This window comes from Enterobacter sp. C3_dUdeg (assembly GCF_057536195.1).
Genome location: NZ_BAAKFX010000003.1, coordinates 115,343 through 230,685, shown reverse-complemented (window position 1 = coordinate 230,685; position 115,343 = coordinate 115,343). Strand labels below are relative to the sequence as shown.

The following is a 115,343-nucleotide window of genomic DNA, read 5'->3' as shown; positions in this document are numbered from 1 at the left end:
CCCGGGCCACGAAGACTTCTCCGAAGATACCTACCGTACCCTGACGGCGGTGGACTGCTGTCTGATGGTGATCGACGCCGCGAAAGGTGTAGAAGACAGGACCCGCAAGCTGATGGAAGTCACCCGTCTGCGCGATACGCCGATCCTCACCTTTATGAACAAACTCGACCGCGACATCCGTGACCCGATGGAAGTGATGGACGAAGTGGAAAGCGAGCTGAAAATCGCCTGTGCGCCAATCACCTGGCCAATTGGCTGCGGTAAGCTGTTCAAAGGGGTGTATCACCTCTATAAAGACGAAACCTACCTGTATCAGACCGGTAAAGGCCACACCATTCAGGACGTTCGCGTGGTGAAAGGTCTGGATAACCCTGAGCTGGACGCGGCAGTCGGCGAAGAGCTGGCCGCGCAGCTGCGCGACGAGCTGGAGCTGGTCAAAGGCGCGTCTCACGAATTCGACAAAGAGCTGTTCCTGAGCGGCGAAATTACCCCGGTCTTCTTCGGTACCGCACTGGGTAACTTCGGCGTTGACCACATGCTGGACGGTCTGGTGGAGTGGGCGCCGCGCCCGATGCCGCGTAAAACCGACACCCGTGAAGTGGAAGCGAAGGAAGAGAAATTCACCGGCTTCGTGTTCAAAATTCAGGCCAACATGGACCCGAAACACCGCGACCGCGTGGCCTTTATGCGCGTGGTGTCCGGTAAGTATGAAAAGGGCATGAAGCTGCGCCAGGTGCGTACCGGGAAAGACGTGGTGATCTCCGATGCGCTGACCTTTATGGCGGGCGACCGTTCGCACGTTGAAGAGGCGTATCCGGGCGACATCATCGGTCTGCACAACCACGGCACGATTCAGATCGGCGATACCTTCACCCAGGGTGAAATGATGAAGTTCACCGGTATTCCGAACTTCGCGCCGGAGCTGTTCCGTCGCATTCGTCTGCGCGATCCGCTGAAGCAGAAACAGCTGCTGAAAGGACTGGTTCAGCTCTCCGAAGAGGGCGCCGTGCAGGTGTTCCGCCCAATCGCGAACAACGATCTGATCGTGGGTGCGGTCGGCGTGCTGCAGTTCGACGTGGTTGTCGCGCGTCTGAAGAGCGAGTACAACGTGGAAGCGATTTACGAGTCTGTGAACGTCGCGACCGCGCGCTGGGTTGAGTGTTCTGACGTGAAGAAATTCGAAGAATTTAAGCGTAAGAACGAAATTCAGCTGGCTCTGGATGGCGGCGATAACCTGACCTATATCGCGCCAACCATGGTGAACCTGAACCTGACGCAGGAACGTTACCCTGACGTTCAGTTCCGTAAAACCCGCGAGCACTAATCCCCTCTCAGAGCACGGCTGCCGCCGTGCTCTTCTTTAATTCCTGTCTTATTAATCCCTTGCGGAATGTTCTTAATTCAACGCAATTTCACGCTATTCGCGCGTTTTTTACCCAATTCTGAAAGCGGCTCTGTGAGAGTGATCTATATTTAACTCAGTGTTTAACACCGGGCGTGGATAAATTAACTGTTCAATGCATGACTTTAGGTTATCCATTTTACCCGTGTGTTTATTCGCAATATATAAAACTACTAAGGAAGTATGTAGCCCGAATAACGGGTAAACACAGGAATAGATCGATGAATATGACAAGACTGAAGATTTCGAAAACTCTGCTGGCTGTAACACTGGGTAGCGTTCTGGTGAGCGGTTCCGCCCTGGCGGAAAGCAGCACAATGGATAAAGCCCAGTCCACGGCCGATACCGCAGGGCAAAAAATCGATAGCTCTATGAATAAAGTCGGCAACTTCATGGACGACAGCTCAATCACAGCAAAAGTGAAAGCCGCACTGGTGGATGATGAAGCCATCAAAAGTACCGATATTTCCGTTAAGACCGACAAGAAAGTGGTCACGCTGAGCGGCTTCGTGGAAAGCCAGGCTCAGGCCGAACAGGCGGTGAAAGTCGCGAAAGGCGTTGAAGGCGTTGCGTCCGTCAGCGATAAGCTGCACGTACGTGACGGTAAAAACGCGTCGGTGAAAGGTTATGCCGGTGATGCAGCCACCACCAGCGAAATCAAAGCTAAACTTTTAGCAGATGACATCGTGCCGTCCCGCAAGGTGAAAGTGGAAACCACCGATGGTGTGGTTCAGCTCTCCGGTACGGTAGATTCGCAGGCGCAAAGTGAACGCGCCGAGTCCATCGCGAAAGCGATTGACGGTGTGAAAAGCGTTAAAAACGATCTGAAAACGAAGTAAATCTGGACCATTCGCCCGTCTGGTTAAAACCTGCGGGCGAAATAAGAACGACTCTGGAAAAACGCCGGTGAGTGACCTGAGCGCTCACGTTTAGCGGCCGACATTAACTATGGTAAAGGAGAAGCTTATGTTTCGTTGGGGCATTATATTTCTGGTTATCGCGTTAATTGCCGCCGCATTGGGCTTTGGTGGACTGGCAGGTACAGCGGCATGGGCAGCTAAAATTGTCTTCGTTGTGGGTATTATTCTGTTCCTGGTCAGCCTGTTTACGGGTCGTAGACGTCCGTAGCAAACGCAATATTCCTTCAACAAAATAAAGCCAGTCACTGTGACTGGCTTTTTCTTATTTGCGTAACAGGTCGGGTGCGTTACTGTGGTGTTATAAAATAATCAAAACAGGAAAGCAGAGGTGGGGCAACGAATTCCCGTTACGCTCGGCAATATTGCGCCGCTGACGTTAAAGCCGTTTCGCTCAGGACAACTCGCACTGGTTTGCGAGGGGGGAGGGCAGCGCGGCATCTTCACCGCCGGCGTGCTGGATGAATTTATGCGCGCGCAGTTCAACCCGTTTGACCTTTACTTCGGCACCTCTGCCGGGGCGCAGAACCTCTCTGCCTATGTATGTAACCAGCCCGGCTACGCGCGAAAGGTCATCATGCGCTACACCACGGCGAAAGAATTTTTTAATCCGGTGCGCTTTGTGCGCGGCGGTAACCTGATCGATCTTGACTGGCTGCTGGAGTCGACCTCCAGCCAGATGCCTCTGGCCATGGATACCGCTGCCCGTCTGTTTGATAGCGGCAAAGAGTTCTGGATGTGCGCCAGCCGGGGCGATGACTATTCGCCGGGCTATTTTTCTCCTCAGAAGGAGAACTGGCTGGACATCATCCGCGCCTCCAGCGCGATCCCCGGCTTTTATCGTACCGGTGCCCTGCTGGACGGCATTAGCTATCTGGACGGGGGGATCAGTGACGCGGTGCCGGTGCAGGAAGCCGCCCGGCGCGGGGCGAAAACCATTGTGGTGATCCGTACCGTACCGTCGCAAATGTATTACACGCCCCAGTGGTTCAAACGGATGGAGCGCTGGTTGGGCGACAGCAGCCTGCAGCCGCTGGTGAACATCGCGAAGCAGCATGAAACCACCTACGGCGCGATGCAGCGCTTCATTGAAAAACCGCCGGGCAAGCTGCGTATTTTTGAAATCTATCCGCCTAAGCCGCTGCTGAGCATGGCCCTGGGCAGCCGCGTCCCTGCGCTGCGCATGGATTACAAAACGGGGCGGCTGTGCGGGCGTTACTTCCTGGCGACGGTGGGGAAAATGCTGGCGGAGCAACCGCCGCTTCATCGCCATAAACGCATTATTTTGCCGCCTGCGATTGTCGCCAACGACGCCCTGACGATGCCGCTGGTGGATATTCCGCAGGCGAATGACGCTTTACTGGATAACGAGGATCTGGCGTGACGCTCCGCTTTGTCGATACCCACTGCCACTTTGATTTTCCGCCGTTTACGGGGGATGAAGCGCAAAGCATAGCGAAAGCGGCTGAGGCAGGGGTTCAGGCCATCATTGTGCCGGCAGTGGAAGCGGCCTATTTTTCCCGGGTGTTGGATCTTTCCATGCGGCACCCAGCGCTCTATGCCGCGCTCGGCCTGCATCCGATTGTTATTGAACGGCATCTTGATGAGCACATTGAGAGGCTTGATGAGGTCGTGCAGACCGCAGGAGACAAACTTGTCGCCATCGGTGAGATCGGCCTCGATCTTTATCGCGAGGATCCGCAGTTTGAGCGCCAGCAGACGATCCTCGACGCGCAGCTCAGGCTGGCGAAGCGCCACGATCTGCCGGTGATCCTCCATTCGAGACGCACGCACGATAAGCTGGCGATGCACCTGAAACGCATCGATCTGCCGCGCAGGGGCGTCGTACACGGTTTCTCCGGCAGCCTGCAGCAGGCGCAGCGTTTTATTGAGCTGGGCTATAAAATCGGCGTCGGTGGCACCATTACCTATCCGCGCGCCAGTAAAACCCGTGACGTGATGGCCCAGCTGCCGCTGTCGGCGCTTCTGCTGGAAACCGACGCGCCGGATATGCCGCTGAATGGTTTTCAGGGCCAGCCGAATCGCCCGGAACAGGCGGCGCGCGTGTTTACCACCCTGTGTGAACTGCGAAAAGAGCCTGAAGAGGTGATTGCCGATGCGCTGCTGGAAAATACCCGTTCGGTATTTGGCATCACGCTATAGGTAAAGTGCCGGACGAATCACCGTTATCTTCTGTTTTTCCAGCGCCCGCGCCAGCGGTTCAACGTCCTCGGGCGTGGCGCTGCGCCACGACGCAGCCTCACCGTAAACGCCATGCGCATGAAATGCGTTGATGCGTACCGGAACATTTCCAAGCCCGTGGATAAAGGTCGTTAGCGGTTTGAGATGTTCCAGATAATCACACAGCTCCGGAATCACCAGCAGGCGGAGTTCCGTCAAACGGTGACGATCTGCCAGCCAGCGGATGCTCTGCTTGATCTGCGGGTTTTCGCGTCCGGTCAGGAAACGGTGATGCTCGTTCCCCCACGCCTTCAGATCCAGCATTGCGCCATCCAGTACCGGCAGCAGCTTTTGCCAGCCGGTTTCGCTTAACAGACCGTTGCTGTCTACCAGGCAGGTGAGGTGACGCAGGGCGGGATCGGCTTTGATCGCGGTGAACAGGGCGATCAAAAACGGCAATTGCGTTGTGGCTTCGCCGCCGCTGACGGTGATCCCTTCGATAAACGGTGCGGATTTGCGGACCTGAGTGAGGATCTCTTCCACGCTGAAGCGGTGCGCCATAGGCGTTGCCTGCTGCTGGCACAAATGCAGGCAGGTGTCGCACTGCTGGCAGTCATTCTCCTGCCACCAGACGCGTCCGGCCTGAATCGTCAGCGCGTCGTGCGGGCAGTGGGGCACGCAGTCCCCGCAGTCGTTGCAGCGGCCGATCGTCCACGGGTTGTGGCAGGTTTTACAGCGCAGGTTGCAGCCCTGCAGGAACAGCGCCAGGCGGCTGCCCGGCCCGTCCACGCAGGAAAAAGGAATGACCTGACTAACTAAAGCGCATCTGCTGTTCATGGCTAACCACGCGCGGCTGACGTTCCAGAATACGGGTATTGCGTGCGGCCTCTTCCCCCAGCCACGTGGTATTGGTGCGCGATCCGGCTTCCCGGTATTTCTCCAGGTCCGACAAGCGAACCATGTAGCCGGTCACGCGGACCAGATCGTTACCCGCTACGTTGGCGGTAAATTCACGCATACCGGCCCTGAACGCGCCCAGGCAAAGCTGAACCACCGCCTGCGGGTTGCGTTTGACCGTCTCCTCCAGGGTGAGAATATCGCTGATTCCGGAGTGATAGTGTTTGTGATGCGGCGCAACGGCCAGCAGATGGCTGATGGGATCCGGCTCGTCGCCGTAAGGCAGGCGCGCGCCCGGCGTGGTGCCCGAATCGGAACTGATCCCCGACTGCGCGTGAAGCATCGCGCGATGCTTCCAGCCGTGCTTCACCGGCGTGCTTTCAACGAACGCCGCGAGCTGCTCGCTGATGCGATAGCCCAGCGCGTTGGCCTGTTCATCCTTTCCGTAGCGTCCCGCTATTCCTGCTTTCTCACAGAGCGCGTTGACCGCTTCCGCCAGGCCGTACATGCCAAACATGGGTACAAACCGTTCCGCATCAATCAGCCCCTCTTTTACCAGGAAGCTATTCTCAAAGAAGCCAGATTGCTCGTAAAGGAAACCGCAGCGTGCATCGATGATGGCAATTTGCTGCTGGCAGTAGTGCGGGAGCGTGCGGGTGAAGAAGTCGTCAATGGATGCGCTGCGTTCAGCAATGGCTTTGAGGTTAAGGCGCACCAGGGTGCTGCCGCCGCCTGCAAGCGGCAGGGAGTTGTAACAGCTCACCACACCATAACGGCCTTTTGTGAAAATTTTATCATTCATCGGGCCATTAGAAATATGCGGTTTGCTGCATTCACAAATGTTTTTCGCCACCTCAAGCAGCAAATCATGTGGGGTGATATCGGGATCGTAGATAAAGGTCAGGTTCGGCGCGACCTGCTTCAGCTCTGCATCGGCACGCAGAATGGCGCGCGTGACGGGCGTATCTTCAGGCCCGATGTTTGCGTGCATAAACGCATCCGGCAGCGTACGGTCGAGATAGCGCCAGAAACGTTTTATTCGGCTATCGATCTCTTCTTGTGTTAGAATTCTAACATGTGGGGTCAATATCGCATCAAGCTGACCGAGATAGACCGGCATCGATGTGACGGACGGAACATGATGGTAGAGGATGGTTAACAGCGAGAGGGCGTCGTCGAGATCTTTCGCGCCTTCCAGCTCCAGCCACTCTGAACCGTTAGCCAGAAATTTTGCGTAATCCGGCAGAACGTAACGGGGTTTGTAAGGCGCATGGCCTTCGAACATGTCGCAGATAACCCCCTCGTCCAGCGCGGCTCGTGCGGCCTCAGGAAGTGCCGGGTAAGGCAGGTTGTTCTCCGCTTCCAGCGCCAGAAAATGACGTTTTTGTTCCGGGGTTAACACCGGGCTTGTCACAATGTGCTGGCAACGTTGTTGCAGGGCGTCGGGGCTGGAGTGGGGCATAGTCGCTTCCTTGAGTGTTCTGCGGATGATGAACGGATTGTAGAAAGCCAGCCTGTCGGGGCTTTTGATCCGACAGGGGGTATCGCTGCTTTAGTCAGCAATTTACGCGCTAAAGTTTGAAGAAGATCTCATTACAGTAATGCAAATTTGTATGCAGTTTTCATTAACTGTGATGAATGTCGAAGTGTGGATGCGGGTGAATGTTAGAATACTCACAGACCCGCAAGGTAAAATTTATACGGCACTGCCGTTGGAGAATGTTATGACCGATTTAACTGCAAGCAGCCTGCGCGCGTTGAAACTGATGGACCTGACCACCCTGAACGATGACGACACCAATGAAAAAGTCATCGCCCTGTGCCATCAGGCGAAAACGCCGGTGGGTAACACCGCAGCCATCTGTATCTACCCGCGCTTTATCCCGATTGCCCGTAAGACTCTGAAAGCGCAGGGTACGCCGGACGTGCGTATTGCAACCGTAACTAACTTCCCGCATGGCAACGACGATATCGAGATTGCGCTGGCAGAAACCCGCGCGGCGATTGCCTACGGCGCAGACGAAGTTGACGTTGTGTTCCCGTACCGTGCGCTGATCGCCGGCAACGAGCAGGTCGGTTTTGACCTGGTGAAAGCCTGTAAAGACGCGTGCGCGGCGGCAAATGTGCTGCTGAAAGTGATCATCGAAACCGGCGAGCTGAAAGAAGAGGCGCTGATTCGTAAGGCGTCTGAAATCTCCATCAAAGCCGGTGCGGATTTCATTAAAACCTCTACCGGTAAAGTGCCGGTGAATGCGACCCCGGAAAGCGCGCGCATCATGATGGAAGTGATCCGCGACATGGGCGTATCCAAAACCGTTGGTTTCAAACCTGCGGGCGGCGTGCGTACTGCTGAAGACGCGCAGCAGTTCCTGGCGATTGCCGACGAACTGTTTGGCGCCGACTGGGCCGATTCCCGTCACTACCGCTTCGGTGCGTCCAGCCTGCTGGCCAGCCTGCTGAAAGCGCTGGGTCACGGCGACGGTAAGAGCGCAAGCAGCTACTGATTGCCAGACAATGCCGGATGACGCTTCGCTCATCCGGTCGACAGGATCGTAGGGCGGGTAAGCGTAGCGCCACCCGCCACAACTCCCCCGATTCCGCATGGAGGTTACCGTGTTTCTCGCACAAGAAATTATTCGTAAAAAACGTGATGGTCATGCATTAAGCGATGAAGAGATCCGCTTCTTCATCAACGGCATTCGTGATAACACCGTCTCAGAAGGGCAGATTGCGGCTCTGGCGATGACCATTTTCTTCCACGATATGTCGATGCCTGAGCGCGTGTCGCTGACCATGGCGATGCGAGATTCAGGAACCGTTCTGGACTGGAAAAGCCTCAACCTTAACGGTCCGATTGTGGATAAGCACTCCACCGGCGGCGTGGGTGACGTGACGTCTCTGATGCTCGGCCCAATGGTTGCAGCCTGCGGCGGTTACATCCCGATGATCTCCGGGCGCGGCCTGGGCCACACCGGCGGTACGCTCGACAAACTGGAAGCCATTCCGGGCTTCGATATCTTCCCGGACGACAACCGCTTCCGCGACATTATTAAAGATGTTGGTGTGGCGATTATCGGCCAGACCAGCTCTCTTGCTCCGGCAGACAAGCGTTTCTACGCGACCCGCGACATCACCGCGACCGTTGACTCCATCCCGCTGATCACCGCCTCTATCCTGGCGAAGAAACTGGCAGAAGGGCTGGACGCGCTGGTGATGGACGTGAAGGTCGGCAGCGGCGCCTTTATGCCGACCTATGAACTTTCTGCTGCGCTTGCCGAAGCGATCGTTGGCGTCTCCAACGGCGCGGGCGTGCGCACCACCGCGCTGCTCACCGACATGAACCAGGTGCTGGCGTCCAGCGCCGGTAACGCCGTCGAAGTGCGTGAAGCGGTACAGTTCCTCACCGGTGAATACCGCAACCCGCGTCTGTTCGACGTCACCATGGCGCTGTGCGTTGAGATGTTAATCTCCGGCAAGCTGGCCAAAGATGATGCGGAAGCGCGCGCGAAACTGCAGGCGGTGCTGGATAACGGCAAAGCGGCGGATATTTTCGGCCGCATGGTTGCAGCCCAGAAAGGCCCGACCGATTTCGTCGAAAACTACGCGAAATACCTGCCAACCGCGACGCTTAGCAAAGCGGTGTATGCCGATAGCGAAGGGTATGTCTCTGCAATGGACACCCGTGCGCTGGGTATGGCGGTGGTCTCGATGGGCGGCGGCCGTCGTCAGGCGTCAGACACCATTGATTACAGCGTCGGCTTTACCGATATGGCCCGTCTGGGCGACAGCGTTGACGGTCAACGTCCGCTTGCGGTGATCCACGCGAAAGACGAAGCCAGCTGGCAGGAAGCGGCTAAAGCGGTGAAAGCGGCAATTACGCTTGACGATAAAGCGCCGGAAACCACACCGACTGTCTATCGCCGTATCACCGAATAGCGGTATACTGATCTGATCGATAATTTTTGAAGCACTACGTACGGAGAACAATTATGAAACGTGCATTTATTATGGTGCTGGACTCATTCGGCATCGGCGCAACCGAAGATGCAGAACGTTTTGGTGACGTGGGTTCCGATACCATGGGCCATATCGCGGAAGCCTGTGCAAAAGGCGAAGCGGACAACGGTCGTAAAGGCCCTCTGACTCTACCTAACCTGACCCGCCTTGGTCTGGTGAAAGCGCATGAAGGTTCTACCGGTAAAATCGCAGCCGGTATGGACGGCAACGCGGAAGTCGTGGGCGCCTACGCCTGGGCTCACGAGCTCTCCTCCGGTAAAGACACCCCGTCTGGCCACTGGGAAATCGCCGGTGTGCCGGTGCTGTTCGACTGGGGTTATTTCTCCGATCACGAAAACAGCTTCCCGCAGGAGCTGCTCGATAAGCTGGTGAAGCGTGCCAACCTGCCGGGCTACCTCGGTAACTGCCACTCTTCCGGTACCGTGATTCTGGATCAGCTCGGCGAAGAGCACATGAAAACCGGCAAGCCGATTTTCTACACCTCTGCTGACTCCGTGTTCCAGATTGCGTGCCATGAAGAGACCTACGGTCTGGATAAACTCTACGAGCTGTGCGAAATCGCCCGTGAAGAGCTGACCGAAGGCGGCTACAACATTGGCCGTGTGATCGCGCGTCCGTTTGTGGGCGACAAAGCGGGTAACTTCCAGCGTACCGGTAACCGTCATGACCTGGCCGTTGAGCCACCGGCACCGACCGTACTGCAGAAGCTGGTTGAAGAGAAAGACGGCCACGTGGTGTCCGTGGGTAAAATCGCAGATATCTACGCCAACTGCGGCATCACCAAAAAAGTGAAAGCCACCGGTCTGGATGCGCTGTTCGATGCCACCATCAAAGAGATGAAAGAAGCGGGCGACAAGACTATCGTCTTCACCAACTTCGTGGACTTCGACTCCTCCTGGGGCCACCGTCGCGACGTTGCGGGCTATGCAGCGGGTCTTGAGCTGTTCGACCGCCGTCTGCCGGAGCTGATGGAGCTGGTGGGTGAAGATGACATTCTGATTCTGACCGCGGACCACGGCTGTGACCCAACCTGGACCGGTACCGACCACACCCGTGAGCACATTCCGGTGCTGGTGTACGGCCCGAAAGTGAAGCCGGGCTCGCTCGGTCACCGTGAAACCTTCGCGGACATCGGCCAGACCCTGGCGAAATACTTTGGTACGTCTGACATGGAATATGGCAAGGCCATGTTCTAAACGGATTGGGTGCGGCCTGATGCCCTCACCCCGACCCTCTCCCACAAGGAGAGGGAGAACAGAATGTAGGCCGGGTCAGGCGTAGCCGCCACCCGGCAAAAACAACAATGTAAAAGGAACTGAAGATGGCAACTCCTCACATTAACGCAGAAATGGGTGATTTCGCTGACGTCGTATTGATGCCGGGCGACCCGCTGCGCGCGAAGCACATTGCAGAAACCTTCCTGGAAGACGTGCGTGAAGTGAACAACGTTCGCGGCATGCTGGGCTTCACCGGTACCTATAAAGGCCGCAAAATTTCCGTTATGGGCCACGGCATGGGTATCCCATCCTGCTCTATCTACACCAAAGAGCTGATCACCGACTTCGGCGTGAAGAAAATCATCCGCGTTGGCTCCTGCGGCGCGGTCCGTATGGACGTTAAGCTGCGCGACATCGTTATCGGTATGGGTGCCTGCACCGATTCCAAAGTTAACCGCATGCGTTTCAAAGACCATGACTTCGCGGCGATTGCTGACTTCGGCATGGTGCGTGACGCGGTTGACGCGGCAAAAGCGCTGGGCGTTGAAGCGCGCGTGGGTAACATCTTCTCTGCTGACCTGTTCTATGCCCCGGACGGCGGCGAGATGTTCGACGTGATGGAAAAATACGGCATCCTGGGCGTGGAAATGGAAGCGGCGGGTATCTACGGCGTCGCGGCTGAGTTTGGTGCGAAAGCGCTGACCATCTGCACCGTGTCTGACCACATCCGTACCCACGAGCAGACCACTGCTGCCGAGCGCCAGACCACCTTCAACGACATGATCAAAATCGCGCTGGAATCCGTTCTGCTGGGCGATAAAGAGTAATTCTGTCTCTTCCCTCCCTCTCCCTGCGGGAGAGGGCCGGGGTGAGGGCACCAGACAGTACCTAGCGCACGGCCTGTGCAATCCACGCCGACAGCTCCCGCAGCTCTTTTTCCTGCTCCGGAAAATCCCCGATCAACGCGTCGCATTCCTGCTGCAGCATATCCGCCCTGTACAAACAGCCCTGCAAACGTGCCGCCAGCGCCTCTAACGGTGCCGGGTTCAGGCTATCGGTAAACACCTGCGTGCGGGTGATATGGCCTTTCTCCACGTCAAAATGCAGCTCCACGCCGCCCCAGGTGAAACGCTCGTCCAGCAGATGGGAAAAGGCAGGAGCCTGACCGAAGTTCCATTCCCAGCTGCTCTGGCGGGCGAAGGTTTCGGCGAAGTTGGGCAGGTCCGGGGTTTTGTCAGGGGAGATGACTTCTGCTTCCACGCGCTCGCCGTAATGTTCAAAGAACGCGTCACGGATCGCATCGCAAATCTGCTCGTGCGTAATTCCCGGCAGCAGTTCCACCAGATTTGCCACGCGGCCGCGCACGGAGGTAATTCCTTTGGCCTGGAGCTTTTTCTTATCCGGATTCAGGTAGTTCGCCAGACGGCTCAGATCGGCGTTCAGCAACAGGGTGCCGTGGTGGAAGCCGCGATCCATCGTTTCGCGGTAGGCGGAGCCGGAGACCTTCCGGTCGCCCTCGGGGGTTTTCACCACCAGATCGTTACGCCCGGACGCTTCCGCCGTTACGCCGAGTGAATTGAGCGCGTTGAGGACGATGGACGTTGAGATGGTTTTGTCGTATTCCGGTTTGCCCGCCATAAAGGTAAAGCAGGTATTGCCCAGATCGTGAAACACCGCGCCGCCGCCGCTGCTGCGGCGCGCGAGACGGACGTTGTCCTCTTCCATACGCCGCGTATTGCACTCTTTCCACGGGTTTTGCGCGCGGCCGATGACCACCGTATCGGCGTTCCGCCAGAGAAACAGTACGCGCTGGGTGGCGGGCATCTGGCGGAAGATGCACTCTTCTACCGCGAGATTAAACCAGGGATCGTAAGAGTCAGAGATAAGCAGGCGTAACGTCGTCATGGCAAAGTTCCTTTTCCGAATCGTTCGCCTACTTTATCACTAATCTTTCTTCTCGCTCTCTTCGTCTTCGGGGACGGATTTGCTGGCGGTCAGCAGGAACGGGGATTGCTGCCAGCGCGAGCGCTTGCCGCGAAGCAGGGTGCGCGCCAGCACAACGCCGATGGCGAGCGAAAGCAGCAGCATCAGGCGCAGAATATTGGTGGTATTATCGACCTGTTTGGCTTCAGTAGGCAGGGTGTGGGTATCGAGGGTCAGGCGCAGATAGCCCAGCGGGCCATTCTTCCCCTGAATAGGTTCGACAATCTGCTGGTTAAAGTAGCCCCCGGCTTTTTTCCCGTCCAGCGCCAGCCTGTCGCGCACGTCGACGTGCTCGCCCGCGCGGGCAATCAGGTTGCCTTGCTCATCATAGACGCCGGCATCAAGAATGCGGCTATTCTCCGTGAGCAGGCGTAAAACCTGGCCTATCCGCTTCTCGTCCGGCGTTTCGGTACGCATGGACGGCGCGACGTTGAGCGTCACCTGGCGCGCCAGCGTGCGGGCCAGCTCTTCAAACTGCGGGTTGCGTTGCCGTTGATGGTTCTGGCTAAACCACGATGCCCCTTGCATCAGCACCACTAATAGTGCGAGACAGGAAAGGACAATCACGGCGCGATGGAGCCGGAATTTCAGTTTTGCGCGAGCCATATTCCACCTGCTGAAAATTTACGGCTTAATGTTGCCAGAAGTGATGGTTACAGGGTAGCCTCATGCGTTATTTTCCCTCTGCAACCTTCCGGCGCGAACGAAATTACAGGAGCTTTAATGCCGAACATTACCTGGTGTGACCTGCCAACGGATGTCTCTTTATGGCCAGGATTGCCGCTCTCTTTAAGTGGCGATGAGGTGATGCCTCTGGATTACCACGCCGGTCGTAGCGGCTGGCTCCTCTACGGACGCGGTCTGGATAAGCAACGCCTGACCCAGTATCAAAGCAAGCTGGGTGCGGCAATGGTCATCGTCGCCGCCTGGTGCGTGGAAGACTACCAGGTTATTCGCCTGGCGGGTTCCCTTACGCAGCGCGCAACGCGTCTGGCGCATGACGCCGGGCTGGACGTCGCGCCGCTGGGTAAAATTCCGCATCTGAAAACCCCGGGCCTGCTGGTCATGGACATGGACTCAACCGCCATTCAGATCGAGTGTATTGACGAGATTGCGAAGCTGGCGGGCAGCGGCGAGCTGGTGGCGGAAGTCACCGAACGTGCGATGCGCGGCGAGCTGGACTTCACCGCCAGCCTGCGCCAGCGCGTGGCGACCCTGAAAGGGGCCGATGCCAACATTCTGCGTCAGGTGCGCGACGTGCTGCCGCTGATGCCAGGGCTGACGCAGCTGGTGCTGAAGCTGCAGTCCCTCGGCTGGAAGGTGGCGATCGCCTCCGGTGGCTTCACCTTCTTCGCGGATTACCTGCGGGAAAAACTGCATCTGACCACCGTGGTGGCCAATGAGCTGGAGATCATGGACGGCAAGCTGACTGGCCAGGTGATCGGCGATATCGTTGATGCCCAGTACAAAGCCAATACGCTGACGCGTCTGGCGGAAAAATATGAAATTCCGGTCGTGCAGACCGTCGCCATCGGCGATGGCGCGAACGACCTGCCGATGATCAAAGCCGCCGGTCTGGGCATTGCCTACCATGCCAAGCCAAAAGTGAATGAAAAGACGGAAGTCACTATCCGTCACGCTGACCTGATGGGGGTGTTCTGCATTCTCTCCGGCAGCATTAATCAGAAATAACGGCCTGCTTTGTAGGCCGGGTAAGCGTAAGCGCCACCCGGCACGCAGGCCGCACAGAAATAACGAGGTAAACCGTGGCGAAAGCTCCAAAACGCGCATTTGTCTGTAATGAATGTGGTGCGGATTATCCGCGCTGGCAGGGGCAATGCAGCGCCTGTCATGCCTGGAACACCATCACCGAAGTGCGTGGTGTGGCGGCTTCGCCGAGCGTGGCGCGCAATGAGCGCCTGAGCGGCTATGCCGGTAACGCGGGCGTGGCGAAGGTGCAAAAACTTTCGGACATCAGCCTCGAAGAGCTGCCGCGCTTCTCCACCGGGTTCAAAGAGTTTGACCGCGTGCTCGGCGGCGGCGTGGTGCCGGGTAGCGCGATCCTGATCGGCGGTAACCCGGGCGCGGGTAAATCGACCCTGCTGCTGCAAACGCTCTGCAAGCTTGCCGAACAGATGAAAACCCTGTACGTCACGGGCGAAGAGTCTCTGCAGCAGGTGGCGATGCGCGCGCACCGTCTGGGCCTGCCGACCGGCAACCTGAACATGCTCTCCGAAACCAGCATCGAGCAGATCTGTATGATTGCCGAAGAAGAGCAGCCGAAGCTGATGGTGATCGACTCCATCCAGGTGATGCACATGGCGGACATTCAGTCCTCGCCGGGCAGCGTCGCGCAGGTGCGTGAAACCGCGGCTTACCTGACGCGCTTTGCCAAAACGCGCGGCGTGGCGATTGTGATGGTCGGCCACGTGACCAAAGACGGCTCGCTGGCCGGACCGAAGGTGCTTGAACACTGTATCGACTGCTCCGTGATGCTCGACGGCGACGCGGATTCCCGTTTCCGTACCCTGCGCAGCCACAAGAACCGCTTTGGGGCGGTGAATGAACTGGGCGTGTTTGCCATGACCGAACAAGGGCTGCGCGAAGTCAGCAACCCGTCGGCCATCTTCCTGAGCCGTGGCGATGAGATCACCTCCGGTAGCTCGGTGATGGTGCTGTGGGAAGGGACGCGCCCGCTGCTTGTCGAAATTCAGGCGCTGGTGGACGTGTCGATGATGGGCAACCCGCGGCGCGTGGCGGTCGGTCTGGAACAGAACCGTCTGGCGATCCTGCTGGCGGTGCTGCACCGCCACGGCGGGCTGCAGATGGCGGATCAGGACGTCTTCGTTAACGTGGTCGGTGGCGTCAAAGTCACGGAGACCAGCGCAGACCTGGCGCTGCTGCTGGCGATGGTCTCCAGCCTGCGAGACAGACCGCTTCCGCAGGATCTGGTGGTCTTCGGCGAAGTGGGCCTCGCCGGGGAAATCCGTCCGGTACCCAGCGGCCAGGAGCGTATCTCCGAGGCGGCAAAACACGGTTTCCGCCGGGCGATAGTTCCAGCCGCCAACGTGCCGAAAAAGATCCCGGAAGGGATGCAGGTATTTGGCGTGAAAAAACTCGCAGATGCGTTAAATGTCTTTGACGACTTATAATTACGTAAATTTGATTTTGCAGGAGGCACCGTAATTTATGTCATCATTTGACTACATCAAGACCGCAATCCGCCAGAAGGGCTGCACGCTGCAGCAGGTGGCGGACGCCAGCGGTATGACCAAAGGCTACCTGAGCCAGCTGCTGAACGCCAAAATCAAAAGCCCCAGCGCGCAGAAGCTCGAAGCGCTGCACCGCTTTCTGGGGCTGGAGTTCCCGCGTATGCAAAAGAACATCGGCGTGGTGTTCGGCAAGTTTTACCCTCTGCATACCGGACATATCTATCTGATCCAGCGCGCCTGTAGCCAGGTTGACGAGCTGCACATCATCATGGGCTACGACGAAACCCGTGACCGTCAGCTGTTTGAAGACAGCGCCATGTCGCAGCAGCCGACCGTGCCGGACCGCCTGCGCTGGCTGCTCCAGACATTTAAGTACCAGAAAAATATTCGTATTCATGCCTTTAACGAAGAGGGCATGGAGCCGTATCCGCACGGCTGGGACGTGTGGAGCAACGGCATCAAAGCGTTTATGGAAGAGAAGGGCATTGCGCCTAACTGGATCTACACCTCTGAAGAGTCCGACGCGCCGCAGTTCCGCGAGCATCTGGGCATCGAGACGGTGCTGATCGACCCGAAACGCACCTTTATGAACATCAGCGGGGCGCAGATCCGCGAAAACCCGTTCCGCTACTGGGATTACATCCCGACTGAGGTGAAGCCGTTCTTCGTGCGTACCGTCGCGATCCTGGGCGGCGAGTCGAGCGGTAAATCAACGCTGGTCAACAAGCTGGCGAACATCTTCAACACCACCAGCGCGTGGGAGTACGGCCGCGATTATGTCTTCTCGCACCTTGGCGGCGACGAGATGGCGCTGCAGTATTCCGACTATGACAAAATCGCGCTCGGACATGCCCAGTACATTGATTTTGCGGTCAAATACGCCAACAAAGTGGCGTTTATCGATACCGATTTCGTGACCACACAGGCGTTCTGTAAAAAATACGAAGGGCGCGAGCACCCGTTCGTGCAGGCGCTGATTGACGAATACCGCTTTGACCTGGTGATCCTGCTGGAAAACAACACCCCGTGGGTGGCCGACGGCATGCGCAGCCTCGGCAGCTCCGTGGACAGGCGAGAGTTTCAGACCATGCTGGTGGAGATGCTCAATGAGAACAACGTTGAGTTTGTCCATGTGGAAGAGTCTGACTACGACTCCCGTTTCCTGCGCTGCGTCGAGCTGGTGAAGGAGATGATGGGGGAGCAGGGGTAAAAACTTACCCCTCACCCTAACCCTCTCCCAAAGGGAGAGGTGACTTTAACCTCCCTCTCCCTGTGGGAGAGGGCCGGGGTGAGGGCATCAAGCCACTCAGAACTCAACCACCACTTTCCCACGCATATGTCCCTCCAGCACTTTACGGTGCGCCTCGGTAATGCTTTCCACGCTCAGCCCGTGCAGCGTTTCGCTGAGCGAACTTTCAACCACGCCGTTATCCACCAGTTTTGCCACCTCATTGAGGATCTCACCCTGACGCGCCATATCCGCGGTCTGGTACATGCTGCGGGTGTACATAAACTCCCAGTGCAGGGCGGCGGATTTGGACTTCAGCTTGTCCTGGTTCAGCGGACGTTCATTTTCAACGATGGAACAGATATGCCCCTGCGGCGCAATCAGTTCGCTGACCGCATCCCAGTGCCCGTCGGTGTCGTTGAGGATGAAAATGTAATCCACAAAGGTGAGCCCCTGTTTCGCCAGCTCGCCTTTCAGATCGCGGTAGTTGACGACAATATCAGCCCCGCGATCGCGGCACCACCGGGCGGAATCTTCTCGTGAAGCCGTTGCGACGATCTTCACCTTGCTGTTGTGCTTCGCAAAGGGGATCGCCAGCGATCCCACGCCGCCCGCGCCGCCGATGATCAGCAGCGTTTTGTCCGCCCCGGCATCCTGAATGTTCAGGCGTTCAAACAGACCTTCCCACGCGGTGAGAGCGGTCAACGGCAGTGCAGCGGCAGCCGCCCAGCCGAGGCTGGCAGGCTTGTGGCCGACTATGCGTGCATCAATCAGCTGGTGCGTGGTGTTGCTGCCCGGGCGGGTGATGTCGCCCGCGTACCAGACCTCGTCACCCGGCTTAAATCCGGTCACGCCAGCCCCCACCGCTTTGACGATCCCGCTGGCATCCCAGCCGAGGATGCGCGGCTCGTTCAGCCCGTTTTTAGCGATGCCCGCGTGGACTTTGGTATCGACCGGGTTAACGGAGACGGCCTTCACCTCTACCAGCAGATCGTGCTCGCCGGGCCGCGGCATTGGCGGGGTGATTTCAATGAAGATGGACGGATTTTCTGGGTTAACGGCAATGGCTTTAACAGACATGGTGTGCTCCTCAATGGAATGCGTTTTGTTGAGGCTAGTCTATAAAGTGGCCAGCTGCGTGATAAGATGGACAATCAAGAACTCAGCGTTCGTACAGGGTGAACAATCATGTTTAAACAGCTGCAGGATATGGCGCTGTTCGCGCTGGTGGCGGAGATGGGCAGCTTTACCGCGGCGGCGCAGAAGGCCGAACTGCCGAAATCCAGCGTTAGCCAGCGAATTAGCCAGCTGGAGCAGCAGGTGGGTATCCGCCTTCTGAACCGCACCACGCGCAGGATCAGCCTCACGTTTGCGGGCGAGCACTATCTGGTGCACTGTCGTGAGATGCTGGCGGCCAGCGAGCGGGCAGAGTACGCCATTCAGCGGCTGCGCGAAAACCCGAGCGGGCGGCTGCGGATCACCTGTCCGGCGGGAATAGGGGCGACGCTGCTGGCGCACATGAATGCCGAGTTTCAGCTTCGCTATCCTGACGTTTCGCTGGATGTGTCGATCTCTGATGACGTGGTGGATCTGGTCGAGGCCGGTTTTGACGTGGCGCTGCGCACCGGCAAGCCGCAGGACTCCTCCCTGATTGGCCGGATGATCGGGCACTGCCCGCGCTACATGCTGGCCTCACCGGACTATCTGGCGCGTCGGGATCCGCTGACGCATCCCCGTCAGCTGGTGGAGCACTGCTGTATCACGCACCGGGCGTGGTCGGAGTGGCTTCTGCGAAGCGAGAGCGAGGATTACCGCTACCTGCCGGATAACGCGCACATGACCGATAATCTGGTCTACGCCCGCGAGTGTGCGATTGCCGGGGCGGGGATCACGATGCTTCCCGCCTTCCTGGTAGAAGATAAAATTGAAAAAGGGGCGCTGGTTCAGGTGCTGCCGGAGTGGAATGTTGAAGGTAACGATCTGTGGCTGGCCTACCCAAGCCGCAAGCTGAATTCGCCTGCGCTGATGAGCTATATCGACTTTGCGATGCAGTTTGACGAGGTGAAGCGGTATTACGTGGGTGGGTGATTTTGTGCGGCATGATGCCCTCACCCTGGCCCTCTCCCACGGGGAGAGGGTACAAACATAAAAACGGCAACCGAAGTTGCCGTTTTGCTTTTATTTCGCAATACGCTTGTACTTAATACGCTTCGGCTCCAGCGCGTCGGCGCCCAGCGTGCGTTTCTTGTACTCTTCGTATTCGGTGAAGTTACCTTCGAAGAACTCCACTTTACCTTCGTCCTGATAGTCCAGGATGTGGGTCGCGATACGGTCCAGGAACCAGCGGTCGTGCGAGATAACCATCGCACAGCCCGGGAACTCCAGCAGGGCGTTTTCCAGCGCGCGCAGGGTTTCGATATCCAGGTCGTTTGTTGGTTCATCGAGCAGCAGAACGTTACCGCCCACCTGCAGCAGCTTCGCCAGGTGCAGACGACCGCGCTCGCCGCCGGACAGTTCGCCCACGCGTTTGCCCTGGTCGGTGCCTTTGAAGTTAAAGCGGCCAACATAGGCGCGGCTTGGCATCTCGGTGTTGCCGATACGCATGATATCCAGACCGCCGGACACTTCTTCCCACACGGTTTTGCTGTTATCCATTGCGTCACGGAACTGGTCAACGGAGGCCAGCTTCACGGTTTCACCCAGGGTGATAGAGCCGCTGTCAGGCTGTTCCTGACCGGACATCATGCGGAACAGGGTCGATTTACCCGCGCCGTTCGGACCGATGATGCCAACGATAGCGCCTTTCGGTACGGAGAAGGTCAGGTCGTCGATCAGCAGACGGTCGCCGTAGGACTTACGCAGGTTGGTCACTTCAACCACTTTATCCCCCAGACGTGCTCCAGGCGGAATAAACAGTTCGTTGGTTTCGTTACGTTTCTGGTATTCGGTGTTGTTCAGCTCTTCGAAGCGTGCCAGACGGGCTTTGCCCTTAGACTGACGGCCTTTCGCGCCCTGACGAACCCACTCCAGCTCTTTCTCGATAGACTTACGACGCGCCGCTTCCTGAGAAGCTTCCTGCGCCAGACGCTGATCTTTCTGCTCCAGCCAGGAAGAGTAGTTGCCTTCCCACGGAATACCTTCACCGCGGTCCAGCTCCAGGATCCAGCCGGCGACGTTGTCGAGGAAGTAACGGTCGTGGGTAATCGCCACAACGGTGCCTTCGAAGTCGTGCAGGAAGCGCTCCAGCCACGCCACGGATTCTGCATCCAGGTGGTTAGTCGGTTCGTCGAGCAGCAGCATGTCTGGTTTTTCCAGCAGCAGGCGGCACAGCGCCACGCGGCGGCGTTCACCCCCGGAGAGGTTCGCGATTTTCGCATCCCAGTCCGGCAGACGCAGGGCATCAGCCGCGCGCTCCAGCTGCACGTTCAGGTTGTGACCGTCGTGCGCCTGGATGATCTCTTCATACTTGCCCTGCTGCGCGGCCAGCTTGTCGAAGTCCGCATCCGGCTCAGCGTATTTGGCATACACTTCATCCAGACCTTTCAGCGCGTTAACCACTTCGGATACCGCTTCTTCAACGGATTCGCGAACGGTGTGTTCCGGGTTCAGCTGAGGTTCCTGCGGCAGGTAACCAATCTTGATGCCAGGCTGCGGACGGGCTTCACCTTCGATGTCTGTATCAATGCCGGCCATGATGCGCAGCAGGGTGGACTTACCGGCACCGTTGAGACCCAGAACACCGATTTTTGCGCCCGGGAAGAAGCTCAGCGAGATATTTTTAAGAATATGACGTTTCGGCGGGACAACTTTGCCGACACGATGCATGGTATAAACGAATTGAGCCACGTTGGACTTCGCCTCTTTTATCGTAATGAGAAGGAATTTCAGCCTCGAAGTGTAGCCTTTTTCACGTCCTAATCCCAGCCAGGAACGTCGGGAGTGTTAAAACGCGCAAGAAAGGTAAAAAAGTGTCCATGACGTGGCGCGTTGAAGAATGCCTGGTTAGCATAAGTTAATTAGACTTTGACGTGGCAAGACGCTGCAATTGACGAAAAAACAATGAGGAAGAGCTTGTGGAAAAAGCCAAACGGGTGGTCTGGCGTCTGCTGGCTGCCAGCGTATGCGTAATGGCGGTAAGCCAGGCGGTGCATGCCGATTCACTGGATGAACAACGTAACCGCTACGCCCAGATTAAACAGGCGTGGGACAACAAGCAGATGGATACCGTGCAGGCGCTGATGCCGACGCTAAAGGATTATCCGCTGTATCCGTATCTGGAGTATCGCCAGATAACCGACGATCTGATGAACCAGCCTACCGTCACCGTGAATAACTTCATTCAGGCGAACCCAACCCTGCCGCCAGCCCGAAATCTCCAGTCTCGTTTTGTGAATGAGCTGGCGCGTCGCGAAGACTGGCGCGGACTGCTGGCGTTTAGCCCGGAAAAGCCGAACGCCACCGAAGCCCAGTGTAACTATTACTACGCAAAATGGGCGACCGGCCAGCAGGAAGAGGCCTGGGCCGGAGCGAAAGAGCTCTGGCTGACCGGAAAAAACCAGCCGAACGCCTGTGATTCTCTGTTTAGCGCGTGGCGTGCTTCCGGCAAGCAGGATCCGCTCTCCTACCTTGAACGCATCCGTCTGGCGATGAAAGCCGGTAACACGCGTCTGGTGACCACGCTGGCGGGGCAGATGCCGTCCGATTACCAGACGATCTCCACGGCGGTTATCTCGCTGGCTAACGATCCAAACAGCGTCCTGACCTTTGCCCGCAGTACGGGCGCGACCGATTTTACCCGCCAGATGGCGGCGGTGGCCTTTGCCAGCGTGGCGCGTGACGATGTGGAAAACGCGCGGCTGATGATCCCGCAGCTGGTGCAGGCGCAGCAGCTCAATGAGGAGCAAACCCAGGAGCTGCGCGACATCGTGGCGTGGCGACTGATGGGCACCGATGTGACCGATGAACAGGCGCGCTGGCGTGACGATGCCATTATGCGTTCGAACTCCACGTCGCTGGTGGAACGCCGCGTGCGCATGGCGCTGGGCACGGGCGATCGCCGTGGGCTGAATACCTGGCTCGCGCGGTTGCCTATGGAGGCCAAAGAGAAAGACGAATGGCGCTACTGGCAGGCCGATCTGCTGATGGAGCGCGGTCGTGATGATGAGGCCAAAGAGATCCTCCATTCGCTGATGCAGCAGCGCGGGTTTTACCCAATGGCTGCCGCGCAGCGTCTGGGCGAAGAATACACTTTCCGTATAGATAAAGCGCCCGCTAACGCGAACCCGGCACTGACGCAGGGGCCAGAAATGGCGCGCGTTCGCGAGCTGATGTACTGGAATATGGATAACACCGCGCGCAGCGAGTGGGCGAATCTGGTGACCAGCCGCACCACCGATGAGAAAGCCCAGCTTGCCCGCTATGCGTTTGATAATCACTGGTGGGATCTCAGCGTGCAGGCGACGATCGCCGGCAAGCTTTGGGATCATCTGGAAGAGCGTTTCCCGCTGGCGTACAAAGATCTGTTCGATCGCTACACCAGCGGCAAAGATATCCCGCAAAGCTACGCGATGGCGATTGCCCGTCAGGAGAGCGCGTGGAACCCGAAAGTCCGTTCCCCGGTGGGCGCCAGCGGCCTGATGCAGATCATGCCGGGCACGGCGACGCACACGGTGAAGATGTTTAATATTCCGGGGTACAGCAGTCCGTCGCAGCTTCTGGATCCGGATACCAACATCAACATCGGTACCAGCTATCTCCAGTACGTGTATCAGCAGTTCGGCAATAACCGCATCTTCTCTTCTGCGGCGTATAACGCGGGTCCTGGGCGCGTGCGCACCTGGCTCGGCAACAGCGCCGGACGCATCGACGCGTTAGCGTTTGTGGAGAGCATCCCGTTCTCGGAAACGCGCGGCTACGTGAAGAACGTGCTGGCCTATGACGCTTACTATCGCTACTTCATGGGGCAGAAAGATACCCTGATGAGCGATGCCGAGTGGCAGAGACGTTACTGATCGGCGTGGGTTGTGTTATGCTGTACTCGCTAAAGAGTACAAGAGGCAGCATAACATGACCCAGCATTCCCCGTATTCCTCGGCAATGGCCGAACAACGTCATCTGGAGTGGCTTCGTTTTGTGGAGCTGCTGCGTCAGTCTTACGAACAGGATCTGCATTTACCCCTTATGCAGCTGATGCTCACGCCGGACGAGCGTGAGGCGCTGGGCACACGCGTGCGGATCATTGAAGAGCTGCTGCGCGGAGAGATGAGCCAGCGCGAGCTGAAAAATGAGCTCGGCGCGGGTATTGCAACGATCACCCGCGGCTCGAACAGCCTGAAGTCGGCCCCGGTTGAGCTGCGCCAGTGGCTGGAAGCGGTATTGCTGAAAAACGCCGGATGACGGCTTTGCCTTATCCGGCCAAAAAACTTACCGATAAATCGCGTTATGGAACGGGCTTAAGGCCAGAATCACGGCCTGATGATAAACGCCTGAACGCGTCAGCGCGCCTGCGGTAAAGACGCCAATCGCCCCTTCTTTACGGCCAATCTCATCGATGCCGGTGTACTGCGATATCACCGGCCCGAGCGCTTCACCCGCACGGACTTTTTCCAGAATGATCTCCGGCAGCGGCAGGGTGGCCGAACGTGCTTCACCGCGCTGCTCGCGGCTTTCGATGACCACCCAGCTAAAGGTTGCGCCTTCGTCGATACCTGCTTCAATCGCTACCCAAAAGTCAGCATTCGGTGCCGCGGCCTTAGCGTTTGCCACGCGATTTCGTGCGCCAGCGCGCGTTTCCTCGCTGCCAAACGGCTGTTCAGGTACGCCGCTCTCGACGCCGATGGCCTCAATATGGCAGGATCCTGCGCCGAAGATCTCGTCAAATGCCCTTAGAATTGCCTGAATTTTGGCAGGATTAGTGGTAGCAGAGACAACATGGTGCATAATTAAGCTCGATTCAAAAAAAACTCATCGCAGTATAACGGAAAAAAAGCATGTTACAGGTATACCTTGTTCGCCACGGTGAAACGCAGTGGAACGCCGAGCGACGTATTCAAGGCCAGTCAGACAGTCCTCTCACTGAGAAGGGTGTGCAGCAAGCGTGGCAGGTGGCGGAACGCGCCAGAACGCTGGGCATTACCCACGTGATCACCAGCGATTTAGGTCGCACACAGCAGACGGCGCGCATCATCGCAGATGCCTGCGGCTGTGACGTCATGCTGGAGCCGCGCCTGCGCGAGCTGGATATGGGCGTGCTGGAGAAACGCCATATCGATACGCTGACGGAAGCGGAGGAGGGCTGGCGCCGCACGCTGGTGAACGGTACCGAAGATGGCCGCATTCCCGAAGGCGAATCCATGCAGGAGCTTAGCGTACGCATGCATGCCGCCCTGGCGGAGTGCCTGAAGCTGCCGGCGGGAAGCCGTCCGCTGCTGGTGAGTCACGGGATTGCGTTGGGTTGCCTGGTGAGCACCATTCTGGGGTTACCGGCTTACGCTGAGCGCCGTTTGCGCCTGCGCAACTGCTCCATTTCCCGGATTGATTATCAGGAAAGCGCGTGGCTGGCGTCGGGCTGGGTAGTAGAGATGGCAGGGGACATTTCGCATCTTGATGCCCCTGCGCTTGACGAACTGCAGCGTTAACGACGTATCGGAATCAAGAATTCCATACGCAGATTGATTGGGCCTTCTTCCGGTTTGGCATCCTGCGCCGGGTAGTAGCGCTCAATGTCCTGACCTTTACGGCGATTCAGATTCAGCATCGGCATGCAGGTTCCGTAAACGGTCAGGATAAACTCCTGAACCCCCGTTCCCAGCCCTTCATATGCGAACATCACGTATTCGCCGCCTTCCAGCACGACTGGCTTCGAACCCTGAATATACCCATTGGCCATCTCTGGCGTCAGCGCGGTGGTGTAGAACACCTCCTGCTCGTCGTCTTTTTCCTGGCTTGGGTGCGTTTCGTTGAGGCCATACAGGATTGGCGGGATCGTCGGTGCGTGGCTCAGGAAGTCGCGCCAGAACTGGACGCGCATCTGATGACGGAACTCTGAAATCTGCTCCAGTGAACAGGAGTAGCTCTGTGTCGTGCCGATCAGATGGGTTTCAGGCAACGTGACAATTTCGTATTTCGGCATTGCGAATTCGCCCAGACGCAGCGGCGGACGCATGCCAAACGAGCTCCAGTCAGGCGAGCGACGATAAAGCGCTGGCGTCAACGAGAACTGTTTTTTGAAGGCGCGGGTGAAGGTCTGCTGTGAATCGAAACGATATTGCAGGGCAATATCCAGAATAGGCCGCGCGGTCAGGCGCAATGCCACAGCAGATTTTGATAAACGACGTGCGCGAATATAGGCCCCGATAGCATGACCGGTGACATCCTTGAACATCCTTTGCAGATGCCACTTGGAATAGCCTGCTTTAGCCGCCACATTATCCAGTGACAAAGGCTGGTCGAGATGACCTTCCAGCCAGGTGAGCAGGTCGCGAATAATTCCAGCCTGATCCATATACTATCCTCATCCTTAAAACAGCAGGTGCCTGATAACAGGTTAGCGGATAATAGCATTTTTTGATGTTTTAGCATTCAGTGTTTTTTTTGCGCATTCATGCTTTTTAGAGCACATTACAGGCAGATATATTCTAATCCTGTGATCTTGCTACATTTTTGTCTAAAGTATTGAATAATCGCTCAGTGTAATTTTAAAGAATGGTAACAATATGAAATACAAGACTTTGATCTTCACCGCGTTGATGCTGATGGTCGGGCGCGTGTCGCAGGCAGAACAGATTGGCTCCGTCGATACCGTGTTCAAAATGTTCGGCCCGGACCACAAAATCGTGGTGGAGGCGTTTGACGATCCGGACGTGAAAAACGTCACCTGCTACGTCAGCCGCGCGAAAACGGGTGGTATCAAAGGCGGGCTGGGACTGGCGGAAGATACCTCCGATGCGGCGATTTCCTGTCAGCAGGTGGGGCCGGTTGAGTTGAGCGATAAAATTAAAAACGGCAAAGCGCAGGGCGACGTGGTGTTCCAGAAACGGACCTCGCTGGTGTTCAAAAAGCTGCAGGTGGTGCGTTTCTATGATGCCAAACGCAACACCCTGGCTTACCTCGCCTACTCTGACAAAGTGGTGGAAGGCTCGCCGAAAAACGCGATCAGCGCGGTGCCGATTATGCCGTGGCATTAATTCAGGGATGAATCATGCAACAACCTGTGGTCTGGCTGGTTGAAGACGAAACCAGTATCGCCGATACGCTGATCTACATGCTTCAGCAGGAAGGATTCGCGGTAAAGGCGTTTGAACGCGGTTTACCCGTGCTGGAGGCGGCGCGGCGGCAGGTTCCGGCGCTCGCCATTCTGGACGTCGGGCTGCCGGACATCAGTGGATTTGAGCTTTGCCGCCAGCTGCTGGCGCAGCATCCCTCACTGCCCGTGCTGTTTCTGACGGCGCGCAGTGATGAGGTAGACAAGCTGCTTGGCCTGGAAATGGGGGCTGACGACTATGTTGCGAAACCTTTCTCACCCCGTGAAGTCTGCGCCCGGGTGCGGACGATTTTACGGCGCATGCAGAAATCCGCCGCACCATCAGCAACGTTGCGTATCGGGCAGTTTGAACTGAACGAGCCTGCCGCGCGAATCAGCTGGTGCGGGGAAGCACTGCCCCTGACCCGCTACGAATTCTTGCTGCTCAAAACCTTGTTGCAGCCCCCCGGGCGGGTCTTTTCTCGTCAGCAGCTCATGGACAAGGTGTGGGGTGAAGACGGCGACAGCTTCGATCGTACCGTGGACACCCACATCAAAACCCTGCGCGCCAAGCTGCGGGCTGTGAACGAGGAACTCTCACCCATCAGCACCCATCGCGGTATGGGCTACAGTCTGGGCCTTTACTGATGCGCATTGGGATGCGGCTATTGCTGGGGTACTTCCTGATCGTGGCCATCGCCGCGTGGTTTGTGCTGTCGATCTTTGTTCAGGAAGTAAAGCCCGGCGTGCGCAGGGCAACCGAGGGCACGTTAATCGATACCGCGACCCTGCTGGCTGAAATTGGGCGTGATGATTTGCTTTCGGGCCATGCGCAGCAGGGTAAACTGGCGCAGGCCTTTTCTCAGCTTCATCAGCGCCCTTTCCGCGCCAATATCGGCGGGATTCATAAAGTGCGTAACGAGTACCACGTCTACATGACCGATGCGCAGGGCCGCGTCGTGTTTGATTCCGCCGGTCTGGCCGTGGGGCAAGATTACTCGCGCTGGAACGATGTCTGGCTGACGCTTCGCGGCGAATACGGCGCGCGCAGTACGCAAAGCCATCCCGACGATCCGGAGAGCACGGTGATGTATGTTGCCGCGCCGGTTGTGGAGCAGGGCAAGATTATCGGCGTACTGTCGGTCGGGAAACCTAACAGCGCGATGGCACCGGTTATCCATCGCAGCGAGCGGCGGATCCTGTGGGCAGGCGGGGCGCTGCTCGGCATTGCCCTGCTGATTGGCCTCGTTGTGGTGTGGTGGATCAATCGATCTATCGCGACGTTATCGCGCTATGCCGACTCGGTGACCACGGACACGCCTCTCCCGCTGCCTAATCCTGGCAGTAGCGAACTGCACAAGCTGGCATTGGCGCTGGAGAATATGCGCATTCGCCTGGAAGGGAAAAACTACATTGAACACTATGTCCATGCGCTGACCCACGAGCTGAAAAGCCCCATCGCCGCCATACGCGGCGCGGCGGAAATTCTCGCCGAGCAGCCGCCGCCGCAGGTGGCCGCGCGGTTTATCGATAATATTCTGGCGCAAAACGCGCGCATGCAGTCGTTGGTTGAAAAACTGCTCACCCAGGCGCGGCTTGAAAATCGCGTCGAGATTACGCCTCAGACCGTCCGTGTCGACCTGCTGTTTACGCGTCTTGCCGACGCGCGCTCGGCGCTGCTGGCGGCAAAAGAGATTAGGCTGACCCTCCAGCCCGCTTCGCTTCATGTTGAAGGCGATCCCGACCTGCTCGAACAGGCGCTCGGTAATTTGCTGGATAACGCTATCGATTTTACGCCGCAGGGCGGCGCCATTGAACTGGCGGCCCGGGAAGAGCAGGGGCAGATACAGCTGATCGTCACCGACAGCGGAAGCGGGATCCCGGATTACGCGCTGGATCGTATTTTTGAACGCTTTTATTCTCTGCCGCGGGATAACGGGTTGAAGAGCAGCGGGCTCGGGCTGGCGTTTGTTCAGGAGGTGGCGCGTCTGCATCAGGGAGAGATTATATTGCGTAATCGTGATGAAGGTGGCGTGATGGCCACGCTGATACTTCACCGTCCCTTCACATAACTTCAAACTGACCCCACACAGCCTGGTTACGCTCTCCTCATCATAAAGGAGACGTAATGATGAAATCCCCACTGTTCTGGAAAATTAGCACCCTGCTGGGGTGCATCCTGCTGCTGTTAGTCCCGCTTTTTATGGTCAGTAACCTGATATCAGAGCGGGAGAACTACCGCAATGATGTCGAAAATACGCTTCGCCAGAGTACCAGCGGACCGCAAAAACTGGTCGGCCCGATGATTGCGATTCCGATGACGGAGATCTTTTACAAGATAGAGGATGAGAAGAAGGTCGAATACAAGAAAAGCTACATGCATTTCATTCTGCCGGAATCTCTGGTTGTTGAAGGGAACCAGCGCGTTGAGTCGAGAAATATTGGTATCTATGACGGGCAGATCTGGAACACGGACCTGAAGATAAAAGCGCAGTTTAATACCGAAGAGCTGAAGCAGTTGAAAGGGGAAACGATCGCGACAGGGCAGCCGTTTATCGTGACGGGCGTTGGCGACGCGCGGGGTATTGGCACGGTTAGTATCTCTAAAATCAATGGTGAGACCCTAAGCGTGGAACCCGGTTCAGGCGTCTACGGTGCGCTTGCTGGGATCCACATCCCGCTGACCGACAAAGCGCTGGAAGCCAAAACGTTTGCGCTTGAGATGTCCCTCAGCCTGGCGGGAACCGGCAGTTTTGCGGTGGTGCCGGTAGGGCGTAATAGCGAGATGACGCTCAACAGCAACTGGCCGCATCCGGGCTTTATGGGCGATTATCTCCCCGTTAAGCATCAAATAGGCGAGTCTGGTTTCCAGGCGAACTGGCAGAGCAGCTGGTTTGCAAATAACCTTGAGAGCTGGTTCTACGGCAAGGAATCGCCGGAGTGGGAGGCGCTCCCGGCCTTTAGCGTGACGGTAGCGACGCCGGCTGACCAATATCAATTGACCGACCGGGCAATTAAATACGCTATTTTGCTTATTGCGCTGACGTTTATGGCTTTCTTTGTCTTCGAAACCTTAACCGGATTACGCCTTCATCCGATGCAGTATCTGCTGGTGGGGCTGTCGCTGGTCCTGTTCTATCTGGTGTTGCTGGCGCTGTCTGAACACATCGGGTTTACGCCAGCCTGGGTTGTTGCAAGCCTGGTTGGCGCAGCGATGAACGGAATGTACCTGCAGGCCGTGCTGAAAAGCTGGAAACGCAGCGGGCTGTTTGTGCTGGCACTACTCGGACTGGATGTCGTGATGTGGTTCCTGCTGCGCTCAGAGGACAGCGCATTGCTACTGGGCTCTGCTGTTCTTGCCCTGGCGCTGTTCGCGGTGATGTACCTGACCCGGCATTTCGACTGGTACTCGCTCTCTCAGCCGAAGCGACCAGAGCCACCCGCAGCATCTGATAACGATACGATGCGGATCTGGAAATAAAAAAACGGCGCAAATGCGCCGTTTTTTAATGCGTTAACTGCGGGATTACTCTTGCAGATCGCCGCAGAAACGATACCCTTCGCCGTGGATCGTGGCGATGATTTCCGGCGTATCTGGCGTAGATTCGAAATGCTTACGAATACGACGAATGGTCACGTCTACGGTACGGTCGTGCGGTTTCAGCTCACGGCCGGTCATTTTCTTCAGCAGCTCTGCACGGGACTGAATTTTGCCCGGGTTTTCGCAGAAGTGCAGCATCGCACGGAATTCACTGCGCGGCAGTTTATACTGCTCACCGTTCGGGCTAATCAGCGAACGGCTATTGATATCAAGTTCCCAGCCGTTGAATTTGTAGCTGTCTACGCTACGACGCTCTTCGCTGACCGTACCCAGGTTCATGGTGCGGGACAGCAGGTTGCGTGCACGAATGGTTAACTCGCGAGGATTGAACGGCTTGGTGATGTAGTCATCCGCACCGATTTCCAGGCCAAGAATTTTATCAACTTCGTTATCACGGCCCGTCAGGAACATTAACGCGACGTTCGCCTGCTCGCGCAGTTCGCGCGCCAGAAGAAGACCGTTTTTGCCCGGCAGGTTAATATCCATGATCACCAGGTTGATATCATTTTCAGAAAGGATCTGATGCATCTCTGCGCCATCGGTCGCTTCAAAGACATCGTAGCCTTCTGCTTCGAAAATGCTCTTTAACGTGTTGCGTGTTACCAACTCGTCTTCAACGATAAGAATGTGCGGGGTCTGCATGTTTGCTACCTAAATTGCCAACTAAATCGAAACAGGAAGTACAAAAGTCCCTGACCTGCCTGATGCATGTCGCAAATTAACATGATCGGCTTAACGTGACTAAAGTACGTAATTGCGTTCTTGATGCACTTTCCATCAACGTCAACAACATCATTAGCTTGGTCTTGGGTACTTTCCCTTTGGACCCGACAGTGTCAAAAACGGCTGTCATCCTAACCATTTTAACAGCAACATAACAGGCTAAGTGACACCAGACACCCAATAAAACTACGCTTCGTTGACATATATCAAGTTCAATTGTAGCACGTTAACAGTTTGATGAAATCATCGTAGCCGAATGCTAGCCTTTGTCACAATTTTTCAATAAACCAACTAGTTGCGGACATTGATTTATAAACGAAGCGAATCCAATCAGAATAGGGTATTCATGTCGCTATTATCATTATAAAACATGGGGATAATAGTGTTCTGTTAACATTCTAACTGATTGTTCAGACAAGGAATAGTTTAGCGTTTTTAATTTGTTATGAAACGCTATTTCGGTGATTTGTGTTGCATTTTTGTAAATTCGCGCCGCGTAATATGTTGAAGTGCATCACATTTTTGCCCGCTAACTGATTAAAAAGAGAGCATAAATGCATCTGTCGATTGTACTGGTTGCCCCAGCCAGAGCCGAAAATATAGGCGCTGCCGCGCGCGCCATGAAGACCATGGGATTCACCGATTTACGTATCGTGGACAGCGCTGCCCACCTGGAGCCTGCGGCTCGTTGGGTCGCGCACGGATCGGGCGATATCCTCGATAATATAACCACTTACGCGACGCTTGCTGATGCGCTGCACGACATTTCGTTTACCGTTGCGACCACCGCGCGCAGCCGTGCGAAGTTCCATTACTATGCCACGCCAGCGGAGCTGGTGCCGATGTTGAGCGAGAAAAGCCAGTGGCTGGATAAAGCCGCGCTGGTGTTTGGTCGTGAAGATTCCGGATTAACCAACGAAGAGCTGGAGCTGGCGGACGTTCTTACCGGTGCGCCGATGGTCGCCGATTATCCCTCCCTGAATTTAGGCCAGGCGGTCATGGTTTATTGCTATCAATTAGCCTCCCTAATACAAATCCCCCAGCCTCCGGCAGAAGGGGCAAATGAAAATCAGCTGGCTGCGCTGCGCGCTCGCGTTGAGCAACTGTTGTCTCAGCTGGGTGTGGCGGACGATCAAAAAATGGCTGACTGGCTGCAGCAGCGTTTGGGGCGTCTTGAGCAGCGGGACACCGCAATGCTGCACCGTTTGCTGCACGATATTGAAAAAAAATTGGCGGAGTAAAATCCTGTCATAAGTTTTTACTATGGTGAATAAGTCTGTACTGATGGGTTGCACTTGGGCGAATCGGATGAAAATAAATCTGCAAACAGCGGGACGTGAGAGTCTCCCGAATTGTGATCAAATTAAAAATTCGTTGACTTAAGGTGCCCGATCCTTTAACCCTAAAAGAATACAGGACAGACAGATAATAATGACAGAGTACACAACATCCATGAAACGCATCAGCATCACCACCATTACTACAACCATCATCATTACCACAGGTAACGATGCGGGCTGACGCGTACAGGAAAAACAAAAAAAGCCCGCACCTGAACAGTGCGGGCTTTTTTTTCGGCTAAAGGAAACGAGGTAGAACCATGCGAGTGTTGAAGTTCGGCGGTACATCAGTGGCAAATGCAGAACGTTTTCTGCGTGTTGCCGATATCCTGGAAAGCAATGCCAGGCAGGGGCAGGTTGCTACCGTGCTCTCTGCCCCGGCAAAAATCACGAACCATCTGGTGGCGATGATTGAAAAAAACATCGGTGGCCAGGATGCACTCCCGAACATCAGCGACGCAGAGCGTATCTTCGCTGACTTGCTGCAAGGGCTGGCAGAGGCGCTGCCTGGCTTCCCGCACGCTCAGCTGAAGTCCTTCGTTGAGCAGGAATTCGCACAAATCAAACACGTCCTGCACGGCATCAGCCTTCTCGGCCAGTGCCCGGACAGCGTCAACGCGGCGCTGATCTGCCGGGGCGAAAAACTCTCTATCGCCATCATGGCCGGCGTGCTGGAAGCGCGCGGACATAGCGTGACCGTGATCGACCCGGTTGAAAAACTGCTGGCGGTGGGCCACTACCTCGAATCCACCGTTGATATTGCCGAATCAACCCGCCGTATCGCCGCAAGCAAAATTCCTTCTGACCATATGATCCTGATGGCAGGCTTCACCGCCGGTAACGAGAAGGGCGAGCTGGTGGTGCTGGGCCGTAACGGCTCCGACTACTCCGCCGCCGTGCTGGCCGCCTGTTTACGCGCGGACTGTTGTGAGATCTGGACTGACGTCGACGGCGTTTATACCTGTGACCCGCGCCAGGTTCCGGACGCCAGGCTGCTGAAGTCGATGTCGTACCAGGAAGCGATGGAGCTTTCCTACTTCGGCGCCAAAGTGCTTCACCCTCGTACCATCTCCCCGATTGCCCAGTTCCAGATCCCTTGCCTGATTAAAAACACCGGTAACCCGCAGGCGCCGGGTACGCTGATTGGCGCGAGTACCGATGAAGACGGTTTGCCGGTCAAAGGCATCTCCAACCTGAACAACATGGCGATGTTCAGCGTCTCCGGCCCGGGGATGAAGGGGATGGTCGGCATGGCGGCGCGCGTCTTTGCAGCTATGTCCCGCAACGGTATCTCGGTGGTGCTGATTACCCAGTCTTCTTCCGAATACAGCATCAGCTTCTGCGTGCCGCAGGCTGACTGCCTGCGCGCCCGTCGCGCGCTGGAGGAGGAGTTCTATCTGGAACTCAAAGAAGAGCTGCTGGAACCGCTCGCCATTCAGGAACGCCTGGCGATTATCTCCGTGGTCGGCGACGGCATGCGTACGTTGCGCGGTATCTCCGCGAAGTTCTTTGCCGCGCTGGCGCGCGCCAATATCAATATCGTGGCGATTGCCCAGGGCTCGTCAGAGCGTTCAATTTCTGTTGTTGTGGACAACGATGACGCCACCACCGGCGTACGCGTGGTTCACCAGATGCTGTTCAACACCGATCAGGTCATCGAGCTGTTCCTGATTGGCGTGGGCGGCGTGGGCGGCGCGCTGCTGGAGCAGGTGAAGCGTCAGCAGGAGTGGCTGAAGAAGAAACATATCGATCTGCGCGTCTGCGGGATTGCCAACTCCAGAGCGTTGCTCACTAATGTTCACGGTCTGAACCTGGAGAACTGGCAGGCCGAGATGAACGAGGCGAAAGAGCCGTTCAACCTGGGCCGCCTGATCCGTCTGGTGAAAGAGTATCATCTGCTTAACCCGGTGATTGTCGACTGTACCTCGAACCAGGCGGTGGCCGACCAGTACGCCGACTTCCTGCGCGAAGGGTTCCACGTGGTGACGCCGAACAAAAAGGCCAACACCTCGTCGATGGATTACTATCACCAGCTGCGTCTGGCGGCGAGCAAGTCGCGCCGCAAGTTCCTGTACGACACCAACGTGGGCGCGGGGCTGCCGGTTATCGAGAACCTGCAAAACCTGCTGAACGCGGGCGACGAGCTGCAGCGTTTCTCCGGCATTCTCTCCGGCTCGCTGTCGTTTATCTTCGGCAAGCTGGATGAGGGGATGAGCCTCTCGGAAGCGACCCGCGCCGCGCGCGAGCTGGGCTATACCGAGCCGGATCCGCGTGACGATCTCTCCGGTATGGACGTGGCGCGCAAGCTGCTGATTCTGGCACGTGAAACGGGCCGTGAGCTTGAGCTTTCTGATATCGTGATTGAACCGGTGCTGCCAGTAAAATTTGACAGCAGCGGTGATGTCGCTGCATTCATGGCAAATTTGCCGCAGCTTGACGATGCTTTTGCCGCGCGCGTTGCGAAAGCCCGTGATGAAGGTAAGGTATTGCGCTATGTTGGCAACATTGAAGAAGATGGCGTGTGCCGGGTGAAGATTGCCGAAGTGGATGGCAACGACCCGCTGTACAAAGTTAAAAACGGCGAAAACGCCCTCGCGTTTTACAGCCACTATTATCAGCCATTGCCGCTGGTGCTTCGCGGCTATGGCGCAGGGAACGATGTTACGGCGGCGGGTGTGTTTGCCGATCTGCTGCGTACCCTGTCATGGAAGTTAGGAGTTTAACATGGTCAAAGTTTATGCCCCGGCTTCCAGCGCGAATATGAGCGTCGGATTTGACGTGCTGGGCGCGGCGGTGACGCCGGTGGATGGTTCACTGCTGGGCGATACGGTCACGGTGGAAGCGGCAGACAGCTTCAGCCTGAACAACGTCGGCCGCTTCGCCAGCAAACTGCCGCCTGAGCCGCGCGAAAATATCGTCTATCAGTGCTGGGAACGCTTCTGTCAGGAGATCGGCAAAAACGTGCCGGTTGCCATGACGCTGGAAAAAAGTATGCCGATTGGCTCGGGGCTGGGTTCCAGCGCTTGTTCGGTGGTCGCCGCGCTGGTGGCGATGAACGAGCACTGCGGCAAGCCGCTGAACAACAACCGCCTGCTGGGGTTGATGGGCGAGCTGGAAGGGCGCATCTCCGGCAGCATTCACTATGACAACGTGGCGCCGTGCTTCCTCGGCGGCATGCAGCTGATGATCGAAGAAAATGGCATCATCAGCCAGCAGGTGCCAGGGTTTGATGAGTGGCTGTGGGTGCTGGCCTATCCGGGCATTAAGGTCTCTACCGCGGAAGCGCGTGCGATCCTGCCCGCGCAGTATCGTCGCCAGGACTGTATCGCCCACGGGCGTCATCTGGCGGGCTTTATCCACGCCTGCTACACCCGTCAGCCGCAGCTGGCGGCGAAGCTGATGAAGGACGTCATTGCCGAGCCGTACCGCACGAAGCTGCTGCCCGGCTTTAACGAGGCGCGACAGGCATCGATGGATATCGGCGCGCAGGCGTGCGGCATCTCCGGCTCCGGCCCGACGCTGTTCGCCCTGTGCGACAAGCCTGACACCGCGCAGCGCGTGGCGGACTGGCTCTCTAAACACTACCTGCAAAATCAGGAAGGCTTTGTTCATATTTGCCGTCTGGACACGGCTGGCGCACGAGTACTGGGATAATTAATGAAACTCTATAACCTTAAAGATCATAACGAGCAGGTCAGCTTCGCGCAGGCGGTAACTCAGGGGCTGGGCAAAAATCAGGGGCTGTTCTTCCCGCATGACCTGCCGGAATTCCAGCTGACCGAGATCGACGAGCTGCTGAAGCAGGACTTCGTCACCCGCAGTACCAAAATTCTGTCTGCGTTTATCGGCGACGAAATTCCGCAGGAGCTTCTGGAAGAGCGCGTGCGTGCGGCGTTCGCTTTCCCGGCGCCGGTTAAGCAGGTTGAGCCTGACGTTGGCTGCCTGGAGCTGTTCCACGGTCCGACCCTGGCGTTTAAAGACTTCGGCGGCCGCTTTATGGCGCAGATGCTGACCCACATCAGCGGCGACAAACCGGTGACCATCCTGACCGCGACCTCCGGTGATACCGGTGCGGCGGTGGCGCATGCCTTCTACGGCCTGAAAAATGTCCGCGTAGTGATCCTCTATCCGAAAGGCAAAATCAGCCCGCTGCAGGAAAAACTGTTCTGTACGCTCGGCGGCAACATTGAAACCGTGGCGATCGACGGTGATTTCGATGCCTGCCAGGCGCTGGTCAAGCAGGCTTTCGACGACGAAGAGCTGAAGGTGGCCCTGGGTCTGAACTCTGCCAACTCCATCAACATCAGCCGTCTGCTGGCGCAGATCTGCTACTACTTCGAAGCGGTGGCGCAGCTGCCGCAGGAAGCGCGCAACCAGCTGGTGATCTCCGTGCCGAGCGGTAACTTCGGTGACCTGACGGCAGGTCTGCTGGCGAAATCCCTGGGGCTGCCGGTGAAACGCTTTATCGCGGCGACCAACGCCAACGACACCGTGCCGCGCTTCCTGAAAGACGGGAAGTGGGCGCCGAACGCCACGCAGGCGACGCTCTCCAACGCGATGGATGTGTCACAGCCGAACAACTGGCCGCGCGTGGAAGAGCTGTTCCGCCGTAAGATCTGGCGTCTGGGTGACCTGGGCTACGCCGCGGTGACGGATGAAACCACCAAAGAAACCATGCGCGAGCTGAAGGCGGTGGGGTATACCTCTGAACCGCACGCGGCGATTGCCTACCGCGCGCTGCGCGACCAGCTTAACCCGGGTGAATATGGCCTGTTCCTGGGCACCGCGCATCCGGCGAAGTTCAAAGAGAGCGTGGAAGCGATCCTGGGCGAAACGCTGCCGCTACCGAAAGAGCTGGCCGAGCGCGCCGACCTGCCGCTGCTGTCACATGAGCTGCCCGCAGATTTTGCCGCGCTGCGTAAGCTGATGATGACGCGCGCGTGATTGTGTTGCCCGGTGGCGGCTACGCCTTACCGGGCCTACAACGACCACGACGACCTAATCGTAGGCCGGGTAAGGCGAAGCCGCCACCCGGCTTTTTTTGTGAAGAAATTAAGGAGGAAAAAAGCAGGGAAAAAGCAGAAATTCCCAATAAATGCGGTCACTTAGCGTTTAGGATTGCAGAGAATAACATCCCCCGTTCCCCTCGCGTACTCTCCTTACATCGGCCCACGTTGGGCAAGAAGAATAAGGAGTCACCTGTGTCTACACTGAAACCTGCACTCATCGCGCTTTCACTGGTGCTGGCCGCCCCCATGGCGGTTCAGGCATCTGAAATTACCCTCGTACCGGCGGTCAAACTGCAGATTGGCGACCAGGATAACAACGGGCATTACTGGGACGGCGGCCGCTGGCGCGACCACGACTGGTGGAAGGCGCATTATGACTGGCGTGATAACCACTGGCGTCCACATGATGAGCATCGTAAACATGACGATCGTCACGATGACCATCACCACGATGACCATCACCACGATGACCGGCGCGACGATCGCGGCCCGGACTGGAAACGCCATTAATGCAAAACCCCGCCAGCTGGCGGGGTTTGTTTTTACTGCTCGTGGCGCTTAAACACCAGCTCGCCTTTCCCCGACGACGCCTCGTCAAAGAAATAGCCTTCGCTGTTAAATTTGGTTAACTGCTCCGGCTTCGTCAGGCGGTTCTGGATGATGTAGCGGCTCATCAGGCCGCGCGCTTTCTTAGCGTAGAAGCTGATCACTTTGAACTTACCGTTCTTCTCGTCGAGGAACACCGGTTTGATAATCTCCGCATCCAGCTTTTTCGGCTTCACCGACTTGTAGTATTCGTCGGATGCCAGGTTAATCACCACGTTATCGCCCTGAGCGTGCAGCGCCGCGTTCAGCTTGTCGGTAATGATATCGCCCCAGAAATGATACAGGTCTTTGCCTTTGGCATTTTCCAGGCGAATCCCCATCTCCAGACGATACGGCTGCATCAGATCCAGCGGGCGCAGTACGCCGTACAGACCCGACAGCATGCGCAGATGCTGCTGGGCAAAATCGAAATCGGCTTCGCTAAAATCTTCCGCCTGCAGGCCGGTGTAGACATCACCTTTAAACGCCAGAATCGCCTGGCGAGCGTTAGCCGGGGTGAAATCCGGGTGCCACTCGTGAAAGCGGGTCGCGTTAAGATCGGCCAGCTTGTCGCTGATGCTCATCAGCGAGGCGATTTGCGGCGCAGAGAGCTTACGCGCTTCGCGGATCAGCTGTTGCGAGTAGTCCAGCAGTTCAGGCTGGGTATAGCGCTCGGTGGCGAGCGGGCTCTGGTAGTCGAGCGTTTTTGCAGGTGAAATCAGAATCAGCATATCCAGTCCTTGCAGGAAATTTAGAGCGACTTTAGCAAAAAATCGCCCTGAATTGATCGATAGCTGTTATTGCCGCGGCAAATCATCCCACGTGCCGGGGGCAAGCTGCGCCTTAATATCGGGATAGCGGGCGGGATCAAATACCGGCGGAACGCCGAGTTTGCGCTGACGCAGATAGTCTCTGGCAATCAGGGTCACAACGGGCGAGAGCAGCAGGATAGCGGTGAGGTTCGTGATCGCCATTAGCGCCATAATGATATCGGCCAGCTGCCAGACCAGCGGCATACTGAGGAAGGGGCCAGCGATGATCATCAGAATGACCGCGAGCCGCAGGGCTCCGATTGCGGTACGGGAGTCGAGCTTCAGGAAAATAAGGTTATTTTCGGCGTAGAGGTAATTCACCACAATCGAGCTGAAGGCAAACAGCACCAGGACGAGCGAGACAAAACCTGCACCCCAGCCGCCGGTCAGGTTCACCAGCGCCTGCTGGAGAAGCTGTATCCCGGCGGTTCCTGAGGAGTGCGGGACGGGGCCTGCCAGCAGCAAAATCATGGCGCTGGCGGAGCAGATGATAATGGTATCGGTAAAGACGCCAATCATCTGCACAATGCCCTGTGCCGCCGGGTGCGGCGGCCAGGAAGAGGCGGCAGCGGCCGCGTTGGGGGTTGACCCCATTCCGGCTTCATTGGAGAACATTCCCCGTTGAAAACCCGCCATCAGCGCCTGGCTGAAGGTATAGCCCAGCGCCCCGGAGGCCACCTCGCGCCAGCCAAAAGCGCTTTTGACGATGGTCGCAATCACGCCAGGCACCTGGTCGATATGCAGGGCGGCGACGAACAGGCTCGCGACCACCCAAAGCAGCGCCATAACGGGAACCAGCCACTGCATCAGGCGGGCAACGCCCCTGAGACCGGCAGAAATGGTGAGTAGAACGACGAGGGCTAAAGCAATACCGGCGACCCACTCCGGGCAGGAGAAGGCATAGCGCAGGGCATTGGCGACAGAATTTGCCTGGACGGTATTAAAAATAAGGCCGTATGCGAGCAGTAAAAAAAGCGAGAACAGAACGCCCATCCAGCGCATACCCAAGCCACGCGCCATGTACCAGGCAGGACCGCCGCGAAACTGGCCGTTTTTATCTTTCTCTTTATACAGCTGGGCGAGCGAACTTTCGGCAAAGGAGGTGGCCATTCCGAGTAGCGCCGTCACCCACATCCAGAAGACCGCGCCTGGCCCGCCGGCGCTGATGGCCAGCGCAACGCCCGCCAGATTCCCGCTGCCGAGGCGTGCCGCCAGGCTGGTACAGAGTGCCTGGAACGACGTTAATCCGCCCGGCTGGGGCGTAACGCTGTTTTTCAGACTTCTGCCAAACTTGCGAATATAACGAAACTGGATAAACCCACTGCGTAGCGTAAACCAAATACCTGCTCCCAGAAGCAGGTAAATCATTATCGAACCCCACAGGACTTCGTTAATAAAGAAAAAGAAATCAGGCATTAACGTCCCTCTTGTTGATGCCAAAGTGAATATGTAAGCGCTACCACTGATTGGGCATGCTGTTGCTTAGCAGCCTGTTAATCTTCCGAGTTTACCATACTCTACCTAAGCGCACTGTCTGCGGTTGCGCTACCCCTCCGTCGTGTTATCATCAGGGCAGACCGGTTACATCCCCCTAACAAGTAAACCTGTCATTTTTCCGCTGCAGGCATGCTGTCGGTAGCGTGAATTATCCAGGGCACGTTAAAAGAGAAACACTATCATGACGGATAAATTGACCTCCCTTCGTCAGTTCACCACTGTCGTAGCTGACACCGGAGATATCGCGGCAATGAAGCTGTACCAGCCGCAGGATGCCACAACTAACCCTTCTCTGATCCTTAACGCCGCACAGATCCCTGAGTATCGCAAACTGATTGACGACGCAGTGACCTGGGCGAAAGCACAGAGCAACGACCGCGCGCAGCAGGTTGTGGATGCCACCGACAAACTGGCAGTGAACATCGGTCTGGAAATCCTGAAGCTGGTTCCTGGCCGTATCTCTACCGAAGTGGATGCACGTCTCTCCTACGACACCGAAGCGTCTATCGCCAAAGCGAAACGTCTGATCAAAATGTACAACGATGCAGGCATCAGCAACGACCGTATCCTGATCAAACTGGCTTCTACCTGGCAGGGTATCCGCGCGGCAGAGCAGCTGGAAAAAGACGGTATCAACTGTAACCTGACCCTGCTGTTCTCCTTCGCGCAGGCGCGTGCATGTGCAGAAGCAGGCGTATACCTGATTTCTCCGTTCGTGGGCCGTATTCTGGACTGGTACAAAGCCAACACCGATAAGAAAGAGTACGCGCCGGCTGAAGATCCAGGCGTGGTTTCTGTTACTGAAATCTACGAATACTACAAACAGCACGGCTATGAGACTGTAGTTATGGGCGCAAGCTTCCGTAACGTCGGTGAAATCATCGAGCTGGCTGGCTGTGACCGCCTGACCATCGCCCCTGCGCTGCTGAAAGAGCTGGCAGAAAGCGAAGGTACCATCGAGCGTAAGCTGTCTTACACCGGTGAAGTGAAAGCACGCCCAGAGCGCATCACTGAATCCGAGTTCCTGTGGCAGCACAACCAGGATCCAATGGCTGTCGATAAGCTGGCGGACGGTATCCGTAAGTTTGCTGTTGACCAGGGTAAACTGGAAAAAATGATCGGCGACCTGCTGTAATCATTCTGCGTGACCGGGCTCCCGGTCACGCGACTTCTTTCATACCCTGTCTGAATCTCCTCTCTGCGTGTATCATTCCCTTTAATCAGTACTTTTTGAATGGAATGGATATGAATACCTTACGCATCGGCTTAGTGTCGATTTCTGACCGTGCCTCCAGCGGTGTTTACCAGGATAAAGGCATCCCCGCTCTGGAAGAGTGGCTTGGCAGTGCGCTGACCACCCCCTTTGACATTCAGACCCGCCTGATCCCTGACGAACAGCCGATCATCGAGCAGACGCTCTGCGAGCTGGTGGATGAGATGAGCTGCCACCTTGTTATGACGACGGGCGGAACCGGCCCCGCGCGCCGCGACGTGACGCCGGACGCAACGCTGGCGATTGCCGATCGTGAAATGCCGGGCTTTGGCGAGCAGATGCGCCAGATAAGTCTACACTTTGTCCCGACGGCCATTCTCTCCCGTCAGGTGGGCGTAATCCGCAAACAGGCATTGATTCTGAACCTGCCGGGGCAGCCGAAGTCGATCAAAGAGACGCTGGAAGGGCTGAAAGCGGAAGATGGCAGCGTCCTCGTTCACGGCATCTTTGCAAGTGTACCGTATTGTATACAGCTCCTTGACGGCCCCTATGTGGAAACCGATGAGAAAGTGGTAGCAGCTTTTCGTCCGAAAAACGCACGTCGCGAAACAATCTCCTGAAATTAAACAATATGTGACATTAGCTGAAGCGGCGATGGCGTGGTAAAGCTTTTACGGTATAGTAATTTTTTCTTTACGACTGCTGTAAAAATAAATCCACAATACAAGCAAATGGTTCGCTATGTCACATAACACCCGACCTCTGAATCGACAGGACTACAAAACTCTCACGCTCGCGGCCTTAGGCGGTGCGCTGGAGTTTTACGACTTTATCATCTTCGTCTTCTTCGCCGCCGTCGTGGGAGAGCTCTTCTTCCCGGCGGATATCCCGGAATGGCTGCGTCAGGTGCAAACCTTCGGCATTTTTGCCGCCGGGTATCTGGCGCGTCCGCTGGGCGGCATTATCATGGCCCACTTTGGCGATCTGGTCGGGCGCAAGAAGATGTTTACCCTTAGCATCCTGCTGATGGCCGTGCCGACGCTGGCTATTGGTCTGCTGCCCACCTATACCTCGATGGGCATTCTCGCTCCGTTGCTGCTGTTGCTGATGCGCGTTCTTCAGGGCGCGGCGATTGGCGGTGAAGTGCCGGGCGCGTGGGTGTTTGTCGCGGAGCATGTTCCGGCGCGCCGCATTGGAATCGCCTGTGGAACCTTAACCGCGGGGTTAACGGTAGGGATTTTGCTCGGTTCCGTCGTCGCGACAATTGTAAACACCAGCATGACGCAGCAGGCCGTGCACGACTGGGGCTGGCGTATTCCGTTCCTGCTGGGCGGGGCGTTTGGTCTGGTCGCGATGTACCTGCGCCGCTGGCTGCAGGAGACGCCGATTTTCCTCGAGATGCAGCAGCGCAAAGCGCTGGCGCAAGAGCTGCCGGTGAAGGCGGTCGTGGTACGTCATAAAAAAGCGGTGATGGTGTCGATGTTGCTCACCTGGCTGCTTTCTGCGGGCATTGTGGTGGTGATATTGATGTCCCCGGTGTGGCTGCAAAAGCAGTACGGTTTCGCCCCTGCCGTGACGTTACAGGCGAACAGTATCGCGACAATCATGCTCTGCTTTGGCTGTCTGGCCGCCGGGCTGGCGGCAGATCGTTTCGGCGCCAGCGTTACCTTTATCGTCGGCAGCCTGTTACTGGCCGCATCAAGCTGGGCGTTTTACCATCTGGCAGGCAGCCATCCTGAACAGCTGTTCCTGCTGTACGGCGTGGTAGGGCTGTGCGTGGGCGTAGTGGGTGCTGTGCCTTACGTCATGGTGCGAGCTTTCCCGCCGGAGGTACGCTTCACCGGGATTTCGTTCTCTTACAACGTCTCATATGCCATTTTCGGCGGGCTGACGCCGATTGCGGTGACGGTGCTGATGGGCGTGTCGCCGATGGCGCCAGCCTGGTATGTACTCGCGCTTTCGTTGATGGGGCTGGGATTAGGGATTTGGCTGGGGCAGATGAAGGGATGTCGTGCCCGCGAAGCGGACACGACAGAGGGATCAGTGTTTTTCACCAATCGGTAGAACGGTGCGGTCAAACTGTTCGTTCAGCACTTCACCCATTGCGAGGTAGATAGCGCTTGCGCCGCAAACCAGACCAATCCAGCCTGCAACATGAACGATGCCTTCGTTATCCACCAGGTGACCGATCGCCAGCAGGGCGAACAGCACGGTCAGGCTCAGGAAAACGAACTGCAGCATGCGGTTACCTTTCAGGGTACCGAAGAACATGAACAGGGTGAAGACGCCCCACAGGCCCAGGTAAACGCCCAGGAAGTGGGCGTTTGCCGCGTCTGCCATGCCCATTTTAGGCAGCAGCAGAATGGCAACCAGGGTCAGCCAGAAAGAACCGTAAGAGGTGAAGGCGGTTAAGCCGAAGGTATTGCCTTTCTTATATTCCAGCAGGCCCGCGAAGATTTGCGCGATACCGCCGTAAAAAATGCCCATCGCCAGGATGATGCCATCCATCGGGAACATCCCGATATTGTGCAGGTTCAGCAGGATAGTGGTCATGCCAAAACCCATCAGGCCCAGCGGAGCCGGATTAGCCAACTTAGTGTTGCCCATAAGTCCTCAAAAAAATCATCATTAATATGGTGAAATGGTTAAACCCGCGTCAGTTCTCCCTGACTGGGCGCGGCATCATAATGGGCGCAATCGGTGGCGTCTATGATCTCATCAGGGTGAAATTAAAATTTTTTTTATGCTTGCCCCTTGATGGATGCCGTCGCGACCCCATCTTGTAGTCAACCGCAGTGTGTGGACCTGAAAAAAATCAAATCTGGGCAGTTGAAAAAGCACGTTCTGCCCTTATTACAGGTACACAACCACATGTTGACTGAATTTTTAGTGGAGACGTTTAGATGGGTAAAATTATTGGTATCGACCTGGGTACTACCAACTCTTGTGTAGCGATTATGGATGGCACTACTGCACGCGTGCTGGAGAACGCCGAGGGCGATCGCACCACGCCTTCTATCATTGCTTATACCCAGGATGGTGAAACTCTGGTTGGTCAGCCGGCTAAACGTCAGGCAGTGACAAACCCGCAAAACACCCTGTTTGCGATTAAACGCCTGATCGGCCGCCGCTTCCAGGACGAAGAAGTTCAGCGTGACGTTTCCATCATGCCTTACAAAATCATCGCGGCAGATAACGGCGATGCATGGCTTGATGTGAAAGGCACCAAAACTGCACCACCGCAGATTTCTGCTGAAGTGCTGAAAAAAATGAAGAAAACCGCTGAAGATTACCTGGGTGAGCCGGTAACTGAAGCTGTTATTACCGTTCCTGCGTACTTCAACGATGCTCAGCGTCAGGCAACCAAAGATGCTGGCCGTATCGCAGGTCTGGAAGTAAAACGTATCATCAACGAACCAACCGCTGCTGCACTGGCTTACGGTCTGGATAAAGAAGTTGGCAACCGTACTATCGCGGTTTACGACCTGGGTGGTGGTACTTTCGATATCTCTATTATCGAAATCGACGAAGTTGACGGCGAAAAAACCTTCGAAGTTCTGGCAACCAACGGTGATACCCACCTGGGTGGTGAAGACTTCGATACCCGTCTGATCAACTACCTCGTTGACGAGTTCAAGAAAGATCAGGGCATTGACCTGCGTAACGACCCGCTGGCCATGCAGCGCCTGAAAGAAGCCGCTGAGAAAGCGAAGATCGAACTTTCTTCCGCTCAGCAGACCGACGTGAACCTGCCATACATCACTGCAGACGCGACCGGTCCTAAACACATGAACATCAAAGTGACCCGTGCGAAACTGGAAAGCCTGGTAGAAGACCTGGTGAACCGTTCAATCGAGCCGCTGAAAGTTGCCCTGCAGGACGCTGGCCTGTCCGTATCCGATATCCAGGACGTTATCCTGGTCGGTGGTCAGACGCGTATGCCAATGGTTCAGAAGAAAGTGGCTGAGTTCTTTGGTAAAGAGCCACGTAAAGACGTTAACCCGGACGAAGCGGTCGCAATCGGTGCTGCGGTTCAGGGTGGCGTACTGACCGGTGAAGTTAAAGACGTACTGCTGCTGGACGTTACCCCGCTGTCTCTGGGTATCGAAACCATGGGCGGTGTGATGACTGCGCTCATCAACAAAAACACCACCATCCCAACGAAACACAGCCAGGTGTTCTCTACCGCTGAAGACAACCAGTCTGCGGTAACCATCCATGTGATTCAGGGTGAGCGTAAGCGTGCGGCGGATAACAAATCTCTGGGTCAGTTCAACCTGGACGGTATTAACCCGGCACCGCGCGGCATGCCGCAGATCGAAGTCACCTTCGACATCGATGCTGACGGTATCCTGCACGTGTCTGCGAAAGACAAAAACAGCGGTAAAGAGCAGAAGATCACCATCAAGGCATCTTCTGGCCTGAACGAAGCGGAAATCGAAAAAATGGTTCGCGATGCCGAAGCTAACGCGGAATCCGACCGTAAGTTCGAAGAGCTGGTTCAGACCCGTAACCAGGGTGACCATCTGCTGCACAGCACCCGTAAGCAGGTTGAAGAAGCAGGCGATAAACTGCCAGCGGAAGACAAGACTGCTATCGAAGCTGCACTGAGCGCGCTGGAATCCTCACTGAAAGGTGAAGATAAAGCGGACATCGAAGCGAAGATGCAGGAACTGGCGCAGGCTTCTCAGAAGCTGATGGAAATCGCTCAGCAGCAGCACGCTCAACAGCAGGCGGGCGCTGACGCTTCGGCGAACAACGCGAAAGACGACGACGTTGTCGACGCTGAGTTCGAAGAAGTTAAAGATAAAAAATAATCGCCCTGATGCAGGGTAATTAATCGGCACGGGCGTAGGAGAACTCTCCACGCCCGTGCTCGCATGTTAAGGGGCTTAAAAAAACCAATGGCAAAGCAAGACTATTACGAGATTTTAGGCGTTCCGAAAACTGCGGAAGAGCGTGAAATCAAAAAGGCGTACAAGCGCCTGGCCATGAAATTCCACCCGGACCGTAACCAGGGTGACAAAGAGGCTGAAGCCAAATTTAAAGAGATCAAAGAAGCCTACGAAGTCCTGACCGATGCACAAAAACGTGCGGCCTATGACCAGTACGGTCATGCAGCCTTTGAACAGGGCGGCATGGGCGGCGGTGGATTCGGCGGCGGCGGCTTTGGCGGCGGCGCTGACTTCAGCGATATCTTTGGCGATGTATTTGGCGACATTTTCGGCGGCGGCCGTGGTCGTCAGCGCGCGGCGCGCGGCGCGGACCTGCGCTACAACATGGAGCTGACGCTGGAAGAGGCCGTTCGCGGCGTAACCAAAGAGATCCGTATCCCGACGCTGGAAGAGTGTGACGTTTGCCACGGCAGCGGCGCGAAAGCGGGCACACAGCCTCAGACCTGTCCAACCTGTCACGGCTCTGGTCAGGTACAGATGCGTCAGGGCTTCTTCGCGGTACAGCAGGCCTGTCCTCACTGTCACGGTCGCGGCACGCTGATTAAAGATCCATGCACCAAATGCCACGGGCACGGTCGCGTTGAGAAAACCAAAACTCTGTCCGTTAAGATCCCGGCTGGCGTCGATACGGGCGACCGCATCCGTCTGGCCGGTGAGGGCGAAGCAGGCGAGCACGGCGCACCGGCAGGCGATCTGTACGTTCAGGTCCAGGTGAAACAGCACGCCATCTTCGAGCGTGAAGGTAATAACCTGTACTGCGAAGTGCCGATCAACTTCGCGATGGCGGCACTCGGTGGTGAAATCGAAGTGCCTACGCTGGACGGTCGCGTGAACCTGAAAGTGCCTGGCGAAACCCAGACCGGTAAGCTGTTCCGCATGCGCGGGAAAGGCGTTAAATCCGTTCGCGGTGGCGCCCAGGGCGACCTGCTTTGCCGCGTCGTCGTCGAAACGCCGGTTGGCCTGAACGACAAGCAGAAACAGCTGCTGAAAGAGCTGCAGGAAAGCTTTGGCGGCCCGACGGGCGAGAAAAACAGCCCGCGTTCCAAAAGCTTCTTCGATGGCGTCAAAAAGTTCTTCGATGATTTGACCCGCTAATTCGTTAGCTGGTTTTCATCTTCTCAAAGCCCGGAAGCGATTCCGGGCTTTTTTATTTGCGCGTATAGCTCGGTTAAACTGAGTCTATACTCAACATTAATCTGTTTTTGCCGAGCTATTTGGCTTGGTATTATGGTTTTATCGAGGTATTGTTGTAAAAGAGAGAACTTAAATGAAATTACTACACCGTTTCTTTAGCAGTGAGGCGTCCGGTGGTGTGATCCTGATTATTGCCGCAGCGGCCGCGATGGTGCTGGCTAACCTTGGCATCACGCAGGATCTCTACCATGCATTTCTGGAAACGCCCGTTGAGCTGAAGGTCGGGGCGCTGGAAATTAACAAGAACATGCTGCTGTGGATCAACGATGCGCTGATGGCGGTGTTCTTCCTGCTGGTGGGTCTTGAGGTTAAGCGTGAGCTGGTTCTGGGCTCGCTTGCCAGCCGCCAGCGCGCGGCGTTTCCGGTGATCGCAGCGATTGGCGGAATGGTCGTTCCGGCGTTGCTCTTCCTGGCGTTCACCTGGCAGGATCCTGTTGCGCGTGACGGCTGGGCGATCCCGGCCGCGACGGATATCGCCTTTGCGCTCGGTGTCTTAGCCTTGCTCGGTAGCCGCGTGCCGGTAGCCCTGAAAATCTTCCTGATGGCGCTGGCGATCATCGATGACCTGGGCGCCATTGTGATTATCGCGCTGTTCTACACCAGCGATCTGTCGATCCTGTCCCTGAGCGTCGCCGCCGGGGCGATTGCGGTGCTGGCGCTGCTGAATATCTTCAATGTTCGCCGCATCGGTATCTATATCCTGGTGGGGATGGTGCTGTGGACGGCGGTGCTTAAATCCGGCGTGCACGCCACGCTGGCAGGCGTGATTGTGGGCTTCTTCGTGCCGCTTAAACCGCAGGACGGCAAGTCGCCTGCCAAACAGCTGGAGCACGTGCTGCACCCGTGGGTTGCCTTTATGATCCTGCCGCTGTTTGCGTTTGCCAACGCGGGCGTTTCCCTCGGCGGCGTGACGCTGGACGGGCTGACGTCCGTGCTGCCGCTGGGCATCATTGCCGGGCTGTTTATCGGTAAGCCGCTGGGCATTAGCCTCTTCTGCTGGCTGGCGACGAAGCTGAAGCTGGCGTCATTGCCGCATGGCACCACGTTTTCGCAGATTATGGCCGTCGGCGTGCTGTGTGGAATCGGGTTTACGATGTCGATCTTTATCTCGACGCTGGCGTTTGGTGCGCATGCGCCTGAGCTTATCGTCTGGGCTAAACTCGGCATTCTCATCGGATCATTACTGGCCGCGGTAATCGGTTATACCTTGTTGAAGGTGAAGTTGTCCGGACAGGCCGCCCAGGCATAACGGAACACCGGGAGGAGGCGATCCTCCTCCCGATACACACTCAGGGAGAGAAGACGCGATGTCTCATTTAAATTACAACCATCTGTACTACTTCTGGCACGTCTATAAACAGGGCTCGGTGGTGGGGGCGGCAGAGGCGCTCTACCTGACGCCGCAAACCATCACCGGGCAAATCAAGGCCCTGGAAGAGCGCCTGCAGGGGAAGCTGTTCAAGCGTAAGGGGCGTGGGATTGAACCCAGCGAACTGGGTGAACTGGTTTTCCGCTATGCGGACAAAATGTTCACCCTGAGCCAGGAGATGCTGGATATCGTCAACTACCGCAAAGAGTCGAACCTGCTCTTTGACGTGGGCGTGGCGGATGCGCTGTCCAAGCGGCTGGTGAGCGGCGTGCTGGATGCGGCGGTAGTTGAAGACGAGCAAATCCACCTGCGCTGCTTTGAATCCACCCACGAGATGCTGCTGGAACAGCTGAGCCAGCACAAGCTGGATATGATTATCTCGGACTGCCCGATTGACTCCACCCAGCAGGAAGGGCTGTTCTCGGTGAAGATTGGCGAATGCGGCGTGAGCTTCTGGTGTATTAATCCACCGCCGGAGAAACCGTTCCCCGCGTGCCTTGAAGAACGTCGTCTGCTGGTACCTGGGCGACGCTCAATGCTCGGACGCAAGCTGCTGAACTGGTTTAATTCGCAAGGGCTGAAGGTAGAAATCCTCGGTGAGTTCGACGATGCGGCGCTGATGAAAGCCTTTGGCGAAGCGCATAATGCGATCTTCGTTGCGCCGACGCTGTACGCGCACGATCTCTATTCAGACGACAAGATTACGGAGATAGGCAGAGTGGATAACGTGATGGAGGAGTATCACGCCATATTTGCCGAAAGAATGATTCAGCACCCGGCGGTGCAGCGAATCTGCAATCGTGACTACGCGGCGCTGTTTACGCCACCGGCAATCTGAAGGCATAAAAAAACCCGCGTTAAGCGGGTTCTTTAAACAAGCAACAACAAGTAGCGATTAAGCCAGTTTGTTGATCTGCGCGGTCAGGTTTGCTTTATGACGCGCTGCTTTGTTTTTGTGGATCAGACCTTTAGCAGCCTGACGATCCACGATTGGTTGCATTTCGTTAAATGCGTTCTGCGCTGCAGCTTTGTCGCCTGCTTCGATTGCTGCGTATACTTTCTTGATGAAAGTACGCATCATAGAGCGACGGCTTGCGTTGTGCTTACGAGCCTTTTCAGACTGAACGGCACGTTTCTTAGCTGATTTGATATTAGCCAAGTCCAACTCCCAAATATGTTCTATGTGGACAATTCAAAGGCCGAGGAATATGCCCTCTTTGCCTTCTTTTGTCAATGGATTTGTGCAAATAAGCGCCGTTAATTAGCGACGCTACGTTACGTAGTGATGGCGCAGGATTCTACCAGCTTGTCTTCCCTGAATACAGCCTTTCGGCATAAAAATCGCAGTTCACGAGCAGATTTTTTCGCTGCGAAAGGTCAGCCTGATGAAATCATTACGGCTTTCTGTTTTGCGCGAACAATCGCCGGTTAACCTTAACCGCTGTACAAGGTATACTTTGGCGATTTTCACTGTTTTGAGCCAGACATGAAGCTGATACGCGGCATACATAATCTCAGCAGCGCGCCACACGGGTGCGTGCTGACTATTGGTAATTTCGACGGCGTGCATCGTGGTCATCAGGCGCTGTTGCAGGGATTGCGTAAAGAAGGGGAGGCCCGTGGCCTGCCCGTTGTAGTGATGATTTTCGAGCCGCAGCCGCTGGAGCTGTTCGCGGGCGATAAATCTCCCGCCCGACTCACTCGCCTGCGCGAGAAATTGCGCTATCTGGCGGAGTCCGGCGTGGACTATGTATTGTGTTTACGTTTCGATCGTCGCTTTGCCGCGCTGACAGCACAAAATTTCGTCAGCGACCTGCTGGTTAAGCGTCTTGGCGTACAGTTTCTCGCCGTGGGTGATGATTTCCGCTTTGGCGCTGGTCGTCAGGGCGATTTCTTGCTATTACAGAAGGCTGGTCTGGAGTATGGATTTGACGTCACCAGCGCGATGACCTTCTGCGAAGGCGGCGTGCGCGTCAGCAGCACGGCGGTGCGTCAGGCGCTGGCTAATGATGACCTGGACACGGCAGAAACCCTGCTGGGGCATCCGTTCACCATCTCTGGCCGCGTGGTCCATGGCGATGCGCTGGGCCGCACGATAGGCTTCCCGACGGCGAATATACCGCTGCGTCGTCAGGTTTCCCCGGTTAAAGGGGTGTATGCGGTGGAAGTGGCAGGACTGGGCGATAAACCGTTCTACGGCGTCGCCAACATTGGCACGCGTCCGACCGTCGCCGGTGTGCGTCAACAGTTAGAAGTGCACCTGCTGGACGTTGTAATGGACCTCTATGGTCGCCATATAGATGTGATACTGCGTAAAAAAATACGCAACGAGCAGCGATTTGGTTCGCTGGATGAACTAAAAGCGCAAATTGCGCGAGATGAATTGACGGCCCGCGAGTTTTTTGGGCTTTGAACCCGGCTTAACTGCCTACGTGATAAATACGGAACCGAGAATCTGATGAGTGACTATAAATCAACCCTGAATTTGCCGGAAACAGGGTTCCCGATGCGCGGCGATCTCGCCAAGCGCGAACCGGGAATGCTGGCGCGTTGGACCGATGATGACCTGTACGGCATCATTCGTGCAGCCAAAAAAGGCAAAAAAACCTTCATTCTGCATGATGGCCCTCCATATGCGAATGGCAGCATTCATATTGGTCACTCGGTTAACAAGATTCTGAAAGACATTATCGTGAAGTCCAAAGGCCTCACGGGATATGACTCGCCTTACGTTCCGGGCTGGGACTGCCACGGTCTGCCAATCGAGCTTAAAGTGGAGCAAGAGTTCGGCAAGCCGGGTGAGAAGTTCACCGCCGCCGAGTTCCGTGCGAAGTGCCGCGAATACGCAGCCACGCAGGTTGACGGTCAGCGTGCTGACTTCATCCGTCTGGGCGTGCTGGGCGACTGGTCGCACCCATACCTGACCATGGACTTCAAAACTGAAGCCAACATCATCCGTGCGCTGGGTAAAATCATCGGTAACGGCCACCTGCACAAAGGCGCTAAGCCGGTGCACTGGTGCGTGGACTGCCGTTCTGCGCTGGCAGAAGCGGAAGTGGAATATTACGACAAAACCTCTCCGTCTATCGACGTGGCGTTCAACGCTGTCGATCAGGATGCGGTGAAAGCCAAATTTGGCGTCTCCTCGGTAAACGGCCCGATCTCTCTGGTGATCTGGACCACCACCCCGTGGACCCTGCCGGCGAACCGTGCGATCTCCCTGTCCGGTGAGTTCGAATACGCGCTGGTTCAGATTGACGGTCAGGCGGTTATCCTGGCGAAAGATCTGGTTGAGAGCGTGCTGAAGCGCGCGCATATCACCGACTACACCGTGCTGGGCACCGTGAAAGGCGACGCGCTGGAGCTGATGCGCTTCAAGCACCCGTTCCTGGACTTCGACGTTCCGGCGATCCTGGGCGACCACGTGACGCTGGAAGCGGGTACCGGTGCGGTACATACCGCCGGTGGCCATGGTCCTGACGACTACAACATCAGCCTGAAGTACGGTCTGGAAATCGCTAACCCGGTTGGCCCGGACGGATCTTACCTGCCTGGCACCTATCCGGCGCTGGACGGTATCAACGTCTTCAAAGCGAACGACATCATCGTCGACATGCTGCGCACCAGCGGCGCGCTGCTGCACGTTGAAAAAATGCAGCACAGCTATCCGTGCTGCTGGCGTCACAAAACCCCGATCATCTTCCGTGCGACCCCGCAGTGGTTCGTCAGCATGGATCAGAAAGGCCTGCGCGAGCAGTCTCTGAAAGAGATCAAAGGCGTGCAGTGGATCCCTGACTGGGGCCAGGCGCGTATCGAATCCATGGTGGCTAATCGTCCTGACTGGTGTATCTCCCGTCAGCGTACCTGGGGCGTGCCGATGTCTCTGTTCGTACATAAAGAGACGCAGGAGCTGCACCCGAACACTCTGGAACTGATGGAAGAAGTGGCGAAGCGCGTCGAAGTTGACGGTATTCAGGCGTGGTGGGATCTCGACTCCCGCGACATCCTGGGCGCTGACGCAGACAACTACGAGAAAGTGCCGGATACCCTGGACGTGTGGTTCGACTCCGGGTCTACCCACTCCTCCGTGGTTGACGTGCGTCCGGAATTTGCCGGTCACGCTGCCGATATGTATCTGGAAGGGTCTGACCAACACCGCGGCTGGTTCATGTCATCTCTGATGATCTCCACCGCCATGAAGGGGAAAGCGCCTTACCGTCAGGTACTGACTCACGGTTTCACCGTGGATGGTCAGGGCCGTAAGATGTCCAAATCTATCGGTAACACCGTTTCTCCGCAGGATGTGATGAACAAGCTGGGCGCAGACATTCTGCGTCTGTGGGTAGCCTCTACCGATTACACCGGCGAAATGGCGGTGTCTGACGAGATCCTGAAGCGTGCTGCCGACAGCTATCGTCGTATCCGTAACACCGCGCGCTTCCTGCTGGCGAACCTGAACGGGTTCGATCCGGCAAAAGACATGGTGAAACCGGAAGAGATGGTGGTGCTGGACCGCTGGGCGGTAGGCTGCGCGAAAGCGGCGCAGGAAGATATTCTGAAAGCCTATGAGTCTTACGACTTCCACGAAGTGGTGCAGCGCCTGATGCGCTTCTGCTCCATCGAGATGGGCTCGTTCTACCTCGACATCATCAAAGACCGCCAGTACACCGCGAAAGCGGACAGCGTGGCGCGTCGTAGCTGCCAGACCGCGCTGTTCCACATCGCAGAAGCGCTGGTGCGCTGGATGGCGCCGATCATGTCCTTCACCGCGGATGAAATCTGGGGCTACCTGCCGGGCGACCGTGAGAAGTATGTGTTCACGGGCGAGTGGTACGAAGGTCTGTTCGATCTCTCCAGCACCGAAGCGATGAACGATGCCTTCTGGGACGAGCTGCTCAAAGTGCGTGGCGAAGTGAACAAGGTTATCGAGCAGGCGCGCGCGGACAAGAAAGTCGGCGGCTCTCTGGAAGCGGCAGTTACGCTGTATGCCGAACCGGAGCTGGCGGCGAAGCTGACGGCGCTGGGCGATGAATTACGATTTGTCCTGTTGACCTCCGGTGCGAAAGTTGCGGATTATGCCGATGCTTCTGCTGATGCTCAGCAGAGCGAGCTGCTCAAAGGACTGAAAGTCGCGTTGAGCAAAGCCGACGGTGAGAAATGCCCGCGCTGCTGGCATTACACCACCGATGTTGGCCAGGTGGCGGAACACGCAGACATCTGCGGACGCTGTGTAAGCAACGTCGCCGGTGACGGCGAAAAACGTAAGTTTGCCTGATGAGTAAAACTCTCTGTTCAACAGGACTGCGCTGGCTGTGGCTGGTTGTGGTGGTGCTGATTATCGATCTGGGCAGCAAGTTCCTGATCCTCCAGAATTTCGCTCTGGGGGAGACGGTTCCGCTGTTCCCGTCGCTTAACCTGCACTACGCGCGTAATTACGGCGCAGCGTTTAGTTTCCTTGCCGACAGCGGTGGCTGGCAGCGCTGGTTCTTTGCGGGTATCGCTCTCGGTATCTGCGTGATCCTCGCGGTGCTGATGTACCGCTCGAAGGCCACGCAAAAGCTGAATAACATTGCCTACGCGCTGATCATTGGCGGCGCGCTGGGCAACCTGTTTGACCGTCTGTGGCACGGCTTTGTGGTCGATATGATCGACTTCTACGTCGGCGACTGGCACTTCGCGACCTTTAACCTGGCCGATACGGCAATTTGTATCGGTGCGGCGTTAATCGTGCTGGAAGGCTTCTTGCCTAAACCGGCCGCGAAAGAGCAGGCGTAACACACTCGCCCGGTGGCGTAATGCTACCGGGCAAAACAAGCGAGCAATTTGCATGTCTAAATCCGTACAGAGCAACAGCGCGGTTCTCGTTCACTTCACGCTGAAGCTGGATGACGGCTCCACGGCCGAATCCACCCGCAATAACGGCAAACCGGCCCTGTTTCGTCTTGGAGATACCTCCCTGTCTGAAGGTCTTGAGCAGCAGCTTCTGGGCCTGAAAGAGGGTGAGAAAAAAGCCTTTTCGCTGGAGCCGGATGCCGCGTTTGGCGTGCCGAGTCCGGACCTGATCCAGTATTTCTCGCGCCGCGAGTTTATGGACGCGGGTGAACCGGAGATCGGAGCGATTATGCTCTTTACCGCTATGGACGGCAGCGAAATGCCTGGCGTGATCCGCGAGATCAACGGCGACTCTATTACCGTTGACTTCAACCATCCGCTTGCCGGGCGTACCGTTCATTTTGATGTTGAAGTGCTGGAAATCGATCCTGCACTGGAGGCCTGAAATGCAGATCCTGTTGGCTAACCCGCGCGGCTTCTGCGCCGGTGTAGACCGCGCTATCAGCATTGTTGAAAACGCGTTGGAGATTTACGGCGCGCCGATTTATGTGCGTCACGAAGTGGTGCACAACCGCTACGTGGTCGACAGCCTGCGCGAGCGCGGCGCCATCTTCATTGAACAAATCAGCGAAGTGCCGGACGGTGCGATCCTGATCTTCTCCGCGCACGGCGTCTCTCAGGCGGTACGTAACGAAGCAAAAAGCCGCGATCTGACCGTATTCGATGCCACCTGTCCCCTGGTGACAAAAGTGCATATGGAAGTGGCGCGCGCCAGCCGTCGTGGTGAAGAGTCGATTCTGATTGGCCATGCCGGGCATCCGGAAGTCGAAGGCACCATGGGCCAGTACAGCAACCCGGAAGGGGGTATGTATCTGGTTGAGTCGCCTGAAGATGTGTTAACGCTGAACGTGAAAAATGAAGCCCGTCTGTCGTTTATGACCCAGACGACGCTCTCCGTAGACGATACCTCAGACGTGATTGACGCCCTGCGCCAGCGCTTCCCGAAAATCGTCGGTCCGCGTAAGGATGATATCTGCTACGCGACCACTAACCGTCAGGAAGCGGTGCGCGCACTGGCTGAACAGGCGGACGTGGTGCTGGTAGTCGGCTCCAAAAACTCGTCTAACTCCAACCGTCTGGCCGAACTGGCGCAACGCATGGGGAAAGCGGCTTTCCTGATTGATGACGCGTCGGATATTCAGGAGGCGTGGGTTAAGCACGCGGCCTGTGTCGGCGTGACGGCCGGGGCGTCTGCGCCAGATATTTTGGTACAGAACGTCATTTCCCGTCTGCAGGAGCTGGGCGGTGGCGAAGCGGTGCCGCTGGAAGGACGTGAAGAGAACATCGTTTTCGAAGTCCCGAAAGAACTGCGCATCGACGCCCGCGAAGTCGAATAGACCTTTTTCTGATGAAAGGCCAGCACCTCCTGTGCTGGCCTTTTTTTTACCCGTTACTTTATCGTGACGACAAAATCATGTCTTTTACTGATATTTAAGTCGGTTTCACGTTAAATTCTAATTATCGGTGTTTTCAGTTGGCAGTGCTTCTCAAGGCTGGTTAATCTGAAAACGGTTTACATCATTTTAACGTAAGAGAATAACTATGCATGATGCACAGATCCGTGTCGCCATTGCGGGCGCGGGTGGACGTATGGGCCGTCAGCTTATTCAGGCGGCACTTCAGACGGATGGCGTCGCGCTTGGCGCGGCACTGGAGCGTGAAGGTTCGTCGCTACTGGGGACCGATGCCGGTGAGCTGGCAGGCGCAGGCCACACGGGCGTTACCGTGCAAAGCAGCCTGGAAGCGGTAAAAGAGGACTTCGATGTATTCATCGATTTTACCCGCCCGGAAGGGACGCTCGCGCATCTGGCGTTTTGTCGCCAGCACGGCAAGGGGATGGTGATCGGCACCACCGGTTTTGACGATGCGGGCAAGCAGGCTATCCAGGATGCATCAAAAGAGATTGCGATTGTCTTCGCCGCAAATTTCAGCGTGGGCGTTAACGTCATGCTGAAGCTGCTGGAGAAGGCCGCGAAGGTGATGGGCAACTATACCGATATCGAGATCGTAGAAGCTCACCACCGTTACAAGGTTGATGCGCCATCGGGTACGGCGCTGGCGATGGGCGAAGCGATTGCTCATGCACTTGATAAAGATTTAAAAGACTGCGCGGTCTATACCCGTGAAGGTTACACCGGCGAACGCGTTCCTGGCACCATTGGCTTCGCAACCGTGCGAGCGGGTGACATCGTCGGCGAACACACGGCGATGTTCGCCGATATTGGCGAGCGCGTCGAAATTACGCATAAAGCCTCCAGTCGAATGACGTTCGCCAACGGTGCGGTACGTTCCGCTTTGTGGCTGAAAAACAAGAAAAACGGCCTTTTTGATATGCGAGATGTGCTCGATCTCAATAATTTGTAAGCATTATTACCCATCGTGATGTGGTTATTGCAGTCGTAATTGTTTGATTGCATAGGGCAATATTTTATTGCCCTTTTATTTTATCTGTTTCATGGATTATTTTTGCTTAATCCTCTGAATATCTATCTCTTTTGGTGTTTTAACGTTACTGAAATGTAAATTTTGACCATCTGGTCCACTTTATAGTGCTGCGCTAGCTCATTTTTCATTAAACCTGGCACGCAAGCGTTTTCCGCAGTGATTTACCTGATCTTTTTGTCGCTTAAGCCGCATTCCACTCGCCAGGCTTGCAAAAGAGTAAACAAAATATCCGTTTTAAGTTGACTTTTACCCACCAAATCCCCAGAATGCCGCCGTTTGCCAAAAATCCGCTGGCAACACATTTGCATTGATCCATGACATGCTATGAATTAATATGCAAATAAAGTGAGTGAATATTCTCTGGAGGGTGTTTTGATTAAGTCAGCGCTATTGGTTCTGGAAGACGGAACCCAGTTTATCGGTCGGGCCATAGGGGCAACGGGTTCGGCGGTTGGGGAAGTCGTTTTCAATACTTCAATGACCGGTTATCAAGAAATCCTCACTGATCCTTCCTATTCTCGCCAAATCGTTACTCTTACTTATCCTCATATCGGCAATGTCGGCACCAATGCGGCTGACGAAGAATCTTCTCAGGTACATGCGCAAGGCCTGGTCATCCGCGACCTGCCGCTGATTGCCAGCAACTTCCGCAATACCGAAGACCTCTCTTCTTACCTGAAGCGCCATAACATCGTGGCGATTGCCGATATCGATACCCGTAAGTTAACGCGTCTGCTGCGCGAGAAGGGTGCACAGAACGGCTGCATTATCGCGGGTGATAAACTCGATGCGACGCTGGCGCTGGAAAAAGCGAAAGCCTTCCCGGGCCTGAACGGCATGGACCTGGCGAAAGAAGTGACGACCGCTGAAGCCTACAGCTGGACTCAGGGTAGCTGGACGCTGGAAGGCGACCTGCCGGAAGCGAAAAAAGAGAGCGAGCTGCCGTTCCACGTGGTGGCCTACGATTTCGGCGCCAAGCGCAACATCCTGCGCATGCTGGTTGACCGCGGCTGCCGCCTGACGGTGGTTCCGGCACAAACGTCTGCCGAAGACGTGCTGAAGATGAATCCGGACGGTATTTTCCTGTCCAACGGCCCTGGCGACCCGGCGCCGTGCGATTACGCCATCGCCGCCATCAAGTCCTTCCTGGAAACCGACATCCCGGTATTCGGCATCTGCCTCGGCCATCAGCTGCTGGCGCTGGCGAGCGGTGCGAACACCGTTAAGATGAAGTTCGGCCACCACGGTGGTAACCACCCGGTGAAAGACATCGATAACAACACGGTGATGATCACCGCGCAGAACCACGGATTTGCCGTCGATGAAGCCTCGATGCCGGCTAACCTGCGCGTGACCCATAAGTCGCTGTTCGATGGCACTCTGCAGGGGATTCATCGCACCGATAAGCCAGCATTCAGCTTCCAGGGTCACCCGGAAGCCAGCCCGGGCCCACACGACGCCGCGCCGCTGTTCGATCACTTCATCGAACTTATCGAGCAATACCGTAAGACCGCTAAATAATCAGGAGCCGAGAAGACAATGCCAAAACGTACAGACATAAAAAGCATCCTGATCCTTGGCGCTGGCCCGATCGTCATCGGCCAGGCCTGCGAATTCGACTACTCCGGCGCGCAGGCGTGTAAAGCCCTGCGTGAAGAGGGTTACCGCGTTATCCTGGTGAACTCTAACCCGGCAACCATCATGACCGACCCGGAAATGGCTGATGCAACCTACATCGAGCCGATTCACTGGGAAGTGGTGCGTAAAATCATCGAGAAAGAGCGTCCGGACGCGGTGCTGCCAACCATGGGCGGCCAGACGGCGCTGAACTGTGCGCTGGAGCTGGAGCGTCAGGGCGTGCTGGAAGAGTTCGGCGTGACCATGATTGGTGCGACCGCCGACGCGATTGATAAAGCAGAAGACCGTCGCCGCTTCGACGTGGCGATGAAGAAAATCGGCCTCGACACCGCGCGTTCCGGTATCGCACACAACATGGAAGAAGCGCTGGCCGTCGCGGCTGACGTGGGCTATCCGTGCATCATCCGTCCATCGTTCACCATGGGCGGCACCGGCGGCGGTATCGCCTACAACCGCGAAGAGTTCGAAGAGATTTGCGAACGCGGTCTGGATCTCTCCCCAACCAAAGAGCTGCTGATTGATGAATCGCTGATTGGCTGGAAAGAGTACGAGATGGAAGTGGTGCGTGATAAAAACGACAACTGCATCATCGTCTGCTCCATCGAAAACTTCGATGCGATGGGTATCCACACCGGTGACTCCATCACCGTTGCGCCAGCCCAGACCCTGACCGACAAAGAGTATCAAATCATGCGTAACGCCTCGATGGCGGTACTGCGTGAAATCGGCGTGGAAACCGGTGGTTCTAACGTGCAGTTCTCCGTTAACCCGAAAACAGGCCGTCTGATTGTTATCGAAATGAACCCGCGCGTGTCCCGTTCCTCCGCGCTGGCTTCTAAAGCGACCGGCTTCCCGATTGCGAAAGTGGCGGCGAAGCTGGCGGTGGGTTATACCCTCGACGAGCTGATGAACGACATCACCGGTGGCCGCACCCCAGCGTCCTTCGAGCCGTCAATCGACTACGTTGTGACCAAAATTCCACGCTTCAACTTCGAGAAATTCGCAGGCGCGAACGACCGTCTAACCACCCAGATGAAATCTGTCGGTGAAGTGATGGCGATTGGCCGCACGCAGCAGGAATCACTGCAGAAAGCGCTGCGCGGTCTCGAAGTGGGCGCGACCGGCTTTGACCCGAAAGTGAGCCTGGACGACCCGGAAGCGCTGACCAAAATCCGCCGCGAGCTGAAAGACGCGGGCGCAGAGCGTATCTGGTATATCGCCGATGCCTTCCGTGCGGGCCTGTCCGTCGACGGCGTGTTCAACCTGACCAACATCGACCGCTGGTTCCTGGTGCAGATTGAAGAGCTGGTGCGTCTGGAAGAACAGGTCGCTGAACTGGGCATCAACGGCCTGGACGCTGACTTCCTGCGCGTGCTGAAGCGTAAAGGCTTCGCCGATGCGCGTCTGGCTAAGCTGGCGGGCGTGCGCGAAGCGGAAATCCGCAAGCTGCGCGACCAGTACGACCTGCACCCGGTCTACAAGCGCGTGGACACCTGTGCGGCTGAATTCTCGACCGACACCGCCTACATGTACTCCACCTATGAAGACGAGTGCGAAGCGAACCCGTCCGTCGACCGCGACAAGATTATGGTGCTGGGCGGCGGTCCAAACCGTATCGGCCAGGGCATCGAGTTCGACTACTGCTGCGTACACGCCTCGCTGGCGCTGCGCGAAGACGGTTACGAGACCATCATGGTCAACTGTAACCCGGAAACCGTCTCTACCGACTACGACACCTCTGACCGCCTCTACTTCGAGCCGGTTACCCTGGAAGACGTGCTGGAAATCGTGCGCATCGAGAAGCCAAAAGGCGTTATCGTGCAGTACGGCGGCCAGACCCCGCTGAAGCTGGCGCGCGCGCTGGAAGCAGCAGGCGTGCCGGTTATCGGCACCAGCCCGGACGCGATTGACCGTGCGGAAGACCGCGAGCGTTTCCAGCAGGCGGTTGACCGTCTGAAGCTGAAACAGCCGGCGAACGCCACCGTCACCGCCATTGAAATGGCCGTTGAGAAGGCGAAAGAGATTGGCTACCCGCTGGTGGTGCGTCCTTCCTACGTGCTGGGCGGCCGCGCGATGGAAATCGTGTATGACGAGGCCGACCTGCGTCGCTACTTCCAGACTGCGGTGAGTGTTTCCAACGATGCGCCAGTGCTGCTCGACCGCTTCCTCGACGACGCGGTGGAAGTGGACGTTGACGCCATCTGCGACGGCGAAATGGTGCTGATTGGCGGCATCATGGAGCACATCGAGCAGGCGGGCGTGCACTCCGGCGACTCCGCCTGTTCTCTGCCGGCGTACACGCTGAGCCAGGAGATTCAGGACGTGATGCGCCAGCAGGTGCAGAAGCTGGCCTTCGAGCTGCAGGTTCGCGGTCTGATGAACGTCCAGTTTGCGGTGAAAGACAACGAAGTCTACCTGATTGAAGTCAACCCGCGTGCGGCACGTACCGTACCGTTCGTCTCCAAAGCCACCGGCGTACCGCTGGCGAAAGTGGCGGCGCGCGTGATGGCGGGCCAGACGCTGGCGCAGCAGGGCGTGACCAAAGAGATCATTCCACCGTACTACTCGGTGAAAGAAGTGGTGCTGCCGTTCAACAAATTCCCGGGCGTTGACCCGCTGTTAGGGCCAGAAATGCGCTCTACCGGGGAAGTGATGGGCGTGGGCCGCACCTTCGCAGAAGCGTTCGCGAAGGCGCAGCTGGGCAGTAGCTCCACCATGAGAAAATCAGGCCGTGCGCTGCTCTCCGTTCGTGAAGGCGATAAAGAGCGCGTGGTTGACCTGGCCGCCAAGCTGCTGAAACAGGGCTTCGAGCTGGACGCGACCCACGGTACCGCGATTGTGCTGGGCGAAGCCGGCATCAACCCGCGTCTGGTGAACAAGGTGCATGAAGGTCGTCCGCACATTCAGGACCGTATCAAGAATGGCGAATACACCTACATCATCAACACCACCGCAGGCCGCCAGGCGATTGAAGACTCCAAGCTGATTCGCCGCAGCGCGCTGCAGTACAAAGTGCACTACGACACCACCCTGAACGGCGGTTTCGCAACGGCCATGGCGCTGAACGCGGATGCCACCGAGAAGGTGATTTCAGTGCAGGAAATGCACGCGCAGATTAGCAAATAAGTAAAAATGCCCGGTGCCGTTCGGCTGCCGGGCATTCTCCCATCTTCAGAACCTTCTGGTTTTTCATCCGCTTTCAGTCAGTTAGCCTAAAATGGTTAGGTCGATAACGAAATTCAACTGAGAGCAGGGGAAAACACCATGCAAAATAAATTACTGATCGCTTCCGTTCTGGCTGCCACGACAATGTTTACCGTTGCGGGCTGTTCGTCTAATCAGGCCGTAAAAACCACCGATGGCAAAACCATTGTCACCGACGGCAAACCTCAGGTGGATGACGATACCGGTCTGGTGTCGTACAAAAACGCCGAAACCGGTCAAACCGAGCAGATCAACCGTGACCAGGTGAAATCCATGGGCGAGCTGGATAACTAATTCAGAATTCTGACGTAAGCCCGTCAATAATATTCACTATTAGCCTGTTGAATTACTGACTACACTCTTTTGTTAAAAGAAAGCAGTAACAACAGGCTAATCAATGATTCTGATAATTTATGCCCATCCTTATCCGCAGCACTCGCATGCGAATAAGCGGATGCTTGAGCAGGTAAGGACGCTTGATAACGTAGAGATACGTTCCCTCTATCAACTTTATCCCGATTTTAATATCGATATCGCCGCCGAACAGGAGGCGCTTTCCCGTGCCGATCTGATTATCTGGCAGCATCCAATGCAGTGGTACAGCACGCCCCCGCTCCTGAAACTGTGGATTGATAAAGTCTTCTCCCACGGCTGGGCGTATGGCCACAACGGCAATGCGCTAAAAGGAAAAAGCCTGATGTGGGCGGTCACCACCGGCGGTGGGGAAAGCCATTTTGATATCGGTTCCTTCCCGGGTTTTGACGTCCTGGCGCAGCCGCTGCAGGCGACCGCGCTCTATTGCGGTCTGAACTGGCTCCCGCCGTTTGCGATGCACTGCACGTTTGTTTGCGACGATGAAACGCTGCAGGCGCAGGCTCGTCATTATAAACAACGCTTACTTGAGTGGCAGGAGGCGCACCATGGATAGCCATACGCTAATACAGGCGCTGATTTACCTCGGCGCGGCGGCGCTGATTGTGCCCGTGGCGGTCCGCCTGGGGCTGGGCTCGGTGCTTGGCTACCTGATTGCGGGCTGCGTCATTGGGCCGTGGGGCTTTAGACTGGTCACGGATGCCGAGGCGATTCTCCATTTCGCTGAAATTGGCGTGGTGCTGATGCTGTTTGTGATTGGCCTGGAGCTCGACCCGCAGCGGCTGTGGAAGCTTCGCGCCTCGGTATTTGGCGGCGGAGCGCTGCAGATGGTGGCCTGCGGCCTGCTGCTGGGCGGGTTCTGCATCCTGTTAGGAATGGACTGGAAAGTGGCAGAGCTCATCGGCATGACGCTGGCGCTCTCCTCAACGGCCATTGCCATGCAGGCGATGAACGAGCGAAATCTGACGGTCTCCCAGATGGGACGCAGCGCGTTCTCCGTGCTGCTGTTCCAGGACATTGCCGCTATCCCGCTGGTGGCGATGATCCCGCTGCTGGCGGCCAGTGGTTCCTCTACCACGCTGGGCGCTTTCGCGCTGTCGGCGCTGAAGGTGGCGGGCGCGCTGGCGCTGGTGGTGCTGCTTGGCCGCTACGTGACCCGCCCGCTGCTGAGGTTTGTCGCCCGTTCTGGCCTGCGCGAAGTGTTCAGCGCCGTGGCGCTGTTCCTGGTGTTTGGCTTCGGTCTGCTCCTGGAGGAGGCCGGGCTGTCGATGGCGATGGGGGCGTTCCTCGCAGGCGTTCTGCTGGCGAGCTCTGAATACCGTCACGCGCTGGAAAGCGATATCGAGCCGTTCAAAGGGTTGCTGCTGGGACTGTTTTTCATCGGCGTCGGGATGTCCGTCGACTTCGGCACGCTGGTGACGCATCCGCTGCGGATCGTCATCCTGCTCGTCGGCTTCCTGGTCATTAAAATGGTGATGCTGTGGCTGATTGCTCGCCCACTGAACGTGCCGGGCAGGCAGCGCCGCTGGTTCGCCGTGCTGCTGGGGCAGGGGAGTGAATTTGCGTTCGTGGTCTTTGGCGCCGCGCAGATGGCAAACGTGCTCGATCCCGAGTGGGCGAAAGCGCTGACGCTGGCGGTCGCCCTGTCGATGGCGGCGACGCCTGTGCTGCTGGTGGTACTGACGCGCCTGGAAAAATCGGACAGCGGGCAGGAGCGCGAGGCCGACGAGATCGACGAGGAGCAGCCGCGCGTCATCATCGCCGGATTTGGCCGCTACGGGCAGATCGTGGGTCGTTTACTGCTGTCGAGCGGGGTGAAAATGGTCATCCTCGATCACGACCCCGACCATGTCGATACCCTGCGTAAATTTGATATGAAGGTGTTTTACGGGGATGCAACCCGCGTCGATCTGCTGGAATCCGCCGGGGCGGCAAAAGCCGAGGTGTTAATTAACGCCATTGACGATCCGGAAACCAGCATGCAGATGGTGGAGCTGGTAAAAGAGCATTTCCCGGCGCTGACTATTATCTCCCGCGCGCGCGATGTGGATCACTACATCCGGCTGCGGCAGGCGGGCGTAGACGCGCCCGAGCGTGAAACCTTCGAAGGTGCGCTGAAGTCTGGCCGCATGGCGCTGGAAAACCTGGGGCTCGGCGCGTATGAAGCACGCGAACGGGCAGACCTGTTCCGCCGCTTTAATACCGAGATGGTCGAAGAGATGGCGGCGATGGCCGGCAGTACCGCCACCGAGCGTGCGGCGGTCTTCAAACGCACCAGCGCGATGCTGACGGAAATCATTAACGAGGACCGTAACCACCTGTCGCTGATCCAGCGTCATGGCTGGCAGGGCACGGAAGAGGGCAAGCATACCGGCGATCCGGCTGACGAGCCCGAGAGTAAACCTTCCGCGTGAAGTGGAGTTGCCAGCAATATTAAAAAATTTCTTTATCTTTACCCTGCCGCCAGTCGACGAAAGATTAAGCTTTCCGTATAGTGGCGGCAATTTTTTGCATCCGGGAAATTTTCAATGATCAGTCTGATTGCAGCGCTGGCGGTGGACCGCGTTATCGGTATGGAAAATGCCATGCCGTGGAACCTGCCTGCCGATCTCGCATGGTTTAAACGTACTACGTTAAACAAGCCGGTAGTGATGGGCCGCCTGACCTGGGAGTCGATTGGTCGTCCATTGCCGGGCCGTAAGAATATCGTTATCAGCAGCCAGCCGGGCACTGACGATCGCGTCGAATGGGTAAAATCAGTAGACGAGGCGATTGCTGCATGCGGCAATGCCGAAGAGATCATGGTGATTGGCGGTGGGCGCGTGTACGAGCAGTTCCTGCCAAAAGCGCAGAAGCTCTATCTGACCCACATTGATGCAGAAGTGGAAGGGGATACTCATTTCCCGGACTACGATCCGGACGAGTGGGAATCGGTATTCAGCGAATTCCACGACGCGGATGCACAGAACTCCCACAGCTACTGCTTCGAGATTCTGGAACGTCGTTAAGTGATTTTCCCTCTCCCGGCCGGGAGAGGGAATTACGTATCAGGAGGCAACGGCCTCGCTTTCCCCCAGGTCCAGCTGTCGGTTGGACGGCTGCACAAAGTAAGCTTTATCTTCCCAGCGTAAGCAGGTTAACTCTCCGCCCCAGCAGCATCCGGTATCCAGACCGTAAATCCCTTCCGGTGTGCCTTTTCCTTCCAGTGCAGCCCAGTGGCCAAATACCACGCTGTACTCGCTTGTCACCGGTCCCGGAATGGCAAACCACGGCTTGAGCGGCGCGGGCGCGCTCTCCGGCGTCTCTTTGGAATACATATCCAGCTGTCCGTTCGGGAAGCAGAAGCGCATGCGGGTGAACGCGTTGGTGATAAAGCGCAGACGGGCCAGACCGCTGAGATCCTCGCTCCAGTGGTTCGGCATATCGCCGTACATGGCATCGAGGAAGAAAGGATACGAGTCGCTTGCCAGCACCGCCTCAACGTCACGAGCGCAGGTTTTCGCCGTCTCAAGATCCCATTGCGGGGTGATCCCGGCATGCGCCATGACCAGCTTTTTCTCTTCGTCGATCTGCAGCAGGGGCTGACGGCGCAGCCAGTTAATCAGATCGTCCGCGTCCGGCGCATCCAGCAGCGGGGTGAGGCGATCTTTAGGTTTGTTGCGGCTGATCCCGGCGAAAACCGCCAGCAGATGCAGATCGTGATTGCCCAGCACCATGCGGACGCTGTCGCCCAGCGATTTGACGAAACGTAATACTTCAAGGGAGCCGGGGCCACGCGCGACTAAATCGCCCGTCAGCCAGAGCGTGTCCTGTCCTGGCGTAAAGTCGACCTGTTTTAATAATGCGATCAGTTCATCGTAGCAACCGTGAACGTCGCCAATCAGATATGTAGACATTAGATTAATGAATGAGTGTAGTTACGGCGAGACGGAACACAGGAATGGCAACGCGGAAATCATTGCCATCGACGTCGACCATTTCATAATGGCCTTGCATGGTACCCATCGGCGTTTCAATCACCGCGCCGCTGGTGTACTGGTACTCTTCGCCAGGGGCGATGTGGGGCTGTTCACCGACCACACCTTCGCCCTGAACTTCGATTTCGCGGCCATTGCCGTTAGTGATAAGCCAGTAGCGCCCGCGCAGCTGCACGGGCATCCGCCCCAGATTGCGAATGGTCACGGTGTAAGCAAAAACAAAACGTTCTTCGTCCGGTGAGGACTGTGATTCAACATAGACGCTTTGTACATGGACACATACGCGGGGCGAATCAATCATGGCTTAACTCTCCTTCGGCGGCGCATTATCGCTGATGTAATTAGCCAGCTTGCAGTACTGCTCTACGGAAATGTTCTCCGCACGCATTGCCGGGTCGATCCCCAGCTCGGCTAACACCTCAACGGTAAACGAATTGCTCAGGCTGTTACGGATCGTTTTACGGCGCTGGTTAAAGGCTTCTGTGGTAATGCGGCTCAGTACGCGCAGATCTTTAACCGGATACGGTTTCGTCTTGTGCGGCACAAGGCGCACAACCGCTGAATCCACTTTCGGTGGTGGTGTGAACGCTGACGGCGGTACTTCGAGTACCGGGATCACGTTGCAGTAATACTGTGCCATCACGCTTAAACGACCATACGCTTTACTGTTCGGGCCTGCAACCAGACGGTTAACAACCTCTTTTTGCAACATAAAGTGCATGTCGGCAATGGCATCAGTATAGCTAAAGAGGTGGAACATGAGCGGCGTGGAGATGTTGTACGGCAGGTTGCCGAACACGCGCAGCGGCTGGCCCATTTTTTCGGACAGCTCGCCAAAGTTCATGGTCATGGCGTCCTGCTGATAGATGGTCAGCTTCGGCCCGAGGAACGGGTGCGTTTGCAGGCGTGCGGCCAGATCGCGGTCCAGTTCGATGACGGTCAGCTCGTCGAGGCGTTCGCCTACCGGCTCGGTCAGCGCGGCAAGGCCCGGGCCGATTTCGACCATCGCCTGACCTTTTTGCGGATTAATAGCCGAGACAATGCTTTCGATCACGAACTGATCGTTAAGGAAGTTTTGCCCGAAACGTTTACGGGCTAAGTGGCCCTGATGGACTCGATTAGTCATTGAGTATTAACAATCATTTTGATGGCGAGATTAAGCGCCGTAATAAAACTGCCGACATCCGCTTTCCCCTGGCCTGCCAGATCCAGCGCAGTACCGTGGTCAACGGACGTTCGAATAAAGGGTAAACCGAGGGTGATATTCACCCCGCGGCCAAAGCCCTGGTATTTTAGCACGGGCAGGCCCTGATCGTGGTACATCGCGAGCACGGCGTCGGCATTATCCAGGTATTTCGGCTGGAAAAGGGTATCTGCAGGCAGCGGCCCGCTGAGGTTCATCCCCTTCGCCCGCATTTCGTTGAGTACCGGAATGATGGTGTCGATCTCTTCGGTGCCCATGTGCCCGCCTTCACCGGCGTGCGGGTTCAGGCCGCAGACCAGCACGTGCGGCTGCGGGATCCCAAACTTTGTCTGCAGATCGTGGTGCAAAATCCCGATGATCTCGCGCAGGAGCTCAGGGGTGATCGCATCAGGAATGGCTTTGATCGGCAGATGGGTAGTCACCAGCGCAACGCGCATTTCCTCCGTCGCCAGCATCATCACCACTTTCGGGCTGTGCGAGCGCTCTTCGAAGAACTCTGTATGCCCGGTAAAGGGTATACCCGCTTCGTTGATAACGCCTTTGTGGACGGGGCCGGTGATCAGGGCGGCAAATTCGCCCTTCAGGCAACCGTCGCAGGCGCGCGCCAGGGTTTCAACGACATAGTGGCCGTTTTCCGTGCTGAGCTGGCCCGGAATAACCGGCGTACGAAGGGGAACAGAAAGAAGGGTGAGCGTACCGGCTTGCTGCGGTGCTGGCTGTTGGCCTTCAACGTAAGGGATGAGCGTTAAAGGCAGACCGAGCAGCGTTGCCCGGTCTTGTAACAGTGTTGCATCGGCGCAGACAACCAGCTCTACCGGCCAGCTGCGCTGGGCGAGCTGGACAACGAGGTCAGGCCCAATCCCGGCGGGTTCGCCGGGCGTGATAACAACACGATGCTGTTTCATTAGTTGCTCAGAACTTTCACGTAAGCGCTGGCGCGTTGTTCCTGCATCCAGGTTGCGGCTTCTTCAGAGAACTTACGGTTAAACAGCATACGGTAGGCTCTGTCTTTCTGTGCCGCATCCGTTTTATCAACGTTACGGGTGTCCATCAGCTCGATCAGATGCCAGCCGAATGAAGAGTGGACCGGCGCGCTGATCTGGCCTTTGTTCAGCTTCATCAACGCGTCGCGGAAGGCAGGATCGTAAATATCCGCAGCCGCCCAGCCCAGATCGCCGCCCTGGTTAGCAGAGCCTGGATCCTGAGAGAACTCTTTTGCTGCTTTCGCAAATGAGGTTTTACCGCTCTTAATGTCAGCTGCGATCTGTTCCAGCTTCACACGCGCCTGATCGTCAGTCATGATCGGTGACGGTTTCAGAAGTATGTGGCGAGCGTGAACTTCGGTGACGGAGATATTTTGGCTCTGGCCGCGCAGATCGTTCACCTTCAGAATGTGGAAGCCCACGCCTGAACGGATAGGACCAACGATATCCCCTTTCTTCGCCGTGCTCAGCGCCTGGGCAAAGATAGATGGCAGCTCCTGAATACGTCCCCAGCCCATCTGGCCGCCTTTCAGCGCCTGTTGGTCAGCGGAGTAGGTGATTGCCAGCTTGCCAAAGTCGCTGCCGTTACGCGCCTGTTCAACAATAGAACGCGCCTGGCTTTCTGCTTCCGCAGCCTGATCGGACGTTGGGTTCTCTGGCAGTGGGATCAGAATGTGGCTCAGGTTCAGCTCTGTGCTCGCATCGTTCTGGTTGCCCACCTGTTTTGCCAGCGCGTCCACTTCCTGAGGCAGGATGGTGACGCGGCGACGCACTTCGTTGTTACGCACTTCCGAAATCAGCATCTCTTTACGGATCTGGTTACGGTAGGTGGCGTAGCTGATGCCGTCATAGGCCAGACGGCTGCGCATCTGGTCTAAAGACATATTGTTCTGCTTCGCGATGTTAGCGATCGCCTGATCGAGCTGCTCGTCAGTGATCTTCACACCCATTTTCTGCCCCATCTGCAGAACGATCTGATCCATGATCAGACGCTCCAGGATCTGGTGGCGCAGCGTGGCGTCATCAGGAAGCTGTTGACCGGCTTCGCCCGAATTGAGCTTCACCGATTTCATCAGACCGTCAACGTCACTTTCAAGCACGACGCCGTTGTTAACCACAGCAGCGACTTTATCAACAACCTGGGGGGCGGCGAAGCTGGTATTCGCAACCATAGCGACACCGAGCAGCAGCGTTTTCCAGTTCTTCATACTTTTTCCATTTCAATTAACCGCAAAGCGGATTACGTTGCAAATCAAGCACATTACAAGGCGCTACTGTACGGCAGAATATTCGAGCGCAGCATTTTCTGCGTACCCAGACCGTAGTTGGAACTCAGGCCGCGTAACTCGAAGTTAAAGCCAATCACGTTATCGTATTTGCTCTGATTGTTTTCACTGTTCCAGCCGTTAAGCTTACGTTCGTAGCCGACACGCAGCGCGTAACAGCAGGAGTTATATTGCAGACCCACCATCTGGTCAGCAGGTTTATTAGCGTTAGTGTCAAAGTAGTAAGCGCCTACGATTGACCAGCGGTCGGCGATTGGCCAGCTCGCTGCGCCACCCACCTGCGAAATACCGTCTTTATACTGCTCTGCAGTACCATAGTTTGGTAACGTCGCCTGAATATATTCCGGGCTGGCATAACGATAGGTCAACTGCACCATCCGATCTTCATCCCGGCGGTACTCAATCGACGCCGTACTGTTGGCGATATTGTCGAGACGGGTGTCATATTGCACGCCACCGCGAAGACCCCAACGATCGGTCATACGCCAGTAGGTATCACCAGCCCAAATCAGCGAACCTGTCTTGTTATCTTTCTCCCACTTAATATTGTCATCGCCCGTGCGAGACTCGGTGAAATAGTAGATTTGACCAACAGAAACGTTAAAACGTTCAACGGCAGCGTCATCATAAACGCGTGATGTGACCCCGGTCGTTAACTGGTTCGCTGAGGCGATGCGGTCAAGGCCACCGTAGGTACGGTCGCGGAACAGGCCGCTGTAATCAGATTGCAGTAAAGAGGAGTCATAGTTATTGATGTTGCTCTGATCGCGATAAGGCACGTACAGGTACTGCATACGTGGCTCCAGCGTCTGGGTATAGCCATCCGCCAGAAGGCCCATATTGCGTTCGAAGATCAGCTTACCGTCCATTTTGAACTGTGGAAGCGTACGGTTTACGCTTTCCTCAAGATGAGCGTTGTTGCTGGTGTTGTAATCATCAATATTTTTTTGCTGATAGTGTGTCGCCATCAGCTTGGCTTCCGTATTCAGGCTTGCCCAGTCATTCGACCATGGCAAGTTGATGACGGGCTCCAGGTGAACTCGGGTGGCTTCCGGCATATTGGAATTGGTGTTTACAAAATGCACCGCCTGACCATAAATACGGGTGTCGAACGGACCCACGTCATTCTGGTACCAGTTAACGTCCAGCTGCGGCTCGGCACCATAGGTACTCGCGGTCTGGCTGGAGAACACCTGGAACTGCTTGTTGGTTACCGTCGCATCGAAGTTCTGCACCGCATAGCCAACGCTGAAGATCTGCGTGGCATAACCGTCGGTACTCGAACCGTATTTTGACGAGAAATCGTTGAAGTAGTTCGGGTCACTGACCTTGGTGTAGTTAACGTTAAAACGCCAGACCTGATCCATTACCCCGGAATGCTGCCAGAAATACATCCAACGGTGTTTATCGCCTTCGGTCGGATGCTCGTCCTGGAAGACTTTATCCGACGGCAGATAATCCAGCTCCATCAGACCCGCACCGGCGTGGGTCAGATAGCGGAACTCGTTCTCCCACATGATGTTGCCGCGCTTGTGAATATAGTGCGGCGTGATCGTCGCATCCATGTTTGGCGCGATGTTCCAGTAATACGGCAGGTAGAACTCAAAGTAGTTCGTGGTGCTGTATTTGGCATTCGGGATCAGGAAACCGGAGCGACGTTTGTCACCCACGGGAAGCTGTAGATAAGGGCTGTAGAATATGGGCACCGGACCCAGCTTAAAGCGGGCGTTCCAGATCTCTGCGACCTGTTCTTCGCGGTCATGGATAACCTCGCTACCGACCACGCTCCAGGTATTTGAACCCGGCAGACATGACGTGAACGTACCGTTTTCCAGGATCGTATAGCGGTTTTCACCGCGCTGTTTCATCAGGTCAGCGTCGCCGCGCCCCTGGCGACCCACCATCTGGTAATCACCTTTCCAGACGTTAGTATCTTTAGTATTCAGGTTTGACCAGGCTTTCGGACCTTTCAGGATGACCTGATTGTCGTCATAGTGCACATTACCCAGCGCATCCACCGTTCGTACCGGCTCGGCCGCACCTTCCGGCTGCTTCTGGTGCAATTGCACTTCATCTGCCTGCAGGCGGCTATTGCCCTGGTTAATATCGACATTGCCCGTAAACGTGGCATTGTCAGGGTAAGTCCCTTTCGAACTGTCGGCAGTAATGGTTACCGGCAAGCTATTTGTATCGCCACTCACCAGTGGGCGATTATAACTTGGAACGCCAAGCATACACTGCGAGGCGAGATCGGCCGCCAGACCCTGTTGACTGTACAGGGCGGAGCCAATCATTGTGGCCAGGAGGGTGGGGATACGTTTTTTCATACGTTGTATTTTATTGTTCCGTCATCAGTGGCTACGGCTTACAAACGCTCAGAGACTATCTTACTCATCTGCGCAGTACCAGCGTTAATCCTGCCCGTTTGCGTGCCAGAGTGTTAGGCTCGCTATCGAATGACGAGTATGATAAAGCAAATTATAGGCGATGTCCTTCAATTGACCGTGACTTGAACACAGTGATGATGACGTTGCGTCGGCAAGGAATATGACTATCCGGGGAGTATATGCAGTATTGGGGTAAAATAATCGGCGTTGCGTTCGCCATCATCATGGGTGCCGGGTTCTGGGGGATTGTGCTTGGGCTTATTATCGGCCATATGTTTGATAAGGCGCGCAGCCGCAAAATGGCCTGGTTTGCCAATCAGCGCGAGCGTCAGTCACTCTTTTTCTCCACCACCTTTGAGGTCATGGGGCACTTAACCAAATCCAAAGGGCGTGTCACAGAAGCCGATATTCAGATTGCCAGCGTCTTTATGGATCGCATGAATCTGCACGGCGACTCCCGTCTGGAAGCGCAAAATGCGTTTCGCATCGGTAAGTCGGATAATTATCCGCTTCGCGAAAAAATGCGTCAGTTCCGCAGCATCTGCTTTGGACGTTTTGATTTAATTCGGATGTTTCTGGAAATTCAAATCCAGGCGGCTTTCGCAGACGGTTCACTTCACCCTAATGAACGTGACGTGCTGTACGTCATTGCGGAAGAGCTGGGCATCTCCCGCATGCAGTTCGACCAGTTCCTGCGCATGATGCAGGGCGGGGCGCAGTTTGGCGGCGGCTATCACCAGCAGTCGTCCGGCGGTGCCTGGCAGCAGGCGCAGCGTGGTCCGACGCTGGAAGACGCCTGCAACGTGCTTGGCGTTAAGCCCTCTGACGATCAGACCACGATTAAACGTGCCTATCGTAAGCTCATGAGCGAACACCATCCGGACAAACTGGTCGCGAAAGGCTTACCGCCAGAAATGATGGAGATGGCGAAGCAAAAAGCGCAGGAAATCCAGAAGGCGTACGAGCTCATTAAAGAGAAGAAAGGTTTTAAATAAGAAAAAGCCCGACGATGTCGGGCTTTTTTTTTAGAAGTCCACCGGGGCTTTAAACGTCATCGCGTTACCGAAGGCCGGATGGGTGATGGTGAGCGTCTGCGCGTGCAGCAGCAGACGTGGCGCTAAGGCCAGCGCTTCAGGCGGCGCGTAGAAGCGGTCGCCCAGAATCGGATGACCCAGGGCGAGCATATGCACGCGCAGCTGGTGCGAACGTCCGGTAATCGGCTTAAGCAGGACGCGCGCGGTATTATCCGGCGCGTACTCCAGCACTTCGTACTCGGTCTGCGCGGCCTTGCCGGTTTCGTAACACACCTTCTGCTTAGGCCGGTTCGGCCAGTCGCAGATCAGCGGTAAATCTACCAGCCCTTCCGCCTGCGCGGGGTGGCCCCAGACGCGGGCGACATACTGCTTTTTCGGCTCGCGCTCGCGGAACTGGCGCTTTAACTCGCGTTCCGCCGCTTTGTTCAGCGCCACCACAATCACGCCGCTGGTGGCCATATCCAGGCGATGGACAGACTCCGCCTGCGGATAATCGCGCTGAATGCGCGTCATCACGCTGTCTTTGTGCTCGTCCAGACGCCCCGGCACGGACAACAGGCCGCTGGGCTTGTTGACCACCATAATATGTTCATCCTGATACAGAATGACCAGCCAGGGATCCTGAGGCGGATTGTAAGGCTCCATCACCATCTTGCGCTCCGTTTACTGATGCGTCACAACGATAAGACGCAGGGCATCCAGACGCCAGCCAGCCTGATTCAGGCTTTCCAGCACCTGCTGACGGTTGCTTTCAATCGCCGCCAGCTCGTCGTCGCGGATGTTCGGGTTGACTGCTTTTAACGCTTCCAGACGGGACAGCTCCGCAGACAGTTTCTCGTCGGCTTCACTGCGCGCGGCGTCAATCAACGCACTGGCCGCTTTTTCAATCTGGGTTTCGCCCAGTTGCAGAATAGCGTGCACATCCTGCTGTACCGCGTTCACCAGCTTGCTGCCCGTGTGGCGGTTTACCGCGCTCAGCTGTCGGTTGAAACTCTCGAATTCAACCTGTCCCGCCAGGTTCGTGCCGTTTTTGTCCAGCAGCAGGCGGACGGGCGTGGGCGGCAGGAAGCGGGTGAGCTGCAGCTGTTTCGGCGCCTGCGCTTCCACAACGTAGATCAGCTCCACCAGCAGGGTGCCCACCGGCAGCGCCTTGTTTTTCAACAGGGAGATGGTGCTGCTGCCGGTATCGCCGGAGAGGATCAGGTCCAGACCGTTGCGGATCAGCGGATGTTCCCAGGTGATAAACTGGGCATCTTCGCGGGACAGCGCCACGTCACGCTCGAAGGTGATGGTACAGCCATCTTCCGGCAGGCCCGGGAAATCCGGAACCAGCATGTGATCGGACGGAGTCAGGACAATCAGGTTCTCGCCGCGGTCGTCCTGGTTGATGCCGACGATGTCGAACAGGTTCATGGAGAAGCTGATCAGGCTGGTGTCATCATCCTGTTCTTCAATACTCTCAGCCAGCGCCTGCGCTTTTTCACCGCCGTTGGAGTGGATCTCCAGCAGGCGGTCGCGGCCCTGCTCCAGCTGCGCTTTCAGCGCGTCGTGCTTCTCACGGCAGGACTTGATCAGCTCATCAAACCCTTCCGCGTTTTCCGGCGCGGCCAGGTAGCCGATCAGATCGCCATGCACTTGATCATAAATGGTGCGGCCCGTCGGGCAGGTATGTTCAAACGCGTCCAGACCTTCGTGGAACCAGCGTACCAGCACGGACTGCGCGGTTTTTTCCAGATACGGCACGTGGATCTGAATATCATGCGCCTGGCCGATACGATCCAGACGGCCGATACGCTGCTCCAGCAGATCCGGGTTAAACGGCAGATCGAACATCACCAGGTTGCTGGCGAACTGGAAGTTACGGCCTTCAGAGCCGATTTCCGAGCACAGCAGAACCTGTGCGCCGCTGTCCTCTTCTCCGAACCACGCCGCGGCGCGGTCGCGCTCGACGATGGACATGCCTTCGTGGAACACGGCGGCGCGAATGCCTTCACGCTCGCGCAGAACCTGCTCCAGCTGCAGCGCGGTGGCCGCTTTGGCGCAGATCACCAGCACTTTCTGGGAGCGGTGCGCGGTCAGGTAGCCCATCAGCCACTCCACGCGCGGATCGAAGTTCCACCAGGTGCCGGTATCGCCTTCAAACTCCTGGTAGATTTGTTCCGGATAAAGCATGTCGCGGGCGCGCTCTTCCTGGGTTTTGCGCGCACCCATAATGCCGGAGACTTTAATCGCCGTCTGATACTGCGTCGGCAGCGGCAGCTTAATCGTATGCAGCTCGCGTTTCGGGAAGCCTTTGACGCCGTTACGGGTGTTACGGAACAGCACGCGGCTGGTGCCGTGGCGGTCCATCAGCATGTCGATCAGCTCTTTACGCGCGGATTCCGCGTTGTCGCTGTCGCTGTTCGCAGCCTGCAAAAGCGGCTCGATATCCTGCTCGCCAATCAGGTCGCTCAGGGTGTTGAGTTCGTCATCAGAAAGACGCTTGCCCGCCAGCAGCATGGCGACGGCATCGGCGACCGGGCGGTAGTTATTTTGTTCTTCCACGAACTGCGCAAAGTCGTGGAAACGGTTTGGATCGAGCAGGCGCAGACGGGCGAAGTGGCTTTCCAGACCCAGCTGCTCCGGCGTTGCGGTCAGCAGCAGAACGCCAGGCACGCGCTCGGCAAGCTGCTCAATAGCCATGTATTCGCGGCTCGGCGCGTCTTCGCTCCAGACCAGATGGTGCGCTTCGTCAACGACCATAATGTCCCACTCGGCATCGCACAGATGCTCAAGACGCTGCTTGCTGCGGCGCACGAAGTCCAGGGAACAAATGACCAGCTGTTCGGTTTCAAACGGGTTGTCGGCGTCGTGCTGCGCTTCGGCATAGCGTTCATCGTCGAACAGGGAGAAACGCAGGTTAAAGCGGCGCAGCATCTCAACCAGCCACTGGTGCTGCAGGGTTTCTGGCACCACGATCAGCACGCGTTCGGCAGCGCCGGAAAGCAGCTGTTGATGGAGGATCATGCCCGCTTCGATGGTTTTACCCAGGCCCACTTCATCTGCCAGCAGCACGCGCGGCGCGTGACGACGGCCTACGTCGTGGGCGATGTTCAGCTGGTGGGGGATCAGGCTGGTGCGCTGGCCGCGCAGGCCGCTCCACGGCATGCGGTACTGTTCACTCTGGAACTTACGCGCGCGATAGCGCAGGGAGAAGCGATCCATACGGTCGATTTGCCCGGCAAACAGGCGGTCCTGCGGCTTGCTGAACACCAGTTTGCTGTCGAGCAGCACTTCACGCAAGATGACATTGGCTTCATCCGTATCAAGACGAGTACCAATGTAGGCGAGCAGTCCATTCTCTTCTTTTACGTCTTCAATCTTGAGCTGCCAGCCGTCATGGCTGGTCACGGTGTCGCCCGGATTGAACATCACGCGGGTAACAGGGGAGTCATTGCGAGCGTACAGACGGTTTTCACCGGTGGCAGGGAAGAGGAGGGTAACCATACGCGTATCGATTGCTACTACGGTTCCTAGTCCAAGTTCGCTTTCTGTATCGCTGATCCAGCGTTGACCAAGTGTAAAAGGCATAGTTGTTCGGCTCTAATCTTTAATTGCAGGCAATAGTTCGACTACCGTCAAAAAAGACGGTCAACGAAAAATGGGTCCAGGAATGGAAAGGGCGCTATGGTACTGGATGGCAGCCATTTCGTCACGCGTCAAAATAGGCCAAGTTGCCCTGTAACCAGTGTAGCAAAATCATCGTCGATGAAGGGCAAAATTCCGTCGGCAACCGGCTGAAGCTGGCGCGTCAGATAGTGTTCGTAATCCAGAGGAGAGTGCTGATAATCCACAGGTTCCGGGCCGCTAATGGTCCAGACGTATTTGATGGTTCCCCGGTTTTGATACTGCGGCGCGCGGCCACGGCGTACGTTTTCTTCATCCGCCAGGCGCGCGGCGCGTACGTGCGGAGGAACGTTGCGCTGGTACTCCGCCAGCGGGCGGCGCAGGCGCTTGCGGTATACCAGCTGCGCGTCAAGTTCGCCCGCCATCAGGCTGGCTATCGTCTCGCGCACGTAGTCCTGATAGGGCTCATTGCGAAACACCCGCAGATAGAGCGTCTGCTGGAACTGCTGCGCCAGCGGCGTCCAGTCGGTACGTACCGTCTCTAGCCCTTTAAAAACCATCCGCTGCGCGTCGCCTTCCTGAATCAGCCCGGCGTAGCGCTTCTTGCTGCCCTGATCGGTGCCGCGAATGGTGGGCATTAAAAAGCGGGCGAAATGGGTTTCAAATTCCAGCTCCAGCGCGCTGCTTAACCGCTCTTTCTGCAAATGTTCCTGCCACCAGTCGTTCACGAAGGCGACCAGCGCTTTGCCGATTTGCGCGGCGTCGTCTTCTGAATGCGCGCCCTTAAGCCACACAAAGGTGGAGTCCGTGTCGCCGTAGATGACGTCATAGCCCCGGGACTCAATCAGCGCTTTGGTCTGGCGCATGATCTCGTGCCCGCGCATGGTGATTGAGGAGGCCAGACGCGGGTCAAAGAAGCGGCAGGCGCTGGTGCCCAGCACGCCGTAAAAGGCATTCATAATGATTTTCAGCGCCTGTGATAGCGGCTTGTTGCCGTGGCGCTTGGCCTCATCGCGGCCGTGCCAGATGTTTCCCACGATTTCAGGCAGGCAGTGTTTTTCCCGCGAGAAGCGTGCGCCGAGGAAACCTTCGGTGCTGTGCTCATCGTCCGGCTGGGCCATGCCCTCAACCAGCCCGACGGGATCGATCAGAAAGGTGCGGATAATCGACGGGTAGAGGCTTTTATAGTCCAGCACCAGCACCGAGTCATACAAACCTGGCCGGGAGTCCATCACGTACCCGCCGGGGCTCGCCTGCGGCGGTACGTCCCCGAGGTTGGGGGCGACGTATCCCGCCCGGTGCATGCGCGGAAAATAGAGGTGGCTAAAGGCCGCCACGGAGCCGCCGTGCCTGTCTGCCGCCAGGCCGTTTACCGTCGCGCGCTCCAGCAGGAACGGCATAATCTCGGTTTTGTGGAAAATCTGCGTGACCAGCTCGCAGTCTTTCAGGTTATAGGTGGCAAGCGCCGGTTTATCTTCATTAAAGCGCCGGTCGATCTCGTCCATTCTGTCCCAGGGGTTGTCGATGGATTTGCCTTCGCCAAGCAGCTCCTGTGCGACCGCTTCGAGGGAGAATGAAGAGAAATTCCAGAAGGCGGACTTAAGCGCCTCAATGCCGTCGATAATCAGGCGACCGTTGGCCTGCGCGAAAAAAACACCGTTCTTAAAACCGTGTTCTCGCCATTCCAGCTCGCTGTTTCCGCGCCCCAGCAACAGCGGAATGCGGTAGCGCTCGGCGTGCTTTTGCAGCACGCGCAGGTCGAATTGCACCACGTTCCAGCCGATCAGGACGTCGGGGTCGTTGTCTGCAAACCACTGGTTAAGCTTCTCCAGCAGCTGCGGGCGGCTGTTGACGTACTCAAGCCGGAAATCCAGCGCGGACGCATCGCCATTCGGCGGCCCGAGCATATAGACAACCCGATCGCCGCAGCCTTCCAGACCGATGCAGTACAGTTCGCCGTGACGGGTGGTTTCGATATCCAGGGAGACCCACTTCAGCGGCGGGCGGTAGTGCGGGTTCGGCTTCAGGCGCGCGTTAACGAGGCTGCCGCTCTGCGCGGTGCCGTCGACCCAGACGGGGGCGGTGATGAACCGCTCCATCAGAAAGCGTTCCGGTGGGCGGATATCGGCCTCATAGAGCGTCACGCCAGCCTCGCGGAGCAGCTTTTCATAGCGCATCAGCTGACGATGGGCGCGACAGTAGAGGCCATAAACCGGCTGGCGGTGGAAATCTTTCAGCTCAAGCGGGGTCATACGCCAGCCGTTTTCGCCGCGCAGCAGCTGTTTCACCTTTTCGACGTGGGCTTCAGGAATAAAGGCCACGGATTCCTGCGGGGGCAGCGTAACGTGCAGCGGACCGCTGTCGGTTGCCAGCCAGAACGCGACCTCGGTGCCCTGAGGGGTATCCCGCCAGTGTCGGGTCAGTAAAAAGCCTTCTTGCGCCTGCGCCACGCCGTTATCCCAGAAAACAAAACCAGGCCTGATTATAGCCTGGTTAAGATTTTAATGCTGGGTTTATATACAGTTTACTGCCCGTAATAGGCCTTCGCGCCGTGCTTGCGCAGGTAATGCTTATCCAGCAGGGTTTGCTGCATATCCGGCAGCTGCGGCGCCAGCTGGCGACAGAAGATCCCCATATAGGCGACCTCTTCGAGCACGATGGCGTTATGCACCGCGTCTTCCGCGTTTTTACCCCAGGCAAACGGGCCGTGGGAGTGCACCAGCACGCCGGGCATTTGCGCCGCGTCGATCCCCTGTTTTTCGAAGGTTTCGACAATCACGTTGCCCGTTTCCCACTCGTACTCACCGTTAATCTCCGCATCGGTCATCAGACGCGTGCAGGGAATGGTGCCGTAAAAGTAGTCCGCGTGCGTGGTGCCGGTCGCCGGGATGGACTGGCCCGCCTGCGCCCAGATGGTGGCGTGGCGCGAATGGGTATGCACGATGCCGCCGATGGTCGGGAATGACCGATACAGCAGGCGGTGAGTCGGCGTATCGGAGGACGGTTTTTTCTTACCTTCGACCACTTCGCCGGTCTCAAGGCTGACAACGACCATATCGTCTGCGGTCATCACCGTGTAATCCACGCCGGAAGGCTTAATCACGAACACGCCTTTTTCGCGGTCAACGGCGCTGACGTTGCCCCATGTCAGGGTGACCAGATTATGTTTCGGCAGCGCCAGGTTGGCTTCGAGCACCTGACGTTTGAGATCGTCTAACATCGTTATCTCCCTGCCCGGTGAGCGTAGCGTCACCGGGCATTCCGTACTTAGCGTTTTGAACCGTAATAGACTTCGTTCCAGCGCAGCGCGTCTTTGAAGGCGGGCAGGCGGGTATCGTTATCAATCACGGTCAGCTCGATATCGTGCAGCTCGGCGAACTGACGCATGTCGTTCAGATCCAGCGCGTGGCTAAACACCGTGTGGTGCGCGCCGCCGGCCAGGATCCAGGCCTCTGAGGCGGTTGGCAGGTCAGGCTGTGCTTTCCACAGGGCGTTGGCGACCGGCAGTTTCGGCAGAGAGTGCGGCGTTTCAACCGCATCGACGCAGTTCACCAGCAGGCGGAAGCGATCGCCCAGGTCGATCAGGCTGGCGTTGATGGCCGGGCCCGTACGGGTGTTGAAGATCAGACGCGCCGGATCGGCTTTGCCGCCGATGCCGAGGTACTGCACGTCGAGGATCGGTTTCTCTTCCACGGCGATCGTCGGGCACACTTCCAGCATGTGCGAGCCGAGCACCAGGTCGTTGCCGTTTTCGAAGTGATAGGTGTAGTCCTCCATAAAGGAGGTGCCGCCCTGCAGACCGGTCGACATCACCTTCATGATGCGAAGCAGAGCGGCAGTTTTCCAGTCGCCTTCGCCCGCAAAGCCGTAGCCCTGCTGCATCAGACGTTGTACTGCCAGACCCGGCAGCTGTTTCAGGCCGTGGAGGTCTTCAAAGGTAGTGGTAAAGGCGTGGAAGCCGCCCTGTTCCAGGAAGCGCTTCATGCCCAGCTCGATGCGCGCCGCGTCCAGCACGTTCTGACGCTTGTCGCCGTTGATTTGTGCCGCAGGCGTCAGGCGGTAGCTGCTTTCGTACTCGTCCACCAGCGCGCTCACGTCGCCGTCGCTGACTTCATTCACCACCTGCACCAGGTCGCCCACGGCCCAGGTATTAACGGAGAAGCCGAACTTGATCTGCGCGGCCACTTTATCGCCGTCGGTGACCGCCACTTCACGCATGTTGTCGCCAAAACGCACCACTTTCAGATGGCGGGTATCCTGCTTAGAGACCGCCTGACGCATCCATGAGCCGATACGCTGTTGCGCCTTGCCATCCTGCCAGTGGCCGGTGACCACCGCGTGCTGCTGGCGCATACGCGCGCCGATGAAGCCGAACTCGCGGCCGCCGTGCGCGGTCTGGTTCAGGTTCATAAAGTCCATGTCGATGCTGTCCCACGGCAGGGAGGCGTTGAACTGGGTATGGAACTGCAGCAGCGGTTTGTTGAGGATAGACAGGCCGTTGATCCACATTTTGGCGGGTGAGAAGGTGTGCAGCCACACCACCAGACCGGCGCATTTATCGTCGTAGTTGGCGTCGCGGCAGATGTGGGTAATTTCGTCAGGCGTCGTGCCCAGCGGTTTCAGCACCAGTTTGCACGGCAGTTTAGCTTCCGCGTTCAGCGCGTTAACGACGTGCTCCGCGTGTTTCGTCACCTGCTGCAGCGCTTCCGGTCCGTACAGATGCTGGCTGCCAATCACAAACCATACTTCATAGTTATTAAAAATGGTCATCATCGTGTCCTTAATGGGTCAGGGTTGCCGTAGTGTCCGCGGTGCTTTTGGCCGGGGCGGCGACAGGGAGATAGTGAAGTTCGGCGCTTTTTGCCCATTGCTGGTAGCGCTGATAAAGCTGTTCAAAGCGTTGCGCCTGCTGGGCACGCGGCTGGAGCGTGTTTTCGACGGCGCTCGCCATATGCTGCTGCGCGGTCGGGATGTCGACATGCACGCCCGCAGCCACGGCAGCGAAAATCGCCGCGCCCAGCGCGCAGCACTGATCGGAGGCCACAATCTGCAGCGGACGGTTCAGCACGTCGCAGCAGGCCTGCATGATCACCGGGTTTTTACGGGCGATACCGCCCAGCGCCATCACGTTGTTGACGTCGATACCCTGCCCGGTGAAGCACTCCATAATGGCGCGGGCACCGAAGGCCGTTGCGGCAATCAGACCGCCGAACAGCGCAGGGGCGTCGGTCGCCAGGTTGAGATCGGTGATCACCCCTTTCAGACGCTGGTTGGCAAACGGCGTGCGGCGGCCGTTAAACCAGTCCAGCACCACCGGCAGGTGATCGAGAGACGGATTTTTTGCCCAGGCTTCGGTGAGCTGCGGCAGAAGCTGCTTTTTGCTGTCGGCTATCTGGGTTTTTAGTTCAGGATGTGCCGCCGCCAGCTGGTCCAGCGGCCAGCCGAGCACGCGACCAAACCAGGCGTAGATATCGCCAAACGCGGACTGACCGGCTTCAAGACCGATGAAGTCCGGCACCACGCTGCCGTCAACCTGGCCGCAGATGCCTTTCACCGCCCGGTCGCCGACGGTGGCTTTATCTGCCGTCAGGATGTCGCAGGTGGAGGTCCCGATGACTTTGACCAGCGTGTTTGGCTGTGCGCCCGCGCCCACGGCGCCCATATGGCAGTCAAAGGCGCCGCCGGAGATGGCCACGTTCTGCGGCAGGCCGAGGCGCGTCGCCCACTCTTCGCAGAGGGTGCCGACGGGAATATCGGCGGTAAAGGTGTCGGTAAACAGCGGGTACGTCAGGCTCTTGTTGAGGATCGGGTCGAGCTCATCGAAGAACGCGGCCGGAGGCAGGCCGCCCCAGCTTTCGTGCCACAGGGATTTATGCCCGGCGCTGCAGCGGCCGCGGCGGATATCCTGCGGGCGGGTGGTGCCGGAGAGCAGGGCAGGCACCCAGTCGCACAGCTCAACCCATGACGCCGCAGCCTGCGCAACGGCTGCGTCGGCACGGGTGACGTGGAGGATCTTGGCCCAGAACCATTCGCTGGAATAAATCCCGCCGATGTAGCGCGAGTAGTCTGTCTTGCCCGGCTGATGGCACAGGCGCGTAATGGCTTCAGCCTCTTCTACGGCGGTGTGGTCTTTCCACAGCACGAACATGGCGTTCGGGTTGTCGGCAAACTCCGGGCGCAGCGCCAGCACGCGGCCTTCGGCATCCACCGGGGCAGGCGTGGAGCCGGTGCTGTCGACGCCAATTCCGACAATCTCAGCCCGCTGGGCGTCAGTCAGTTCGGCAAGGACGGTTTTGATCGCCGCTTCCATCGACTCGATATAGTCACGCGGGTGGTGACGGAACTGGTTGTTCGGCGCATCACAGTAGCGCCCCTCTTGCCAGCGCGGGTACCACTCAACGCTGGTTGCTATCTCCTGGCCGGACGTACAGTCCACTGCCAGCGCGCGAACCGAATCGCTACCAAAATCGAGGCCAATCGCAATTGCCATGGTGTTGCTCCATCGAAAAAACAGGTATGGAAGAACATTAGAGACTGGGGAAAAAAGTCGTCAGGCAGGATCCGCTAATCTTATGGACTAAATTGCTGTTACAACGGAAAGTGTGACGCCGTGCAAATATTCAATGTGGACATTTCTGCCGCACTTATAGACACTTTTGTTACTGGTTATCTGCCTGCTCTGGCGGAGAAATCAGGGGGAAAGGCTGAAACATGGCGGACGTAAAAGCGGCGTGATGCTTTTTGGATCTTTTCGCGGGCCATTTTAAAGCTGCTTTTAGTGATATGGACAATTGGTTTCCTTCAGGACCCTTGGGAGAACTGAATCTATGGCCGAAACGCAAAACGATCCCCTGCTGCCGGGATACTCGTTTAACGCGCACCTTGTGGCGGGACTGACCCCTATCGAGGCTGAGGGATACCTCGACTTTTACGTCGATCGACCGCTCGGCATGAAAGGGTATATCCTCAACCTGACCGTGCGAGGGGAAGGGATCATCAAGAACGGTGACCAGCAGTTTGTCTGCCGCCCCGGCGATATCCTGCTGTTCCCGCCGGGGGAGATCCACCACTATGGCCGTCATCCGGATGCCAAAGAGTGGTATCACCAGTGGGTCTATTTCCGTCCGCGCGCCTACTGGCAGGAGTGGCTTTCGTGGCCCGCCATTTTTGCGCATACCGGTTTTTATCGCCCGGATGAGGTTCATCTGGGGCAGTTTCGCGAGCTTTTTGCGCAGATTATCGAAGCGGGACAGGCCGGTGGTCGCTACGCCGAACTGCTGGCGATTAACCTGCTTGAACAGCTGCTGCTGCGACGGATGGAGGCGATTAACGAGTCGCTTAATCCCCCGCTGGACAACCGCGTGCGCGACGCCTGCCAGTACATCAGCGACCACCTGGCCGATAGCCAGTTTGATATCGCCAGCGTTGCTCAGCACGTCTGCCTGTCGCCGTCGCGGCTGTCGCATCTGTTCCGCCAGCAGCTGGGCGTCAGCGTATTGAGCTGGCGCGAGGATCAGCGCATCAGTCAGGCAAAGCTGCTGCTCAGCACCACCCGGATGCCGATTGCCACCGTCGGACGCAACGTGGGCTTTGAGGATCAGCTCTATTTCTCCCGGGTATTTAAAAAATGCACCGGCGCCAGCCCGAGCGAATTCCGCGCGGGATGTGAATAAACGGTAAAAAAAGATAAACAAACAGGTGAATGCAGAAAGCAACCTGTAAACTATTCAGACAATTGTTGCCTTGACGCGGTGCGGGGCGCTAAGCAGAATCGCTGATTCGTTTTCTGACCGGAATAGTTATGCAGGCATTGCTGGAACACTTTATTACCCAGTCCGTTATGTACTCGCTCATCGCCGTGGCGCTGGTGGCGTTTCTGGAATCGCTGGCGCTGGTTGGGCTGATCCTGCCCGGCACCGTGATGATGGCAGGGCTTGGGGCGCTGATTGGCAGCGGCGAGGTTAATTTCTGGCAGGCGTGGCTGGCCGGGATTATCGGCTGCCTGCTCGGCGACTGGATCTCCTTCTGGCTGGGCTGGCGCTTTAAGAAGCCGCTGCACCGCTGGTCGTTCATGAAAAAGAACAAAGCCTTGCTGGATAAAACCGAGCATGCGCTGCATCAGCACAGCATGTTTACCATCCTCGTCGGCCGCTTTGTCGGGCCAACGCGTCCGCTGGTGCCGATGGTGGCGGGGATGCTGGATCTGCCCGTCGCGAAATTCGTGGTGCCGAACATTATCGGCTGCGTCTTCTGGCCGCCGTTCTACTTCCTGCCGGGGATCCTGGCCGGCGCGGCCATCGATATCCCCGACGGTATGCAAAGCGGTGAGTTTAAGTGGCTGCTGCTGGGCACGGCTGTGCTGCTGTGGCTGGCGGCATGGCTCTGCTGGCGACTGTGGCGCAGTGGGAAAGCCAGCGTCGATCGCCTGACGCGCTATCTTCCGCGCACTCGCCTGCTCTGGCTGGCCCCGCTGACGCTGGGCGTGGCTGTGGTAGCCCTGGTTGCGCTGATTCGTCACCCGCTGATGCCGGTATATGGCGAAATTCTGCTGAAGGTGGTGAGCCGTTAAGGTTTATTCCCTCTCCCCGTGGGAGAGGGCCAGGGTGAGGGCATCAGACCGCACGAATGCCCAACAGTGAAGACGCCCCCGTCTTACCGCTCAGCAGTTCTTCTGTTTTTCCATCCCACAAAATACGCCCTTCGGCAATCACCACCGATCGCGGCGCGATGCGGGCGGCATCCTCAATACTGTGTGAAACCATCAGCATCGTCAGCTGCTGGCGCTGGCAGACGTCCTGCACCAGGGCGAGCATCTCCAGGCGCAGCGCGGGATCGAGCGCCGAGAACGGCTCATCCAGCAGCAGGATCGGCTGCTCGCGCACCAGGCATCGCGCCAGCGCCACGCGCTGACGCTGGCCGCCGGAAAGCTCACCCGGCAGCCTGTCGATGAACTCGTTGATCCCCATCTGGGCGGCAATGATCTCCAGCTTCTGGCGCTGGGCATCGTTCAGCCTGAGTCCCGGATGCATCCCCAGCGCGATGTTTTGCCGCACCGTCAGATGGGTAAACAGGTTGTTTTCCTGAAACAGCATTGAGACCGGACGTTTCGCGGGCGGCGTGTGGGTATGATCTTGATTGTTAATGACGATCGCGCCGCTTGCCGGCTGCAGAAAACCCGCAATCAGATTAAGCAGCGTGCTTTTTCCCGCGCCGCTTGGGCCAAGCACGGCGATCATCTCCCCCTGGCGCACGGAGAGCGTGAAGCGCATCGGCAGATGCTGGTAAAGCCAGGTTACATCAGTCAGTTTTAACATCACGCCCCGGAAGTTTTTCGATAACGGTAAATAAGGCAAAGCACAGCAGCAGCAGTAACAGCGCGGTGACCGCGCCGTCCTGACTGCGGTAAGAGCCGATTTGCTGATAGAGCCAGTATGGCAGCGTGCGGAAATCGTCATTGCCGAAAAGCGCCACCACGCCAAAATCCCCAATCGACAGCACGCAGGCAAACGCCAGCGCCTGCGCCAGCGGACGTTTCAGCGCGCGGAGTTCCACCACCTTCAGCCGCTGCCAGCCCTGCATGCCCAGCGACTGGCACAGCAAACCGTAGCGGCTGTTGACGTCGCGCATCGGGTTTTCCAGCACTTTGAGCGCGTAAGGAATGGCCATCAGGGCGTTGGTGAAAATCACAATGCCGTCGGCCCTTTCCGGCAGGCCGATGGTGCTGTTGAACAGTAAAAAGAAGCCCGTCGCCAGTACGATGCCCGGCATCGCCAGAATCAGCATCCCTGTCAGCTCCAGCGTCTGCCCGGCCTTTTGGGCCTGCCGGGCATAGAGTTCACGGCTGCTCCACAGCAGCATCATGGTTAGCACGACGCACAGTAACCCTGCCGCCAGCGCGATACGCAGCGAGGTCCATGTCGCCTGCCAGAGGACGGGCTGTTGCAGGACGGAGATGAGATTGAGGTTCAGTCCGTCAACGATAACGGCCATTAGCGGCGGCAGCAGAAGCAGGAGCGCCAGCGCGATCAGGATAAAATCGGTAACGCGGCTGTGCAGGCTGTCCTGCGGATCGCGCCAGCCGGTTATTTGATTACTGCCAGCAGGAATGGCTTTACTCAGCCGCTGGCTCAGCAGCACCAGCACAAGGCAGCACGCCATCTGCACCATCGCCAGCAGCGCGGCGCGACCGGGATCGTAGTCGTAACTCAGCGCCTGGTAAATCGCCAGCTCAATGGTGGTGGCCTGCGGCCCGCCGCCGAGCGACAGCACGGTGGCAAAGCTGGCAAAGCAGAGCATAAAGATTAACGCCGCGACGGGCGGGAGCTGGCGGCGCAGCCATGGCCATTCGACAAAGCGGAAGAACGACACGCCGCGCATGCCGAGCTGGGCGGCAATCTGGCGCTGCTCGCCGGGAATGTTCTCCAGCGCCTGCAAAAAGAGGCGCGTTGCCATCGGCATATTGAAAAACACGTGTGCGAGCAGAATGCCCTGCAGTCCGTAAGGAGAGAATGACCATTCCAGACCAAGCTGGCCGAACAGCGAAGCCAGCCAGCCCTGACGACCGTAAACGCTGAGGATCCCAAATACCGCCACCAGCACGGGCAGGATCAGCGTCATGGCGCACAGGCGCAGCAGTGCCAGCCTGCCGGGAAAACGGCGCCGATACAGGGCGCGCGCCAGAAAAATAGCCGGGAGCACCGACAGCAGGGCTGAGAGCGACGCCTGCCAGAAGGAGAAACGGATAACGTGCCAGAGGTAGCTGTCGTGCCAGAGGGCGAGCAGGTCGCTCTCTGGCGCGTTGAACCACAGTGCAAGAAAAGCCCCCAGGCTGACCGCCACCATCACTGTGGCGGCGAGCAGCCCGGGAAGTAACCAGCCGGGAATCAACGGCTGACGGCGCGTTGCCATTCACTTACCCATGCTGCACGCTGCGCGGCGACCTGCTGCGGCGTAAACTCCAGCGAGGTTTTTGGTTTGGTCAGCTGCTCGAAACCTGCGGGCAGCGCAACGTTCGTGACCGGATACATCCAGTTGCCTGCGGGAATCGCATTCTGGAACGCCGGTGAAACCATAAATTTCAGGAACTTCTCGGCCAGCTCCGGCTGCTTGCTGGCGGCGGTACGCGCGGCGACTTCCACCTGCAGATAGTGCCCTTCAGCAAAATCAGCGGCAGCATAGTTATCTTTCTTCTCGGCGATGATGTGGTAGGCCGGAGAGGTGGTGTAGCTCAGCACCAGATCGCTTTCACCTTTCAGGAACAGGCCATAGGCTTCGCTCCAGCCTTTGGTGACGGTGACGGTTTTGGCGGCCAGTTTCTGCCACGCCTCCGGCGCTTTATCCCCGTAAACCTTTTGCATCCACAGCAGCAGGCCCAGGCCTGGCGTACTGGTGCGCGGATCTTCATAAATCACGCGCCATTTCTGGTCACTCTCAACCAGCTCTTTCAGGCTCTTCGGCGGGTTTTTCAGCTTATTTTTGTCGTAAACAAAAGCAAAGTAGCCATAGTCGAACGGAACAAAGGTGTCGTTTTTCCAGCCGCCCGGCACGTTAACGGCCTCTGCCGCTACGCCGCTTTTGGCAAACAGTTTGGTTTGCGAGGCGGCTTCCAGCAGGTTGTTATCCAGCCCGAGCACCACGTCGGCCTTGCTGTTTTTCCCTTCCATGCGCAGACGGTTGAGCAGTGATACGCCATCTTCCAGCGCCACGAACTTCAGCTCGCAGTTACAGTCAGCTTCGAAGGCTTTTTTAACCACCGGGCCAGGGCCCCAGTCGGCAGAGAAGGAGTCATAGGTGTAGACCGTCAGGACGGGCTTCGCAAAAGCAGGCAGCGCAAACAGCGCCAGCAGGGGGAGAACTTTTTTTAACACTTTGCACCTCAAGGTTGAGTGGCAAAGGATTTTGAGAGACAGCCTCAAATCCCTTCGCCGGCGTTATCCGGATCAGGTTCGACGGGTATTATCTCAGCGCACATCTGTGATGCAGCACCCCGTTGAGAACGGCGCTATTGTAATGATTTGGTGAATATTACGAAAGCGTTATGGCTCCGGCGGCGCAAACCAGGCGGATTTAAAATCAAACCAGCCCAGGGTGTTCATCCGCAGGCCGCGCATGCTGCGCTGGCCCTGGATCATCAGCCAGTGGTGAATCAACGGTACGATCGCCTGCTCGGCCAGCAGCTGCTGGCACCACGCTGCAAGATTCATTTCGCCCGCGCGCCACAGGGCGGCATCCTGCTGCCAGTCACGGTCGATGCAGTGCTGGATCAGCGGGACTTCATACAGATGCGAGAAAAGGGAAAAATCGAGCGGCAGGGTAAAGTTGGCGCTGTTGAGCCAGATATCACTGGCGATCTCCCCCTGATGCCATTCGTCATAGTCCACTTCCCTGACCTCTAACGTGACCCCCTCGGCTGCCAGCAGCCGGGTCATGATTCTGGCGATAAAACGATGCTCCACGTGTTCGCGGTAGTAGGTCAGGGTGATGGACTCCAGCCCTGCGGGTTTGTCGCAGTGCACCGGGCGGGCGTGGTGCCAGCGCGGAAGCAGGCCGTACGCCGGGAACCAGTATGTCTGGTACTGCTCTTCCGCATGGTAAATCAGATTGGAAGGGGACAAAACGTGGCTAACCCACTTGCGGACGGCCTGGTTTGCCCCACGGTGGGTGCGGCGGTCAAACAGGAGATAGTAACACCCTTCCTCGAGGCGACTCTCCACGGCTTTTTCTCCCGTGGTGGGGCCTTCCAGCGTCAGCCCGCAGCTCAGGTCTTCATTGAGATCCGGTAATACCCAGACGTTCACTTCGTCGATCAGCGCCCGATAGCCAAAGTAGTCGTCGAACGCGCGGATTTTCAGCTGATTGCTGTTATTGCGGGACACGGAGTAGGGCCCGGTGCCAATCGGCAGGCTGGCAAAATTGTTCATTGATTCCCACTCGCCGGGCAAAATCATCGACGGCACGTAGCCCAGCAGCCAGGGAAGCCACTTATCCTGCTGCGACAGCTCAATATCCAGCGTCCAGGCCGTGGGCGAGTGGATGCGGGAGATATGCGAGTAGAGCGGTAGCCTGCGGGCACGTTCCAGGGAGGCGATGACGTCGTGCATTTCCAGCTCGCGGCCGTGGTGAAAGTGGATGCCGGGGCGTAAAAAGAAGCGCCAGTGGCGCGGGGAAAGTTGCTGCCAGTGATGAGCGATATCCGCCTCCAGTTCCCCGTTTTCCTCATTTATCCGCGTCAGGCCGCTGAAGATTTGCCGGGCCATATGCGTTTCTGAGCGGCGTAAGGCCGTGCCGGGCAACAGATTTTTCATCGGACGGTAATAGAGCACTCGCAGAATGTGGCGGCCCTGACGAAAGCTGCGCCCGAGATGGGAAACCAGCATCTGGCGCACGGCGGCTTTGTCGCCCACCAGCTGTACCAGCTGATCGATGCGGTCCTGCTCGAGCAGATCTTCCGCGCGCTGCTGCTGCAGCGCCAGCCCGGTATAGAGGAAGGTCAGCCGCGAACGTTTGCCGCGTCCCGCCTCCGCTTCCCAGCTTAACCAGCCCTGCTGCTGCATGGTGTTGAGCAGCGTGCGCATATGGCGGCGGGAGCAGCTAAGCAGGTCAGCCAGCTCGTTGAGCGTAGTCTCCTGCGATTGCCCCTCGCAGCACTGCCAGAGGCGGATAAACTGTTGTTGCAGACGACCGGAAGGCATAAAAGGGGAACTCCTGACAAAAAACCAGCAATTTATTTATCCCTATATTAGGCCAATAATTCTCCCCGATGAAGCGAGGAGGTAAATTATGAAGAGGTCTACCGCACGTCAGTTCTATCAGCAGTACTTTTCAGCGACAAAAGGATCGTCCTGGCTGGCCCGCCGGTGTGCAGAGCAACGGCTGAAAACGTTAGAAGAATTGATGCAGTGGGACGTTACAACACCGACCTCTTCCCGCTAACTCGCCTCGATCATGTGTGACTGAGTATTGGTGCTTATCACCCGCCAGCAAAAAGTTTTTGCTGGCTTTTTTCGTTTACTATTCACCCAATTTCGATTCGCTTTCACAAGGACTTGCGCATGCTCTGGTTGATGACGATGGGGCGACGCCTGAACGGCGTGTATGCCGCTTTTATGCTGGTGGCCTTTATGATGGGCGTGGCGGGGGCGCTGCAGGCACCGACGCTGAGCCTGTTTCTCAGCCGCGAGGTGGGGGCGCAGCCGTTTTGGGTCGGCCTGTTTTACACCGTTAACGCCATTGCCGGGATCCTGGTCAGCCTCGCGCTGGCGAAACGATCGGACAGCCAGGGCGATCGCCGCAGGCTGATCCTCTTTTGCTGCGCCATGGCCGTGGGAAACGCGCTGCTCTTTGCCTTCAACCGTCATTATCTGACGCTCATTACCTGCGGCGTGCTGCTGGCTTCACTGGCGAACACCGCCATGCCGCAGCTGTTCGCGCTGGCCCGTGAATATGCGGATAACTCGGCGCGTGAAGTGGTGATGTTCAGCTCGGTGATGCGCGCCCAGCTTTCGCTGGCGTGGGTCATTGGTCCGCCGCTGGCCTTCATGCTGGCGTTGAACTACGGCTTTACCACCATGTTTTCCATCGCCGCCGGGATTTTTGTCATCAGCCTGGCGCTGATTGCCTTCGCGCTGCCGTCCGTGGCGCGCGTCGAACAGACGACGGATAAACCTGTCACCGAGGTGAGCGGCTGGCAGGACAAAAACGTCCGCATGCTGTTTATTGCCTCCACGCTGATGTGGACCTGCAACACCATGTACATCATCGATATGCCGCTGTGGATCAGCAGCGATCTGGGCCTGCCGGACAAGCTCGCGGGGATCTTAATGGGAACTGCCGCCGGGCTGGAAATTCCGGCAATGATTCTGGCGGGTTACTACGTTAAGCGCTTTGGAAAGCGCAGGATGATGATTGTCGCCGTGGCGGCCGGGGTGCTGTTCTACGCGGGGCTGATCCTTTTCCATTCGCGGGAAGCGTTGCTGGTGCTGCAGCTGTTTAACGCCGTGTTTATTGGGATTGTTGCCGGGATCGGCATGCTCTGGTTTCAGGATCTCATGCCCGGTCGTGCCGGCTCGGCGACCACGCTTTTTACCAACAGCATTTCAACCGGGGTGATTCTGGCGGGCGTGATTCAGGGGGCGCTGGCGCAAAGCTACGGGCATGCGTCTGTCTACTGGATGATTGCGGCGCTATCCGTCGTGACGCTTCTGCTGACCTGCCGCGTAAAAGACGTGTGATCGGATGAACGAAACGGAGCCCGGGAACGCCGGGCTCTGTGAACCGTTTTATTCTGAATACTGATATTTACGCTGCGCGCGTAGCGTCAGGTACATATGAACGAGGCCCATGAAGCCGTGTGCCCAGAAATATGTCTCAATAAAGACCGTCAGGAATTTATGCAAATCCAAGACGGATTCCGTGACGGACGAAACCGGCCCGAGCGTGGCGTTCAGCACGAACCAGGCCGCGCCGCAGAGTGCAACGCCCAGCAGCGCCAGCACGCCCAGACCTTGCACCGTTGCTGCCATACCGCCGGCATGCGCGTCAGGAAGCTGACGCTGCGCGAGGGTGCGAATATCGTCAACAATTCCGCGAAAATCCAGCGCCAGCCAGGCGAAGTAATACTTAAATCCGCGCTGGGTTAACATCCATGCCATCATGGCAATGCCACAAAAAATTAAACCAAACCCGGAGATAACATGGATCCAGGTGACAATTCCGTTCAGCCCGGATTCGTGGAGGGCTTCACTTTCGGTGAAATTAGAATTGATAATCTGGGCGAGGACCAGTACGGCCACAAGAATGTGCAGTATGCGAAGAAAAGGTGTTTCTTTATGGGGAAGCGTATCGCGTAATGTTGGTTTCATCGCTTTTTACCTCAATAATGAGAGAGCTGATGCGATGCAGTGTGACGCAGATTAATTAACGAAACCTTAACGGTCGCTTGCGTCACACTGTATTTATGCGTTCCGGTTAGTGGGCAGGATCAATATGCGTCATCACGTTCAGCAGATTGAATTTTTGCATCACGTTATTTCTGGCATTCACGGCAATCTGATGTCCTTCTTTTACGCTTAATTCGCCGTTCACTTCAAGATGGACATCGACAAGGGCTAAATCGCCCATCTTGCGTGTTTTTAAATCATGGAGTCCGGTGACGCCCTCGGTTGCGAGAAGACACGTTTTGATGTCGTGCTCCAGCTCGGGCTCAAGCGAACGGTCCATCAAATCGTGCAGGGCATCGGCAGAAAATTTGTAACCCATGTGGGCGATGAATACTCCGACAATCAGGGCCGCAATGAGGTCCATCGCGTGAAAGCCCACTAAATTCCCGGCAATGCCGATGGCGACAACCACTGACGACGCTGCGTCAGAACGGGCATGCCAGGCATTGGCTATCAGCAGCGAGGACTGAATACGTTTTCCTGTGGCAAACATGTATCTGAACAGGCTTTCCTTTACCACCAGCGCCAGAATCGCCACCCACAGCGCGGCCCCTTTCACCAGCTGATGCGTCTCGGGGTGAAGCAGTTTATTGCCTGCGGACCAGAGCATCCCTACCCCCACAAGCAGCAGAATAGCGCCAATAATGAGCTTTGCACCGTTTTCGAAACGCAGATGACCGTAATGATGATCGATATCAGAGGCTTTCTGGCTCTTTTTATTCGCAACCAGAACGACAAAGTCGGAGGATAAATCGGAAAGAGAATGAATCCCATCAGCAATTAAACCTTGTGAGCCGGAGAATATCCCTGCAAGTATCTGAAATGCGGTGAGTAAACTATTTATTATCACGCTTACTAATGTGCATTTATGTATTTCCCGAGAACGGATGTGAGACTCATTGCCATTTTTCTTTTCCATGATTATTTCCGCTGCCAGCTGATTGAGCGGTTATTCTGCGCAGGAAACATTAAATTGACATTAAATATAACGTCATTATTGGCTGGGTTTGGGAAGTATTTACAGAAGGAGGCGGGTATCGGGATAAAACGCGGCCTGCAGAATGGACTGCAGGCCGGAGGGTTATTTCATAAATGCAGGTTGTTTGTTTTCGTAAGCGGCAATCGCCGCGTCGTGCTGGAGAGTTAAACCAATGCTGTCCAGACCGTTAAGCATGCAGTGACGGCGGAACGCATCAATGCTGAAGCTGTAGGTCTTATCCCCGGCTTTCACCACTTCTGCTTCCAGATCCACTTCAAACGAAATGCCCGGATTCGCCTTAACCAGCGCGAACAACTCATCGACCTGTTCATCGCTCAGCGTGACGGGCAGCAGCTGGTTGTTGAAGCTGTTACCGTAAAAAATATCCGCGAAGCTTGGGGCAATGACCACTTTAAAACCGTAGTCGGTGAGCGCCCACGGCGCGTGTTCACGGGATGAGCCGCAGCCAAAGTTTTCGCGTGCCAGCAAAATGGAGGCGCCTTTATATTCCGGGAAGTTCAGAACGAATTCCGGATTAGGCACTTCTCCCTTATCGTCCAGGAAACGCCAGTCGTTAAACAGATGTGCGCCGAAACCGGTACGCGTCACTTTCTGCAGAAACTGTTTTGGAATAATAGCGTCAGTATCGACGTTAGCGGCGTCCAGCGGGACAACCCGGCCCGTATGTTGGGTAAATTTCTCTGCCATGATTGTCTCCTTATTTCAGGCTGCGAATATCGGCGAAATGGCCGGTGACTGCCGCAGCGGCGGCCATTGCCGGGCTGACCAGATGGGTGCGCCCACCGCGGCCCTGACGGCCTTCAAAGTTACGGTTGCTGGTGGAGGCGCAGCGCTCGCCCGGATTCAGGCGATCGTTGTTCATGGCCAGACACATGGAGCAGCCGGGCAGACGCCACTCGAAGCCCGCTTCGATAAAGATCTTATCCAGACCTTCGGCTTCCGCCTGGGCTTTCACCGGGCCGGAGCCAGGTACCACCAGCGCCTGAACGCCTGGCGCCACTTTGCGGCCTTTGGCAATCTCGGCTGCGGCACGCAAATCTTCGATACGGGAGTTGGTGCAGGAACCGATAAATACTTTATCAATGGCGACATCGGTCAACGGCACGCCGGGCTTCAACCCCATGTAGGCCAGCGCTTTTTCCGCACTGGCGCGCTCGACCGGATCGGTAAAGGATGCCGGGTCAGGGATATTGTCGTTAACGGAAATCACCTGGCCCGGATTGGTGCCCCAGGTCACCTGAGGCGCAATCTCTTCTGCCTGAAGAGTGACGACGGTGTCAAAGGCTGCGCCATCGTCGGTTTTCAGGGTTTTCCAGTACGCTACCGCGTTGTCAAAATTCTGACCTTTCGGCGCGTGCAGACGACCCTTCACGTAGTTGAAGGTGGTTTCGTCCGGCGCGACCAGACCGGCTTTTGCGCCCATCTCAATCGCCATATTGCACAGGGTCATGCGTCCCTCCATGCTCAGCGCCTGGATGGCTTCGCCGCAGAACTCAACAACGTGACCGGTGCCGCCTGCGCTGCCTGTTTTACCGATGATGGCCAGCACGATGTCTTTTGCGGTAATACCCGGTGCGGCTTTACCCTTCACTTCAATCTTCATGGTTTTGGCGCGGCCCTGTTTCAGGGTCTGCGTTGCCAGCACATGTTCCACCTCGGAAGTGCCAATCCCGAACGCCAGAGCGCCAAACGCGCCGTGGGTCGCGGTATGGGAGTCACCGCAGACGATGGTCATGCCCGGCAGGGTGATCCCTTGCTCAGGCCCCATCACGTGGACGATGCCCTGATACGGATGGTTCAGGTCGTACAGCTCAACGCCAAATTCATTGCAGTTCTTAATCAGCTCCTGCATCTGGATACGCGCCATCTCACCCGAGGCATTGATGTCTTTGGTCTGGGTGGAAACGTTGTGATCCATCGTCGCGAAGGTTTTACCCGGCTGACGTACCGGACGCTTGTGCGCGCGCAGGCCGTCAAATGCCTGAGGAGAGGTCACTTCGTGCACCAGATGACGGTCAATGTACAGCAGCGGGGTTTCGTTTGGTGCCTCGTAAACAACGTGCGCATCAAACAACTTTTCATATAACGTCTTAGCCATGATTACACCCCTTCAGCGACATAGCGGGCAATGATGTCGCCCATTTCATCGGTACTGACTGCCGCCGTGCCGCGTGCTAAATCGCCGGTACGGACGCCTTCTTCTAACGCCCGGTTAATGGCGTTTTCAATTGCGGTTGCCGCCTCGCCTGCATCCAGGCTGTAGCGCAGCAGCAGGGCCAGGGAGAGGATCTGCGCAATCGGGTTGGCAATATTTTTGCCGGCAATATCCGGCGCGGAGCCGCCCGCAGGCTCGTACAGGCCAAAGCCTTCTTCATTCAGGCTTGCGGAGGGCAGCATGCCCATCGAGCCGGTGATCATTGCGCACTCGTCAGAGAGGATATCGCCGAACAGGTTGGAGCACAGCAGCACGTCAAACTGGGACGGATCTTTAATCAGCTGCATGGTCGCGTTGTCGATGTACATGTGCGACAGCGCGACGTCCGGGTACTGCTTAGCGACTTCGCTGACGATCTCGCGCCACAAAATGGAAGACTGCAGCACGTTCGCTTTATCAATGGAGGTCACTTTATGGCGGCGTTTGCGCGCCGACTCGAACGCGATGTGGGCGATACGTTCGATTTCGAAACGGTGATACACCTCGGTGTCGAACGCTTTCTCGTGTTGTCCGCTGCCTTCGCGTCCTTTTGGCTGACCGAAATAGATCCCGCCGGTCAGTTCACGCACGCACAGAATGTCGAAACCGTTGGCGGCGATATCCGCGCGCAGCGGGCAGAACTCTTCCAGACCCTGATACAGCTTCGCCGGACGCAGGTTGCTGAACAGCTTGAAATGTTTACGCAGCGGCAGCAGCGCGCCGCGTTCAGGCTGCTCTGCCGGCGGCAGGTGTTCCCATTTCGGGCCACCGACGGAACCAAACAGCACGGCATCGGCATTTTCGCAGCCTTCCACGGTCGCTTTCGGCAGCGGCGTACCGTGGTTATCAATCGCAATACCGCCCACGTCGTAGTGGCTGGTGGTGATTTTCATCGCAAAACGCGCGCGAACGGCTTCCAGTACTTTCAGCGCCTGTGCCATCACTTCCGGACCAATACCGTCGCCCGGCAACACAGCAATATGGTAATTCTTCGACATTACACGGTTTCCTTGTTGTTCTCTTTATTCTGAGCTTTGCGTTGCAACTCTTTTTCGACTTCGGCGGCGCGCCAGATGTTGTTCAACACGTGTACCATCGCTTTCGCGGAGGATTCAACGATATCGGTCGCCAGGCCCACGCCATGGAAGCGGCGGCCATTGTGGGTAACAACTATGTCGACCTGACCCAGTGCATCTTTGCCGTGGCCCTTGGCCGTCAGGTCATATTTCACCAGCTCAACGTCGTACTCGGTGACGCGATTAATCGCCTGGTAGATGGCATCGACAGGGCCGTTACCGTTAGCGGCCTCTGCTTTAATTTCATCGCCGCAGGCCAGTTTGACCGAGGCGGTGGCGATGTCGCTGGAGCCGGACTGCACGTTGAAGTAATCCAGACGGAAGTGCTCCGGCTCTTCCTGCTGCTTGTTAATAAAGGCCAGCGCTTCCAGGTCATAGTCGAACACCTGGCCTTTTTTGTCGGCCAGCTTCAGGAACGCGTCGTACAGCTGGTCCATGTTGTAATCGCAGTCCTTATAACCCATCTCTTCCATACGGTGTTTAACCGCCGCGCGACCGGAACGGGAGGTCAGGTTCAACTGCACCTGATTCAGGCCGATGGATTCCGGGGTCATGATTTCGTAGTTTTCACGATTCTTCAGGACGCCATCCTGGTGAATACCGGAGGAGTGCGCGAAGGCGCCGGTACCGACAATTGCTTTGTTAGCCGGAATGGGCATGTTGCAAATCTGACTGACGGTCTGGCTGGTGCGCCAGATTTCGTTGTGATTGATGCGGGTGTGCACGTCCATGATGTCTTTGCGCACTTTGATCGCCATGATCACTTCTTCCAGCGAACAGTTGCCCGCGCGTTCGCCGATACCGTTCATCGCGCCTTCTACCTGACGCGCGCCAGCGTGGACGGCGGCGATGGCATTGCCTACGGCCAGACCCAAATCATCGTGGGTGTGGACGGAGATAATTGCTTTATCAATATTCGGCACGCGGTCATACAGGCCGGTGATGATGTTGGAGAACTCAAACGGCATGGTGTAGCCGACGGTGTCCGGGATGTTGATGGTTTTCGCGCCTGCGTTGATGGCGGCTTCTACAACGCGCGCCAGGTCTTCGATTGGCGTACGGCCCGCATCTTCACAGGAGAACTCAACGTCATCGGTATAGTTGCGTGCGCGTTTAACCATGTAGACCGCGCGCTCAATCACCTCATCCAGCGTGCTGCGCAGCTTGGTTGCGATGTGCATAGGCGAGGTAGCAATAAAGGTGTGGATACGGAACGCTTCGGCGACCTTCAGCGACTCGGCGGCGACGTCGATGTCTTTCTCTACGCAGCGCGCCAGGGCACAGACGCGGCTGTTTTTAATGGTGCGCGCAATGGTCTGTACGGATTCGAAATCACCTGGGGAAGAGACAGGGAAACCGACCTCCATCACGTCAACACCCATACGTTCGAGAGCCAGCGCGATCTGCAGTTTCTCTTTTACACTCAGGCTTGCCTGTAATGCCTGTTCACCGTCACGTAAAGTTGTATCGAAAATAATGACTTGCTGGCTCATGGGTTAGGTCCTTGTCAGTCTTAGGGCGCCTTGCTACGAGCATAAAAAAACCCGCGCAGTGGCGCGGGTTTCTAGTCTTACTGGTGACGATTCAACGCTGAATTTCGCCCGCCAGTCTACCGCGCACAGTGGATGCGTTTAGTAGTAGTAGACCGGTGAAACGAATGGTGCGTGTCATGAATCGTGCTCCGTTAAATTCAATATGCTTTTAGTGGTACTGGATACGGTTGTTCATGTCAACCCCTGAGGATGAAAACGGGCCCGACAGATGGAATCAACCGGGTATTCACTTTAGCTAATTGTGCTGGTTTTAGCTTTTTTGACCCGATTAATTGTCTAATTTTGGACTTGAGAAAAGAGTTGCAGAAACCAATAAATATAAATGTTTAAAAATGAGTGAAATGTTTTATGAGGATGCTTTGTGTTTAAATAGTTTTGATATCATAAACTTATAAATGCAGTGAATCTTTTCCGGAATGCTGGAAAGCGAATAGAGATAACAGGTTGTTAACTAACTGTAGGTTGATAGTAATAACAGTTTAATAATACTTAAGCCATCATTAACCTGACGGCAATTGTATATTGGTTTGATTTATGGTTTCATTTAAATCCTAAAGTCAAACATATCAGTTTTGTTCATTAATTTTCGTTAATATACAGTCTTTATTTATTCCGAATTTTAAATAATTCTCTTTCGCTGATCGTATTTGCATGATAAATGATATTTTTCAGGATTATTACCGTACGTTGGCAAAGGGGTGTAGCGTGACAGTGGAGTCAGAAGTGCCAGAAAATAATATTAAACAACCTCAAGCTACTGATGGGATTAAACCACAGTTACGCACGGTGGATCTGAATCTTCTGACGGTGTTTGATGCTGTCATGCAGGAACAGAATATCACCCGCGCTGCCCAAACCTTGGGGATGTCACAACCTGCCGTGAGTAATGCCGTTGCCAGGCTTAAGCTTATGTTTAACGACGAATTATTTGTTCGCTACGGGAGGGGGATCCAGCCTACGGCGCGCGCATTCCAGCTGTTTGGCTCCATTCGCCAGGCGTTGCAACTGGTCCAAAATGAGCTGCCGGGATCGGGCTTTGAACCCTTAAGCAGCGAGCGCGTATTCCATCTTTGTGTCTGTAGCCCTTTAGACAATTATTTAACGTCGATTATCTATAATAAAGTTGAAGAGATCGCACCCAATATCAATCTTGTTTTTAAATCATCCCTGAATCAAAACACAGAACATCAGTTACGCTATCAGGAGATCGAATTCGTTCTGGGGTATGAAGAGTTCCGTCGTCCGGAATTTTCCTGCGTGCCGCTGTTTAAAGATGAAATGGTTTTGGTCGCCAGTAAAAAACACCCGCGCCTGAATTCTCCGCTGCGAGAAAACGATGTTTATAACGAGCAACACGCCGTTGTTGCGCTCGACAGATATGCTTCTTTTAGCCTGCCGTGGTATGACACTGCGGATAAACAGGCGAGCGTGGCTTATCAGGGCATGGCCATGGTCAGCGTATTAAACGTGGTTTCCCAGACACAGCTGGTGGCAATTGCGCCGCGCTGGCTGGCAGAAGAGTTTTCTGACCCTTTAAATCTGCAAATTTTGCCTCTGCCGCTCAAGCTAAATAGCCGTACCTGTTATCTTTCCTGGCATGAAGCAGCGGGCCGGGATAAAGGACATCAGTGGATGGAAGAGTTGCTGGTTGGCATCTGTCGCCGGTAAACGCATCAGGATAAATCGCATCGGTTTATGTGATTTATCCTGAGTTTTTTTAGATAACTACTATTTTGTTCTGTGATGTTTTTTTTTGGCTGCTCTACGGCACGCAAAAATAGATGATTTCCTGCATTGTCGCGCTTTTCAGCGATGATTTATCACCTCACTCTCTATTCCCAGAGGAATTAACCATATCTTCTGTGAACGGCTGCTTTTTCTGCTTTACGCACCGTTTATCTCCCCGGGTTTGCTAATTGCCTGCCTCATAACGAGCGGTTAAGGTAAAGAACACTCTGCAAAATATAAGATTGGTTCATCCCAATCGTAAGACGGTGCGGAAATGAATTCGGCAGTCCGTCTATAACAAAATGCCTGGAGGCAAAGCATGGAGATGTTGTCTGGCGCGGAAATGGTCGTTCGGTCGCTGATCGATCAGGGCGTAAAGCAAGTGTTCGGCTACCCTGGCGGTGCGGTTCTCGATATTTATGATGCGCTGCATACGGTTGGGGGCATTGACCATGTTCTGGTACGTCACGAGCAGGCGGCGGTACACATGGCTGACGGCCTGGCACGTGCGACGGGTGAAGTGGGCGTGGTGTTAGTCACGTCTGGCCCCGGCGCGACAAACGCCATTACCGGGATTGCGACGGCCTATATGGACTCTATCCCGCTGGTGATCCTCTCCGGGCAGGTGGCAACCTCACTGATTGGCTACGATGCGTTTCAGGAGTGCGACATGGTTGGGATTTCGCGTCCCGTTGTGAAGCACAGCTTCCTGGTCAAGCAAACAGAAGACATTCCCGGCATACTGAAAAAAGCCTTCTGGCTGGCGGCGAGCGGACGCCCGGGACCGGTGGTGGTCGATCTGCCTAAAGATATTCTCAATCCTGCAAACAAGCTGCCTTATGTCTGGCCGGAATCGGTCAGCATGCGCTCTTATAATCCCACAACGCAGGGGCATAAAGGTCAGATCAAGCGAGCGTTGCAAACGCTTCTGGCAGCCAAAAAACCGGTGGTCTATGTCGGTGGCGGGGCGATCAACTCTGCCTGTGAAGCCCAGCTTCGTGAACTGATTGAAAAGCTTAACCTTCCCGTTGCGTCGTCACTGATGGGGCTGGGGGCGTTCCCTGCCACCCATCGTCAGGCGCTGGGAATGCTGGGTATGCACGGTACCTATGAAGCCAACATGACGATGCATCATTCCGATGTGATCTTTGCCGTGGGCGTGCGCTTTGACGACCGCACCACCAACAACCTGGCGAAGTATTGCCCGAACGCTACCGTGCTGCACATTGATATCGATCCAACGTCAATTTCAAAAACGGTGTCGGCTGATGTGCCGATCGTAGGTGATGCCCGGCAGGTTCTGGAGCAAATGCTGGATCTGCTGACCCAGGAGAGTGCAACCCAGCCGCTGGATGAGATCCGCGACTGGTGGCAGCAGATTGAACAGTGGCGCGCGCGTCAGTGCCTGAAATATGACACGCAAAGTGAAAATATTAAGCCGCAGGCGGTCATTGAAGCGGTGTGGCGACTGACGAAAGGTGAGGCGTACGTGACCTCAGACGTGGGGCAGCATCAGATGTTTGCCGCCCTGTATTACCCGTTTGATAAACCGCGACACTGGATCAACTCCGGTGGTTTGGGAACTATGGGCTTTGGTCTGCCTGCCGCGCTGGGCGTGAAGCTGGCGCTGCCGAATGAAACCGTCGTCTGCGTGACGGGGGACGGCAGTATTCAGATGAACATTCAGGAGCTGTCTACCGCGCTGCAATATGAACTGCCGGTACTGGTGCTGAACCTGAATAACGGGTATCTCGGTATGGTGAAGCAGTGGCAGGATATGATCTACTCTGGCCGCCACTCTCAGTCATACATGAAATCGCTGCCGGATTTTGTTCGTCTTGCTGAAGCTTACGGCCATGTAGGCATGCGGGTGACCGATCCGGCTGAGCTGGAGACGAAGCTCGCGCAAGCGCTTGAGCACGTTAAAAACAACCGCCTCGTCTTTATGGATGTGATTGTTGATGGGACCGAGCACGTTTATCCGATGCATATTCGTGGTGGTGGTATGGATGAAATGTGGTTAAGCAAAACGGAGAGAACCTGATATGCGCCGGATATTATCTGTTTTACTGGAAAACGAGTCTGGCGCACTGTCGCGCGTCATTGGCCTTTTTGCGCAGCGCGGTTATAACATTGAAAGCCTGACCGTTGCCCCAACGGAAGACCCGACGCTGTCGCGCATGACGATCCAAACCGTCGGCGATGCCAAAGTGCTTGAGCAAATTGAAAAACAGCTGCATAAGCTGGTCGACGTACTGCGCGTGAGCGAGCTGGGGCAGGGGGCCTACGTTGAGCGTGAGGTCATGCTGGTGAAAATCCAGGCCAGCGGCTACGGGCGTGATGAAGTCAAACGCAATGCGGATATTTTCCGCGGACAAATTATCGACGTCACGCCTTCTCTTTATACTGTGCAGCTGGTCGGGACAAGCGACAAGCTGGATGCTTTCCTCGCGTCCGTGCGGGACGTCGCAAAAATTGTCGAGGTGGCGAGATCGGGTGTCGTAGGTCTGTCACGCGGCGAGAAAATCATGCGTTAGTTGCCAAAAAGGTTCGCCTCTTTCTGCCCGGTCACCAAAGCCGGGCTTTTTTTTGCGTAATCAGCCGACAACGCAGATAAAAGCGGTTGCCGCGAAGTCTTTTCTGCGTTTAGATGTTAAAAGATTTAACCATAACCTTGACAGGGCCATGGACTCTTTTCTTTTTTTAAGGGGCAATTGTGAAACTGGATGAAATCGCCCGGCTAGCCGGCGTGTCACGAACAACGGCCAGCTATGTGATTAACGGTAAAGCAAAGCAGTACCGTGTCAGCGACAAGACCGTTGAAAAAGTTATGGCGGTGGTTCGTGAGCATAACTACCATCCGAATGCTGTCGCAGCCGGTCTGCGTGCCGGGCGTACCCGCTCTATTGGTCTGGTGATCCCAGACCTGGAAAACACCAGCTATACCCGTATCGCCAACTATCTTGAACGACAGGCGCGCCAGCGCGGCTATCAATTGCTGATTGCCTGCTCGGAAGACCAGCCCGACAACGAAATGCGTTGCATTGAGCATCTGCTCCAGCGCCAGGTGGATGCCATCATCGTGTCGACCTCCTTGCCGCCAGAGCATCCGTTCTACCAGCGCTGGGCGAACGACCCGTTCCCAATCGTTGCGCTGGACCGCGCGCTCGATCGCGAGCATTTCACCAGCGTCGTGGGTGCGGATCAGGATGATGCAGAAATGCTGGCCGCAGAGCTGAGAACGTTCCCCGCTGAAACAGTGCTGTATCTTGGCGCGTTGCCCGAGCTTTCCGTGAGCTTCCTGCGTGAGCAGGGATTCAGAACCGCCTGGAAAGACGATCCGCGCGAGGTTCACTACCTCTATGCCAATAGCTACGAACGCGAAGCCGCAGCGCAGCTGTTTGAGAAATGGCTGGAAACGCATCCGATGCCTCAGGCGCTGTTCACCACGTCATTTGCGCTGTTGCAGGGTGTCATGGATGTGACCTTGCGTCGTGAAGGTAAACTGCCCTCCGACCTGGCGATTGCCACGTTCGGGGATAATGAGCTGCTCGACTTCCTGCAGTGCCCGGTGCTGGCGGTAGCACAGCGTCACCGCGATGTGGCTGAACGCGTGCTTGAGATTGTGCTGGCAAGCCTGGATGAGCCGCGCAAACCGAAGCCGGGTCTGACGCGTATCAAACGTAATCTCTACCATCGCGGAATTTTAAGCCGCCAAAAATGAAATGACCGGGGCGGAGAAATCTGCCCCATTTTGCTGTGATTATTCGTGCAGATAATTCCCGGAGAGAAATTAGGATAATTCTTGCGGGATCGTAATCGCCTATTTTTTTAATTCATTCTGGCTTTTAAATTGTCCTTTTAAAGAACATGCGGGCGATTTTAAACAGCTATCTTTGTATTATTTTGTTACAAACCCTCTTCGGTCGATGAATATTCAGACGTTTTTCCTCTTACTGCTTCAGCTTACGTGGCAACCTCCGCGCTTACCGGGCACTTGGATGAATCTGGCGCTGTTATCCCCTGAGAATCTGTCATAAAATGCTGCCCGCGTCGCAAACTGACATTTTATATTTATCTGCGATGATATTGAGTGAGCTTTAACGCTAGTGTGCATATTCGGTTTTTTTCTTACAAATATTCATAACGTTAATTTTGCCTCGCCAGTTGTGCAGTTATTAACCAGGACTGTTTATCTCTGTAAATAGAGGGCTTTCGGGTCCTTATAGGGAGAGTCCTGGCTTGACAAGCTTTTCCCTCGCTCCGTAAACTCCTTTAGGTGGGAATTTGTGGGTTAAAGTGGTGAGGAGGGGTGAGACTGGCATGTTCCGTGGAGCTACGTTAGTCAATCTCGACAGCAAAGGGCGTTTATCGGTACCAACCCGATACCGCGACCAGCTGATTGAGAACGCTGCGGGTCAAATGGTTTGCACCATTGACATTAACTCCCCCTGCCTGCTGCTTTACCCCTTGCCTGAATGGGAAATTATTGAGCAAAAGCTGTCGCGACTGTCGAGCATGAACCCGCAGGAACGCCGCGTACAGCGGCTGTTATTGGGACATGCCAGTGAATGTCAGATGGATAACGCAGGGCGGTTACTGATTGCCCCTGTGTTGCGGCAACATGCCGGTCTGACCAAAGAAGTGATGCTGGTCGGGCAGTTCAACAAGTTTGAACTGTGGGATGAAACGACCTGGTATCAACAGGTCAAGGAAGATATCGACGCTGAGCAGTCTGATTCCGCGACATTATCGGAACGGCTGCAGGACTTGTCTCTATAAATATGATGGAAAATTATAAACACAAAACGGTGTTACTGGACGAGGCCGTAAACGGTCTGAATATTCGTCCGGATGGCATCTACATTGATGGCACGTTTGGTCGCGGTGGTCACTCGCGTTTGATTCTCTCCCAGCTTGGAGAGGAAGGACGTCTGCTGGCAATCGATCGCGATCCGCAGGCAATTGCCGTTGCACAAACCATCAATGACCCACGCTTTTCCATCGTGCATGGACCTTTCTCTGCGCTCGCGGATTATGTTGCCGAGCGTGGCCTGACGGGCAAGATCGACGGGATTCTTCTCGATCTTGGCGTCTCTTCACCCCAGCTTGATGACGCTGAACGTGGTTTCTCCTTTATGCGTGATGGTCCGCTGGACATGCGTATGGACCCGACGCGCGGTCAGTCTGCCGCTGAGTGGTTACAGACCGCTGACGAAGCAGATATTGCATGGGTCATCAAAACGTTTGGCGAAGAGCGCTTTGGCAAACGTATTGCGCGCGCCATCGTTGAGCGCAATCGCATTGAGCCCATGACCCGCACCAAAGAGTTGGCCGAAGTGATCGCGGCGGCGACACCGGTGAAGGATAAGCACAAACATCCCGCGACCCGTACCTTCCAGGCGGTTCGCATCTGGGTAAACAGTGAACTGGAGGAAATAGAGCTGGCGCTAAAAAGCTCGCTCGACGTGCTGGCCCCGGGTGGGCGGTTATCCATCATCAGCTTCCATTCGCTGGAAGACCGTATTGTGAAACGCTTTATGCGTGAGCAAAGCCGCGGTCCACAGGTGCCAGCGGGGCTGCCGATGACGGAAGAACAACTCAGGAAACTGGGTGGCCGTCAGTTGCGAGCATTAGGCAAGTTGATGCCGGGCGAAGAAGAAGTGGCAGAGAATCCACGCGCCCGTAGTTCAGTGCTGCGTGTTGCAGAGAGGACGAACGCATGATCGGCAGAGTGACAGAGACCCTAAGCAAAGTTAAGGATTCGTTAGGAAGCAACGAGCGCCATGCCTTGCCTGGCGTGATCGGCGACGATCTTTTGCGGTTTGGGAAACTGCCACTCTGTCTGTTCATTTGTATCATTGTCACGGCAGTTACGGTGGTGACCACCGCCCACCATACACGTTTATTGACTGCGCAACGCGAGCAGATGGTACTGGAACGCGATGCGCTGGATATTGAATGGCGAAATCTGATCCTTGAAGAAAACGCGCTCGGCGATCACAGCCGGGTTGAACGGATCGCAACGGAAAAGCTGCAGCTGCAGCATGTTGATCCTTCGCAGGAAAATATCGTAGTACAAAAATAAGGGAAAACGCGACGCATGAAAGCAGCGGCAAAAACGCTAAAACCAAAACGTCAGGAAGAACAGGCCAACTTTGTCAGTTGGCGTTTTGCGTTGCTTTGCGGCTGCATTTTACTCGCTCTGGGTTTTCTGCTGGGACGCGTGGCCTGGCTGCAAATCATCGCCCCTGACATGCTGGTGCGTCAGGGCGACATGCGCTCCCTGCGCGTCCAGGAAGTGTCGACATCCCGCGGGATGATCACCGACCGTTCGGGTCGTCCGCTGGCGGTGAGCGTGCCGGTGAAGGCGATCTGGGCCGATCCTAAAGAGCTGCACGACGCTGGCGGTATCACGCTTGATAACCGCTGGAAGGCCCTTGCGGATGCGCTGAAGATGCCGCTGGACCAGTTAGCTTCACGCGTAAATACGAACCCGCGAGGGCGGTTTATCTATCTGGCGCGTCAGGTTAACCCTGACATGGCGGACTACATCAAAAAATTGAAGCTGCCGGGGATCCATCTGCGTGAAGAATCCCGTCGTTACTATCCATCCGGCGAAGTGACTGCTCACCTCATTGGCTTTACTAACGTTGATAGCCAGGGGATTGAAGGCGTTGAAAAAAGCTTTGATAAATGGCTCACCGGCCAGCCCGGCGAGCGTATTGTGCGTAAGGACCGCTATGGTCGCGTGATCGAGGATATTTCCTCTACGGACAGCCAGGCCGCGCACAATCTGGCCCTGAGTATTGATGAGCGGCTACAGGCGCTGGTTTACCGCGAGCTGAACAATGCCGTGGCCTTCAACAAAGCGGAATCGGGCAGTGCCGTGTTAGTCGATGTCAACACGGGTGAAGTGCTGGCGATGGCCAATAGCCCGTCCTACAACCCTAACAATCTTACCGGTACGCAGAAGGATATTATGCGTAACCGTACCATCACCGACGTGTTCGAACCGGGTTCGACCGTTAAGCCGATGGTGGTCATGACTGCCCTTCAGCGCGGTATCGTCAATGAAAACACCGTCCTGAATACCATTCCATACCGAATTAACGGCCACGAGATCAAAGACGTGGCGCGCTACAGCGAATTGACCCTGACCGGGGTGTTACAGAAGTCGAGTAACGTCGGTGTTTCAAAGCTGGCGTTAGCGATGCCGTCCTCAGCGTTAGTAGAGACTTACTCACGTTTTGGGCTTGGAAAGGCGACCAATTTGGGGTTGGTCGGAGAACGCAGTGGCTTATATCCTCAAAAACAACGGTGGTCTGACATAGAGAGGGCCACCTTCTCTTTCGGCTACGGGCTAATGGTGACACCGTTACAGTTAGCGCGAGTCTACGCAACGATCGGCAGCTATGGCGTTTATCGTCCGCTGTCGATTACCAAAGTTGATCCACCGGTTCCCGGCGAGCGTATCTTCCCGGAATCAACCGTCCGTACGGTTGTTCATATGATGGAAAGCGTGGCGCTGCCCGGCGGCGGCGGCGTGAAGGCGGCAATCAAAGGTTATCGCATCGCCATCAAGACCGGCACGGCGAAAAAAGTAGGGCCGGACGGCCGCTATATCAACAAATACATTGCCTATACCGCAGGCGTTGCGCCTGCAAGCAATCCGCGTTTTGCGCTGGTGGTCGTGATAAACGATCCACAGGCGGGTAAATACTACGGCGGCGCCGTCTCCGCGCCTGTGTTCGGGGCTATCATGGGCGGCGTGTTACGCACCATGAACATCGAACCGGATGCGCTGGCGACGGGCGAAAAAAGTGAATTTGTAATTAATCAAGGCGAGGGTACAGGTGGCAGATCGTAATTTGCGCGACCTTCTCGCTCCGTGGGTGCCAAATGCACCGGAGCGAGCACTGCGAGAGATGGTACTGGACAGCCGCGTGGCTGCTTCTGGCGATCTTTTTGTGGCGGTGGTCGGTCATCAGGCGGACGGGCGTCGTTATATCCCGCAGGCGATTGCGCAAGGTGTGGCTGCCATTATTGCTGAGGCCAAAGATGAGGCAACCGACGGTGAGATCCGTGAAATGCACGGGGTGCCGGTCATCTATCTCAGCCAGTTAAACGAGCGTCTTTCCGCGCTGGCGGGACGTTTTTATCACGAACCTTCCGACCAGCTGCGCCTGGTAGGCGTCACGGGTACGAACGGTAAAACCACTACCACGCAGCTGATGGCGCAGTGGGCCCAGCTGCTGGGTGAAACCGGTGCGGTGATGGGTACCGTGGGTAACGGCCTGCTGGGCAAAGTGAGCCCGACGGAAAACACCACCGGCTCGGCCGTAGACGTACAGCATGTGCTTGCCGGTCTGGCAGGGCAGGGGGCAACCTTTGCTGCGATGGAAGTCTCTTCGCACGGTCTGGTTCAGCACCGCGTCGCGGCGCTGAAATTTGCCGCTTCCGTGTTTACCAACCTGAGCCGCGATCATCTTGATTATCACGGTGATATGGAGCATTACGAAGCCGCGAAATGGCTGCTGTTCTCTACTCACCATTACGGACAAGCCATCATCAACGCCGACGACGAAGTGGGCCGCCGCTGGCTGGCGAAGCTGCCGGATGCGGTTGCGGTGTCGATGGAAGACCATATCAATCCCAACTGCCACGGCCGCTGGCTGAAGGCGGTTGAGGTGAATTATCACGACAGCGGGGCGACAATCCGCTTTGCCTCTTCTTGGGGTGAAGGCGAAATTGAAAGCCGCCTGATGGGCGCGTTTAACGTCAGCAACCTGCTGCTGGCGCTGGCAACGCTGCTGGCGCTGGGTTATCCGATGGCTGAACTGCTGAAAACCTCAGCGCGTCTGCAGCCGGTTTGCGGCCGTATGGAAGTGTTCAGCGCGCCGGGCAAACCGACCGTTGTGGTTGATTATGCCCACACGCCGGATGCGCTGGAAAAAGCGCTGGAAGCGGCGCGCCTGCACTGCGCCGGTAAGCTCTGGTGCGTGTTTGGCTGCGGCGGCGATCGCGATAAAGGCAAACGCCCGCTGATGGGGGCTATTGCCGAGCAGTTCGCAGATATTCCGGTTGTGACCGATGACAACCCGCGTACCGAAGAGCCGCGCGCCATCATTAATGACATTCTGGCGGGCATGCTGGACGCGGGCCGCGCTCGCGTGGTGGAAGGGCGTGCGGAAGCCGTGACCAACACCATCATGCAGGCGCAGGAGAATGATGTTGTCCTGCTGGCGGGCAAAGGCCATGAAGATTATCAGATCGTTGGCAATCGCCGTCTGGACTACTCGGACCGCGTAACGGCAGCACGCCTGCTGGGAGTCGTGGCATGATTAGCATCACGTTAAGCCAGGCCGCTGCTATTCTGCAGGGCGACCTCCACGGGCAAGACCTGACCATTGATGCCGTAACGACGGACACCCGCAAAATCACCGCAGGCTGTCTGTTTGTGGCGCTGAAAGGCGAGCGTTTTGACGCGCATGATTTTGCGGAACAGGCCAAAGAGAACGGCGCCGGTGCGCTGCTCGTCAGCCGCAAGCTCGATATCGATCTGCCACAAATTGTGGTGAAAGATACGCGTCTCGCGTTCGGTGAGCTGGCCGCTTGGGTTCGCCAGCAGGTCCCTACGCGCGTTGTCGCCTTGACCGGTTCATCAGGCAAGACGTCGGTGAAAGAGATGACGGCGGCGATCCTCAGCCAGTGCGGGAATACGCTTTATACCGCGGGCAACCTCAATAATGACATCGGCGTGCCGATGACATTACTCCGCCTGACCAAAGAACATGAATTTGCGGTGATCGAGTTAGGGGCAAACCACCAAGGCGAAATCGCCTGGACCGTGAGCCTGACTCGCCCGGAAGCCGCGCTGGTGAATAACCTCGCGGCGGCGCATCTGGAAGGCTTTGGCTCGCTGGAAGGCGTAGCGAAAGCCAAAGGTGAGATTTACACCGGTCTGCCGGATGACGGTATCGCCATTCTGAACGCCGACAACAACGACTGGCTGAACTGGCAAAGCATTATTGGTTCGCGTAAAACCTGGCGCTTCTCGCCGAATGCGGCCAACAGTGATTTTACCGCGACCAATATCCATGTGACGTCGCACGGTACGGAGTTCACCCTCACCACCCCAACGGGTGGCGTAGATGTGCTGCTGCCGCTGCCGGGTCGCCATAATATCGCCAATGCGCTTGCGGCGGCGGCGTTGTCGACGGCAGTGGGCGCGTCGCATGAAGCGATTAAAACCGGGCTGGCGAACCTGAAAGCCGTGCCGGGGCGTCTGTTCCCGATTCAGCTTTCGGAAAACAAGCTGCTGCTTGATGACTCCTACAACGCGAACGTGGGCTCGATGACGGCGGCGGTGCAGGTGTTATCTGAAATGCCGGGCTACCGCATCATGGTGGTGGGCGATATGGCAGAGCTGGGCGACGAAAGCGAAGCCTGCCATACCCAGGTCGGTGAAGCGGCGAAAGCGGCAGGGCTGGACTGCGTGCTGAGCGCAGGAAAACTGAGCCAGGCGATTAGCCAAGCCAGCGGCGTTGGCGAGCATTTTGCTGATAAAACCGCGTTGATAGCGCGCCTTAAGGCGTTGATTACAGAAAAACAAATTGTGACTGTGTTAGTGAAAGGTTCACGTAGTGCCGCCATGGAAGAGGTTGTGCACGCATTACAGGAGAACGGGACATGTTAGTTTGGCTGGCCGAACATTTGGTCAAATATTATTCAGGCTTTAACGTCTTTTCGTATCTGACGTTTCGCGCCATCGTCAGCCTGCTGACTGCGCTGTTCATCTCGCTGTGGATGGGCCCGCGCATGATTGCCCGTCTGCAAAAACTCTCTTTCGGCCAGGTTGTGCGTAACGACGGTCCGGAATCGCACTTCAGCAAGCGCGGCACGCCGACCATGGGCGGGATCATGATCCTGACCGCCATCGTCGTTTCCGTGTTGCTGTGGGCCTATCCCTCCAACCCGTACGTCTGGTGCGTTCTGACGGTACTGGTGGGTTACGGGATCATCGGTTTTGTGGATGATTACCGCAAAGTCGTCCGCAAAGATACCAAAGGCCTGATCGCGCGCTGGAAGTATTTCTGGATGTCGGTGATCGCGCTGGGCGTGGCCTTTGCGCTGTATCTGGCAGGCAAAGACACGCCTGCCACCGAGCTGGTCGTGCCGTTCTTTAAAGACGTGATGCCACAGCTGGGGCTGTTCTACATCCTGCTGGCCTACTTTGTGATTGTCGGTACCGGCAACGCCGTTAACCTGACCGACGGTCTGGATGGCCTGGCCATTATGCCAACCGTCTTTGTGGCCGCCGGTTTTGCGCTGGTGGCATGGGCGACCGGTAACATGAACTTTGCGAACTACCTGCACATCCCTTATTTGCGCCACGCGGGTGAGCTGGTGATCGTCTGTACGGCGATTGTCGGCGCGGGGCTGGGCTTCCTGTGGTTCAACACCTATCCGGCGCAGGTCTTTATGGGTGACGTCGGTTCTCTGGCTTTGGGCGGTGCGCTCGGCATTATCGCCGTACTGCTGCGTCAGGAGTTCCTGCTGGTGATCATGGGCGGCGTATTTGTGGTTGAAACCCTGTCGGTGATTTTGCAGGTCGGTTCCTTCAAGCTGCGCGGTCAGCGCATCTTCCGTATGGCGCCGATTCACCACCACTATGAACTGAAAGGCTGGCCGGAGCCGCGCGTGATTGTGCGCTTCTGGATTATTTCGCTGATGCTGGTGCTGATTGGCCTGGCAACGCTGAAGGTACGTTAATCATGGCAGATTACCAGGGCAAAAAAGTCGTTATCATCGGGTTGGGCCTCACGGGGCTCTCCTGCGTGGACTTTTTCCTCGCACGCGGCGTGACGCCACGCGTGATGGATACGCGTGTCTCTCCGCCGGGTCTGGACAAACTGCCGGAACAGGTTGAACGCCACCTTGGTGGTCTGAATGATGACTGGCTGCTGGCAGCCGATCTGATTGTCGCCAGCCCGGGTATGGCGCTGGCGCATCCTTCGCTGAGCGCTGCTGCGGATGCGGGCGTTGAGATTGTCGGCGATATCGAGCTGTTCTGCCGCGAAGCGCAGGCGCCTGTTATCGCCATTACCGGTTCTAACGGTAAAAGCACCGTCACCACCCTGGTGGGTGAAATGGCGAAAGCGGCGGGCATGAACGTCGGCGTTGGCGGTAACATTGGTTTACCCGCTCTGATGCTGCTGGATAAAGGCTGCGAGCTGTATGTTCTCGAGCTTTCCAGCTTCCAGCTGGAAACCACCTCCAGCCTGCACGCTGCGGCTGCGACGATCCTCAACGTGACTGAAGATCATATGGACCGATATCCATTTGGTCTGCAGCAGTACCGTGCCGCCAAGCTGCGCGTTTATGAAAATGCCAAAGTCTGCGTTGTAAACGCCGATGACGCGCTGACCATGCCCGTACGCGGTGCAGACGATCGCTGTATCAGCTTCGGTATCACGATGGGGGATTACCACCTGAACCGTCAGCTGGGCGAAACCTGGCTGCGCGTGAAGGGTGAGAAAGTGCTGAACGTGAAAGAGATGAAGCTCACTGGTCAGCACAACTATACCAATGCCCTGGCGGCGCTGGCGCTGGCGGATGCAGTAGGGCTGCCGCGCTCCTCCAGCCTGAAAGCATTAACCACGTTTTCTGGTCTGGCGCACCGTTTCCAGCTGGCGCTGGAGCACAACGGCGTGCGCTGGATCAACGACTCCAAAGCCACCAACGTGGGCAGCACCGAGGCCGCGCTCAACGGTCTGCACGTTGACGGCACCCTGCATTTACTGCTGGGCGGCGACGGTAAATCAGCTGATTTCTCCTCCCTGAAGCCGTATCTCGCCGGCGATAACGTCCGTCTGTACTGCTTCGGGCGTGACGGCAGCGAGCTGGCTGAACTGCGCCCTGAGGTTGCCGAGCAAACCGAAACCATGGAACAGGCGATGCGGCTGATTGCCCCTCGCGTGAAGCCAGGCGATATGGTGCTGCTCTCTCCGGCCTGTGCCAGCCTCGATCAATTCAAGAATTTCGAACAGCGTGGTGATGTCTTTACCCGCCTGGCGAAGGAGTTAGGCTAATGCGTTTATCTCTCCCTCGCCTGAAAATGCCGCGCCTGCCAGGATTTGGGATCCTGGCATGGGTGTTTGCGGCGCTCAAAGGCTGGGTGATGGGCTCTCGTCAAAAAGATAACGACAGCCTGGTCATGTACGATCGCACGCTGTTCTGGCTCACGATGGGGCTGGCGGCGGTCGGCTTTATTATGGTGACGTCAGCCTCAATGCCTGTCGGGCAGCGTCTGGCGAACGATCCTTTCCTGTTTGCCAAGCGCGATGGTCTTTACATCATCCTGGCGTTCTGCCTGGCGCTGGTGACCTTGCGTCTGCCAATGGAGTTCTGGCAGCGGCACAGTACGGCGATGCTGATCGCCTCGATTATTATGCTGCTGATCGTTCTGGTGGTGGGGAGCTCTGTTAACGGGGCATCACGCTGGATCGCCTTTGGCCCTCTGCGCATTCAGCCTGCGGAATTTACCAAGCTCTCCCTGTTCTGCTATCTGGCTAACTACCTGGTGCGTAAGGTTGATGAAGTGCGTAACAACCTGCGCGGCTTCTTAAAACCGATGGGCGTGATTCTGGTGCTGGCGGTATTACTGCTGGCGCAGCCTGACCTCGGTACCGTTGTCGTGCTGTTCGTTACCACTCTGGCCATGCTGTTCCTGGCGGGCGCGAAGCTGTGGCAGTTCATCGCTATCATCGGGATGGGGATTTCGGCGGTTGTGCTGCTGATCCTCGCCGAGCCTTACCGTATTCGCCGTGTGACCTCGTTCTGGAACCCGTGGGAAGATCCGTTCGGCAGCGGCTATCAGCTGACGCAGTCGCTGATGGCCTTTGGTCGCGGTGAAGTCTGGGGGCAGGGGCTGGGTAACTCGGTACAGAAACTGGAGTATTTACCGGAAGCGCATACTGACTTCATCTTCTCCATTATTGCGGAAGAACTGGGTTATATCGGTGTGGTATTAGCGCTATTAATGGTATTCTTCGTCGCTTTCCGCGCCATGTCCATCGGCCGGAAAGCGCTGGAGATCGATCACCGCTTCTCAGGATTCTTAGCCTGTTCAATTGGTATCTGGTTTAGCTTCCAGGCATTGGTTAACGTCGGGGCCGCAGCAGGTATGCTGCCGACCAAAGGTCTGACGCTGCCGTTGATCAGTTATGGTGGTTCGAGTCTGTTGATTATGTCGACGGCCATCATGTTTTTGTTGCGCATAGATTATGAAACACGTCTGGAAAAAGCCCAGGCGTTTACACGAGGTTCACGATGAATCAACCGAAGCGGTTAATGGTGATGGCAGGCGGTACCGGCGGACACGTGTTCCCGGGGCTGGCGGTTGCGCACCATTTAATGGATCAGGGCTGGCAGGTACGCTGGCTGGGAACCGCAGACCGCATGGAAGCCGACCTGGTGCCGAAGCACGGTATTGAGATCGACTTTATTCGTATTTCCGGCCTTCGGGGCAAAGGCCTCAAGGCAATGCTGCTGGCACCTGTGCGTATTTTTAACGCCTGGCGCCAGGCGCGCACCATCATGAAGCGCTTTAAGCCAGATGTGGTGCTGGGCATGGGCGGCTATGTCTCTGGTCCTGGCGGGCTGGCGGCGTGGTCCTTAGGCATTCCCGTTGTGCTGCATGAACAGAACGGTATTGCCGGTCTGACCAACAAGTGGCTGGCGAAAATCGCTACCAAAGTTATGCAGGCGTTTCCCGGTGCGTTCCCGAAAGCGGACGTGGTGGGTAACCCGGTGCGTGTGGACGTGCTGGCGCTCCCGCTGCCGGACGCTCGCCTGACGGGCCGTGAAGGGCCGGTTCGTGTACTGGTCGTCGGCGGCTCTCAGGGGGCGCGTGTTCTAAACCAGACGATGCCGCAGGTTGCCGCAAAGCTGGGGGATACCGTGACCATCTGGCACCAGAGCGGAAAAGGCGCTCAGCAGACCGTTGAGCAAGCTTACGCAGACGAAGGCCAGCCGCAGCATAAAGTCACAGAATTTATCGACGACATGGCGGCAGCGTATGCCTGGGCCGATGTCGTGGTCTGTCGTTCAGGCGCGCTGACGGTGAGCGAGATCGCCGCCGCCGGTCTGCCGGCCCTGTTTGTGCCGTTCCAGCACAAAGACAGACAGCAGTACTGGAATGCGCTGCCGCTTGAGAAAGCCGGTGCCGC

101 protein-coding genes, 1 pseudogene, 1 riboswitch and 1 other annotated feature (2 of these 104 running past the window's edge) are annotated in these 115,343 nt (G+C 56.5%); of the genes and pseudogenes, 66 read left to right on the top strand and 36 right to left on the bottom strand.

Annotation, left to right across the window (positions count from 1 at the left end):
* The 5 genes from prfC to AC27FC_RS11055 all read left to right on the top strand — a co-directional run.
* Positions 1–1,324: the 3' portion of a peptide chain release factor 3 gene (gene prfC / locus AC27FC_RS11075; protein ID WP_112778043.1), read on the top strand. The gene continues 266 nt to the left of window position 1, outside the view; 1,324 of the gene's 1,590 nt are visible here — the last part of the coding sequence; its start codon lies off the left edge, out of view; the stop codon is at positions 1,322–1,324.
* A gap of 299 nt (positions 1,325–1,623) precedes the next feature.
* Positions 1,624–2,241, top strand: a complete 618-nt coding sequence (gene osmY / locus AC27FC_RS11070) for a molecular chaperone OsmY (protein WP_028015434.1) — start codon at positions 1,624–1,626, stop codon at positions 2,239–2,241.
* A 127-nt stretch (positions 2,242–2,368) separates the two neighbouring features.
* Entirely contained in the window at positions 2,369–2,530 is a 162-nt protein-coding gene (locus AC27FC_RS11065) for a DUF1328 domain-containing protein (protein ID WP_003856556.1), read from the top strand.
* Positions 2,531–2,650: 120 nt separating this feature from the next.
* Positions 2,651–3,703, top strand: a complete 1,053-nt coding sequence (locus AC27FC_RS11060) for a patatin-like phospholipase family protein (RefSeq protein WP_064673199.1) — start codon at positions 2,651–2,653, stop codon at positions 3,701–3,703.
* A complete protein-coding gene (locus tag AC27FC_RS11055) occupies positions 3,700–4,482 on the top strand; it encodes a TatD family hydrolase (protein WP_039260898.1) in 783 nt (260 codons plus the stop codon). Before AC27FC_RS11060 ends, AC27FC_RS11055 begins: the two co-directional genes overlap by 4 nt.
* Here AC27FC_RS11055 and AC27FC_RS11050 read toward each other — a convergent pair.
* Together AC27FC_RS11050 and AC27FC_RS11045 are read right to left on the bottom strand one after the other, a co-directional pair.
* Positions 4,477–5,337: a YjjW family glycine radical enzyme activase gene (locus tag AC27FC_RS11050; RefSeq protein ID WP_094934488.1), complete on the bottom strand. Its 861-nt coding sequence runs from the start codon at positions 5,335–5,337 to the stop codon at positions 4,477–4,479. The genes AC27FC_RS11055 and AC27FC_RS11050 overlap by 6 nt on opposite strands.
* A complete protein-coding gene (locus tag AC27FC_RS11045; RefSeq protein WP_094934489.1) occupies positions 5,312–6,859 on the bottom strand; it encodes a YjjI family glycine radical enzyme in 1,548 nt (515 codons plus the stop codon). Before AC27FC_RS11045 ends, AC27FC_RS11050 begins: the two co-directional genes overlap by 26 nt.
* A 262-nt stretch (positions 6,860–7,121) precedes the next feature.
* Here AC27FC_RS11045 and deoC point away from each other — a divergent pair, with 262 nt between their 5' ends.
* The 4 genes from deoC (at position 7,122) to deoD (ending at position 11,458) form a co-directional block, all read left to right on the top strand.
* Positions 7,122–7,901 carry a deoxyribose-phosphate aldolase gene (deoC, locus tag AC27FC_RS11040; RefSeq protein WP_048975088.1) on the top strand — a complete coding sequence of 260 codons (780 nt, stop codon included), beginning with the start codon at positions 7,122–7,124 and terminating at the stop codon, positions 7,899–7,901.
* A gap of 109 nt (positions 7,902–8,010) precedes the next feature.
* Positions 8,011–9,333, top strand: a complete 1,323-nt coding sequence (gene deoA, locus AC27FC_RS11035; RefSeq protein WP_033144578.1) for a thymidine phosphorylase — start codon at positions 8,011–8,013, stop codon at positions 9,331–9,333.
* 53 nt (positions 9,334–9,386) lie between these two features.
* Positions 9,387–10,610: a phosphopentomutase gene (deoB, locus tag AC27FC_RS11030; RefSeq protein WP_047060214.1), complete on the top strand. Its 1,224-nt coding sequence runs from the start codon at positions 9,387–9,389 to the stop codon at positions 10,608–10,610.
* A 125-nt stretch (positions 10,611–10,735) separates the two neighbouring features.
* Positions 10,736–11,458, top strand: a complete 723-nt coding sequence (gene deoD / locus AC27FC_RS11025) for a purine-nucleoside phosphorylase (RefSeq protein WP_010427122.1) — start codon at positions 10,736–10,738, stop codon at positions 11,456–11,458.
* A gap of 61 nt (positions 11,459–11,519) precedes the next feature.
* Here deoD and lplA read toward each other — a convergent pair whose 3' ends face one another.
* A complete protein-coding gene (lplA, locus tag AC27FC_RS11020; protein ID WP_033144580.1) occupies positions 11,520–12,536 on the bottom strand; it encodes a lipoate--protein ligase in 1,017 nt (338 codons plus the stop codon).
* Positions 12,537–12,575: 39 nt separating this feature from the next.
* On the bottom strand, positions 12,576–13,220 hold the full coding sequence (locus tag AC27FC_RS11015) for a YtjB family periplasmic protein (protein ID WP_032660794.1): 645 nt from the start codon (positions 13,218–13,220) through the stop codon (positions 12,576–12,578).
* 117 nt (positions 13,221–13,337) lie between these two features.
* Between AC27FC_RS11015 and serB the strand changes: the two genes are divergently transcribed.
* The 3 genes from serB to nadR all read left to right on the top strand — a co-directional run bounded on the left by serB (position 13,338) and on the right by nadR (position 17,036).
* Positions 13,338–14,306: a phosphoserine phosphatase gene (serB, locus tag AC27FC_RS11010; protein WP_023310325.1), complete on the top strand. Its 969-nt coding sequence runs from the start codon at positions 13,338–13,340 to the stop codon at positions 14,304–14,306.
* 74 nt (positions 14,307–14,380) lie between these two features.
* The gene (gene radA / locus AC27FC_RS11005) at positions 14,381–15,766 is read left to right on the top strand and encodes a DNA repair protein RadA (RefSeq protein ID WP_014068810.1); all 1,386 of its coding nucleotides are present in this window, start codon (positions 14,381–14,383) and stop codon (positions 15,764–15,766) included.
* 37 nt (positions 15,767–15,803) lie between these two features.
* Entirely contained in the window at positions 15,804–17,036 is a 1,233-nt protein-coding gene (nadR, locus tag AC27FC_RS11000) for a multifunctional transcriptional regulator/nicotinamide-nucleotide adenylyltransferase/ribosylnicotinamide kinase NadR (protein WP_015572616.1), read from the top strand.
* A 96-nt stretch (positions 17,037–17,132) separates the two neighbouring features.
* On the opposite strand, the gene AC27FC_RS10995 is transcribed toward nadR, so the two are convergent.
* On the bottom strand, positions 17,133–18,134 hold the full coding sequence (locus tag AC27FC_RS10995) for a zinc-binding alcohol dehydrogenase family protein (RefSeq protein WP_143347551.1): 1,002 nt from the start codon (positions 18,132–18,134) through the stop codon (positions 17,133–17,135).
* A 108-nt stretch (positions 18,135–18,242) separates the two neighbouring features.
* Between AC27FC_RS10995 and AC27FC_RS10990 the strand changes: the two genes are divergently transcribed.
* The gene (locus AC27FC_RS10990; RefSeq protein ID WP_196354860.1) at positions 18,243–19,142 is read left to right on the top strand and encodes a LysR family transcriptional regulator; all 900 of its coding nucleotides are present in this window, start codon (positions 18,243–18,245) and stop codon (positions 19,140–19,142) included.
* Positions 19,143–19,232: 90 nt separating this feature from the next.
* On the opposite strand, the gene ettA is transcribed toward AC27FC_RS10990, so the two are convergent.
* Positions 19,233–20,900 carry an energy-dependent translational throttle protein EttA gene (gene ettA, locus AC27FC_RS10985; protein WP_006810191.1) on the bottom strand — a complete coding sequence of 556 codons (1,668 nt, stop codon included), beginning with the start codon at positions 20,898–20,900 and terminating at the stop codon, positions 19,233–19,235.
* Between the two features lie 227 nt (positions 20,901–21,127).
* On the opposite strand from ettA, the gene sltY reads away from it, so the two are divergent.
* Positions 21,128–23,065: a murein transglycosylase gene (gene sltY / locus AC27FC_RS10980; RefSeq protein ID WP_033144584.1), complete on the top strand. Its 1,938-nt coding sequence runs from the start codon at positions 21,128–21,130 to the stop codon at positions 23,063–23,065.
* Positions 23,066–23,120: 55 nt separating this feature from the next.
* A complete protein-coding gene (gene trpR / locus AC27FC_RS10975) occupies positions 23,121–23,450 on the top strand; it encodes a trp operon repressor (RefSeq protein WP_023310330.1) in 330 nt (109 codons plus the stop codon).
* A 27-nt stretch (positions 23,451–23,477) separates the two neighbouring features.
* On the opposite strand, the gene yjjX is transcribed toward trpR, so the two are convergent.
* On the bottom strand, positions 23,478–23,993 hold the full coding sequence (gene yjjX, locus AC27FC_RS10970; protein ID WP_033144585.1) for an inosine/xanthosine triphosphatase: 516 nt from the start codon (positions 23,991–23,993) through the stop codon (positions 23,478–23,480).
* A 50-nt stretch (positions 23,994–24,043) separates the two neighbouring features.
* Here yjjX and gpmB point away from each other — a divergent pair, with 50 nt between their 5' ends.
* Positions 24,044–24,691, top strand: coding sequence for a 2,3-diphosphoglycerate-dependent phosphoglycerate mutase GpmB (gene gpmB, locus AC27FC_RS10965; RefSeq protein ID WP_023310332.1), 648 nt, complete (start codon positions 24,044–24,046; stop codon positions 24,689–24,691).
* On the opposite strand, the gene robA is transcribed toward gpmB, so the two are convergent.
* On the bottom strand, positions 24,688–25,557 hold the full coding sequence (robA, locus tag AC27FC_RS10960) for an MDR efflux pump AcrAB transcriptional activator RobA (protein ID WP_033144587.1): 870 nt from the start codon (positions 25,555–25,557) through the stop codon (positions 24,688–24,690). The genes gpmB and robA overlap by 4 nt on opposite strands.
* A gap of 211 nt (positions 25,558–25,768) precedes the next feature.
* Between robA and creA the strand changes: the two genes are divergently transcribed.
* The 4 genes from creA to creD are packed head-to-tail and all read left to right on the top strand — an operon-like array spanning position 25,769 to position 29,776.
* Entirely contained in the window at positions 25,769–26,239 is a 471-nt protein-coding gene (gene creA, locus AC27FC_RS10955; RefSeq protein WP_087823429.1) for a protein CreA, read from the top strand.
* A 14-nt stretch (positions 26,240–26,253) separates the two neighbouring features.
* The gene (gene creB, locus AC27FC_RS10950; protein WP_487160148.1) at positions 26,254–26,943 is read left to right on the top strand and encodes a two-component system response regulator CreB; all 690 of its coding nucleotides are present in this window, start codon (positions 26,254–26,256) and stop codon (positions 26,941–26,943) included.
* Complete coding sequence (gene creC / locus AC27FC_RS10945) at positions 26,943–28,367, top strand: two-component system sensor histidine kinase CreC (protein ID WP_196354861.1); 1,425 nt, start codon at positions 26,943–26,945, stop codon at positions 28,365–28,367. The genes creB and creC overlap by 1 nt, the downstream gene beginning before the upstream one ends.
* A gap of 56 nt (positions 28,368–28,423) precedes the next feature.
* Entirely contained in the window at positions 28,424–29,776 is a 1,353-nt protein-coding gene (creD, locus tag AC27FC_RS10940) for a cell envelope integrity protein CreD (RefSeq protein WP_196354862.1), read from the top strand.
* A 45-nt stretch (positions 29,777–29,821) separates the two neighbouring features.
* Here creD and arcA read toward each other — a convergent pair whose 3' ends face one another.
* Positions 29,822–30,538: a two-component system response regulator ArcA gene (gene arcA / locus AC27FC_RS10935; RefSeq protein ID WP_003856501.1), complete on the bottom strand. Its 717-nt coding sequence runs from the start codon at positions 30,536–30,538 to the stop codon at positions 29,822–29,824.
* Between the two features lie 95 nt (positions 30,539–30,633).
* On the opposite strand from arcA, the gene yjjY reads away from it, so the two are divergent.
* The 7 genes from yjjY to AC27FC_RS10900 all read left to right on the top strand — a co-directional run bounded on the left by yjjY (position 30,634) and on the right by AC27FC_RS10900 (position 37,478).
* Positions 30,634–30,774 carry a YjjY family protein gene (gene yjjY, locus AC27FC_RS10930; protein WP_085928893.1) on the top strand — a complete coding sequence of 47 codons (141 nt, stop codon included), beginning with the start codon at positions 30,634–30,636 and terminating at the stop codon, positions 30,772–30,774.
* Between the two features lie 399 nt (positions 30,775–31,173).
* Positions 31,174–31,860: a tRNA/rRNA methyltransferase gene (locus AC27FC_RS10925; protein WP_033144591.1), complete on the top strand. Its 687-nt coding sequence runs from the start codon at positions 31,174–31,176 to the stop codon at positions 31,858–31,860.
* Between the two features lie 211 nt (positions 31,861–32,071).
* Positions 32,072–32,140 carry a thr operon leader peptide gene (gene thrL / locus AC27FC_RS10920; protein WP_015572623.1) on the top strand — a complete coding sequence of 23 codons (69 nt, stop codon included), beginning with the start codon at positions 32,072–32,074 and terminating at the stop codon, positions 32,138–32,140.
* Positions 32,079–32,195 (top strand) — a sequence feature (Thr leader region). It overlaps the preceding gene by 62 nt.
* A 24-nt stretch (positions 32,196–32,219) precedes the next feature.
* Positions 32,220–34,682, top strand: a complete 2,463-nt coding sequence (gene thrA / locus AC27FC_RS10915; protein ID WP_487160145.1) for a bifunctional aspartate kinase/homoserine dehydrogenase I — start codon at positions 32,220–32,222, stop codon at positions 34,680–34,682.
* 1 nt (position 34,683) lies between these two features.
* The gene (gene thrB / locus AC27FC_RS10910; protein WP_064673210.1) at positions 34,684–35,613 is read left to right on the top strand and encodes a homoserine kinase; all 930 of its coding nucleotides are present in this window, start codon (positions 34,684–34,686) and stop codon (positions 35,611–35,613) included.
* A gap of 3 nt (positions 35,614–35,616) precedes the next feature.
* Complete coding sequence (thrC, locus tag AC27FC_RS10905) at positions 35,617–36,903, top strand: threonine synthase (RefSeq protein WP_039260864.1); 1,287 nt, start codon at positions 35,617–35,619, stop codon at positions 36,901–36,903.
* A gap of 257 nt (positions 36,904–37,160) precedes the next feature.
* Positions 37,161–37,478: a DUF2502 domain-containing protein gene (locus tag AC27FC_RS10900; protein ID WP_196354864.1), complete on the top strand. Its 318-nt coding sequence runs from the start codon at positions 37,161–37,163 to the stop codon at positions 37,476–37,478.
* A 32-nt stretch (positions 37,479–37,510) separates the two neighbouring features.
* On the opposite strand, the gene yaaA is transcribed toward AC27FC_RS10900, so the two are convergent.
* Both yaaA and AC27FC_RS10890 read right to left on the bottom strand, forming a co-directional pair.
* On the bottom strand, positions 37,511–38,284 hold the full coding sequence (yaaA, locus tag AC27FC_RS10895) for a peroxide stress protein YaaA (protein WP_039260860.1): 774 nt from the start codon (positions 38,282–38,284) through the stop codon (positions 37,511–37,513).
* A gap of 66 nt (positions 38,285–38,350) precedes the next feature.
* Complete coding sequence (locus tag AC27FC_RS10890) at positions 38,351–39,781, bottom strand: alanine/glycine:cation symporter family protein (protein ID WP_094934498.1); 1,431 nt, start codon at positions 39,779–39,781, stop codon at positions 38,351–38,353.
* Positions 39,782–40,043: 262 nt separating this feature from the next.
* Between AC27FC_RS10890 and tal the strand changes: the two genes are divergently transcribed.
* The 3 genes from tal to AC27FC_RS10875 all read left to right on the top strand — a co-directional run bounded on the left by tal (position 40,044) and on the right by AC27FC_RS10875 (position 43,139).
* Positions 40,044–40,997, top strand: coding sequence for a transaldolase (tal, locus tag AC27FC_RS10885; RefSeq protein WP_023310342.1), 954 nt, complete (start codon positions 40,044–40,046; stop codon positions 40,995–40,997).
* A 110-nt stretch (positions 40,998–41,107) separates the two neighbouring features.
* Positions 41,108–41,695, top strand: a complete 588-nt coding sequence (gene mog / locus AC27FC_RS10880; protein ID WP_196354865.1) for a molybdopterin adenylyltransferase — start codon at positions 41,108–41,110, stop codon at positions 41,693–41,695.
* Positions 41,696–41,816: 121 nt separating this feature from the next.
* Positions 41,817–43,139 (top strand): MFS transporter, encoded by a 1,323-nt coding sequence (locus AC27FC_RS10875; RefSeq protein ID WP_196354866.1) that lies wholly within the window; start codon positions 41,817–41,819, stop codon positions 43,137–43,139.
* Here the strand turns inward: AC27FC_RS10875 and satP are convergent.
* On the bottom strand, positions 43,116–43,682 hold the full coding sequence (gene satP / locus AC27FC_RS10870) for an acetate uptake transporter (RefSeq protein WP_008502042.1): 567 nt from the start codon (positions 43,680–43,682) through the stop codon (positions 43,116–43,118). The two genes, AC27FC_RS10875 and satP, sit on opposite strands and share 24 nt — an antisense overlap.
* 296 nt (positions 43,683–43,978) lie before the next feature.
* Between satP and dnaK the strand changes: the two genes are divergently transcribed.
* From dnaK to nhaR, 4 genes are all read left to right on the top strand, one after another.
* Positions 43,979–45,892 (top strand): molecular chaperone DnaK, encoded by a 1,914-nt coding sequence (dnaK, locus tag AC27FC_RS10865; RefSeq protein ID WP_023310346.1) that lies wholly within the window; start codon positions 43,979–43,981, stop codon positions 45,890–45,892.
* 87 nt (positions 45,893–45,979) lie between these two features.
* Positions 45,980–47,125 carry a molecular chaperone DnaJ gene (gene dnaJ, locus AC27FC_RS10860; RefSeq protein WP_023310347.1) on the top strand — a complete coding sequence of 382 codons (1,146 nt, stop codon included), beginning with the start codon at positions 45,980–45,982 and terminating at the stop codon, positions 47,123–47,125.
* A gap of 172 nt (positions 47,126–47,297) precedes the next feature.
* Positions 47,298–48,473 (top strand): Na+/H+ antiporter NhaA, encoded by a 1,176-nt coding sequence (nhaA, locus tag AC27FC_RS10855; RefSeq protein ID WP_196354867.1) that lies wholly within the window; start codon positions 47,298–47,300, stop codon positions 48,471–48,473.
* A 58-nt stretch (positions 48,474–48,531) separates the two neighbouring features.
* The gene (nhaR, locus tag AC27FC_RS10850) at positions 48,532–49,431 is read left to right on the top strand and encodes a transcriptional activator NhaR (protein ID WP_029740864.1); all 900 of its coding nucleotides are present in this window, start codon (positions 48,532–48,534) and stop codon (positions 49,429–49,431) included.
* 57 nt (positions 49,432–49,488) lie between these two features.
* On the opposite strand, the gene rpsT is transcribed toward nhaR, so the two are convergent.
* Positions 49,489–49,752 (bottom strand): 30S ribosomal protein S20, encoded by a 264-nt coding sequence (gene rpsT, locus AC27FC_RS10845; RefSeq protein WP_003856458.1) that lies wholly within the window; start codon positions 49,750–49,752, stop codon positions 49,489–49,491.
* 101 nt (positions 49,753–49,853) lie between these two features.
* Between rpsT and AC27FC_RS10840 the strand changes: the two are divergent.
* The 13 genes and pseudogenes from AC27FC_RS10840 (at position 49,854) to folA (ending at position 65,152) form a co-directional block, all read left to right on the top strand.
* A pseudogene (locus AC27FC_RS10840) lies at positions 49,854–50,072 on the top strand (DUF2575 domain-containing protein).
* 7 nt (positions 50,073–50,079) lie between these two features.
* Positions 50,080–51,006, top strand: a complete 927-nt coding sequence (ribF, locus tag AC27FC_RS10835; protein WP_023310350.1) for a bifunctional riboflavin kinase/FAD synthetase — start codon at positions 50,080–50,082, stop codon at positions 51,004–51,006.
* 45 nt (positions 51,007–51,051) lie between these two features.
* A complete protein-coding gene (gene ileS, locus AC27FC_RS10830; protein WP_063439487.1) occupies positions 51,052–53,868 on the top strand; it encodes an isoleucine--tRNA ligase in 2,817 nt (938 codons plus the stop codon).
* Entirely contained in the window at positions 53,868–54,368 is a 501-nt protein-coding gene (lspA, locus tag AC27FC_RS10825) for a signal peptidase II (protein WP_033144602.1), read from the top strand. The genes ileS and lspA overlap by 1 nt, the downstream gene beginning before the upstream one ends.
* 52 nt (positions 54,369–54,420) lie before the next feature.
* A complete protein-coding gene (gene fkpB / locus AC27FC_RS10820; RefSeq protein ID WP_003856450.1) occupies positions 54,421–54,870 on the top strand; it encodes an FKBP-type peptidyl-prolyl cis-trans isomerase in 450 nt (149 codons plus the stop codon).
* 1 nt (position 54,871) lies between these two features.
* Complete coding sequence (ispH, locus tag AC27FC_RS10815; RefSeq protein ID WP_024907425.1) at positions 54,872–55,822, top strand: 4-hydroxy-3-methylbut-2-enyl diphosphate reductase; 951 nt, start codon at positions 54,872–54,874, stop codon at positions 55,820–55,822.
* Positions 55,823–56,027: 205 nt separating this feature from the next.
* Positions 56,028–56,849 (top strand): 4-hydroxy-tetrahydrodipicolinate reductase, encoded by an 822-nt coding sequence (gene dapB, locus AC27FC_RS10810; RefSeq protein WP_094934504.1) that lies wholly within the window; start codon positions 56,028–56,030, stop codon positions 56,847–56,849.
* A 453-nt stretch (positions 56,850–57,302) separates the two neighbouring features.
* The gene (gene carA, locus AC27FC_RS10805; protein ID WP_196354868.1) at positions 57,303–58,451 is read left to right on the top strand and encodes a glutamine-hydrolyzing carbamoyl-phosphate synthase small subunit; all 1,149 of its coding nucleotides are present in this window, start codon (positions 57,303–57,305) and stop codon (positions 58,449–58,451) included.
* Between the two features lie 18 nt (positions 58,452–58,469).
* On the top strand, positions 58,470–61,694 hold the full coding sequence (gene carB / locus AC27FC_RS10800; RefSeq protein ID WP_039260850.1) for a carbamoyl-phosphate synthase large subunit: 3,225 nt from the start codon (positions 58,470–58,472) through the stop codon (positions 61,692–61,694).
* Positions 61,695–61,832: 138 nt separating this feature from the next.
* A complete protein-coding gene (locus tag AC27FC_RS10795) occupies positions 61,833–62,066 on the top strand; it encodes a YgdI/YgdR family lipoprotein (RefSeq protein ID WP_023310357.1) in 234 nt (77 codons plus the stop codon).
* Positions 62,067–62,169: 103 nt separating this feature from the next.
* On the top strand, positions 62,170–62,700 hold the full coding sequence (kefF, locus tag AC27FC_RS10790; RefSeq protein ID WP_024907429.1) for a glutathione-regulated potassium-efflux system oxidoreductase KefF: 531 nt from the start codon (positions 62,170–62,172) through the stop codon (positions 62,698–62,700).
* On the top strand, positions 62,693–64,558 hold the full coding sequence (gene kefC, locus AC27FC_RS10785; RefSeq protein WP_033144606.1) for a glutathione-regulated potassium-efflux system protein KefC: 1,866 nt from the start codon (positions 62,693–62,695) through the stop codon (positions 64,556–64,558). Before kefF ends, kefC begins: the two co-directional genes overlap by 8 nt.
* A 114-nt stretch (positions 64,559–64,672) precedes the next feature.
* Complete coding sequence (folA, locus tag AC27FC_RS10780; protein WP_008502023.1) at positions 64,673–65,152, top strand: type 3 dihydrofolate reductase; 480 nt, start codon at positions 64,673–64,675, stop codon at positions 65,150–65,152.
* A gap of 39 nt (positions 65,153–65,191) precedes the next feature.
* On the opposite strand, the gene apaH is transcribed toward folA, so the two are convergent.
* From apaH to lptD, 6 genes are read right to left on the bottom strand one after another with little or no spacing between them, the layout of a single operon-like run.
* Positions 65,192–66,040: a bis(5'-nucleosyl)-tetraphosphatase (symmetrical) ApaH gene (gene apaH / locus AC27FC_RS10775; RefSeq protein WP_023310360.1), complete on the bottom strand. Its 849-nt coding sequence runs from the start codon at positions 66,038–66,040 to the stop codon at positions 65,192–65,194.
* Between the two features lie 4 nt (positions 66,041–66,044).
* On the bottom strand, positions 66,045–66,422 hold the full coding sequence (gene apaG, locus AC27FC_RS10770) for a Co2+/Mg2+ efflux protein ApaG (RefSeq protein WP_023310361.1): 378 nt from the start codon (positions 66,420–66,422) through the stop codon (positions 66,045–66,047).
* A gap of 3 nt (positions 66,423–66,425) precedes the next feature.
* Positions 66,426–67,247, bottom strand: a complete 822-nt coding sequence (gene rsmA, locus AC27FC_RS10765) for a 16S rRNA (adenine(1518)-N(6)/adenine(1519)-N(6))-dimethyltransferase RsmA (protein WP_023310362.1) — start codon at positions 67,245–67,247, stop codon at positions 66,426–66,428.
* A complete protein-coding gene (gene pdxA / locus AC27FC_RS10760) occupies positions 67,244–68,230 on the bottom strand; it encodes a 4-hydroxythreonine-4-phosphate dehydrogenase PdxA (RefSeq protein WP_029740873.1) in 987 nt (328 codons plus the stop codon). The genes rsmA and pdxA overlap by 4 nt, the downstream gene beginning before the upstream one ends.
* The gene (gene surA, locus AC27FC_RS10755) at positions 68,230–69,516 is read right to left on the bottom strand and encodes a peptidylprolyl isomerase SurA (protein ID WP_196354869.1); all 1,287 of its coding nucleotides are present in this window, start codon (positions 69,514–69,516) and stop codon (positions 68,230–68,232) included. Before surA ends, pdxA begins: the two co-directional genes overlap by 1 nt.
* Before the next feature lie 53 nt (positions 69,517–69,569).
* The gene (gene lptD, locus AC27FC_RS10750) at positions 69,570–71,921 is read right to left on the bottom strand and encodes an LPS assembly protein LptD (protein WP_048975046.1); all 2,352 of its coding nucleotides are present in this window, start codon (positions 71,919–71,921) and stop codon (positions 69,570–69,572) included.
* A 239-nt stretch (positions 71,922–72,160) separates the two neighbouring features.
* Here lptD and djlA point away from each other — a divergent pair, with 239 nt between their 5' ends.
* The gene (gene djlA / locus AC27FC_RS10745; protein WP_008502016.1) at positions 72,161–72,976 is read left to right on the top strand and encodes a co-chaperone DjlA; all 816 of its coding nucleotides are present in this window, start codon (positions 72,161–72,163) and stop codon (positions 72,974–72,976) included.
* A gap of 30 nt (positions 72,977–73,006) precedes the next feature.
* Here djlA and rluA read toward each other — a convergent pair whose 3' ends face one another.
* From rluA to araB, 6 genes are all read right to left on the bottom strand, one after another.
* On the bottom strand, positions 73,007–73,666 hold the full coding sequence (gene rluA, locus AC27FC_RS10740; RefSeq protein ID WP_196354870.1) for a bifunctional tRNA pseudouridine(32) synthase/23S rRNA pseudouridine(746) synthase RluA: 660 nt from the start codon (positions 73,664–73,666) through the stop codon (positions 73,007–73,009).
* A gap of 12 nt (positions 73,667–73,678) precedes the next feature.
* The gene (gene rapA, locus AC27FC_RS10735) at positions 73,679–76,585 is read right to left on the bottom strand and encodes an RNA polymerase-associated protein RapA (RefSeq protein WP_196354871.1); all 2,907 of its coding nucleotides are present in this window, start codon (positions 76,583–76,585) and stop codon (positions 73,679–73,681) included.
* A 128-nt stretch (positions 76,586–76,713) separates the two neighbouring features.
* Positions 76,714–79,071 carry a DNA polymerase II gene (polB, locus tag AC27FC_RS10730; RefSeq protein ID WP_196354872.1) on the bottom strand — a complete coding sequence of 786 codons (2,358 nt, stop codon included), beginning with the start codon at positions 79,069–79,071 and terminating at the stop codon, positions 76,714–76,716.
* Between the two features lie 74 nt (positions 79,072–79,145).
* Positions 79,146–79,841 carry an L-ribulose-5-phosphate 4-epimerase gene (gene araD / locus AC27FC_RS10725; protein WP_039260840.1) on the bottom strand — a complete coding sequence of 232 codons (696 nt, stop codon included), beginning with the start codon at positions 79,839–79,841 and terminating at the stop codon, positions 79,146–79,148.
* Between the two features lie 47 nt (positions 79,842–79,888).
* The gene (gene araA / locus AC27FC_RS10720; RefSeq protein ID WP_033144613.1) at positions 79,889–81,391 is read right to left on the bottom strand and encodes an L-arabinose isomerase; all 1,503 of its coding nucleotides are present in this window, start codon (positions 81,389–81,391) and stop codon (positions 79,889–79,891) included.
* A 10-nt stretch (positions 81,392–81,401) separates the two neighbouring features.
* Positions 81,402–83,111, bottom strand: a complete 1,710-nt coding sequence (gene araB, locus AC27FC_RS10715) for a ribulokinase (RefSeq protein ID WP_087823395.1) — start codon at positions 83,109–83,111, stop codon at positions 81,402–81,404.
* Positions 83,112–83,448: 337 nt separating this feature from the next.
* Here araB and araC point away from each other — a divergent pair, with 337 nt between their 5' ends.
* Positions 83,449–84,294 carry an arabinose operon transcriptional regulator AraC gene (gene araC, locus AC27FC_RS10710; RefSeq protein ID WP_033144615.1) on the top strand — a complete coding sequence of 282 codons (846 nt, stop codon included), beginning with the start codon at positions 83,449–83,451 and terminating at the stop codon, positions 84,292–84,294.
* A 128-nt stretch (positions 84,295–84,422) separates the two neighbouring features.
* Positions 84,423–85,190: a DedA family protein gene (locus AC27FC_RS10705; RefSeq protein WP_196354873.1), complete on the top strand. Its 768-nt coding sequence runs from the start codon at positions 84,423–84,425 to the stop codon at positions 85,188–85,190.
* A gap of 43 nt (positions 85,191–85,233) precedes the next feature.
* Here AC27FC_RS10705 and thiQ read toward each other — a convergent pair whose 3' ends face one another.
* The 4 genes from thiQ to sgrR form a co-directional block, all read right to left on the bottom strand.
* Positions 85,234–85,935, bottom strand: coding sequence for a thiamine ABC transporter ATP-binding protein ThiQ (gene thiQ, locus AC27FC_RS10700; protein WP_196354874.1), 702 nt, complete (start codon positions 85,933–85,935; stop codon positions 85,234–85,236).
* A complete protein-coding gene (gene thiP, locus AC27FC_RS10695; RefSeq protein WP_094934511.1) occupies positions 85,919–87,529 on the bottom strand; it encodes a thiamine/thiamine pyrophosphate ABC transporter permease ThiP in 1,611 nt (536 codons plus the stop codon). The genes thiQ and thiP overlap by 17 nt, the downstream gene beginning before the upstream one ends.
* Positions 87,505–88,488: a thiamine ABC transporter substrate binding subunit gene (gene thiB, locus AC27FC_RS10690; protein ID WP_047060150.1), complete on the bottom strand. Its 984-nt coding sequence runs from the start codon at positions 88,486–88,488 to the stop codon at positions 87,505–87,507. The genes thiP and thiB overlap by 25 nt, the downstream gene beginning before the upstream one ends.
* Positions 88,489–88,519: 31 nt before the next feature.
* Positions 88,520–88,620, bottom strand: a riboswitch (TPP riboswitch).
* A 36-nt stretch (positions 88,621–88,656) separates the two neighbouring features.
* A complete protein-coding gene (sgrR, locus tag AC27FC_RS10685; protein WP_033144620.1) occupies positions 88,657–90,312 on the bottom strand; it encodes an HTH-type transcriptional regulator SgrR in 1,656 nt (551 codons plus the stop codon).
* An 88-nt stretch (positions 90,313–90,400) separates the two neighbouring features.
* Here sgrR and sgrT point away from each other — a divergent pair, with 88 nt between their 5' ends.
* Positions 90,401–90,553: a glucose uptake inhibitor SgrT gene (sgrT, locus tag AC27FC_RS10680; RefSeq protein ID WP_023334488.1), complete on the top strand. Its 153-nt coding sequence runs from the start codon at positions 90,401–90,403 to the stop codon at positions 90,551–90,553.
* A gap of 119 nt (positions 90,554–90,672) precedes the next feature.
* Complete coding sequence (locus AC27FC_RS10675) at positions 90,673–91,851, top strand: sugar efflux transporter (RefSeq protein WP_039260829.1); 1,179 nt, start codon at positions 90,673–90,675, stop codon at positions 91,849–91,851.
* Positions 91,852–91,899: 48 nt separating this feature from the next.
* On the opposite strand, the gene AC27FC_RS10670 is transcribed toward AC27FC_RS10675, so the two are convergent.
* The 7 genes from AC27FC_RS10670 to leuL all read right to left on the bottom strand — a co-directional run bounded on the left by AC27FC_RS10670 (position 91,900) and on the right by leuL (position 98,500).
* On the bottom strand, positions 91,900–92,481 hold the full coding sequence (locus AC27FC_RS10670; protein ID WP_045400998.1) for a cytochrome b/b6 domain-containing protein: 582 nt from the start codon (positions 92,479–92,481) through the stop codon (positions 91,900–91,902).
* Between the two features lie 106 nt (positions 92,482–92,587).
* Positions 92,588–93,478 carry a cation diffusion facilitator family transporter gene (locus tag AC27FC_RS10665; RefSeq protein ID WP_487160133.1) on the bottom strand — a complete coding sequence of 297 codons (891 nt, stop codon included), beginning with the start codon at positions 93,476–93,478 and terminating at the stop codon, positions 92,588–92,590.
* A 162-nt stretch (positions 93,479–93,640) separates the two neighbouring features.
* The gene (leuD, locus tag AC27FC_RS10660) at positions 93,641–94,246 is read right to left on the bottom strand and encodes a 3-isopropylmalate dehydratase small subunit (RefSeq protein ID WP_039260825.1); all 606 of its coding nucleotides are present in this window, start codon (positions 94,244–94,246) and stop codon (positions 93,641–93,643) included.
* 10 nt (positions 94,247–94,256) lie between these two features.
* Positions 94,257–95,657, bottom strand: a complete 1,401-nt coding sequence (leuC, locus tag AC27FC_RS10655) for a 3-isopropylmalate dehydratase large subunit (protein ID WP_196354876.1) — start codon at positions 95,655–95,657, stop codon at positions 94,257–94,259.
* Between the two features lie 2 nt (positions 95,658–95,659).
* Positions 95,660–96,751 carry a 3-isopropylmalate dehydrogenase gene (gene leuB, locus AC27FC_RS10650; protein ID WP_047060144.1) on the bottom strand — a complete coding sequence of 364 codons (1,092 nt, stop codon included), beginning with the start codon at positions 96,749–96,751 and terminating at the stop codon, positions 95,660–95,662.
* Positions 96,751–98,322 (bottom strand): 2-isopropylmalate synthase, encoded by a 1,572-nt coding sequence (leuA, locus tag AC27FC_RS10645; RefSeq protein WP_196354877.1) that lies wholly within the window; start codon positions 98,320–98,322, stop codon positions 96,751–96,753. The genes leuB and leuA overlap by 1 nt, the downstream gene beginning before the upstream one ends.
* Positions 98,323–98,413: 91 nt before the next feature.
* Positions 98,414–98,500: a leu operon leader peptide gene (gene leuL, locus AC27FC_RS10640; protein WP_071786497.1), complete on the bottom strand. Its 87-nt coding sequence runs from the start codon at positions 98,498–98,500 to the stop codon at positions 98,414–98,416.
* A gap of 587 nt (positions 98,501–99,087) precedes the next feature.
* Between leuL and leuO the strand changes: the two genes are divergently transcribed.
* From leuO to murG, 14 genes are all read left to right on the top strand, one after another.
* Positions 99,088–100,050 (top strand): transcriptional regulator LeuO, encoded by a 963-nt coding sequence (gene leuO / locus AC27FC_RS10635; RefSeq protein WP_045888154.1) that lies wholly within the window; start codon positions 99,088–99,090, stop codon positions 100,048–100,050.
* Between the two features lie 379 nt (positions 100,051–100,429).
* A complete protein-coding gene (gene ilvI, locus AC27FC_RS10630) occupies positions 100,430–102,154 on the top strand; it encodes an acetolactate synthase 3 large subunit (RefSeq protein ID WP_029741224.1) in 1,725 nt (574 codons plus the stop codon).
* A gap of 1 nt (position 102,155) precedes the next feature.
* Complete coding sequence (gene ilvN / locus AC27FC_RS10625; protein WP_023310389.1) at positions 102,156–102,647, top strand: acetolactate synthase small subunit; 492 nt, start codon at positions 102,156–102,158, stop codon at positions 102,645–102,647.
* Between the two features lie 179 nt (positions 102,648–102,826).
* A complete protein-coding gene (cra, locus tag AC27FC_RS10620; RefSeq protein WP_008501993.1) occupies positions 102,827–103,834 on the top strand; it encodes a catabolite repressor/activator in 1,008 nt (335 codons plus the stop codon).
* Positions 103,835–104,433: 599 nt separating this feature from the next.
* Positions 104,434–104,892 (top strand): division/cell wall cluster transcriptional repressor MraZ, encoded by a 459-nt coding sequence (gene mraZ / locus AC27FC_RS10615; RefSeq protein ID WP_021240528.1) that lies wholly within the window; start codon positions 104,434–104,436, stop codon positions 104,890–104,892.
* Positions 104,893–104,894: 2 nt separating this feature from the next.
* Positions 104,895–105,836: a 16S rRNA (cytosine(1402)-N(4))-methyltransferase RsmH gene (gene rsmH / locus AC27FC_RS10610; RefSeq protein ID WP_021240527.1), complete on the top strand. Its 942-nt coding sequence runs from the start codon at positions 104,895–104,897 to the stop codon at positions 105,834–105,836.
* Complete coding sequence (ftsL, locus tag AC27FC_RS10605) at positions 105,833–106,198, top strand: cell division protein FtsL (RefSeq protein WP_008501989.1); 366 nt, start codon at positions 105,833–105,835, stop codon at positions 106,196–106,198. Before rsmH ends, ftsL begins: the two co-directional genes overlap by 4 nt.
* A gap of 15 nt (positions 106,199–106,213) precedes the next feature.
* A complete protein-coding gene (locus AC27FC_RS10600; RefSeq protein WP_033144627.1) occupies positions 106,214–107,980 on the top strand; it encodes a peptidoglycan glycosyltransferase FtsI in 1,767 nt (588 codons plus the stop codon).
* Positions 107,967–109,454, top strand: coding sequence for a UDP-N-acetylmuramoyl-L-alanyl-D-glutamate--2,6-diaminopimelate ligase (murE, locus tag AC27FC_RS10595; protein WP_048979011.1), 1,488 nt, complete (start codon positions 107,967–107,969; stop codon positions 109,452–109,454). Before AC27FC_RS10600 ends, murE begins: the two co-directional genes overlap by 14 nt.
* A complete protein-coding gene (murF, locus tag AC27FC_RS10590; protein ID WP_069303666.1) occupies positions 109,451–110,809 on the top strand; it encodes a UDP-N-acetylmuramoyl-tripeptide--D-alanyl-D-alanine ligase in 1,359 nt (452 codons plus the stop codon). Before murE ends, murF begins: the two co-directional genes overlap by 4 nt.
* Positions 110,803–111,885, top strand: coding sequence for a phospho-N-acetylmuramoyl-pentapeptide-transferase (mraY, locus tag AC27FC_RS10585; protein ID WP_008501985.1), 1,083 nt, complete (start codon positions 110,803–110,805; stop codon positions 111,883–111,885). The genes murF and mraY overlap by 7 nt, the downstream gene beginning before the upstream one ends.
* A gap of 2 nt (positions 111,886–111,887) precedes the next feature.
* On the top strand, positions 111,888–113,204 hold the full coding sequence (gene murD, locus AC27FC_RS10580; protein ID WP_087823387.1) for a UDP-N-acetylmuramoyl-L-alanine--D-glutamate ligase: 1,317 nt from the start codon (positions 111,888–111,890) through the stop codon (positions 113,202–113,204).
* On the top strand, positions 113,204–114,448 hold the full coding sequence (ftsW, locus tag AC27FC_RS10575; RefSeq protein WP_023310395.1) for a cell division protein FtsW: 1,245 nt from the start codon (positions 113,204–113,206) through the stop codon (positions 114,446–114,448). The genes murD and ftsW overlap by 1 nt, the downstream gene beginning before the upstream one ends.
* On the top strand, positions 114,445–115,343 hold the 5' portion of the coding sequence (gene murG, locus AC27FC_RS10570; RefSeq protein WP_094934514.1) for an undecaprenyldiphospho-muramoylpentapeptide beta-N-acetylglucosaminyltransferase. It continues 166 nt past the right edge of the window; only the first 899 of its 1,065 coding nucleotides appear in the window; its start codon is at positions 114,445–114,447; its stop codon lies beyond the right edge, outside the window. The genes ftsW and murG overlap by 4 nt, the downstream gene beginning before the upstream one ends.

What these genes read in the sequence shown, in the direction of transcription:
- osmY (WP_028015434.1), top strand. Translation starts at nt 1,624, where the DNA reads ATGAATATGACAAGACTGAAGATTTCGAAAACTCTGCTGGCTGTAACA.
- AC27FC_RS11065 (WP_003856556.1), top strand. Translation starts at nt 2,369, where the DNA reads ATGTTTCGTTGGGGCATTATATTTCTGGTTATCGCGTTAATTGCCGCC.
- AC27FC_RS11050 (WP_094934488.1), bottom strand. Translation starts at nt 5,337, where the DNA reads ATGAACAGCAGATGCGCTTTAGTTAGTCAGGTCATTCCTTTTTCCTGC.
- AC27FC_RS11045 (WP_094934489.1), bottom strand. Translation starts at nt 6,859, where the DNA reads ATGCCCCACTCCAGCCCCGACGCCCTGCAACAACGTTGCCAGCACATT.
- deoC (WP_048975088.1), top strand. Translation starts at nt 7,122, where the DNA reads ATGACCGATTTAACTGCAAGCAGCCTGCGCGCGTTGAAACTGATGGAC.
- deoB (WP_047060214.1), top strand. Translation starts at nt 9,387, where the DNA reads ATGAAACGTGCATTTATTATGGTGCTGGACTCATTCGGCATCGGCGCA.
- deoD (WP_010427122.1), top strand. Translation starts at nt 10,736, where the DNA reads ATGGCAACTCCTCACATTAACGCAGAAATGGGTGATTTCGCTGACGTC.
- lplA (WP_033144580.1), bottom strand. Translation starts at nt 12,536, where the DNA reads ATGACGACGTTACGCCTGCTTATCTCTGACTCTTACGATCCCTGGTTT.
- AC27FC_RS11015 (WP_032660794.1), bottom strand. Translation starts at nt 13,220, where the DNA reads ATGGCTCGCGCAAAACTGAAATTCCGGCTCCATCGCGCCGTGATTGTC.
- serB (WP_023310325.1), top strand. Translation starts at nt 13,338, where the DNA reads ATGCCGAACATTACCTGGTGTGACCTGCCAACGGATGTCTCTTTATGG.
- nadR (WP_015572616.1), top strand. Translation starts at nt 15,804, where the DNA reads ATGTCATCATTTGACTACATCAAGACCGCAATCCGCCAGAAGGGCTGC.
- AC27FC_RS10995 (WP_143347551.1), bottom strand. Translation starts at nt 18,134, where the DNA reads ATGTCTGTTAAAGCCATTGCCGTTAACCCAGAAAATCCGTCCATCTTC.
- AC27FC_RS10990 (WP_196354860.1), top strand. Translation starts at nt 18,243, where the DNA reads ATGTTTAAACAGCTGCAGGATATGGCGCTGTTCGCGCTGGTGGCGGAG.
- trpR (WP_023310330.1), top strand. Translation starts at nt 23,121, where the DNA reads ATGACCCAGCATTCCCCGTATTCCTCGGCAATGGCCGAACAACGTCAT.
- yjjX (WP_033144585.1), bottom strand. Translation starts at nt 23,993, where the DNA reads ATGCACCATGTTGTCTCTGCTACCACTAATCCTGCCAAAATTCAGGCA.
- gpmB (WP_023310332.1), top strand. Translation starts at nt 24,044, where the DNA reads ATGTTACAGGTATACCTTGTTCGCCACGGTGAAACGCAGTGGAACGCC.
- robA (WP_033144587.1), bottom strand. Translation starts at nt 25,557, where the DNA reads ATGGATCAGGCTGGAATTATTCGCGACCTGCTCACCTGGCTGGAAGGT.
- creA (WP_087823429.1), top strand. Translation starts at nt 25,769, where the DNA reads ATGAAATACAAGACTTTGATCTTCACCGCGTTGATGCTGATGGTCGGG.
- creB (WP_487160148.1), top strand. Translation starts at nt 26,254, where the DNA reads ATGCAACAACCTGTGGTCTGGCTGGTTGAAGACGAAACCAGTATCGCC.
- creC (WP_196354861.1), top strand. Translation starts at nt 26,943, where the DNA reads ATGCGCATTGGGATGCGGCTATTGCTGGGGTACTTCCTGATCGTGGCC.
- creD (WP_196354862.1), top strand. Translation starts at nt 28,424, where the DNA reads ATGATGAAATCCCCACTGTTCTGGAAAATTAGCACCCTGCTGGGGTGC.
- arcA (WP_003856501.1), bottom strand. Translation starts at nt 30,538, where the DNA reads ATGCAGACCCCGCACATTCTTATCGTTGAAGACGAGTTGGTAACACGC.
- AC27FC_RS10925 (WP_033144591.1), top strand. Translation starts at nt 31,174, where the DNA reads ATGCATCTGTCGATTGTACTGGTTGCCCCAGCCAGAGCCGAAAATATA.
- thrA (WP_487160145.1), top strand. Translation starts at nt 32,220, where the DNA reads ATGCGAGTGTTGAAGTTCGGCGGTACATCAGTGGCAAATGCAGAACGT.
- thrB (WP_064673210.1), top strand. Translation starts at nt 34,684, where the DNA reads ATGGTCAAAGTTTATGCCCCGGCTTCCAGCGCGAATATGAGCGTCGGA.
- thrC (WP_039260864.1), top strand. Translation starts at nt 35,617, where the DNA reads ATGAAACTCTATAACCTTAAAGATCATAACGAGCAGGTCAGCTTCGCG.
- yaaA (WP_039260860.1), bottom strand. Translation starts at nt 38,284, where the DNA reads ATGCTGATTCTGATTTCACCTGCAAAAACGCTCGACTACCAGAGCCCG.
- AC27FC_RS10890 (WP_094934498.1), bottom strand. Translation starts at nt 39,781, where the DNA reads ATGCCTGATTTCTTTTTCTTTATTAACGAAGTCCTGTGGGGTTCGATA.
- tal (WP_023310342.1), top strand. Translation starts at nt 40,044, where the DNA reads ATGACGGATAAATTGACCTCCCTTCGTCAGTTCACCACTGTCGTAGCT.
- mog (WP_196354865.1), top strand. Translation starts at nt 41,108, where the DNA reads ATGAATACCTTACGCATCGGCTTAGTGTCGATTTCTGACCGTGCCTCC.
- AC27FC_RS10875 (WP_196354866.1), top strand. Translation starts at nt 41,817, where the DNA reads ATGTCACATAACACCCGACCTCTGAATCGACAGGACTACAAAACTCTC.
- satP (WP_008502042.1), bottom strand. Translation starts at nt 43,682, where the DNA reads ATGGGCAACACTAAGTTGGCTAATCCGGCTCCGCTGGGCCTGATGGGT.
- dnaK (WP_023310346.1), top strand. Translation starts at nt 43,979, where the DNA reads ATGGGTAAAATTATTGGTATCGACCTGGGTACTACCAACTCTTGTGTA.
- dnaJ (WP_023310347.1), top strand. Translation starts at nt 45,980, where the DNA reads ATGGCAAAGCAAGACTATTACGAGATTTTAGGCGTTCCGAAAACTGCG.
- nhaA (WP_196354867.1), top strand. Translation starts at nt 47,298, where the DNA reads ATGAAATTACTACACCGTTTCTTTAGCAGTGAGGCGTCCGGTGGTGTG.
- nhaR (WP_029740864.1), top strand. Translation starts at nt 48,532, where the DNA reads ATGTCTCATTTAAATTACAACCATCTGTACTACTTCTGGCACGTCTAT.
- ribF (WP_023310350.1), top strand. Translation starts at nt 50,080, where the DNA reads ATGAAGCTGATACGCGGCATACATAATCTCAGCAGCGCGCCACACGGG.
- ileS (WP_063439487.1), top strand. Translation starts at nt 51,052, where the DNA reads ATGAGTGACTATAAATCAACCCTGAATTTGCCGGAAACAGGGTTCCCG.
- lspA (WP_033144602.1), top strand. Translation starts at nt 53,868, where the DNA reads ATGAGTAAAACTCTCTGTTCAACAGGACTGCGCTGGCTGTGGCTGGTT.
- fkpB (WP_003856450.1), top strand. Translation starts at nt 54,421, where the DNA reads ATGTCTAAATCCGTACAGAGCAACAGCGCGGTTCTCGTTCACTTCACG.
- ispH (WP_024907425.1), top strand. Translation starts at nt 54,872, where the DNA reads ATGCAGATCCTGTTGGCTAACCCGCGCGGCTTCTGCGCCGGTGTAGAC.
- dapB (WP_094934504.1), top strand. Translation starts at nt 56,028, where the DNA reads ATGCATGATGCACAGATCCGTGTCGCCATTGCGGGCGCGGGTGGACGT.
- carB (WP_039260850.1), top strand. Translation starts at nt 58,470, where the DNA reads ATGCCAAAACGTACAGACATAAAAAGCATCCTGATCCTTGGCGCTGGC.
- AC27FC_RS10795 (WP_023310357.1), top strand. Translation starts at nt 61,833, where the DNA reads ATGCAAAATAAATTACTGATCGCTTCCGTTCTGGCTGCCACGACAATG.
- kefF (WP_024907429.1), top strand. Translation starts at nt 62,170, where the DNA reads ATGATTCTGATAATTTATGCCCATCCTTATCCGCAGCACTCGCATGCG.
- kefC (WP_033144606.1), top strand. Translation starts at nt 62,693, where the DNA reads ATGGATAGCCATACGCTAATACAGGCGCTGATTTACCTCGGCGCGGCG.
- folA (WP_008502023.1), top strand. Translation starts at nt 64,673, where the DNA reads ATGATCAGTCTGATTGCAGCGCTGGCGGTGGACCGCGTTATCGGTATG.
- apaH (WP_023310360.1), bottom strand. Translation starts at nt 66,040, where the DNA reads ATGTCTACATATCTGATTGGCGACGTTCACGGTTGCTACGATGAACTG.
- apaG (WP_023310361.1), bottom strand. Translation starts at nt 66,422, where the DNA reads ATGATTGATTCGCCCCGCGTATGTGTCCATGTACAAAGCGTCTATGTT.
- rsmA (WP_023310362.1), bottom strand. Translation starts at nt 67,247, where the DNA reads ATGACTAATCGAGTCCATCAGGGCCACTTAGCCCGTAAACGTTTCGGG.
- pdxA (WP_029740873.1), bottom strand. Translation starts at nt 68,230, where the DNA reads ATGAAACAGCATCGTGTTGTTATCACGCCCGGCGAACCCGCCGGGATT.
- surA (WP_196354869.1), bottom strand. Translation starts at nt 69,516, where the DNA reads ATGAAGAACTGGAAAACGCTGCTGCTCGGTGTCGCTATGGTTGCGAAT.
- lptD (WP_048975046.1), bottom strand. Translation starts at nt 71,921, where the DNA reads ATGAAAAAACGTATCCCCACCCTCCTGGCCACAATGATTGGCTCCGCC.
- djlA (WP_008502016.1), top strand. Translation starts at nt 72,161, where the DNA reads ATGCAGTATTGGGGTAAAATAATCGGCGTTGCGTTCGCCATCATCATG.
- rluA (WP_196354870.1), bottom strand. Translation starts at nt 73,666, where the DNA reads ATGGTGATGGAGCCTTACAATCCGCCTCAGGATCCCTGGCTGGTCATT.
- rapA (WP_196354871.1), bottom strand. Translation starts at nt 76,585, where the DNA reads ATGCCTTTTACACTTGGTCAACGCTGGATCAGCGATACAGAAAGCGAA.
- araD (WP_039260840.1), bottom strand. Translation starts at nt 79,841, where the DNA reads ATGTTAGACGATCTCAAACGTCAGGTGCTCGAAGCCAACCTGGCGCTG.
- araA (WP_033144613.1), bottom strand. Translation starts at nt 81,391, where the DNA reads ATGACCATTTTTAATAACTATGAAGTATGGTTTGTGATTGGCAGCCAG.
- araB (WP_087823395.1), bottom strand. Translation starts at nt 83,111, where the DNA reads ATGGCAATTGCGATTGGCCTCGATTTTGGTAGCGATTCGGTTCGCGCG.
- araC (WP_033144615.1), top strand. Translation starts at nt 83,449, where the DNA reads ATGGCCGAAACGCAAAACGATCCCCTGCTGCCGGGATACTCGTTTAAC.
- AC27FC_RS10705 (WP_196354873.1), top strand. Translation starts at nt 84,423, where the DNA reads ATGCAGGCATTGCTGGAACACTTTATTACCCAGTCCGTTATGTACTCG.
- thiQ (WP_196354874.1), bottom strand. Translation starts at nt 85,935, where the DNA reads ATGTTAAAACTGACTGATGTAACCTGGCTTTACCAGCATCTGCCGATG.
- thiP (WP_094934511.1), bottom strand. Translation starts at nt 87,529, where the DNA reads ATGGCAACGCGCCGTCAGCCGTTGATTCCCGGCTGGTTACTTCCCGGG.
- sgrR (WP_033144620.1), bottom strand. Translation starts at nt 90,312, where the DNA reads ATGCCTTCCGGTCGTCTGCAACAACAGTTTATCCGCCTCTGGCAGTGC.
- sgrT (WP_023334488.1), top strand. Translation starts at nt 90,401, where the DNA reads ATGAAGAGGTCTACCGCACGTCAGTTCTATCAGCAGTACTTTTCAGCG.
- AC27FC_RS10675 (WP_039260829.1), top strand. Translation starts at nt 90,673, where the DNA reads ATGCTCTGGTTGATGACGATGGGGCGACGCCTGAACGGCGTGTATGCC.
- AC27FC_RS10670 (WP_045400998.1), bottom strand. Translation starts at nt 92,481, where the DNA reads ATGAAACCAACATTACGCGATACGCTTCCCCATAAAGAAACACCTTTT.
- AC27FC_RS10665 (WP_487160133.1), bottom strand. Translation starts at nt 93,478, where the DNA reads ATGGAAAAGAAAAATGGCAATGAGTCTCACATCCGTTCTCGGGAAATA.
- leuD (WP_039260825.1), bottom strand. Translation starts at nt 94,246, where the DNA reads ATGGCAGAGAAATTTACCCAACATACGGGCCGGGTTGTCCCGCTGGAC.
- leuC (WP_196354876.1), bottom strand. Translation starts at nt 95,657, where the DNA reads ATGGCTAAGACGTTATATGAAAAGTTGTTTGATGCGCACGTTGTTTAC.
- leuB (WP_047060144.1), bottom strand. Translation starts at nt 96,751, where the DNA reads ATGTCGAAGAATTACCATATTGCTGTGTTGCCGGGCGACGGTATTGGT.
- leuA (WP_196354877.1), bottom strand. Translation starts at nt 98,322, where the DNA reads ATGAGCCAGCAAGTCATTATTTTCGATACAACTTTACGTGACGGTGAA.
- leuL (WP_071786497.1), bottom strand. Translation starts at nt 98,500, where the DNA reads ATGACACGCACCATTCGTTTCACCGGTCTACTACTACTAAACGCATCC.
- ilvI (WP_029741224.1), top strand. Translation starts at nt 100,430, where the DNA reads ATGGAGATGTTGTCTGGCGCGGAAATGGTCGTTCGGTCGCTGATCGAT.
- ilvN (WP_023310389.1), top strand. Translation starts at nt 102,156, where the DNA reads ATGCGCCGGATATTATCTGTTTTACTGGAAAACGAGTCTGGCGCACTG.
- mraZ (WP_021240528.1), top strand. Translation starts at nt 104,434, where the DNA reads ATGTTCCGTGGAGCTACGTTAGTCAATCTCGACAGCAAAGGGCGTTTA.
- rsmH (WP_021240527.1), top strand. Translation starts at nt 104,895, where the DNA reads ATGATGGAAAATTATAAACACAAAACGGTGTTACTGGACGAGGCCGTA.
- ftsL (WP_008501989.1), top strand. Translation starts at nt 105,833, where the DNA reads ATGATCGGCAGAGTGACAGAGACCCTAAGCAAAGTTAAGGATTCGTTA.
- AC27FC_RS10600 (WP_033144627.1), top strand. Translation starts at nt 106,214, where the DNA reads ATGAAAGCAGCGGCAAAAACGCTAAAACCAAAACGTCAGGAAGAACAG.
- murF (WP_069303666.1), top strand. Translation starts at nt 109,451, where the DNA reads ATGATTAGCATCACGTTAAGCCAGGCCGCTGCTATTCTGCAGGGCGAC.
- mraY (WP_008501985.1), top strand. Translation starts at nt 110,803, where the DNA reads ATGTTAGTTTGGCTGGCCGAACATTTGGTCAAATATTATTCAGGCTTT.
- murD (WP_087823387.1), top strand. Translation starts at nt 111,888, where the DNA reads ATGGCAGATTACCAGGGCAAAAAAGTCGTTATCATCGGGTTGGGCCTC.
- ftsW (WP_023310395.1), top strand. Translation starts at nt 113,204, where the DNA reads ATGCGTTTATCTCTCCCTCGCCTGAAAATGCCGCGCCTGCCAGGATTT.